We start from the raw sequence: 115,343 nt of genomic DNA on the forward strand, positions 1-115,343 counted from the left end.
TTGGTAGTTTTCTTCATTTTCCGCAGGCTGTCATGTTCGCCGTCTATTGTATCGCCATCATCGGTCTTGCAAGTTATATGGGAAGAGCGACAGAGAGTCTTGCCATTATAGCGGGACCAAGAATTGGTGGGTTATTAAACGCTACTTTTGGAAATGCAGTGGAATTAATCATTTCATTTTTTGCATTAAAACAAGGACTCACCGCCATTGTCCTTGCTTCACTCACTGGCTCAGTGATCGGCAATTTACTGCTCGTGGCTGGATTGTCTTTTTTCGTTGGCGGATTGAAATTTAAACGACAAGAGTTCAATGTCCACGATGCAAGGCATAACTCTGGGCTGCTTATGTTTGCGATTATTGTGGCATTTGTCATTCCAGAAGTCTTTTCCATAGGGATGGCAGAAGATCGTCAATTTGTTTTAAGTATCGGCATTAGCATCGTGATGATTTTGCTTTATGTCGCAGCACTCTATTTCAAACTGGTCAGCCACAGAGGTGTTTATGTTGCCAAGCAGGAAATTACGGAAGGAGAAGCAGCGACGGAAGAAGAAACACCAGAATGGTCTGGGAAGTTTGCCACGGCGATTTTACTCCTTGCGACAATTGCTGTGGCGTATATTTCAGAGCGGCTCGTCCATACATTTGACACAGTCGGAGAACAGTTTGGCTGGAGTGAACTGTTTATCGGGGTCATCATTGTTGCGATTGTCGGTAATGCAGCAGAACACGCATCTGCTGTCATTATGGCGTATAAAAACAAAATGGATGTCGCGGTCGAAATTGCTTTCGGTTCTACGCTTCAAGTCGCCATGATGGTCGCACCGATCCTTGTGATCAGCTCTCTGTTTTTTGAAAAGCAAATGCCACTGATCTTCTCATTACCAGAACTCATTGCCATGGCATCCTCTGTTTTACTAACCGTGATCCTTTCAAATGATGGGGATACGAACTGGTTTGAAGGTGCTACATTGCTCGCTGCCTATTTCATTATGGCGATTGGATTTTTCCTTTTATAATCTTTTGTGGATAAGGGACGTCTTTCGGGAAAATACTATGGAAAAATGAATGAGAAAGAGTGATGATATGAAAAAGATGCCCCGCATCATGTTTGTTGTTCTCTTATCCTTAAGTTTCCTATACAGTTTTCCAGCCGAGGCAGCAAAGCCGTTTAAGGTGCCATCGTCTGTCGCCAGTATCTCAAAGGAAAATACGTATCCAAATGCGTCACAAGATCAACCGCTGCTACAGCCGAGCGAGCTGACGGCCGAATTATTTAAAACAACAAGTGTACCAATTGAAAATACACATTTAATTAAAATGCTGAATGAATCCAGTATATCAGGTACACCGCTAGCAGTTGGCTACAGGGCAACGATTTTTCTTGGAAGATGGGCACTCAGCTATGATTCAAACGAAACCGTCGCCAATTGGGAATACAAAAAAGTGAACACGAATCACATTGATAATAGAGGCGGAAACAAAACAGCCATCGGCAAATATGTGCAAAAGCAACAAGTAAAAGTAAGTGGAGGGCTCACAGCAAAAGTACCAAACCCAGAAGATGTGAAAACATTGATGATGCAAAAAGCCATCCAAAAAACAAAACTTCCGCTCGCCTTCGACACAGTGATTGGTGCAGGAACAAAGCGAGATCAGTCCTACCACGTATCTCCGAAAAAAGCAGCATCCCTGCATGCATACGCTCCAGCCATTAACGAAAAAGGAAAGGTTACTTACGGAGAAGTGTATCTTGTGCTCAAGGGAAATAAACGCAAACTTGTCGTAAAAAATGTGACCTCACAAGGAATCGGCGCTTGGATTCCTGTTCAGGATCACCTGACGTTTGGGTTTCAAGGGATGAATTAAAAACAGTCATCTCCTCTTACCAAGGGGAGATGACTGTTTTTTGATTAAGATGTCCTATCTTTTTTCTTTTTCATTTCATGAATGTAAAAATCAAAGGCGTTATATAAAAACCATACAAAGAAAAGAAAGAGAAAGACTTTAGTGAATATCGTCAAATTGTTGAAAATTAAGCATAGGCCAATAAAAGGGAGGATCATAAAGCCATAATACGAAAACCACCATGTTTTAAAAATGAAACTCAGCTCCTTGGTTATTTGTGGAAACGACTCTTTCTTCATATTACATGGTCTTGAGTAGAACGTAAACCTTACCTAGACAATAAAAAAGCCAACGCGGAAGTTGAATGAATCCAACAACTACGATGGCTTAGCTGATTATTCTCCTAAATCCACATTATGATAAACTTGCTGCACGTCTTCAAGCTCTTCTAATACATCGATTAGTTTCTCGAATTGTGCTTTCGATTCATCATCTAATGTCACTTCGTTTTGAGGCAGCATTGTGATTTCAGCGACAGTAAATTCTTCTACGCCTGCCTGTTTGAACGCTTCTTGAACTTGATGGAATTGATCTGGTTCAGCGTAGACGATCACCGTATCATCTTCTTCCATAATGTCACGTACATCAATGTCTGCTTCCATTAAAAGTTCAAGCGTTTCTTCTTCACTTTTCCCCTCGACACCGATCACCGCTGTTTGGTCAAACATGTAAGCAACAGATCCACTGACGCCCATATTTCCGCCGTTTTTCCCAAATGCTGCACGAACATCAGACGCTGTGCGGTTGACGTTATTGGTCAGGGCATCAACGATCACCATAGATCCGTTTGGACCAAATCCTTCGTAACGCAGCTCATCGAAGTTCTCTTCTGCACCGCCTTTTGCTTTTTCAATCGCACGGTCCACAATGTGTTTTGGGACACTATATGTTTTTGCACGTTCTAGGACAAAGCGAAGTGCTTGGTTTGATTCTGGATTTGGCTCACCTTGCTTGGCAGCCACATAGATTTCACGCCCGAATTTTGCGTAAATACGACTTGTATTGGCATCCTTTGATGCTTTCTTTTCTTTAATGTTGTTCCATTTACGACCCATCTTATTCACTCTCTTTCAATTAGTAAATACACAGTATGAGGGTCCCCATGCTGCATGAAATCAATCTGCTTTCTATTATACATGAATCAGTCAAGAGGATAGAAGTAAGACGGCTGAAAAGAAAAGAATTCCTTAGCTGATATGTCCAAGTTGTTCAAGCGTCTTATTTTTCTCATGCGGTCTAGTCAGCTCATCACACCGAATGATTCTACCATCTAATAAAGTAAATAACGCCATCACATCTATTAGACCATGGTCTCCTGTGGACAGCTCAACATGTACAGTGTAACGAAAACACCCTTGCTGAGTCTCTTCATCAAACAACATATCATGAAAGGCGGGGATGTCGAGCTGTTTGGTCATGACTTTTAATGTGGAGAGATGCTTTTTAAATTCATCAAGGGAAGAGACCTTTCCATCAGTGACTTGCTGATAATCTGAAGAAAAATAAGTCTCCACCTTTTCTATATCTAATTGGATTAACACCTCTTGATACATTTGCTTAATAAAAAAAATCGCTTCAGTTTTTCTCAATGTAAACATCCTTTCTTTTAGTTAACCGGTGAACTATATAATATTATAATTAACTGGTTAACTAAAAACAATCAAAAAAATAACCTCATCACAAATGAGGTTATTTTGTAGGCTGTGGATAGACGAGATCCTCAAGCAATTTCACATCATGCTGATGAAGTTGTGTGATCATTTCTTTTCGCACAGCGAGGGCGGCTTCAAAGTATTTTTCATCCTCGACCATTCCTTTTACGGTGATCTCAATCCCGCGATTCAATTTATTGAGCCCCATAATGCCATGAACCTGAAAAGGTTCAATGGCGTTTTGGAATTCATCTTTTTTCAGTAAATCATGATGCATTTGATTTAAGTGATCACATGCTGTTTCTAGCGCCTTGAAAGCAATGTCAGGATTTTGGTTTGCGCTGATCAAGACTGACTCTGTGATACGCATGTAGTGCATATTGTAGTTTTGGATTTGACGAATGTCTCCGTTTGAAATGGTTAACAGCTTGCCGCTCCATTCTCTAATTTGCAGAGACCGGAGACCAATTTCTTCAATGGTTCCGTTAAAAAGATTATTGACCGTCACATAGTCACCTTTATGAATTTGCCTTTCATAAATGAGGAAGATGCCAGCTAAAATATCACGAATCAAGGTCTGAGCGCCAAAACCAATGACAATTCCAGCAACACCAGCCCCCGCAAGGATTTTCCCAAAGTCATGAAAAAATAGAGAAATCACATATAAGACAAAACATATGGAAGCTGTATACTTTGAAACCGATTTGACCAAGCTCTCAATCGTTTTTTTCTTTTTATCTTCAATGAATTCAGTTCGTTTAAAGAAAATCTGAAGCGCTTTGTTGATCATAAAGACGGCAAGCCAAAGAATGAGTCCAACAAGGAGAATTTCAATGTATTTGTTCTTGACCACTGTCAGAAATGTTTCGTCCATCTATCGGTTACCCCCTGGCTGTACGAGAAGTAAAATCAACATCTTGATAATAACTGTTTTTCACAAGAACATTTGGACCAAGGCATTGCACACTTGGGCAATGACAATTCAGTTCTTTTGCCAATTTTGTGTTCATCCAGCGTGTATAAGCTGATTGCAACGTATCGGTTTCAATATTTCCTAATGGCGGTGTATCGCCAAAGTCTGTCACAATAATATTCCCATCAAAAATATTCACATTCAACCGTGAACGGCCATCAGGGTCATTTCGTACTGTCACATTTTTCGCTTGACGCAATCGAGTCAAGAGGCGCTGGTCTTCTTCATCTGTGCTGCATGAATAAAATGGCAATGTGCCAAACAGCATCCATGTGTTCTCATCACGAACATCGAGCAACTGATGAATCGCATCCCGCATTTGTGGAAGCGACAATGATTCAAGGGCGCTCGCAAAATCACTTGGATACATCGGATGAACTTCGTGGCGCTGGCATTTCATCTCGTCCACGATTTGACGATGAATGTGTTCAATATAAGGAAGCGTACGCTTATTCAGCATCGTTTCAGCAGATACGGTTACACCCGCTTTCACAAGGGCCTGACTATTCTCAATCATGCGGTTAAACAATTTCTCACGCTGCTCAAAGGTTGGCTTTCGGTCCATCATTGCAAAACCAACCGTAGCAAACTCTTCGACCGTCCCCCAGTTATGTGAAATGTGTAGGACATCCAAGTATGGAATAATCTCTTCATATCGAGCCAAATCAAGTGTTAAATTCGAATTAATTTGGGTACGGACGCCGCGTTCATGGGCATACTTTAATAAAGGAACGACATATTCCCGTACAGATTTCAGAGACAGCATCGGCTCTCCGCCTGTGATGCTAAGGGAACGCAAGAGCGGTACTTCATCTAAACGGCGAAGCAGTAAATCGAGTGGCAGTGCATTCGGATCTTTTGGCTGCAAAGTATAGCCAACCGCACAGTGCTCACATCTCATGTTACACAACGTCGTTGTCGTCAATTCAATATTTGTCAGCTTCATTTCTCCGTAATCCTGCACATCGAGATAGGCTTCCCAAGGGTCGAATGCAGGTGTAATCGGACGAAGTGCTGTTTTTTGGTTCATGGTATCTATCTCCTTTTCATTCGGGCAAACATAGACCCGCCAACAGTTAATTTTAAGCCCCATCACCGTTATACGCAAGAGGGGACACAATTGATTTACAAAGGAAAAAAAGATAAGCTATAAACAAATGCTAAAGGGAGTGTATCTATGGGCAAGGCAGCAGACAGCAAAGAGCAGCAGGTTGATTATTTAAAGAACCGATTAGATATGTTTATGAATGTGATTGATTCATTAGATCCTGAATCCACAGACGTTGAGGATATAGACAGACTCATCCAGATGATTGACGACCTAGAAGCGAAATATGAACGATTTAAAACCGATTGGAAGGAAGAATAGCTCGCGCTGATGCGGGCTTTTTTCTTTAAATTGGCAGGTCAAAAAGTGTATGAGTACCCGGTATATTCTGCACAATAGAAGAAAAACCGGGAAGTGACTTAAATGAAAAAATGCATACTGATCTGTCTATGTGCGCTTTTTGTATCGATGCCTTTTTCAAACTTAGAAGCCGTGTCTAATCAGCCGATTCATTGGGGATTTGCTAAAAGCAAAGAGCACAAGCCAGCAGATGCCGGCAAGGAACTGAAGACACTCTTAAAGAAATATGATGCTTTCTATTTAGGAAATACGAAAAAGAAAGAGATTTATTTTACTTTCGACAATGGCTATGAAAATGGGTACACACCCAAAATCTTGGACGTGCTGAAAAAGCATCAAGTACCCGGCACCTTTTTTGTGACTGGGCACTTCGTAAAGGACCAGCCCAAGCTCGTCAAACGTATGGCAGAGGAAGGTCATATTATTGGCAACCATTCCTATCACCATCCAGATTTAACAACAAAGAGCACGAAAGAAATCAAAGAAGAGCTAGATCGTGTCAATGAAGCGGTATACAAAATCACAGGAAAACAAGATAACCTCTACCTTCGTCCACCGCGCGGGGTGTTCAGTGAAAGGGTACTAAAGGAAACGAAACAGCTTGGCTACCAAACCGTTTTCTGGTCAGTAGCGTTTGTAGATTGGCACATCCACCATCAAAAAGGAAAACAGTATGCGTACAATCAAATGATGAAACAGGCGCATCCGGGTGCCATTTACTTACTTCATACCGTCTCAAGGGACAATGCCGAGGCACTTGATGATGCCATCACTGCTTTAAAAAAACAAGGATATACCTTTAAAAGCTTAGACGATCTCATGCTTGAAAAAGTATGGCATCTCCCTTAGCTATAGAAAAAAGCTTGCAGACACTGCAAGCTTTTTGACTTATCCTTCTCTTATTTTACGCTGGAACAAAAGGGGACGATGACGAGTAAAGGAGTCAATCAAGCCCTCACCGAAAATCGTGATGCTTTGCTCCCAAGGATGTCCTAGTAAACCCCAGGTCATCTCTTTCGATAAAAAGAAATAGTAATCCCCATTTGGGAGCACAGGGACTCTCCATTCTCCAAATTCATCTTTTTCAAATGAGCCGTATGGTGTGATCCAATAGCATTCGTGCTGCCAATCAAGTACCAGCATATATTCGCCGGTTCCGGTGATATTCTCCTGAAAAGACAGCAGTGCCTTCTTTTCAAGGTCTTCATCCGCACTTAGGAGAGAAGGGTCCTCGAAATAAGCAGAGATATCATATGTGATGTAAGGAGATGGTGCTTGAAAACCGGGAAAGCGAGAGATGCTTGGGTTAAATTTAAACTCTTGATCAAATGTTTTCCATGCGTACTTTAGTTCTTTGTCTGTCAGTGGAATCCAGTTTTCCATAGTATCTCCCTTTCAAGCACTTCTCTCAAAAAACTATTTGAAAATCCTAAACCATCCTTTATGTTTAAACCACAAAAGCATCCCTGAGACAAGCAAACCCATGAAAATCAGTACGCCAAAATAGCCATATTTCCAGTGTAATTCAGGCATGTTATCAAAGTTCATCCCATACACCCCAACAATAAAGGTGAGTGGAATAAAAATCGTCGAGACAATGGTCAGTGTCATCATGATGGCATTCATTCGGTTGGAATTTAGTGTTTGATAGCTGTCTCGTAAATCGGCTGTCATATCACGGTTTGACTCAACGATCTCTGTTAGTTTCAATAGATGATCATAAATATCATTAAAATATGCTTGCCGGTTTGCATCGCTTTTCATCATATTCGTGTTCACAATTCGATATAAGAGGTCCCTCATCGGGATAATGGTTCTGCGCAGTTTGAGCAAATCGGATCGAATACCGAATACTTCGTTCATTAATGTACCATACGTTTTATGCCCTTCTTCATCCTCGATTTCATTGAGCCTGTCCTCAATTTGATAAATAATAGGAAAATAATCATCGACGAGCTGGTCGATCAGCATATAAGCCATATGCTCTGGACCGCTCTCTCTCGCTTTATCAGACCCTTTGAGCTTTCGAATGACTCGATCAATGTAGGGCGCTTCCTTCAAATGAAAAGTAACGATATAGTTTTCTCCAACAAACAGGTCGACTTCTTCAGATCGAAGTGTTTTTTGATTGAGGGCATGAAGGACGAAAAATAAATACCCTTCATAAAAATCAAGCTTCGGCCGCTGTAAATAATGGAAGCAATCTTCAATCGCAAGCGGATGGAACTGAAAAAATTCCTTTAACAGTGCTGCTTCCTTTTCCGTTGGCGCATAAAAATCTATCCAATACCAGGCGATATCGGGGCTTGAAAGCTGCTGCAATGTTGCATGTTCAATCAAGTCACCGTTTTTTGTCACTGCAAGTTTTTTCAGCATGTGCACCCCTCCAGACTTGCATTATATCATGAAGCAGCAGCGGTGAACTTATACGTTTTCACCATAAAAAAGCCGATCTCATCGCTGAGATCGGTCCAATGTGCGTGTATGATTGATGGATAAAGCGAGAATTAAGGACGGTGGAACGTAACGAATTTATTTTGACGGTCAAACCAGCCTCTAAATGCCCAGTTATCCCAGCCGCCATCGCCGTTGTTTTTAAATGTACCGCTCTCAAAAACCCAAATACCGTAAACAACATTACCAAGGTTAGCAGTAGCGAAAGTTTTCACACCATTAAAGCGGTCTTCATAGTTTTGGCTTAGGTTAAAGACCATGACGTTATATCTGCCGCCAGCAGCATAGAATGTGCTTTCCATTACACCTTTAACGAATCCAGAACGGTTGGCATTTGCATTTACTGCGTTAATGATTGCATTGGCAATTCCAAGGACATCGAAATTGACGTTAACATTAGGACTAGCTGTCGTTCCAGCTTTACCTTCAGCAGCTTTGTTTAACACAGTTTGCTGAATAGTTGTTGAAACTGGAGCAGTTTTTTGCTCAGCAGCGTCAGCGAATACTGGTAGTGTCGAAGAAACAGCAGTGGCAAGGGCAACAGAAAGAATTGTTTTTTTCATTGGTCGGATCTCCTTTGTTTTTAAATTTTGGGTCTTCTTTTAGTAAAACGTGAAACTAGGTGAAGCCGGTTATCAATGAGGTAAATATGTTCCTGCAAGATGAAACAAATGATTGCCTAATCCGCTAATTCCTTTGTTCACCTCCTTGATATGTCATAATTATACAAATATTTTTGAAATAGAAGATATCACCCATAGGTTCTATTTCTAATTTAAGGAAAATGATCCTAAAATGTTGAAGATTGCTGTCGAATTTTAGCTGAATTCGACTAAAAATTTTCATCTATCCAAAAGGAGAATGACCATAAATAAGGAAGATATAACTGATAAATTCTTGTACTCTTTATATTTAAAAGTATTCAATATAGAGAATCATTCATGCAAAGTGAAACAATCACATCTGCGTGTGTTGACAGAAAGGAAGAGGAAAAACATGTGGGAAAAACACCTATTGGTTGAACCACCCTATCACTTCGATCAAGTGCTGAGACGTTTATCGAGCGATCCATTAAAGGCGGTCGATCTGGATAAAAGAGAAATCAAAGTACCGATGAGGCTGAATCATAAACCGTACATTGCAGTCGTTCAAGCGACAGGAACAAAAGAAGCACCTTCGTTCCGGGTACAGGCTAACGGGCCGGAGGAAGCCATCCTTTCTGAGGTGAAGCGGATATTTGGCATGGAACATCAATTACATGCTGTGCATGACCATTTTGCTCAAACAAATCTTGCGCCCATTTTTGACCGTCATATCGGAACGCCGCTTATGCTGGATTTCCATCTATATCATTGCTTGATGAAATGCATCATTCATCAGCAGCTCAATCTTGCATTTGCTTATGAGCTGACGAAACGGTTTGTTCATACGTATGGTGAGCAAATCGACGGCGTCTGGTTTGACCCTTTACCGAAAACCATTGCATCACTTGAAACCGACGATTTGAGAAAACTGCAATTCAGTCAGCGAAAAGCGGAATATGTGATTGATGTCTCAAAGCGAATAGTGAGCGGCTCTCTGGATTTAGAGGAATTACACGACTTAACGGATATTGAAATTGAAGAACGTCTGCTTCCGATTAGAGGGATTGGACCTTGGACGGTTCAAAATGTCCTCATGAATGGACTAGGAAGACCAAATCTCTTTCCAATGGCAGATATCGGGATTCAAAATGCGATCAAACGTCACTTTGACCTGCCAGAAAAGCCAACAAAAGAAGAGATGGCAGTTTTAAGCAAGGAGTGGGCACCTTATTTAAGCTACGCCTCCCTTTATTTATGGAGAAGTATAGAGACAGATAAATAATTGAAAGGCATTTTCTCTCTTCGTCCAAGTCGTGATATACTATTCAGATGGAATAAAATGAGGACAACCGATAAAGGTTTAAATAGAACGGAGAGAATAAACGTGAAAGAAAAACAGCAAGGAGCCCTTCTGCAAAAGGGGCAGCAGTTCCCGCTTACCATTAAACGCCTTGGCATTAATGGGGAAGGGGTCGGTTATTTTAAAAAGCAAGTGGTCTTTGTCCCAGGTGCACTTCCAGGTGAGGAAGTAGTAGTTGAAGCAACGAATGTTCAAGCGAAATATGCAGAAGGTACGGTGAGGAAAGTTCGCAAGCGCTCAGAACATCGAGTGAAACCGCCGTGCTCAGTATACGAAGAGTGCGGAGGCTGTCAGCTTCAGCATTTGGCATACGAGCAGCAATTAAAGGAAAAACGCGATATTGTCATTCAATCAATGGAGCGTCATACAAAGCTGTCGGTTGAAAAGATCGATATTAGACCAACAATCGGTATGGAAGATCCATGGCACTACCGGAATAAAAGTCAGTTCCAAGTCGGAAGATCACATAGCGGCGACATCATCGCAGGGCTTTATGGGCTGAATTCTCATAAACTTGTTCCGATCAAGGAATGTATCGTCCAGCATCCGAAAACGAACAAAACAACAGGCGTCGTCCGCAAAATTTTAGAGAAATTCGGCGTATCTGTCTACAACGAGCGGACAAGAAAAGGCGACGTGCGCTCGATTGTTGTGCGTGTCGGCTTTGAAACAGGTGAAGTACAAGTCGTCCTTGTCACATCAAAGCCTGAGTTTCCAAAGAAAAAAGAAATCGCCGAAGCCATTCAAAAACGTCTGCCAGAAGTGACGTCTATTATGCACAATATCAATGGCGAAAAAACGTCAGTCATCTTTGGGCATAAAACATCGCTCCTAGCTGGCAACATGGTCATCCAAGAATTTTTAGGAGACGTCTCATTTGAATTGAGTGCACGGGCTTTCTTCCAATTGAATCCGAAGCAGACATTAAAGCTTTACGACGAAGCGAAAAAAGCGGCCAAACTGACTGGCAAAGAAAAGGTAGTCGATGCGTATTGCGGTGTTGGAACCATTGGAATGTGGCTCTCAGATGGAGCAAAAGAAGTAAGAGGTATGGATGTCATCAAAGAATCAATTGATGACGCGAAGAAAAATGCCAAAAAACACGGCATGAAAAACGCAACTTATGTGACAGGCACAGCTGAACACTGGCTGCCAAAATGGGTCAAAGAAGGCTTCCGTCCTGACGTTATCGTCGTCGACCCGCCAAGAACAGGCTGCGAACGCACTTTCCTAGACACCGTCAAACAAGTCAAACCAAAACGCTTTGTCTACGTCTCTTGCAACCCATCTACACTAGCAAAAGACCTCGAATACATGTCAAAAGACTACAAGATCGAATACATGCAACCAGTGGATATGTTTCCGCATACGGCGCATGTGGAGTGTGTGGTGTCTTTAGTCCTTAAATAATAGTGGGCAAAGAACCGCAAAAGGCCATTATGATCATTTAACCTTCTAATATGATGTAATCACCAAATTTTTTTCTGTTAAGTGAGCTTAAATATCATCAGTCATGTTTTATCAATGGAAGTTTTATATGAATATATGCATGGTCTTATCGCAGATGGTATCTATGGTCCAAAACCAAAGAAAAAAGCGCAGCTCGAAGCCTTCTTGAAGTAAACAAATAGTCCCCTTGAATTTTCGAGGGGACGTTTTTGTTTATTCGATGATTTATTCTCTTTTTAATACTCGCATACTTTATTTTCGCACTCAGGTTTTTCTTTAGCATCTACAGTGAAAGATATGACTTCGTCATTGCCTTTATCATAGATTCCCCATATTTCTTTTTTCTTATTTTCATTGAGATAACCATTAATTTCAATACCGCCCATTGGGTTTATCTCATAATCATCAGTATAATCAATTCGTTTAATATCATTATAGTTTGTTTTAATAAAGTCAGTCATTCTTTTCTTAGCCAAGGAATACAATTCTTCTTTTTTAGCTTCTTGGGCAGCTGTTTTTTTGTCGTGTTGTTCCTTCATAAATATCCCTCCAAGTGATATAATAACCAAAGTCATAAGGATAATTATGTATTTTTTCATAAAACCATCCTTTCTATCTTAGATTTTACATGAGAGAAGGGGCATTGTACATGAATACAAAGACGGACATACCTAATTTAACAGATAAAGATTATTTTTCTCTGAGCCAAAATACATATAGTGAAAAGAAAATGAGAAAAGCCTATGAGAATAAGACACCACTTGTAAATGATTCAAAAAAAGCTTTTTACGTAGATAAAATCAAAAAAGACCCAGACACAGGGCTAGATGTTTACGTATTTGTCCAAGCCAAGAAAAAAGAAGGTAAATGGGTTAAACCAAAAGAGCCTGAGAATGTTGTCGTAGGTTTTCAAGGAACGAATCAAGAACAAATCAAAGCTGACGTGATAAGTGCAGATGGCGGCAACGTGGTAATGGGTCAAGACCCGAAAAAGAAAGTCAAATACATCATGAAAAAAGAGGCACCTGAAAACTCTAAAGCGATTACCAAGTATAACGGTAGTATGGAACAAGCCATGTTGTTGAAAAGTGGAGAATACAAAATTGTCACTAAGACATCTCAATTTGATCAAGGTGATAAGCTCGTCGCCAATGAAGTGAAAAAGTATGCTGGCACTAATACAGTGATTTCAACAACGGGACACTCACTTGGAGGGGCAGATGCGGAATACGCTGGTGTAAACAATCATGTTTACAGTGTAGCCTTTAACAACCCTTCCATTGTTAAGCTGCATGATGAAGAAACACAGAAGAAAATCAGAAACGGCGAATTTGATTTGTATCATAAAGCCATCATTAATCCCGATGATATGGTGGGGGCAGGTTGGTTGTTGGAATATGACAGGCACAACGGAACGACAATTTATACGAAAGATCCTAGTCAATCACGAAGAGAGCGTATAGATCGGTTTGTGTCTCCGCTTGGTGTTCCTGGGGTTTTAGGGAATTTGATTACTTCCTTCTATGGCCAAGCATTCGCAAAAGATCCGGATACTCATAGTTTAAATGAGTCGAACTTTACATTTGATAAGAATGGTCATATCAAAAGTGTGGATGGAAGCGAAGGTGTTTATAACCGGAATATCGAATCGTTCTCATCTTATTCAGGTATGAATGGACAAACCATCAAAGTGGATGCTAAATATGCAAAAGAATTAGCTCATCGATTACAGGCAGCTATCGAAGACTTAAAAACAAAAAAACAAGCAATTGAACAATTCCCTCATGATCACAGCAAAATGGTGTATGACGTGAAATCTATTTGCGGAAAAAGGTTAGGAGAATTCAAGGATTTAGATCCAAGTGACGTTGAAAAAGCTATATTGTTTCACGCCCCTTTTGTGAAAGATGGAGCAGCATTTTATGACTCAGAAGAACAGTATCAAACTGAGGCTTCTCTACATTATTTGATTAGAGATTTAGAGGATATTAGTGAGTTTATTGTGAAAATGGCGGAGGATTTAAAAGATAAGGATAATGAATTAGCAAGATGGTTACGGTTGTAAGGGGGATTTCAATTGCCATATGGAGTTAATATGGATGCAGATGAGTTTTACAGACGATTACAACAGAATGAGGAATTAAAAAAAATTGTAGGTTCAAGTTTAAAAACGCATTGTCAGCATCTAAAAGAGGACACAAAACATGCGTCAGACTTTTCTTCAGCACAACAGGTTGTAGCTGAAGTGTATGTTGCTTTACTCTCTTCATTTGAAGGAAAAGCTAAGGATGCATTGGTACAAAGACTCAATGAAAATGCGAAGATGCTGACAAATGCAACAGAGAACAGAAGTGCCTTTCTAAGAAGTATAAAGACAAAATAGTGAACATAACCTCTTCGCAACGATGTGACAGAGGTGTTTTTATATTTGAGAATCGTCTTATAAATTCCTTGACGCTTTATTCACAGCTGGTATCAGCTTATTATTTAATATGACACATAAACATTGACAAGCAAGATGATTAATACCGTGTATGTGAAGACAGTTGTATCGATGGTACGAGTGTAAAAAGTGAAATGAATAAAAATGGTTCGTGACTTGAATACTGGTTTCTAGTTTGTACGATGATCACGGACTTTTTTATTAACTTATTCATAGAGATCGATCAAAGAATTTTTAATTCATGAAAAGGTGGAGGATGAGGTTGAGTCAATTTGAGATTTTAACAAACTATATCCCTATGCTTCAAGGCGATGATATTGGTGAATGGGTCATAGATCAAGAAAATGACGGAACAGCGGAACACCCGATTCAGATACCCTATGTGAATTATTCCGAAACGGTCCGTCGTTTTATCGAGGATGTCTATACATTTGCAGAACAGCATCAAGAACTGGAGATTACCCGCTATAGAGAGATCCTCAAAGAAAATGGAATTGAATGGGGAATGAACGACATGGAGGATGTGGACGCTTCCAATTTAAATTCGCAGTGTGTACTGGCTCTCATCATGGGGGTTCTGAGAGCTGAACGATTTTGCGAGGGTGTTATACTCGATTTCTTTAAAAACGGAGCTATTGTCAAGTGGCTTGAAAGATTGGAACGTTTGGAGTAAGAGAGACTAGATTTCGGGGTGATCAATTGAAAAACAAAACAGATGTATCCCACATGTTTCCTCCTATGAAAATAGAAGAAATTGATCATATTTTATTATATGATCTTGATGCAATAAAAATGGAAAAAGAAGATGAACGTATAAAATTCATTTTACAAGATCCCTATTGTCCTGATAAACATCATATTCACAGTGTGTATGTCATCTATAAAAGGTCTATACTCAATTTACTTGAAGGTAGGATTCGTTCTATTCATAGTCATGAATTCATGACTGCTAAGAAAAAGGATCGAACAATTTCTATAGAAGATATAGAATATGTATTAGAGATCGCTACAGTTGTGGTTCTTGCAAGTGAAAATAATGGAATATTGACGAATTATTTTTATAGTGGAGTCGGACAAAGGTTAGATTGTATTTTTCATCTATGCTTAGGCTATTCAACAGATTTACAAAAGAAAGAGCATAAAGTAAGTTTGCAACGATTTATGGATGATATAAAGATTGTTGAAGCGATGGGATTGTTAGCAAAAATAGTAGGATAATGAGCAAAACCTAGATTTTAGAGAAATCTAGGTTTTTTCGTCTTTTGAAAAATTTAATCAACTTCATTTTGACCTTCCCCTTAACTGAAAGGTTTATACTGTGATCAGATCAACAAATCGGAGGAGATGCAGGATGTTTAAGATCGGCGATTTTTCTATGTTAAGTAAAGTGCCTGTCAAAACCTTAAGGTATTACGACCAAATTGATTTATTAAAGCCTCAGCAGATTGATCAAGATTCGGGATACCGTTATTACTCAGCTGAACAGCTGCTTGAGGTCAATCGAATTTTTCTCTATAAGGAATTAGGCTTTACGTTAAAGCAAATGGGGCAGCTACTTCGTGAAGATATTTCTGTCGAGCAGATTCAGGGCATGTTTCTCTTGAAAGAGAGTGAGATTCAGCAATTGATCGAAAAAGAACAACAGAAATTAGCCCGTATTAAGGAGCGGATGCACCTCATCAAACGAGAGGGGTGTGTTGAAAAAGAACAGGAGGTCATCATCAAATCTGTTGAAAGCAAACGCATCATGTCTTTTCAATCCAACGGAACTGTTGAAGAAATCCCTTCATTCTTTCAAATGTTTCATCATTTATTACATAAACATCAACAAGAATCGATCTCGGGACCACAAGTAGTGCTATGGAGAGAATCACTGGATAAAGAAAGTGAGTTTGAATTTGAGGTGGGGTATTCCGTCAAATCGTTAAGGTGCTCTCTTCCTCAGGGAATGACAATTCGCACGTTACCTGCAGAAGACACCATGGCAACACTCTTATTTCATTCCCATTCTCCATCCGCACAAACTGCTTGTGTTGATCTGGCGACATGGATCGAACATAACGGATACCGCGTGAAAGATGATCAGCCGGGCCGAGAAATCTATTACCCATTGTCAGAAAATGAAGAAGGCAGACTCATTGAAATTCAAATTCCTATTAAAAATGAAATCAAATCGTAAACATGGCCCAAAGGAGAAACGTCACGATGCAAAATAAAACCGTTGTCTATTTACTTGCTTTAGCAGCTTTTTTAATCGGAACGATCGAATACATCATTACTGGCATTATTCAAATGGTCGCATATGATTTACATATCACAACGTCTACAGCTGGCTTATTGGTCACATCTTTAGCACTTTCGGCCGCAATCGGTGCACCGATTGTCATCGCACTAACCATCAATATGGACCGCAGAAAAATATTAACATGGACGCTGATCATTTTTATTTTAAGTAACTTCATCACAAGTATCAGTCATTCGTTTGAAATGGTCATGATCACAAGAGTTTTACAAGGAATCAGTGGGGGAACGGCGATTGTAGTGGCGATGGCGGTTGCAACTCGTCTTGTAGAACGGGAAAAAAGAGGAACAGCGATTGGCATCATTTTAATGGGATTAAGCAGCTCCTTGGTTTTAGGCGTTCCAATCGGGACATTTCTAAGCAGTATGATCGGATGGAAAGCATTATTCGCAGCCATTGGAGTGATCACGCTTATTCCGCTGATTGTGGTGTATAGGCGGATCCCTTCTATGAAAGAACAAGAACCGGTGACGCTTCGTATGCAATTATCGATTTTAAAAGACAAGCGTATATTACTTGCAGTGGCAGTGACGCTATTTTATGTAGGTGGATATTCCACGTTATTTACCTATTTAACGCCCTTCCTGCAAGCATCAGCCAACCTTAGCATTACAGAAATCAGTGGCATTTTGTTACTAGCGGGAATATGCAGCTTTTTAGGATCAAGCCTTGGAGGGATGGCAGCAGATAAAAAAGGACCCATCTTCACGATTTTTTCTGGCATCATCTTGCAAATCATGATGCTCATGCTACTAGCATTTGTCACAGGGAATCTCGTGGTCATGGTGGCTGTTATCATGATATGGATGATCGCTACATGGAGTACATCACCAGCTCAGCAGCTATATCTTGTAACCCTTGTTCCAAAATCTCCTGATATTGCATTAAGTGTCAATACATCATTTATTCAATTCGGATTTGCTTTAGGATCGGGGTTAGGGGGGATTGTGTTGAGCAGGACATCTATATTGCACCTGAGCTGGATCAGTGCTGGAACGGTTCTTCTCGCTTTACTCATGACCATCTTGATGGTGGCGTTTGACAGAATCTCTCAGCAGAAGAGTTTGAAGGTGATCGAGCAAGGAAGGTAACTTAAATTCAATTTTGTATGGAAGGGACTACTTATTTTGGGTAGTTCCTTTTTGGTTTGAAGAATGCACCAGTAAAGTGGTTTATTTGATACAATAGGGGGCAATATCCAAAAATTGAAGGCATTCATATATTTCTTTTAAAAACGATGAATATCAAACAAAAGCACCACTAGACGAGGAGAGAAAATAAATGCAAATCAGCGAAGAGATCATCAATCGAAAAGGTGCTCGAAAGGGGACTGATATCCCTCATGACGTCTTGTTCCTTTTGAATCAAGGAAAAATAGAGAGTGTGAATTTAACTGAATGGCTGGCTGTCAATCATCTGACGTTATTACATCATGTTTTGCCATCCGTTGGTTTAGACCATCATTTAGACGATGTATCATCTGATGTCACTCAACAAAAGGCTGAGTCTGGAATGAAAGCAATTCGTCTCATCGGTCAATTGTTAGATGAAGTGTTACAGAAAGAGAATGGGGAAAAACAAACGGAAGTGCTACAGGCGTTTACTCACCATGTATCTGATAGCGTCCGCTGTTGGGCTGCTTATATGAACAAACACCGTTTATCAACTTTGGAAGAGAAATTGGCGTACATTCAACCATTTGCAGCTGATCCTCATTTTGGAGTTCGAGAAATTGCGTGGATGTCAGTGAGAGAAAGCCTAACGGATCAGCTCGATCAAAGTATAGAACATTTAACAGAATGGGCTAAAAGTAAAGATGAAAATATTCGCCGATTCTCAGTAGAAGCTATTCGCCCAAGAGGTGTTTGGACAAAGCATATTGAGTCATTAAAACAAGAGCCAATGAGGGCACAGCCTATTCTAGACTTGCTCAAATCTGATCCATCAACATATGTTCAAGATTCTGTAGGAAACTGGCTCAATGACGCTAGTAAAACACAACCAAATTGGGTCATAAACCTGTGTGAACAGTGGTTAAAAGATTCTGATACAAAAGCAACCAGCAGAATTGTCAAGAAAGCCAAAAGAACGATTGTGAAGGGGAATTTGTGAAGAAGTACATAAACTGAATTTCCCTTTTTGGAGGGTATTTCTATCAATAGATCATTAGAAGGAAAGTCTCAAAGTTACTCAGTAAACTGACTGCCCCATTTCGTGGGGTTCTTCATTTTTTATAAAAAATCTAGTCTCCTCAATTCTGCATTCTTTATATAGATCTTATCCTCTCATCGTCGTACTTTTGAATGAAATTGACTCAATAGAATTGACGTAAGAATCATGAATAGGCGAAGATGATATAAAATGTAAGATAAAGGGAGATGAATAATGATACATATCGTATTTGGGGCAGCAACTGCTGGTAGTTTAAAGCAAGCATTACGTGAAATGAAGCAAAAACCAGTGGAAGACATCATCACCTTTGATGATATCTACTCCATTGGCCCACTTACACACTTACATGAACGTCAAGGACAAGAGACTCGTATGGAGTGGCTTCGACATGTCATGTCCAATGAGTTTGGTAGATTTGATGATATGGTAATCGATCAGCAAAAAATGATTCAACAAGTGAAGGATGTAAAAGATGGCTCACATATGATGATATGGATAGGCAACAATGCACACGAACAAATAGGTCTACGATTTGCCATCTATTTATTAAAAGGAAAAAACGTGGACGTCTCTGTCATTAATACAGCGATTGCATATGATCACCATTTTAATACAAAGACAATTCGCATGGACCTTCGACATACTGGGGAAATCCCATCTGAAAAATTTAAAATCATTTATGAAAGTAAAAATCACTTTCACACCATTTCCAAGGAAGAAAGAGAACGATTACAAGAAGAGTGGCTTCACATTGCCGAAACAGATCATACACTTAGGATATGGCGAAATGAACAAACGCTCAACGTATCAGAAGATGAATTTGATGCTTATTTAGTAAAAATGGCTAAGCGGCTTCATCCGTCCGAGCCAGAAGAGGAATACATCGTAACTCCACGCTTAATTGGAGAAGTCCTTGGTCATTTAGAACAATATATCGGAGATGATTTTATTGAGTATCGGCTAAAGAAGCTGATTGATCAAGGTGTTTTTGCTATGAAAGGAAAACGAACGTCCATGCGTTATTACTCGATAAAACTGACAACATTTGGTCAGGACTTCAAAAAATGGGTATGCTGTCGTGATTTTGAGCACCAACCTTATGTGAAAATTGAAGGAACCTATGGTGGCGAACCTTTTCAATGCGGACATTGTCAATGTCATTTAGAAAGAGATGATGTACCTATAAGCGATGTACTATTCTCTAAAATATGGAATTGGGCCATACAGTATGGTTGTTGGTTTGATGAAGAAACAGATGACTTGCTGCCAGAAGGGGTAGAAATGGAAAAGAAGTTTAATCAAGCAGGGGAGTGTATAACGGAAGAAGTAAAGAATGCGTTATCTCCTAAGTATCAAGTCGAATATAGCCCCAGTGAAATGACAAGACATTTCATTTAAAGAATAAAATTCAATAGCACTGTACAAAATAAATCTTTACATCATTCCCCATCATCATGTAATATATGGAGAAATCAAAAGCGAAGAAAAGGACATGAGCAGCTTTTATCGGTTCACAGAGAGGGAAGTCACGGTGAAATCTTCCTAACGCAGAAAAGTTGTCTTACCACCTTTGAGCTGTATTGGTGAAATTACAGTATCCAATACCGTCTACGCCACGTTACGGCACCAGAGCCATAAAGCGAATACGCATTATGGGAATTTGGGTGGAACCACGGATTACACATTCGTCCCTTTATGAGGGATGGGTGTGTTTTTTTGTTTACTTTTATAGCATGATTGCTTTGAAAAGGACATGAGCAGCTTTAATCGGTTCACAGAGAGGGAAGTCACGGTGAAATCTTCCTAACGCAGAAAAGCTATCTTACCACCTTTGAGCTGTATTGGGGAACATTGCAGTATCCAATACCGTCTACGCCACGTTACGGCGCCAGAGCCATAAAGCGAATACGCGTTATGGGAATTTGGGTGGAACCACGGATTACACATTCGTCCCTCTATGAGGGATGGGTGTGTTTTTTTATTTCAAAAAAGAGAAAGGTGTGTCAGTGATGAGAGAAAAAATGGTAAAAATTCAATTTCCAGATGGAAAGATCAAGGAGTTCTCCGCAGGTACGACAGTCGCAGAGGTTGCCTCCCATATTAGCCCAAGTTTAAGAAAAAAAGCAGTAGCGGGAAAGATCAATGATCAGACAGTGGACTTAAGTTATCCGTTAAACAACGATGCGGGGGTTTCGATTCTAACACTTGATTCAAAAGAAGGGCTGGAAGTGTTACGACATACAGCTGCACATGTATTAGCCCAAGCTGTGAAAAGGTTATATGACAATGTGACACTGGGAATCGGACCTGTCATTGAGAATGGATTTTACTATGATATGAAGCTGAATCAAACGTTAAGCGTAGAGGATTTGGCAATGATTGAAAAAGAGATGAAAAACATCATAAACGAGAATCACCTTATTCAAAGAATGGAGGTCTCTTACAAAGAAGCTGAAGTGATGTTTGCACATGATCCATATAAACTGGATATTTTAAAAAGTCTCCCTCGACAAGAAGCCATCACGATTTATCAGCAAGGAGAATTTATAGATTTGTGCCGTGGACCTCATTTGCCTTCTACAGGGTATTTAAAGGCATTTAAACTAACGCGTGTGGCAGGGGCATATTGGCGGGGAGATAGCAATCAGGATGTCTTGCAGCGAGTGTATGGTGTAGCATTTCAGCATCCAAATCATCTAGCTGATTATCTTCATTTCATGGAAGAAGCAAATAAACGTGATCACCGGAAATTAGGGAAACAGTTATCCCTCTTTATGTTTTCAGAAGAAGCGCCAGGCATGCCTTTTTATTTACCAAAAGGTCAGATTGTCAGAAATGAATTAATGGCCTTTTCTAGAGAAGTGAGAGGTCAAGCGCAATATGAAGAAGTAAGTACTCCATTTATGATGAACCAAGAACTTTGGGAAAAGTCAGGGCACTGGAATCATTATCATGAAAATATGTATTTCTCAGAAGTAGACAATACAAGTTTTGCTTTAAAACCGATGAACTGTCCAGGGCATATGCTCATGTTCAAAAATAACTTATATTCCTATAGAGACCTTCCAATTAGAATGTCTGAATTTGGTCAGGTGCATCGTCATGAATTTAGCGGAGCATTAAATGGATTGTTCAGGGTCAGAACATTTTGCCAAGATGATGCCCATATTTTTTTAAGAGAAGATCAAATCGAAGCTGAAATCAAACGGATTTTTCAATTAGTTGATCATGTGTATCGGACATTTGGTTTTGAATATTCAGTCGAGCTATCCACTCGTCCAGAAAAAGCATTAGGGGATGACGCTATTTGGGATATATCCGAAAAAGCGCTAAAAAATGTGCTTGATCAGTTAAAGATTGACTACTACTTAAATGAAGGAGATGGGGCATTTTATGGTCCGAAGATCGACTTTCATATTCAAGATGCACTAAAGCGGAGCCACCAGTGCGCCACAATTCAGCTGGATTTTCAAATGCCAGAGAAATTTGATTTAACATATATCAACGAGAAAAATGAAAAGGTGCGGCCAGTTGTCATTCATAGTGCTATTTTTGGTTCACTTGACCGGTTCCTTGGTATTCTCATTGAACATTTTGCCGGCGTCTTCCCGTTATGGCTCGCACCAATCCAAGTACAAATCATACCTGTCTCAAGCGTTCACCTTGATTACTGCATAGAGGTGCAGCAGCAATTAAGAAATATCGGAATTAGAGTCACAATCGATGAACGGGATGAAAAACTCGGCTATAAAATGAGAGAAGCACAAATGCAAAAAATTCCTTATATCGCTGTCATTGGAGATACAGAAATGCAAGAAAAAACACTGAACATCAGACAACATGGAGAAAAAATGTCAAAGCTGCTGTCTATTGATGACTTTAAACACCTGGCAGCCCAGCAAATAAAAGACAGAACAGCTCAAATATGATGTGCTGATTTCATGAAGAAGGATAAGACGTTCATTGAATGGTGGGCGTCTTTTCATTTGTGAAAAAGCCGAATTGACAATTGAAAAGGAAAATATTGAAACATTTTTTCGTTAAAATCGTAATAAGGATAGAGCGTTTATCAGAAAAATTTGAAACGAGGAGGAGTTTATCACATGGAACAAGCTGCACTAAAAAAGATGAGGACAAAACAAATCGCTATCTCTAATTTATTTGTCGGACTTATGATCATCATTTTTTTTATGTTGATTCAAATTGTTAAAATCAAACTGACACATTTCCTTTTTTGTTTAGGAATTCTAATGCTTATTCAAGGCATTTTAGGCTTTATTAGGAAAGGAACAACAAAGTCTTTCATACCTATTTTAGAGCAGGTAGCTATTTATGAAAAAGAGAAATTAGGGAAAGAGTGGGAAAAGGAAAAACGGTTAGATCATGTGTGGAAAATCATATTGAGTGTCATTATGTTTATTCAATCATTCACTTTACAAAATGTGGATAATGCATTCAGTGACGTCGATCCTGCATTGATCATTTTCTTGTTTTTGATGGTTCTAGCCATTTTAAATATAAGCATGCTTTTTCGTTTTAGAAAAATTGACCGATCGACTGTAGGTGAATTAACAGGCTACACAAAAGAGTCAAATATAATGGCAATCGCTTTAGGATTTTTTATGGCAATCATCATCTTCATCTTTATCGTTATTTTTGTTCTTCCATAAAACATCATCATTTTGAGGTGAATTCATTGAATGCAAACATTCAACAACTAATCGATCAGACAAAAGTGACATTTGGCTTAGATCTTTACTATCTAAAAAGACACAGTTTTCATCGCTACGTCAATATGTTCAATGAAACGGTGTATACATTGAATATGGAATGGTTTCCCTCTCATGAAACGGAACCCGAGGACGATGATCTAAACCCAGACGGCACAGCTGTCATTGAAGTGAACTTGAATACAGGACAGACCGAGTCGGTTATTTTTGTTATGGACAAAACCTATGCGCAGCATGGTGTCACGTTTAAGAGACCTTATCCAGCTCATGTCATTCAATGGATCGAACAAGAAACAGGATTGATCTATGGAGAGCATTTTCATATGCATCAGAAGGAGAAAGGGGAACTTTCTTTCGAAGAAGCAATAGATGGTGTGAAAGTAGCACCTTCAGGCAGAATCGAAGTGAAATGGAATGAACATGGACAGCTCATGTACTTTACACACCACGGTCCATTTTTAGCCAAAACATTACTGAAAGATGAGAAATATGTGCTTTCCCTTGATCAGGTGAAGAACTTAGCCAAGCAGCAAGTACAGATGTTTCAATGGCCTTCCTTCGAGCACAATCAAATCCGTTCTATTTATGCTCTAGAAGAAATCTATGTGAAGAACGATGGAACAGAAACTCTTCCGTTTGAGGTTGGGCGTGAAGAAACGCATTGTATACACATGAATGAAGTCATTGAGTGGAATGAACCGATAAACAATGCCTTTGAAAAAAAGGAAATGGACATTCATGAGAACATTTCAGCTGAACAAGCTTTCTCATTGGAACCGTCACCAGATTCCTTCCCGATATCAAAAGAAGACCAGGATGAGTGTATCAAAGCGGTTCGAACCTTTTTGGCGCAAAAATATTCAAACGATACAGGGAAGTGGGTTCTAAAAACACTCCAACGTGATCATGGATACATCCATGCGATATTAAAAACGAATGAGCAAGAAGGCAGTGGATTTATGGATAAAATCAAGGTCTTCATTGATGCCAACACTTTTGAAGCCATTCATTACATAGATAAAAAAGAGATGTTTCAAGTATGTGGGATACTCAATCCATCTCAAACAGCTAGTGAAATCACCATAACTCAGAAACAAGCCTTTGAAACATTGAGAGAACGCCTCGAACTTACACCCATCTATGTCTATGACGATGTGCAAAAACAATATGTTTTATGCGGCAAGCTCGATTGTCATGATGGCGTTGATGCAGTGAGCGGCGAAGTGTTCTCTTTGACAGACTTTTCATAACTTCCAAAAGAACAGTCAGTGCTGTTCTTTTTTTGTCCCATCTCCCTCTTTTTTGCAGAAAAATGGAATTTTGTAGCAGGAAGTTGTCGTTTCATCACGAAAGAAAACAGGTAAGAATATGATCATAGGTCCATTGTTTGAATTCGTGGTGGAGTCAATGAGATGACATAGGAAACGTTATACATATTGAACATTCGTGACAGTACAGTTGATCTACAGTTCATGTCTAAAAAGTGAGTGATCATGTCTCAAGCCGTATGCGAAAATACGTGTACCGAGATCATATGATGAGTTGGTTCCGTTTGTTTTTAGGTGAGTTTGAAGCCAAGTTAGAAGAAAGTGAGGATATCTACCTTGAGTACATTGGAAGTGTTTCGTCAGTTTTTGGTTGACCATTATCCTGCGTTACAAGATGAGCTTTGGCTGAAAGATGTTGATACCCTTCGAATCTCTCCTATTCTTCATCCTTTTCTGAAAAGCAAGCTGCCAGATGGGATTGAAAAATTCACTTGTGTCCTATTCACGCAGCAAACAGATCAAACCACTGCCCCGCTCAAAGTATACCTTCTATTAGATGAATATGGGCAATCGCTTTACGCCATTGATTTGATGAATGAACAAATCGTGCTTCATTAATACAGAACCAAAAAGCTGCTTGAGCATGTCTCAGCAGCTTTTTTTTATGATGAACATTAGTTTGTCATATCAACCAATCTGCGGTGCAAGTTGTCCAATTCTTTTTTTGTTGGAAAAGAGCTGATCAGCAGCGTGGATCGCCCGAACTGAAGAGGAAGCTCAGTATCGGTCACAATCATATCAATCCCAAGTTGATCCATCGTGACATCATTTAACGTATTTTCTGGACTTGTGAAAATGTGAATGAGAGGAGGCACACTTAATTTAATTAAATCAGCAATAAACAAACTATGATAATAACCTAATGTTGAAGTAACAAAAATGTTCAGCGCGTTTCTCCGTTCCATCTCCAAATGAACAAGTCCTCTCCATGAAGATGTAATCATACGAATCAATTCCCGTTCATTTTTCACAAAAGAAGCGAGGATATCGTCTGTTTTTAACTCTTGGATGATATGACTAATCCTCGAATAGAAGTAAGGAAACTGTTTTTTCACCTCTGATAAATAGCTCGATTTCTTTTTGAAAAGGAATCCATCTCTCACGGTAATTTCATTGGAATACACATAATATTGGAGAAGAACGAGTGTCATCACCTTACGATTCGCTATTTCTTGATGAAAAATCGACTCCAACTGGGTGATAAATGAATGAATGGCATCATAGAGGCGTGGTGTATGTGACTGAAAGAACGTCAATTTTTCTTCGACAGTTTCAATTGATTTAAAGTGCCCAATAGCTGGTTCGATCAATAGCAAAAAGACAAATTCATGATGATCCAGCGTCACATCAAATACGTCTTTGGTCATTCGACAGATGTGCTCTTCCCATCTTTTGATTTGATCATAGATCCCTTTAGCTGTAGAGGTTTGTTTTTCTTCAGTCATTGAGTATGTATATTTACGGCTGATTGTAAAACCTTTTCGCATTCGGTGAATGGAAACGCCGAACCACAGGCAGTATTTATCTATCGCGACATCTGGTACATTGACTTCGAGCACCTGAAATAGTTCTTGTAATAAATTCACTGCGTCTTGTTTTTGAATATCATCAAATGGCCAAAGGCGGCTTCCATACACTTCAAATAAAAATTCAACAAAGAATTGACGAATCTCCTTCTCATTTCCATGAAACTGCATACTATCTGGGCGTAACTCGATGTCATAGGATGTAAGGATCGAGTTGATTTTATGAATTGTGTTATACAATGTGGATCTACTGATATTAAGCGTTTCCATCCATTCATAGAAAGATCTGTTTTCTTCAAAAAAAATGCCGTCAATCAATCGAATTTCAATCGTATCCTTTAGAATTTCTTTGATATAGTAATCCACTCGTATCGTCTGCGTATTACAAATGGATATGCCTTGTCTTGGCTTTATGTGGATTAACGCTTCTCCATTCTCTGTTTGGAACGATTTCATTTGTTCTAAATCGCTTTGAATGGCTCGAACAGAACCGATATGTTCATTCGATATCTCTTGAAGGCTCCACCACTTATTTTTGGATACAAGCAATTTTAAAATGTTTATCCATCTCTTTGATTTATTATCAATGAGCTCCATCAAACAACTAGCTCCTTCCTTTGGCTTGCCTCTATATATTATGAAGTTCAGATGAAGAACATTTGAGCTCAAAATAGGCATGAAATGATTGTAATGTTTTGCCTAAATCGTTTTGTCTTCACTTTTGATGATAAAAGAGAAAAAAATTAGACGAAAACAAATGTTATTCACTGATTCTCCATATATTTCTTTTAAAAGGTGATAAGTGTGCCATGAATCCTATAAAAATGGATCATTTTGTTTATTTTTTTGCTGCTCAAACGGTAAATGTAAGAATAAAAAGCATCGGCTTTTTGATTACCATATGGAAGGGAGTAGAAGGAATGCGATCTATATGATGCTGAACTATCTCACCATACATACCATATGAGTCATGCTTGTTTTATATGAACGTTCTATATGTGAATACATGCTTATATATGCATGTACTAATCGTTTGTTGTTCATTCCAGTATAAATAGAAAAATTCACATTTATTCTTTTCATGTTCCCTCTCACTATTCCCCATTGCTATAGACCCCTATCCAGCTACTATATCTACTACTCATGATGACCTTTCAAACTCATGATTGATCAACTCATTTTATTCATAGGGTCTTAAGGTGCAATTTTTAGAAAAATTTGATCAGAAGCGGAGTGATTGATCAGACAGTATACAAATGCTTTTTTAATCGTTGTTGAAAAATAATTGTAGAAAAGGGTGGATGTATTGAAAAGAATATTGTCGCTGGCACTGATGACCGTGTTAGTCATACAGTCTAGTATATTAGGAATCTTGCCTTTAGCAGGGGCACAAGCTAAAGACATTCAAGAGAATATTTATGGAAATATTGAGTTTGCTGATAGCGAAGGCAACAAGTTATCAAACATAGAAGATCAGCAAGTAAGAAAGGCCATTGTGCATTGGTCTATCAAAGGAATTGATCTCAAAAAGCAATATCCGTATATTCTCTCTCTTCCTTCAGTCATTCAGGTAGAGAAGGAGCAGAAAGAACGAATTACTGTCAATGACATACCTGTTGGTGAGTATACCGTTTCGAAACAAAATGAAGTGACGGTCACATTCAATGAGGATATTGAGCTTGATCCGAATTTAGAAGGATCTATAGATATTGACGTCACCAGTATAGCTGAGAAAAAAGAGAAAACAAAGCAAAACGAGCGTGAAGAAAATCTTTTAAAAGATGATTCAACCTCATCGGAGAAAGACAAAGCTGCTAACAATCAAGAAGCAGCGCAAACGACACAAAACGATGAAGATGAGTTACTAAAAAACAAAGTGAATGTCTCTAAACGTGTAGGACTGCAAAGTGTGTCGAAACAAATGACAATCCAAGAAAATCTTCTCACTGATGCGCAATTGATATTTGAAGATCAAGAAGGAAATTCAGTAGAAAGGCCTGATATCAACTCACTGATTTCCATTAACTATAAGTGGGCCATCCCAAATGGTCATAACTATAATGGCGGGGATGAATTCCATTTCAAGGTTCCAGAGGAATTAGTGATTTACGAAAAAATCGATCGTCTCGAGATGAAATTTAATCAATCGATCATTGGTTATTTTTCTGTAGATGAAAGCGGAAATGCCTCCATCGAGTTCACAGATTTTATTAAACAATATTCAAATATCCAAGGAACACTTCAAGTATGGACACAATTAGATAAAAAAACAGTGATCACTGAAGAAAAAGAAGTGGTGATTACCCCGATTGAAGGCAAAGATACGATATCGATTCCGATTCAATACATTCCAAATGGTCCGAATGTCTCTAAAAAGGGAGAACCCAATCGATCTTACAATGCTGAAACCATTCAATGGACAGTCGATTTTAATATGGACTTAGATGATGTGAAACAAGCGAAACTGTTAGATCCGATTCAAGAAGGTCAAGCGTTAAAAAAAGATTCAATCAAGCTTTATCGTGTAGATACAAAGCTAAATGGTGAAACATCGCTTGGACAGCTGCTTGACGAAAACCACTACACCATCGGCCAAACAGCAGATGGTCAAGATTTCACGATCGAATTTAAAGATGACGTGCATCTCGCTTACCGTTTAATGTATGAAACGGACATTACGAATCAAGATCAGTCTGCGTTTCGTAATAAAGCGTCCCTTGTCTCTGCTGATAAAGAGATTAGTTCAGCAGAAGGAACAGTGAATGTGACAAGAGGCAGTCCTTTAAATAAAAAAGCCGCCCACTACGATCCAGTCACTCAAACGATTACTTGGGAAATTCGGTATAACTATAACGAAAAAAAGTTGGCTCAAAAGGATGCTTTAATAGAAGACTTCTTTAACGGTACACAGGCGCTAATATCTGATTCAATTCAAGTCAAAGAAGTCACAATTGATGAGAATGGCAAAGAATCAGGAACAAAAGCGTTTGAAGATTATGTGGTTCAACCTCAAAAAAAGGATGAACAAAACGGGTTTACCTTGCAATTCAATCAAGATATCCAATCGGCTTACCTGATCACATATCAAACAAAAGCAACCGAGCGAATTTTCGAAGCTGAAGACATTATCAATACTGTAACAGCTGGCAAAGAGAGCGAACAAGGGAAGCAAAGAATTGATCAGCAAATCCTAACGAAAGACCACGGAACACCGAATTACAAGAACAAGACCATTCCATGGCGTATCATCTTCAACAAAGATCAACAAACCATGAACAACGTAATATTAAAAGATACGTTTACCAACGAAGGATTGACGCTGCAAAAAGATAGTTTAAAAGTGACGACAGGTAATACAGTGCTTGAAGAAGGCACAGATTATCAAATCGTTGAACATGCAAATGGATTTGATATTCAATTTATGAAAGAAATCAAGACAGAACATACCATCACATATACAACGTCTTTTGATTATGAAAAAAGAGCAGATAAAGATCAAAAGAACTTGCGTAACCATGTAAAACTTGAATGGGTAAATGAAGATGGCAAGGATTTGACGAAGGAAAACCAATCTGTCTTTACGCCTGACACATACACGCAGTCCAATGGGTTCAAGAATGGAACATATGATGCAAAGAAAAAAGAGATCACATGGAATATCGGTGTGAACTATAATTTGAAGCATCTAGAAGAGGCGAAAATCGAGGATTTCATTCAAGGAAATCAGCGTTTGCTTAAAGATTCAATTATCGTCTACTCGCTTGATTTACAAGGCGGGGAAAATGGTGCGGAAGAAAAAGAAGTATTAGCGAAAGAACATTATGACATCAAATTCCTTGAAAATGAAAAGGGAGAATCAGGCTTCGAAGTCATTTTCAAACATGCCATTGATTCCCCATACAAAATCACGTATCAAACAAGTGTTGAAGGAATGGATTTAGTACAGAAAACCTACGAAAATAAAGCGACCCTTTATGATGGGAAGACGAAAGAATCAGACGTGAATGCTGTGGTGTCCATTCCAAATGGAGGGAAATACACGAGCAAGTCAGGAAATCAACAAGGGAAAGTCATTGATTGGAAACTGAATATCAACTTTGGTCAATCAACAGTCCAAGATGCGACGATTATAGACCATCCGAGCAGTAATCAAGCCATAATAGAAAACTCATTTCATCTGTATTCGACAACAATAGATGAAAAAGGGCAAGTGACTAAAAAGGATGAGCTTGAAAAAGGGAAGGATTATGAACTAGACCTTGAATTCGATCCAGATTCTTTTCAAATCAAATTTAAAGAAGAAATCACGAGACCCTATATTTTAGAATACCAATCTCTCATTTTAGATAAGGTGGGAAGTACACTTCAAAACGAAGTAACGTTTAGAGGTGAAAATGTAAAAGAAATCAAAAAGGAATCCGAAGCCTCAATTGTGGTCAAACGTACCGCTGGCATGGGAGATGGCACAGGAGCGATTGGCGCTTTAACAATTAAAAAGGTAGATGCGAGTGGTGGAAAAGCGCTAAAAGGAGCAACCTTTTCTCTGACAGATGCTGCGAGCGGTATCGTCATTGGAACAAAGACAACAGATGAAGAAGGAGCTCTTCGATTTGATCGTCTTCTGTATGGTGACTATATCGTGACAGAAGAGAAAGCACCTGATGGTTATTTGAAAACGAAGGAACCGATCAATGTCACGATTGATCAGCCTTACGAATCAGGAGATCAAACGAAAATAGGAAACAGCATGACGGTGCAAAACCAAGAAATCCGCCAGCATGTGAAGCTCACGAAAAAAGACAAAGAAACGGGTGCGGCATTAGAAAATGCAGAATTTGAACTGAAAAATGAATCTGGAGATACCGTCCAAACCCATTTGAAAACGGATGAAAAAGGAGAAATCCTATTCAAACATCTTGAGCCAGGTTCCTATTATTTTGTTGAAACAAACGCACCGAAAGGCTATCAATTAAATCAGCAAAAATGGCCGTTCACCATTAAAGAAAATCAAACAGAAACAACGGTTGTCACCGCAGTAAATGACATCATCAAAGGCTCTGCAGAATTGAGCAAAATAGGTGAAGGCGGAGAGAGACTAGAAGGTGCACAGTTCAAGCTCTTAGATCAAGATGGGCATGAGCTAAATGGTGCGCTTGTCACAGGAAAAGATGGCAAGATCACGATCAATGAACTAAGACCGGGTTCGTATCAGCTCATCGAAACAAACGCACCAGACGGTTATGTATTAGATGAAACACCCATCACATTTGAAGTACCACTCGATCCAAAAGAACCAGTCATCATTTCACAAAAGAACCTCTATGAAACAAGTGCATTAGAAGTGATGAAAGAAGGGGAAGATGGCAAGAAGCTTCAAGGTGTTCGATTTGAAGTCTTGAATCAAAATGACAAAGTCGTGCGTAAAGATTTGACAACAGATGAAGATGGAAAGCTGTTGGTCGATCACCTCAAACCGGGCAAATATCAGCTTGTAGAGACAGAGAGTATTGATGGTTATCAAAAGAAAAATAAACCTGTTCCTTTTACCATCGAAGTAGCACAAAAAACACCGACAGAGATCAAAGTGATCAATGATCTCAAAACTGGAGCTGTCCAGCTCACGAAGCTCGGTGAAAAGAATGATGTGCTTGAAGGAGCAGAATTCAAGCTAGTAGATGCAAATGGAAAAGAGATAAAAACAGGTCTTGTCACAGATGAGAACGGGGAAATCATCGTCAACGATCTGAAACCTGGAACCTATCAGTTTGTTGAAACGAAGGCGCCATTCGGTCATGAGCTTGACGAAACACCTGTCACTTTTGCTATGCCATTTAACCCTGAGAAGCTGGTCAGTGTGACAAAAGAAAATAGCCGCACAACTGGCGGAGTGCTGTTACACAAAAAAGGTGAAGATGGGAAATCATTAGAAGGGGTTGTCTTTGATCTATCTGATGCCAAAGGAAAGATTGTGGCAGGAGGAGAAGGAATTACAACCAATCAGGATGGAAAGATTACCTTCACAGGTTTAAAACCTGGAACCTATCAATTTGTTGAAAGAAAGAGTCTTGAAGGCTATGAATTGAGTGCGAAACCACTTGTCTTTGAAGTTGAAGTAGGTCAAAAAGAATTGATTCAAGTGGAGGCGATCAATCAGCTCAAGAAAGGTTCTGTAGAACTCACAAAAATAGGGGAAGAAAAAGAAAGATTGAAAGGCGCAGAATTTACACTTTTCAATGACAATGGTAAAGAATTGCTGTCAGGTTTGACAACCAACGAAAAAGGCATCATCACTGTCAACGATTTGAAACCAGGTGCTTACCAATTGGTTGAAACGAAGGCTCCTTTTGGACATCAACTTGATGCAGAACCAGTAGACTTTCAGATTGATTTCAACCCAAATCAACTGGTGAAAGTGACAAAAGAAAATATTCGCACGACAAGTGCTGTGAAGCTTCAGAAAAAAGGGGAGGATGGTCAGTTGCTCGCTGGGGTGACCTTCGATCTGATGGATGAGCATGATCAGCGTATTCAGAAAGACTTAAAGACAGACAAAAACGGTCAACTGACAGTCGATCAACTGAAGCCAGGAACCTATCGATTTGTCGAAACAGCAAGCATTGCCGGCTATGAATTGGATCAGACACCTGTCTCATTTACGATTCGTTTAGGTCAAGACAAACCAGCAAAAGTAGAAATGATCAACAAACTGACGCCGGGAGCAGTGGAACTGACCAAAGTGGATGCTGAAGGACACACGCTGGAAAACGCAGAGTTTGCTCTTCAGAGTAAAGACGGGAAAACGTTGAAGAAATCACTTGTAACGGATCAAAAAGGAAAGCTTCACATCAACGAACTAAAACCGGGAGAATATCAATTCGTTGAAACGAAAGCGCCTCACGGCTATGAATTAGATGATCAGCCGATCCGGTTTACGATTGAGAAAAATCAGCAGAAGCCTCTTCAAGTAACAGCGAAGAATCACTTGATTTTAGGAAGTCTGCGTATCATAAAGGTAGACCAGCAGACTGATAGAACCTTAAAAGGTGCAGCCTTCGACATTCGTACAAAAGCCGGGAAAATCATCAAATCTGTGACAACAGGAAAAGACGGAGAAGCCATTGTCAAAGGGCTTAAACCTGGTGAATATACACTCACAGAGACGAAAGCTCCAAATGGTTATGTAGCGTTAAAGAAACCACTCGCTTTTACAATTCAAATGGGCGAAGTGGAGATCAAGACATTGATTGTAAAAAATGCTCCAATGAAGAATGAAGAGGACCACACGAATCCTCCAGCCTCAGATCAAGGGGATCAACATCCACCTCATGGCTCAAACTCAAACGGGGAGCTGCCAAAGACTGGGGAAGAATGGCTTCGTTATTTGATGTATGCAGGGATTTTACTAGTAGTGTCTGGAACTGTTCTTCTTGTTGTCAGAAGAAGAACCATTCAGTAAAAGGAAGGAACGAGTGTATTGATGAAAAAAAGAACCTTATTAGGCAGCTTTTTGGTGGTCGCGGGACTAATGCTAATCTCCGTTCCTTTTCTATATGAGTGGCGAACTTCTCAGGAGACAGCAGCCATGGAACAGGCATTGAAAATGATTGAAGAAAATGACAGTGATGCCCTTTCTTCTATTCCACATTTAACTGTGTCAGAAGAAGACCTGCGAGATACGATGGAGCTTGAGATCCCGTCAATTGATTTAAACGAAAAAGTGCTTCCTGTTACATCAAAAGAAAATTTAGGTATTGCACTGACTCAAATTAAATCTCATCAAATGCCAGGTGAAGGAAATTTCACGATTGCAGGCCATAGAGGGTATAGAGGCGATCGGCTTTTCCGGCAGCTTCCAGAGGTACCTAAAGGAGCAAAAGCCGTCTTACGTCATCAAGCTGAAACATACGAATATAAAATTGTCAGCTCTGCTACGATAGAACCGACGGATGTAGATGTATTAAAGGATCGCGGGATAAAAGAACTGACATTGATCACTTGTACACTTGATGGCCAGAAACGCTTTGTCTTAAAAGGAATACGAATCAATGCTTCAAAGGATAAGCAACCGTCGGATGTATAACACCAACATAATAGATGATGGGTTCGATGGAAAAGCAGCGTTCACGACCGACATGTTACACCAACTGTTATCAGAGCATTATCCCACTTTAAAAAACGAATGTTGGGATGTGGATATAGATACAATTCGGACTTCGCCTATTCTTCATCCTTTATTAAGAAGAAAGCTTCCGATAGGTATTGAAAAATTCACATGTGTTTTGTTCACGCAGCAGACAGGGTCCTTTGGAGAGCCTTTGATTGTGTACTTTTTATTGGATGAAAAAGGCGAATCGATTTACGCAATGGATCTCTTGCTTGAGCAGCATGATCCACATTAAACGAGAAATAAAAAAGGAAGGGCTTTGATTAACGGGTTCGGTTTTAAGGTGGGAAAATTGTATTAGTCATATAATGAGGACTCTAATTCGTATATGAATTGGAGTTCTTTTATTTGTTTATATGAAAGAGTACGAGCTATCGTCAAGACCTGTGCAGAATATATGGAGTATAGTGAAAGCGAAGTCGTTGATATGTTGTTGCTCCATATTTTAGATGAAAAAGATTTTATAAAATGGATTGAAAACAGACGTAATCATCGGCGGATTGTGGTTAAACGGACCAAAGAAGACCATCTCGATTTTATCCCTTTCCCTGTTTCTTCGGAAAAACTCTGATAAAATTCATTTAGATATCCATCATTAGTAGGTGTGGAGGTAAAAGAATGTTAAAAGAAGACCCTGAATATATTTTTCGTCATGATGCACGACCAGAAGCTGTTCATGATTTAGCCGACGTAGATGAAAATTCCACAGAGTTGTTAATCACAGGAAAAACAAAAAATATTGAAAGGTTGAACTCTTTTTCTAACCTGACGAAATTGTGGATTTACAAAGTGGGCCAAAAGGAATTCAATACGATCTTGAGCTTAGTTAACCCTAAAATGCTCTATATGCGTGAACTGAGAGTAGAAGATTTATCAATCATCAGTTCTCTTCAAGATGTTGAGGTATTGGCAGTTGAATGGAATACAAAGGCACAAAGTTTATGGGATTTATCAAAAAATACTTTTTTGAAATCTTTATCCATAACAGATTTTTCAAAGTTGAATGACATAGCTCCTTTGCAAAAAAACACTGGTTTAGAATGGTTGCAATTGTCAGGTGGGATTTGGAATTCATTAAACTTAAATACTCTACAACCTTTAAGATACCTCAAGAATTTAAAATATCTGTGCTTATCAAATATAAAAGTGAAGGACGAGTCTTTAGAGCCAATATCGGCATTAGAGGGACTCAAGGAACTTGACATTTCAAACCAATTCCCGACAGAAGAATATGCTAGATTATCCGTAACCCTTCCAAATACGAAGTGTGATCGTTTTGCACCATACATCTTTTTATCAAGTCCTATTGTAGATAAAGATGTGATGGTGATTGGAAAGCGGAAACCGAAATTAAATTCAAAAGTCGATGTGAAAAAGTTACAAAAATACGAAGAACAATTTAAAGCGTACCAAGAAAAGTATATAAATTAACTTAAAAAGCAATGGAATAGATTTTCCATTGCTTTTTCTATTACGCAAACAACTTCAGCCCAACGACGCCAATCACAATCAGCAGCAAGCTGAGGATACGAATCATGTTTTTCGGTTCTTTAAATAGAATCATATTAAACAAGACAGAGCCCGCTGTTCCAAGTCCAATCCAGACCGTATAGGCAACGGAGACTTGAACGGAAGAGAACGAGGCGTACAAAAACAAAAAGGATAAGGCAAATCCGCCGACAAATAACATGCCTGTCGTGATTTGCTTTTTCTTACTGAACATATTGAGGCCAATGGTTCCGCCAATTTCGCAGGCAGAGGCCAACAGTACAAAAAACCAGCCCATTTATACCGCTTCTCCTTTCTGCTCATGTGCATCTCCATCAGACACCTTCAGTCCAATAATTCCGAGAATTAAAATGCCCATAAATAAGAGCTTTTCTAATGAAAACGAACCGCCGAACAGCGCATAATCCATTAAAGACGTACCAATCGTTCCAACTCCGGCAAACACGGCGTACACGGTCCCTGTCGGCAGCTTCTCGCAAGCTTTCATTAAAAAATAAAAATCAACCGGGATCAGGCAGATAATGATCGCCCACTCCCACACAGCATCTGCTTTATTTAAACCAAACACCCAAAGTAATTCAAATAAACATGTGAGTGCGACATACATCCAGCTTTTTTTCATCGTATTTCCTCCTAAACCTTAAAACTGACGATTCGTCATTTTGAAGCCAAAAAAGAGCGTACAGCAAGTGCTGTACTAAGTTAAGGTGTCTCTATGCCGAGTGCGTAAAGAAGGAATTGCTTGACCTCTCGTTTTTGAATCAGAACCTCTTCTGTATCTGTTTCTGTAAATAAGTACATTTGCTCAGCTGATGATTCAAGTAAACCGATAATGAATTTCGCAGCATATTGACAGTTCAAGTTCGCACGTACTCTTTTGTCCTGTTTTGCCTTTTCTAAAAAAGAAGCGACCCATTTGTAAATCGGTTCATAAATATCTTCCCATTCCTTTAAATGCTCGGTGGCGGCTAAGCCTGAGTAGGTCAGGGCAAGGACATCACGGTATTGCCTTGTGAAAGAGAAAATAAACTCAACTAGCGCATCTGCTTGATCAAGTACATCCGCATGCTGAGTGAGTTCCTTTTCAATGGCAGGGACCATCTGTGCGATCAGATGTTCAGCGATGGCAGGCATGACAGACAGCTTTGAAGGAAAATATAAATAAAAAGTCCCTTGCGCAACACCTGCTGTTTTCACAATATCCGATATGGTCGTCTTTTCAATTCCCTTTTCTTTAAAGGCATCAATCGCAGCAAGCATAATTTTTTCTCGTTTTGACACAGGATCACCGACCTTAAAATGACTGAATGTCAGTCAGTATACCGAGAAAATGACGATTTGTCAATATCGCATGGATTGTGAGAATAAGTGATGAATAGATACAGGAAAGCTTGAATAACCTGTAATATGGTCAAGCATGACGTGAGAAAGGGGCAGCTATTTGTATGACATCCAGTGCTATGTTTTCAATGGCTTATTTCCTTCTGCTCGTCCCGTTCTATCTATATATGAGATATAGACTGGCAAAAAAGCAGCAACGTTTTATCTATTTACGAACAGAAATGGTCCTTGCTTTTTTATTTGTATATACGAATGTTCTCTTTTATTTAACGGTCTTTCCGAATCGCTTTTCGGCACCAAAAGATCAAGTGAGCGTCAATCTGATTCCCTTCCACTCCATTCAACAAAACCTACACGCCTTTCAGCATGGCTATCCAAACCTTGTCTTGTTAAATTTGGCAGGGAACATTCTCTTATTTGTGCCGCTTGGTTTTTTTCTATATCAAGCCTTTCGGACATGTCGCTTTCAAAAGGCGGTGCTGGCTGGGTTGATCTTGTCAGCGATCATCGAAATCCTTCAATGGATATTCTCACAATCTGGTATGATTACAAGAAGCAGTGATATAGATGATATGATCTTAAATACACTTGGAACGGCACTAGGCTGTATCGTCTATGTAACGTACCGGCGAAGAAAGGAGAATAAGAGATGAAGCGAATATGTATCATCCCGTGCGGCGCCAAGAAAATATGGGACGTGAATTCAGAGGCAGGAAGCCAGCCAGCGGGTCTCGTCTACTTGAGTCCGCTGCATCAGCGAACAAAAATCTATGCTCAAACATTCTTTTCAGACTGGATGATTTTATCCGCAAAGCACGGATTCCTAAAGGCGGGGGACATGATTCATGAAAATTATGATGTGGCATTTGGCAAACCGCATAAAGAACAGGTGACACGAGAAGAACTGAGTCATCAATTTGATGAAAAAAATCTCGCCGCATATGATGAGTTAGTCATACTAGGCGGAAAGAAATATCGGAAAGTGATCGATCCTTTATTACAGCCTCACCAAAAGGCGAATTATCCGCTCGCTCCCTATCAAGGCATTGGCTATATGCTTCAGGCATTAAAGAGAGCGACTGAGACAAAAATAGAACTTCCGCCGCATATTTCATACACTCATATCTCCTCGTAAGCAGGGTTTTCAGCACAAAAAAGAGAATCATTGAATAAGCGATGTGAATGGTTTCATATCTTTTCAGTAGCCACTAGCGTCTGCATCGCTCTTGAAGAGGTGGCTCAATGAAAAAGGAGGCGTATGAACATGACAACCATCTATTTAGCTGGTGATTCAACCGTTTCATCTTACCCAGATCGTCCTGTTCAAGGAGGGTGGGGAGAGTTTTTACACCGTTATACAGCGCATGATGTCAAAGTCGAGAATCGGGCGATCGGTGGAAGAAGTTCAAAGACATTCATTGAAGAAGGACGCCTTGATCAGATATTGTCCGTCATTCAGCCGGGAGACTGGCTTTTCACACAAATGGGACACAATGATGCTTCCAAGGAGAAGCCAGAGCGTCATACAGAGCCTTTTACAACGTATAAAAGTTACTTGTCACAATATATTCATGGAGCAAGGGCAAAAGGGGCAACACCGCTTTTGTTAACCCCTGTCGGACGTTTTCATGAGAAAGACGGAGAATATATCAACGATTTTCCTGATTACTGTGCCGCGATGAAAGAACTAGCCGATGAAGAAGAAGTTCTTCTCGTTGATTTAAATACAGTTAGTCTCCAGTTTTATCAAATTTCCGGCATAGAGAAAACGACGTCTTTCTTCATGCTGTCGACAGGCATTGAGGATCGCACACATTTTACGAAAGAAGGGGCAGATGTGATTGCAAGGCTTGTCTCTCTTGAACTAAAGGACCTCGGTTTAACAATTGTGTAACGAAGACAAAGGGCTAAAATGAACTTTATTTTAGCCCTTTGTCTTCGTTTCAGCGTGATAGAAAACCTTTGCAGTCTAGGAAGGACGAGTACTGGCGCGGAGCGAATTTGTCATTCGTGAGCACCGGCACGCAGGACTGACAAAGAATGCGAGGGTTTGTCTACACGCTGACAGGACGAGTAAATGCTCGTCCTGTTCTTTTTTTATAGAAAGCTATTGATTACCTTCGCTACAGTAGACTACAATAGATACATATGATAATGAGAATCAATATCAACGATAAATAGATCATTCAATGAAAAACTGGAGGGACTCAAATGACAGAACAACTTGAATTGTTTGACGTCACCATTATTGGTGGCGGTCCAGCAGGAATGTACACCGCCTTTTATAGTGGGATGCGGGATTTAAAGACGAAGGTACTGGAGTATAACGAAAGTCTTGGCGGAAAAATCCTTCTATATCCTGAAAAAGTCATTTGGGATGTGGGCGGTTTGCCGCCAACAAGAGGTGAACAGCTGATTCAGCAGCTAGAAACACAGGCGAAAACATTTGAACCAGAGATTGCGTTGAATCAAAAAATCACGCAATTCGAGCGGGATGAGAATGGTCATATCCTGCTGACGGCTGAAAATGGCGATCGTCATTTGACAAAGACCCTCATCTTAGCGATGGGTCACGGAATTCCAGTTCAGCGAAAACTTGAAATCGAGCATGCAGACCGTTATGAGGTAACAAACCTTTATTACACCGTGCAGGAGCTAAAGACGTTTGCAGGAAAGCGGGTAGTCATCTCTGGAGGCGGAGATTCAGCTGTTGATTGGGCAAATGCCCTCGTTCCAATTGCTGAAAGTGTGACCGTTGTGCATCGTCGTGATATGTTTGGCGGACATGAAAAAAACGTCGCCAACATGAAAGCATCCAGTGCTCGCATTCTCACACCGCATGAACTCACAGAGCTTCATGGTCAAGGTGACAAAATTGAAGCCGTCACCATTCAGCACTTAGAAACAGGCGACATCGAACGAATCGAAACCGATGCTGTCATCGTCAACCATGGCATGAAAGGTGATTTAAGCGTTCTATCAGAATGGGGACTCAAGCAAGGTGAGTGGGGACTCATCGAGGTCAATGAAAAGATGGAAACCAATTTACCTGGCGTCTATGCAGTTGGCGACTTATGCACACATAAAAGTAAAGTGCGTTTAATTGCCGGTACGTTTGTTGATGGAGTCAATGCACTCAATAGCGCAAAGCTATACATCGAACCAGAAGCAGAAAAAGTAGCGTACGTGTCTTCACATAATGAACGCTTTAAAGAGAAAAACAAAGAATTACAAACGGCTGGAGCGCGATAATCACCATTCAGTCAGACATTGAAGTGCTAAAATGGTTTATTTTAGCACTTTTTTATATGGAAGGAGAAAGAGAAAATGACCGCCTATACTCATACAATTCTTCGCATGAAAGAAAGCAGTAAACGATCTCTTTCTGTGAAACAAACGGACTCATGGCAAACATCTTCACTGATGTTCTTGACTACGGACGGTGCGGTGAGACTTGACATGGAAGGAATTCGATATGAGCTAAATGCCAAAGACAGTGTGTTGATCCGCTCAGGAATAGATGTCATGGTTGAATCTTTATCCAGCGAGCAAGTAGTGATCTATACGGTCACATTTGACCAATTCACTCTGGCACATGATGCACAAAATGAATTGGTCTATAAGGTGAATCATGATCATCTCCCTGATAACGGGGAAGTGGTGAAAGGCTCTGCCGTCCTTTTTTCTTACATCAAACAAATACAGACGAGCCAAATCATACAAGAACAGGCGAAATGGCTGGAAGAAATCATGTTCATTTTCCGCAAACAATCCAAGCCATACAACGAAAAAGTGCATTATTCGATTAACATGATCTTGCAGTATATGGCTGAGCATTATGATCAAAAACTAACAAGAAAAGACTTAGCTCATAAGATGGGGTTTCATGAGAGTTACTTTTCTACCTTTTTCAAACAAAGTATGGGAATGAGTGTGACAGAATACATTGCACAAATTCGAATAGACGAAGCCAAAAAACGTCTTTTACAAACAGACGATCAAATTCAAATCATAGCACGGCAAGTCGGGTATGCAGACAGTTTATATTTCAGCAGGAAGTTCCGTCAAAAAACAGGAAGAACGCCCAGTCAGTTTCGAATGAACCGAAGACCAGAACGGATTGCTGCTTTTCAATTTGTCGGGTCATTGGTTGCAATAGGCATTGAGCCTGTTTGTATTGACGAAGAAACCGATCTCCATTCAGATATACTCAAAGAACATCTTGCTAGTTCGCTCGTCATAAATGAACATACGCCTGATGACGTCTTTAAATCACTTCAATTAGATGTCATCATCGTCCCTAACTATTATTATTCAAAACCTGCATTGATCAAGCGATTGGAGCAAATCGCACCTGTTCTTGTTCTACCATACGCCGGTCATCATGCTGTACAAGATGTACTGTCTATAGGACGCCTTTTAGGAAGAGAAAATGAGGCAAACGATTGGGTGAAACGATTTGAACAGCTTAGTCAACAGGCAAGAAACACCCTGTCTTCCTTTAGAGAAAAAGGCGAGACCGTTGCGATCTATGAAATGAGAGGACATGACAAAGTGTATATGTGGTCCTATGAGGCAAGAGGGGCCTTCTATCTTTACGAAACGCTTGGCTTAAAACCTCCAAAAGCCATTTTAGAAGAAGTTCTTCTTCCTAATCAACATACAGTCATTCCTTTAGAGAGACTTGGAGAATACGAGGCGGATCATATGTTTTTTATTGTCTCTGACCAATATGGGTGGTATAAGCAAATGGACAAGCGAATGGAAGAAAGTGATGTTCTTCGTCAATTATCGGCTGTGAAAAATGGTACCTTTTATCCAGTAAAACTGGAGGAGTTTCGATTTGATGAAGGAGAGCGTGCACTTCTTTTGATGGACCGGTTTGTCTCTCAATTGACACAGCCAGCCTATCCAACAATTGTCCATATGTAAGTTGCGAGAATCCTCCATAGACCACGACAGATGAGGTTGATAGAATACATGAGACTAGTAATTGATAACTATTCTCATTTGTAGTGGCGAAAATGAAGGAGGAATATGGAGATGAAAAAGACGTATTGGATATGTGCTGTCATTCTTCTAATGATATTGACGGCTTGTGGCAATAAAGAACAAGCCAAAACAGCAGAATCAAAGCAAGAAACGAAAACGGTTGAAACAGTGAAAGGAAAGATAGAGATTCCAGCTGAACCTAAACGAATTCTTGTAGATGGATATTTAGGGAGTGTGATTGCACTTGACGTTCAGCCTGTTGGATCGACCACGCAGGATTTAAAGAACGTACACTTGAAAGACAAGATAAAAGGAATAGAGGACATCAGTGACGAGCGTTCAGCTGAAAAAGCACTTAGCTTAAAGCCTGATCTGATTATCACAGCAGTACAGGATGAAAAAGTCTATGATGTGTACAAAAAAATAGCCCCTACCATCGTGTATCCTTACGGCTCTTTCAAAGATGCGCATGAAGAATTGACGACACTGGCAAAAGTTTTAAATAAAGAAGAGGAAGGAAAAGCATTCCTCACCGCCTTCGATCAACGAATCGAGGCTGCTAGAAAAAAAGTGAAGTCTGCTTTAAAAGAGAATGAAACGGTCTCGATCATGGGCGCTTTTAAAAATGATGTCTATGTATATGGTAACGGAATTTACCGAGGCGGGCAGGCATTATATCAGCAATTACAGGTAAACCCGCCAAAACAGGTCAGAGATACGATTTTAAAAAGTAAGACAGGGTATGAAGTCATTTCTTATGAAACCCTTCCTGAATATGCAGGAGATTACATTTTCATTGATGAAAGCAACGGCGGAACATTTGATAAAAACAATTCTATTTGGAAGAGTCTAGAATCTGTCAAAAAAGAGCAGACCTATCAAATGGATACAGAGTTCTTCTGGCCTTACGATCCGATTGCAGTAGCAAATCAGGCGGAAGAGTTTGCTGACATATTGACAGAAATGTCTGATCGGTAGGAGGTCTGTCAATTGTTAAAGCGTTTCTTCTCATACTACAAACCATATATGGGGCTGTTTATATTAGATTTTTCCTGTGCAGTACTGGCAGCCTTACTCGAATTATCCTTTCCCCTTGCCATCAGTAAAGTGATGGACGATTTACTGCCAAATGGTGATTGGAATGCCATTTGGTTTTGGGGCATTCTGCTCCTCGTTTTATACGTGATCAGTTCTACGATGCATTATGTCGTCACCTATTTTGGGCACAAATTAGGCATTAATATAGAAACGGATATGAGGAATCAGCTATTTTCTCATGTACAAAGAATGTCCTTTCGCTTCTTTGACAAAAAGAAAACGGGAAAACTCGTGTCCCGTATGACAAATGATTTAATGGATATTGGAGAAATCGCGCATCATGGCCCGGAGGATTTATTTATCGCTATCATGACACTCACGGGTGCCTTTGGCTTGATGCTGTCGATTAATTGGCAGCTGGCAGTTCTCACATTTATTGTCGTTCCATTCTTGATCGGATTATCCGTCTACTTTACGAAAAAAATGTCTGCTGCTTTTGATAAAATGTTCTCGAGTATTGGTCAATTCCATTCACGTGTGGAAAACAATATTAGTGGCATACGTGTTGTGAAAGCATTCGGAAATGAATCACATGAAATGGACCGATTTATTGAACATAACGAGCAATTTAGAAAGACAAAGCTAACCACATATCAAATGATGGCTGTGCATACCGCTGTTAGTCATTTTCTTATTAAGAGTGTGACAGTGTTTGGCCTTGTATGCGGCGCATGGTTTGTGCTGCAAAAAAATATGACGTATGGGGAATTTGTGTCATTTGTGCTATTAACAGGCATCTTCTTAGGACCCATTCAACAAATCAATGCAGTCATTGAAATGTATCCAAAAGGTGCAGCGGGCTTTAAACGATTTGCATCACTCATCGATCAATCACCTGATGAAAAGGATGCGGATGATGCCATTGAAGTTGATCAGTTAAATGGGGATATCGTTTTTGAGCATGTGTCTTTTCAATATGAATCAGACAAACCGGTTCTTCATGACATCAATCTTGAGGTGAAACAAGGAGAGACCATTGCGGTCGTAGGTCCCTCTGGTGCTGGGAAATCGACGCTTTGCAGTTTGCTGCCACGCTTTTACGAATGGCAGGAGGGTACCATTACAATTGATGGCATAGAGACAAGAAAGATGACACTGCCTTCGCTGCGTAGACAAATTGGTGTCGTCCAGCAAGATATTTATTTATTCCATGGGACCATCCGAGAAAACATTTTATACGGAAAACTCGATGCATCTGATGAAGAAGTGTGGCAGGCAGTGGAGAAAGCCCAACTGAAGGATCTGGTAAATAGCTTGCCAAATGGGCTTGATACGATCATCGGTGAACGCGGAATGATGTTATCTGGCGGACAAAAACAGCGTATCTCCATTGCACGTATTTTCCTTAAAAATCCGCCAATTTTTATTTTAGATGAAGCCACATCTTCTCTGGATACGGAGACAGAATCCTTTATTCAGGGCTCACTTGAAGAACTATCTGAAGGACGAACCACGTTTATTATTGCGCATCGCCTAGCGACCATCCAGCATGCTGACCGGATTGTGGTTTTAACAAAAGAGGGTATCAAGGAGCAAGGCAGGCATGAAGACCTGCTGGAAATGGACGGGATGTACCGGCGTTTGTATGAAACACAGTTTAGAATGTAAAAGAGGAAAAGCCGGCATATTGCCGGCTCAGCGTGTAGACAAACCCTCGCATTCGGTGTCAGTCCTGCGCTTCGGTGCTCACGAATGTCAACTTCGCTCCGCGCCGATGCTCGTCCTTCCTAGGGCTGCAAAGGTTTTCTATCACGCTGAAAAGAAGACAAAGGGCTAAAATCAAGTTCATTTTAGCCCTTTGTCAACAATCTGAAGCCGGCATATTGCCGGCTTTTTAGCGTGTGATCATCATCCGACCATTAACTGCGGGGGGCAAATAACATCACACTGACACCAGCTAAACAGATCAAAGCACCCATCCAGTCGTACATATCAGGGGTTTTGCGATCGACCCACCAGCCCCAAAACACAGCGAGAACGACAAAAACACCGCCATAGGCCGCATAAACCCGCCCAAAGGTCGGGAACTGCTGGAATGTAGGGATGACGCCGTAAGCGACCAAGATGAGGCTACCTGCGATTCCGTAGCTGACGGGTTTTGCTTCACGCAGCCACAGCCAGACGAGATAACCGCCGCCTATTTCAGCCAGACCAGCTAATAAAAAAAGAACAATCGTTACAATCATTTTCGGACACTCCAGTTCTCCTATTTCGTTCTATTATGACATGATGAAAGGATGCGTTCTACCTGATGTAAATTGAGAGACTAATGAGAGTTTGCTAAAATCAACTGAACAGTGAATGAAACACATGCATTCTTGACTTTCCTTGAGGTGGGTGATCCAAATGGTCAATCCATCCGTTTAGTAAGTACATTCTCATGAGGAACACATTTCCTTTTTCAGCGCTCTTTTTTTCTCCTTGAAAAAAGAGTAAAGTACAAAGGAGGCTTATCTCAGCAATTTGAGTGATGAGCCATACGTGAAGATTTCATGATGAATGCATAATGCTCTTTCTCATGAAAAAGGAAGGAGATGACCATGGACACACTGAAGGATTTTGAGCTGTATCATAAGATCAAACATGATCGACACAAGCCCTCGCTTGAAATATTGTATGATCGCTATGAACGTGTGTTATATTCGTTTATTTATAAAATGACTGGAAACCGTGAGCTGGCGGAGGAAGTGCTTCAAGAAGTCTTTATCAAGCTCTGGCGCGGCATAGGAGAATACAATACAGATAAAGGGAAATTTTCCTCATGGTTATTTATGATGTCACGAAACACGGCAATCGATCTATTAAGGAAACACCGAAATGAAACAGCTCTTGAAGATGAGCATATTGAATACTTGGCAGATCATCAAGAAGATGTGTCAAAAGAAGTAGAATGGAACGAAGAAAAACAAATCATACGTGAAGCAGTATCAACATTGTCGAAAGAACAGCAAACCATCATCGAAGATGTTTATTTTAAAGGAATGACACAAAAGAGCATTGCGGAAAAACTAGGCATCCCTATTGGAACGGTGAAGGGAAGAGTTCGATTGTCATTGAAGCATTTACGAACGAAACTGTCTCGCGGAGGAAAGGAGGAAGAGGCATGACTCAGTGTAAACATCAAGTCATTGATTACTTTAACGGGCATTTACAAGGAGAAGAAAAGACGCAGTTTGAAGAACACATCAAACATTGCTCGGATTGCAAAGAAGAGCTTGAAGAACTGACATCGCTCATGTCTGATATTCCGTTTCTAGCAGAGGACGAAACGCCTCCGGCAGGGATGAAAGACCGCATTTTATCAAGAGTATTTGAAGAAGAGATACGAGAGACAACAATCGCTGCAACATCGAACCCGCCTCAAGATCTCAAAATAGTGCGTGATGCAAATGAGATGAAACCGCCAATGAAGAAGAAAAATCAATGGCTTTTGCCTCTCGTTGCCGCACTACTTCTCATTTCTGCAGCTGGGAACGTGTATTTCTTAACAAATGGAACAGATCAAGCAGAACAACCTGTCAAAGTTGTTGCGACAAAATCACTGGCATCTGCCGAATCGGCAAAAACAACGGGTGCTTTTTCAGTGATTGAGCATCACGGCAAAAAAGAGCTTGTCGTGAGTGCCGACGGATTAAAAGGCCAGCTTGATTCATCAGCTGTTTATCAAGTATGGCTCATTAAAGGAGATCAGCCCGTTCCGGCAGGTGCCTTTAAAACAGATAGCAAAGGAGAGGGCACCGTCACCTATGCGTTATCTGAAAAAGAAGCAAACGAATCATGGGATACGGTGGCTGTCACCCTTGAACCAAAAAAGGATAACAAGCTTCCGCAAGGCCCTGTCGTACTGAGTGCTGCATTTTAAGCTTGATTCATGAAGGATGCCTTTTTAAGGGCATCCTTTTTTGATAGGCAGAAGGAACCTTATGACAAATGAGACGTACTACATATAGAGGTGAGGCACATGCAGCGATACATAGAAAAACAACTATTTCTCTTATCAGCTAGACACGCATTTACCGCATTTTATTTTTTGGTGATCCCATTCATTATAAAAGACCTTTTTGAATCAACTCCTTTATTGATGGTCATGATCTCTCTTTTTATCATTCATCATCTAGTGACAAGTATGGTATGGTTTTATAAATCAAGAAACATTCGAAAGCGTCAATCAGGTGACCTAACCAAACGGGGACATCTCGTTATCCTGATCATGCAGAGGCTCGAACAGCTCATGATGCTCGGTTTTGTGATGTTATTGATCAGTGGATCGATGCAGGGAGACATTGTGACGCTATTATTCACAATTTTTCTGTTCATCGTCGTTTTCTTTCAGCACATTCAGTTTTATTATGTTCAGTACTTCTTTAAATCGAGCGGCTGGTTCACCTATGTCCTCTCTTTACAAAAGGCTCGACCTTCTTACATCGTGAGGGAACGAAGGGCTTTGAAGAACTCCTAAATGTGCAATCGCTTGCTGACTGATCCATCAGCATCAGAAATGTATGATAAAATGTGGAAAAGAAGCATGGAGAAAGGGAGTGCGAGCGAGTGAAAGCAGTTGGACTATTTGAGTATTTGCCAATTGAGCATGAACAAAGCTTGATCGATCAGGAGGTGGCAAAGCCCAAAGCAGCTGGCAGGGATATTTTGGTGAAAGTAGAGGCTGTGTCGGTGAATCCAGTGGATACAAAGGTGAGGTCACCGAAGAATCAGAAAGAAGAAGAACTGAAAATTCTTGGCTACGATGCAAGCGGTACGGTGGTGGAAGTGGGCGAAGCGTGTACGTTGTTTCAGCCGGGTGACCACGTCTATTACGCAGGAGATATCACGCGACAAGGCTCAAATAGTGAATACCAGCTTGTGGATGAGAGAATTGTGGCGAAAAAGCCTGCAAATCTCTCTTTTGCCGAAGCAGCTGCCATGCCTCTTACAACAATTACGGCATATGAAGCGCTATTCGACCGAATGCATATGAAGCGGAATGCAGAAGGCTCGACCTTGCTGATCATCGGTGGAGCAGGCGGAGTGGGCTCTATCGCCATTCAACTCGCCAAATTAGCGAAAGCGACTGTGATCGCCACTGCTTCAAGACCTGAAACAAATGAATGGTGTCTCTCATTAGGGGCTGATCATATCATTGACCATCACGAGCCGCTCTTAGCGCAGCTTCAGGAAAAAGGGATTGGCGAAGTGGATTACATTTTATGCTTAAATGATACAGATGGCCATTTCAAAGGGATGGCAGAAGCGATTAAACCTCAAGGGACGATCTGTACCATTGTTGAAAATCAGCAGCATTTAGACATTCAATTACTCAAAAATAAAAGTGCTGCATTTGTATGGGAATTCATGTTCACACGGCCGATGTACAAAACATCGGATATGATGAAGCAGCACGAGCTTTTAAAAGAAGCGAGTACATTATTTGAAGAGAAGAAGTTAAAACATACATTAACAAAGGTGCTTAGCCCCATCAATGCCGCCAATTTGAAGCAGGCACATCAAACACTTGAGCAAGGGAAGATGATAGGTAAATTTGTTCTAGAAGGATTTTAAGGAGGGGCAGTAGATGACATCATTACAATATCCGATTGGCTTATATGAACCGGTGGACCAACAAACGAAAAAGCAGCTGGAGGCATGGATTGATGAGCTGGCACTCATTCCTCAAAAGTATAAAGAGGCAGTTGTCCCATTGACAAATGATCAGCTGGATACCCCATATCGGCCAGGAGGATGGACCGTTCGTCAGCTCATTCACCATGTAGCGGACAGCCATCTGAACGCCTACTTGCGATTTAAACTTGCGCTGACAGAAGAAACACCGCACATACGTCCATATGATCAGGAGGCATTTGCTTCACTTCCTGACAGTAAGGCGTCTATCAGCCTATCGCTGCCATTAATCAGCAGTCTACATCGCCGATGGGTCACATTACTTCGCGAGATGACAGAGGAAGATTTCAACGCTGCATATTACCATCCAGCCGATCAACAAACGGTGTCCTTGTATGATGCAACAGGAATGTACGTCTGGCATTCACAGCATCATCTTGCCCATATCACGGAATTAATCAAAAGAAATCAGTGGAAGTAAAGGAGTCAACACATGTCTAGTAGAAGAATTGTCGGCGCTATGTTTATCTGCATGGCGGCATTGTTTTATATAGCAAAATTCGTTTTGTTTGAGATTCGTTATGGTGGAAATGTAAGCACAGTAAGAACGATCGAGGAACTGGAAGATATACTCCCAGGCGGTACGTGGATCAGCATCATTTTTCTCATTATCGGTTTAGGTTATCTCCTGTGGGATGATCGGGAAGTCATTCGTCAATATCTTTTCACCCCAGATAAACAAGGAAAAGAAGAATTAAAAAAGACGGACCTCAAGTGACCGTCTTTTTTCCTTTTTTAGCCACGTTCAGGACGAAGTGCTTTTTCTAAAATGGCTAGACCTTCATTGACTTTTTCTTTTTCTTCGTCATTGAGCCGTTGCAGGGAATTTTTAATTTTTTCATGCCCTTTTTGATAAATACTTCTGAAAATATTTTTCGCTTCCTCTGTCAATTCTACGACAATGATTCGACGATCACGCTCAGAATGCTTTCGTTCCACAAAGTTCGATTGTTCTAACCGATCAAGCAGCCCTGTCATATTGGACAAAGAAGCCCCCATTTTTTCAGCAATTTCGGACACTTTAAGAGAGCCATGGTTATTGAGCAGCATGAGCACTTTCATTTGAGGCATACTCATATCAAGCTTCATCCATTCAGAAACATCTCCAAGTCCTGCAGCAGTGAGCACTTTCATATACAGCACCCATGTCTTTTTTTCCTCAGGAGATAGGATTTCCTCTTTTAGTACGGTGGTGTCATGAATATTATATTCCACGCTTGTTCACTTCCTTTAAGCGGCTCTTTTCTTTATATTACTGATTTTTACTTCTAATTGAAAGTATCATGAAGCTTTTGAATGTTAAACTGCATGAATTAAGTGGTATTTGTTGTATAATAATGGTCAGTTGAAATTAATGAAGCAACTTAGAAAGTTGGGAAAAACATGTGGAACAAAAAAACGGGTATGACGATCTTAAAAATGCTCTTTCCGATCGTGATCATCCTTGTCTTAATTTTTGTCGCCAAGCAGGAGCTGAGCGGCCTTTCCATTAAAAAGACGTTTTATATTATTGACAGCTTGAATCGAATGGACTTGTTTATTCTTGTCTTTCTTGGACTTGTCGCTGTTTTATCCATGTCCTTATATGATTTTATTTTAAGAAAAAGCCTTGATATGCCCATCAGCGGCTGGAAAACGATCCGAATTTCTTGGATCGCCAACTCCTTTAACAGTGTACTTGGATTCGGTGGTTTATCAGGAGCAGGGCTTAGAACGCTTCTATACAAGGAATACATAACCGATACGAAAAAACTGCTGAAAGGCATTGCCCTTTTAACATCCTCCGTTCTGCTAGGCTTATCTATTTTCAGTGATTTGATTTTAGTTAGGGTCTTGCCAGTTGAAAGTATTATTAGTCAGGAGCCGTGGTTATGGGCATTTGTCATTATTTTTGCTTGTATTGTGCCCATTTACATCATCATGGCGTCCATTCGAAAAAGCTCGATTGAGAGCGGTGAAAACGGACTGAAGCACCCGATCTATGCTTATATTGGTGCATCGTTTTTAGAGTGGCTGGCAGCTGGTCTTGTCATGTACATGGCTGTTGTCTCTATGGGGATGAACGTTGATGTTCGTATTGTATTAGGCGTCTTTGCGATTGCGTCAATCGGCGGTTTAATCAGTATGGTTCCGGGCGGATTTGGTTCGTTTGATCTGATCTTTTTACTCAGTATGCAATACATAGGGTTTGATAAAGAGATGGTGCTGACAGCCCTTGTATTGTACCGCTTCGTTTACTCCATTTTCCCGTTTATTCTTGGACTCTGTCTAGCGGCATACGATTTAACTGGAACAACACTCAGGCGTCTTGAAGGCAATCCGAGAATGGCGCCTGCTATTGAAACAACGAACGTCTTAATTGTTTTGCACCGAGCGCTACTCATCCGTTTATTGTACGGATCTTTGTCCATTTTAACGTTTGGAAGCGGTTTGCTCATTATGGCTTCCGTTGTGCTTCCTGTTGATCGTTTAGGTGTGATCACAACCATTCCACGCTTTTTGTTATCAGGATTTAATGGTCTTTCTTTAATGTTCGGGATCATTTTAATGATTTTGTCCATTGAAGTGTATAAAAGAACAAAACGGTCTTATCTATTGACAATGATTGCCCTAGCAGGCGGCTTTGTGTTTACTTTACTAAAAGGGTTTAACTTGAGTTTGATCTTTATATTGCCGGTCATCATGGTGGTATTTTTCTCGCTTCGAAATCAATTTGTGAAGCAGCAGGCGCCTTATTCTTTGAATCAGTTTGTGGCGGCCGCCGCCGGATATTTACTCGTGTTGTTTAACTATAATGTCATTGGGAACTTCATTTGGATGAAAATTGGTCATTTCCTAAGCAAGGACTATTTGGTTCATAATGAACGGCATATCACGATGACCAGTATGATTGCTTTAATTGGCGTCCCTCTTTTCTTTTTCATTAGCAAATTGATTTTTAATAAAAAAGCAGTTCCAATCGGCGAAGAAGCAGATGAAGAAAAATTAAAAACTTTTCTCGAAGAAAAGGGAGGAAATGCTCTGAGTCATCTAGGTTTTTTGGGAGACAAAAAACTGTTTTTCTCAAGTGATGGAGAGGCGATGCTTCAGTTTGGCCGGATTGGCCGTTGCGTAATTGTGCTTGGAGATCCTTCTGGTCGTAAAGCCTCTTATCCGCTTGTACTGGAAGAATTTTTGGAGCAGACAGAAAAAGCAGGCTATCGTGTCGCTTTTTATCAAGTAGAACGTGAAGGAATGGCGCTTTATCATGACCTAGGTTTTCACTTCTTTAAGCTTGGGGAAGAAGCCATGGTCGATTTAGAAACGTTCTCTTTGTCAGGAAAGAAAAAATCAAACTTACGGGCTGTCGCAAATAAATTTGAAAGAGAAGGCTATACGTTTGAAATGCTGGAGCCGCCCTTTTCAGAGGAATTGATTTCAACCTTAAAACAAATCTCTGACAGCTGGCTGGGCAAGAAAAAAGAAAAAGGATTTTCATTAGGCTATTTCCATGAAGACTACCTTCAAAAAGCACCGATTGCGATTTTAAAGGATGAACAAGGGCAGATCATATCTTTTGTGTCCTTAATGCCGATGTACCAAAAAGGAGAGATATCCATCGACCTCATGCGTCATATGCATGATGCACCGAATGGGATGATGGATGCACTCTTTATCCACCTTTTTCAATGGGCGAAAGAAAAAGGCTACACATCCTTTAACATGGGAATGGCGCCATTATCGAATGTAGGCACGTTCCACCAGTCCTTTCTGACAGAACGTTTGGCGAGTGTCATCTTCAATAACGTCAGATATATGTATAGTTTCAGCGGCTTACGGTCGTTTAAACAGAAATATAAACCAGAATGGCGCGGAAAATATTTAGCGTATAAAAAGAATACATCACTGCCTGTCACAATGGTGCTCGTCACTAAGCTGATAGGAATGGACCCAAATCGAAAACGGCGTCCATAAGTCCAACGAACCTTTACCTTTCACTAGGTGAAGGTTTTTTTAGACAAAAGAATAGCAAAAGTGGTAAAGTTGAAGGGTAAGGGGGATGTTCACATGACACTAAATGAATGGTTTACAAAGGGATTAGCTGAACGTACATATGTACACAACATGGAGAAAAACCGTGAAAACTTACTCACGGTGTACAACCAGTACGCAATTCATCAAAAGGAAAAAGAGCTGCTTCAAAAACTTCAAAAGAAAAAGCTCAGAGCGCTTGTGATCACGGCAGATTGGTGCGGCGATGCGATGGTTAATGTACCTATTTTCATGCGTATTGCAAATGAAGCACTGATTGATGCGCGCTATTTCATTCGGGACGAGCACCTAGACCTGATGGATCAGTATTTAACGAACGGGACCGCAAGATCGATTCCGATTATCGTCATCATTGATCAGGACGGGAAAGAAGTGGGGAAATGGGGACCTCGCTCAGCAGAAGCTCAGCGCTTTGTCGACGAGAAAAAGCCGGATAAAGATGCACCCGATTTTGAGGAAGCATTTAAAGTGTTTGCGAAAGAAGCCGCACATCACTATACGACAGATCGTTACTTATGGAAAGATATTGAGAAAGAAATAGTAGAAGTTTTGGCAAAAATATAAACCAAAAGACTACTTCGCCGCAATGGGAAGTAGTCTTTTTTTATCTTGTTTTTGCGTTTCACCTACAAAACACCGCATAAAGATGTAGAAAAACCGCAGAATTCTATCAAATACCGCAGAAAACCGCAAAGCATCACGATTTTCCCAACCACTTTTAGTTGAAAAACCTCATATATGCCATGAAATCAGCTATTTTGCCCTTATCTAAAGGCTCATATAACGCACGTCGGATGGCTTTTTCCCAATACAAGAGGCCCAGCAACTATAGTAATCTAGTTGTAATCTCCTTTGAACGAACTAAAAAAAATAAATGAAGGAAAAGGGCTGGCGATCAATTTATGAAAAAAATCATCTATCTCGATCAAGAAAAAAAGAAGCTCGCTGAATCAAAGAAAAGAGAACAGCGTTCCATCAAATCACTCAGACTGCTTGTGTTTTATGACGGACAAAGTCCTTCATGTGCAAAAGCGATTGACCTGTTGAAATCACTCGATTGGAAAAACCGAATTCACTTTGAATCATTTAGACACTCACAGCTGCTGAGACTGAATAAAATTAGTGAAGAGAAGGCAGAGAAACGAATCGTGTCTATTTCCTTAGCGAAAAATCAAAAAAACTCAGGGATTTATACGTGGCTGAGAATGGCTTGTCACATCCCTGCATTATGGGGAACGGTCCCATTCATTGTACTCAGCATTTGGCTTGGCTTTGGGCAGCATGCTTACGATTATTTTGCGAGAAAACGGTACATTCATTCTGTCGAACAAGTCACCCGTCCCGATACAGATCAACAAAAGACCATCTAATCATAGAAAAAGCATGACCTTCGATCGGCAGAAGGTCATGCTTTTTTGTAATATGGGATAAATGATGCTAAGTGATCAAGCAGCTTCGTTGTGTAAGACATATATGCACGCTTATCAAGCTCAGAAGCCGCATAGGAAAGCAAGGTTCTAAGAGCAAACAAGTACTCATTGTGGAGCTGATTGTGTTCAAAGTAAGGAATCGCTGCTTCTACTAAATAAGTTTTCAAATCATGAGGATTCTCTTCAATCATCAATTTATAGATTTTAATCATATATAAACAGTTTGGTTGAATACGAGGCTGTTTGAGCAGCTCGTGTATGTATGGAAGCGCCTTTTTGCGATCATATTCCGCATACAATGTTGCGATTTCATAAAGCGTTTCACAGTAACGATCTTCTATCTGTTCTTGATTAAAATAATTGAGTGAATCTAGTAAATAAGGCACAGCGGATGAGAAATCTCCTTGGCGTTTTAAGAGAACCCCGTAATAAAAATAAGCTGTCATCTTAATATAAGCATCAGGGTGAAGCGACGTGTGTAAAATCACTTCTTTTAAATATCTTTTAGCTGTTTGAAAGGCCTTTAATTCCAGTGAGATGACCCCATGAATGAGTGTACAATGGATGACCCGCTTGAAATTATTTTTTTGTCTATACAAATCCATTGCTTGATGTGTGGCCTCAAGCGCATCACCGAGATGCCCCATGGCTCCAAGTGCTTTTGCATAGTGATAATACAGGTCGCTCTGTTCAACAGAAGCGTAAGAAAAGCAGCTTTCAAGTCTTTTCAATCCTTCTTCGAGCTGACCGATTTTAATCTGATGGATGCCATCTAGATATTCAAACGTTTCTTTTTCTGTGTCAATAAAGGTTTTTTCAAACTTCTTAAGCACGCGGTGCGTTTTTAAGGCAAGCTGCTGTTTTTCTGTTAATAAATAAAATTGAAATAAGGACAAATGATACTGAATCCCTAAATCTAGCGAAAAGAACTGTTCCTCGTGATGAATGATCATTTCTGCATTTTGCTCTGCTTGATCGAGCGCATAGAAATACATGTTCATTTGAAACTCATCGAGCAATGACAGCAGGTGACGCGCCTTTTGCGACAGCGTTTCTTGACTAATTCCAAGCCGTTCAAGCAAAAGATTGATCGTATCTTGATTGGCCTCTTTTGAGCCATTTTCAATTTTACTTAAATGAGAGACAGAACAAATTCCTTCTGCCAACTCCGATTGGGTCATATTTTGTTTATAACGATAGAGTTTGATGATTTGCCCAATATTGATTTTCATTCCATCCAGAAGCCTCCCTTCCAATCATGGGTTGAAAGCTTTTTGAAAAAATAGCCGCACGAGACAAAGTGGAAATACCTGAAATCATTTCATCATCTTGGCTTTTTTCTCAAAATTTGTTTAAAACGTAATATGATTGTAACATTACTTGAAAAAGTCAAACAACTTTTTAGCAGAGAGGTGAGGTCCTATTTGCAAACAACACATGTTCATGTTTATAATGTGAATGAGAATCAATTTCAATTAAGGTTGATTGAAAGGATGACATATATGCCAGAAACAAAACAACAAACAGAAGCGTTAACAGTTCGAGACGCTGTCAGATATAGACGATCGATTCGAAAATTCAAAGAAACGCCGGTGAGCATTGAACAGCTTCAGCCATTATTAGAGGACGCAGTCTATGCACCCAATCATAAAATCACGGAACCTTGGCGTTTTTTATATGCAGTGACGGATGAAGCAAAAGAGGTATTTGTTGATCGGTTTATTGCTTTCTTTAAACGCAACAATCCAAACGCAAAAGAAGAAAAGATCAAACAGTACAGAGATTATTTTTCTAAAGTACCAGCACTTTTACTTGTTGTTCTAAAAGAAGACGAAAATCCAGTTGTGAGAAATGATGATTTTGCCGCTGTGAGTGCGCTCATTCAAAACTTCCAGCTGCTAGCTTGGGATCAAGGAATCGGTATGGTATGGAAGAGCGGCCGTATTTTATACGATAAAGGGTTTCAACAGGATATGGGATTAAAGGAAAACGAACGCTTTGCCGCGATTCTTCACATCGGTTATCCAGAAGAGGTGCCTGAGGAAAAGTCACGTCAGAAGGCATCAAGCCTGCTAACTGAAATCAAATAAAAACAGACCTTGTGATAAGGTCTGTTTTTTTTACTTATTGTTTTTTGGCACGCTGATCGGCTGCTTTCATACGTGCCATCGCTTTTACGTCATTCGGATCTGCAAGTTCTTTGGAAAATTCAACATATTCGCCATCCGTCTCTTGTGCCGCAAGCTGGTGGTTGGATTTTTTGTGTTGGTCTTTTTTCAAAGCTTTTCCCTCCTTTACAAGATCACTTTAGTTATGTGCTTGTAAAAGAGGAATATCCGTTTTATTTGTTTCTTTTTTCTGCTGCTCTTTCCGCTTTTTTGAATTCCTGCTGATACAGAACTTCCTGGGTTTTCTTCAGTTTTGAAGTCGGCTGGTGTTCTTTTTTCTTCATCAAAATCGCCCCCTCATCTCATTTTTAATAGGATGGGTGTTTTTGACAAAATTTATTCCTCTGAATGCAAAATCGCTTCTTTTAGCTCAGGGTGTAAAAATTCATAAGAAGACAGCAGTGCCTTTTTCGGCAGAGCACGTTGGCCTTCTAGAACAAGCAATGACATGTCGCCAAGTGCGGTTTTGATAACAAAGGACGGCACCTTCAGCCAGTGAGGGCGATGAAGGACAGATGCAATGGTTTGCCCCAGCTGCTTCATTTGAACAGGATTTGGAGACGTGACATTGAGTGGACCTGATATGTGATCATGTAGAATGGCATACGCAATGAGATGTGCTACATCCTCCACATGAACCCAAGATACCCATTGCGAGCCAGAGCCGATCGTTCCACCGGCAAACAGCTTGTATGGCAAGGTCATAAGAGGAAGTGTGCCTTTTTCTCCTAATACCACCCCAAAGCGTGTATAAACCGTGCGAATACCAAGCGCCTCAATTTTTTGCCCTTCAGCTTCCCAAAGCTTTGACGTATGACTTAAAAAGTCTGTATCGGCTGGTGGGGCCTCCTCCGTAAAATCCTCTGTCTTGGAAGTGCCATAGATACCGACAGCACTTGCTTGAATGAGCACAGATGGTTTCGATTCCTGCGCTTCTATGATGCGTCTTACTTCTTGCGTTGATTGAAGACGACTGGAGAGAATGCCTTTTTTTGCTTTGTCCGTCCAGCGTGTGAAAATGGATTTTCCAGCAAGGTTAATCCATACATCAATCGCAGGCAATTCATGTTCAGGCTTAGCACCTTCTGTCAGCCACTGCACATAGTGTAAATGATTTTGTTCGGATTCCTTTGGATTTCTTGTTAAAATATATAGATGATGTCCTTCAGCTGCGAGCACCTTTGTGACATGTTGGCCGATAAACCCGGTTCCTCCGGTAATGGCGATATTCAATTGACATCTTCTCCTCTCATATACATACCTATATCTTTCACGATTTTGAATCAGAAGAAACATCCTGACTGTTTGAAAAAAGGAGTGATCACAGGATGCCCTATATTACGAAAATCTCTGCTCAGAAAAACAATACAGAACGCGTGAACATCTTTCTTGATGAAAAGTACGCTTTTAGCGTTGATCTAGATGTGCTCGTCCAGCATGATTTGAAAAAGGGAAAAGAGCTGGACGAAGCCGATATCATAGAGATTCAATTCGGTGATGCAGTAAAAAAAGGATTTCAGCAGGCCGTCGATTATTTATCGTATCGGATGAGATCAGTGAAAGAAGTCACCGATTATTTGACGAAAAAAGACATACCAGCACCTGCTATTAGTGAAATTATACACAAATTAAAACATTATAAGTATGTAAATGATCTTGAATTTGCAGAAGCATATGTAAGCACCCACCGAAAAACGAATAGCAAAGGCCCGTCAGTGCTAAAAAAAGAATTAAAGCTGAAAGGCATAGACGATGACACCATCGAACAAGCACTATCGCAATATCCGAATGATTTGCAGCTAGAGGAAGCAGTGAAACAAGTGCTGAAGCTGGTTAAGAAAGAGAAAAACCGGTCCGCAAAAGAAATTGAACAGCGTATCAAATTGCAGCTTCAGCGAAAAGGATTTTCATTTGATATCATTGATAAAGCCCTTCAAGAAGCCTATGATGGACAAGAAGAGGAAAAGGAAGAAGAAGCCCTTCACTATATGCTTGAGAAGGCAAAACGCAAGGTAGGATATGACGGATCATTTGAGAAAAAAATGAAAGTGAAGCAATTCCTTTACCGAAAAGGCTTTGATCTTGATACAATTGATCACGTTTTAGACAAAGGGGAATGACAGATGGAAAAACGCTATAGTGAAATGACAGAATACGAATTAAAGCAGGAGATTGCCGCTCTTTCTGAAAAAGCAAGAAAGGCTGAGCAGCTAGGCATTGTGAATGAATATGCCGTGTTGGAGCGGAAAATTGACATGGCGAAAGCCTATTTATTAGATCCAGCTACTATTCAGACCAAAACGACTTATCACATCAAAGATACAGACGAGCAGTTTTATGTGGAGTATTTAAATGGGGTTTTTGCTTGGGGCTACAGAGTATCAGCGCCAAATAAAGAAGACGCCCTGCCGATTTCAATGCTTACGCAAAAGGACTGATCAATAGCCATTTGCTGAGGTAAGAAGAAAAAGGACTGATCCCTAGAGATCAGTCCTTTTCTTTACTTCGAACGTTGTTTACGGACGTTGTTCTGAAGTACGATGTCGTGCTGCGTTTGCTGCGTTTCTCCGTTGACCTGAGAGGCAGAATGTTTAGCATTCGCCCATGGTTGAGGGTAAGCGGTTGTTCTTAATTGAACAAAGTCTTCCATATACGATTTCCCATTTGAACTCATATCTCAAGCACTCCCTTTGGAAAAATTAGCGTTTCCCTGATGCCCTCATACGTTCCTGTGGACGTGTATTCGTCTCACCGTTCGGCCTTTTAGATGCATAAGCATCTGTGGCCCCTGGTTCGCCTTCAAACTTGTGATTCACTTGATTTGGAAAGCCCTTTGCTTTATTACGCATACTGATTCCCTCCAAACAATACAAATCATTTGCGTCTTTTGAAGACGTAAGGGTAGTATATGAAAAAAGAGATTTTTTTAAAAAGGCACTTTCTGCTAGATGAAGGAGGAACCAGTATGGAACAATATTTTGAGCGATTAACCGAACAACTAATGGAAAAAAACAATATGCTCACATATGAAGAAGCACGTACATGGGTAGAGCTCCTTTGGAGTGATTTTGAAACAACTTATGCAAAGGCTGGCCGCAAATATAAAGGACAGGAAACGACTGAACGGATTGTCCAAGAATGGATCGAAAGCTATGGTGCTCAGCTGCATTTATTTCAAAATAAACAATCGAAGGCAAATGAGCATTTGCAACAAAACAACAAAGGGCTACTGCATTAAAAGGGTTGCCCTTTTCACTTCTACTCATCTTTTTCAATAAACAGGAAAATATATAAATAACTAAACAATTTTATGAAACAATACCCAGTCTGTGATCAAAATTACAGGCTTTTTACAATGGATAAACTTAAAATTACATTAAATTCATGTTGGTGAAAATCACTGGAAATAAAACTCTGATATAATGTAACGATTAAGGATACATGAAATTTATGGATAATAAAAAAGGGTTTCGTTTTCTGACAAAAAAGGAATAATGAACATAACAGACTATGTGAAAAAAGTGAAGAGAAGGTGCGATATGGAACGGGAACTGCTCTCTGTTATAATTCCTTCTTACAATGAAGGTGAAAACATCAGACGAATCTTTGAGGCACTCGAGGAAGAGTTTCGCGATTTTCATTATGACTTTGAAATCATCTTTGTGAATGATGGAAGCAAAGACAATACGCTTCAATACATGAGAGAGCTCTCTCACAAAAGTGCAAAAGTCAAATACATTTCCTTTTCTCGTAACTTTGGGAAAGAAGCTGCAATTTTAGCAGGTCTTGAGCATGCAAAAGGGGAAGCTGCGATCATTATGGACGCCGACTTACAGCACCCAACGTATTTGATTCAGGATTTTGTTAGAGGCTACGAAGAAGGTTATCATCAAGTCATTGCCAAACGAAACCGTAAAGGGGACAGCAAGCTTCGTTCTTACCTATCATCGATGTATTATAAAGTGATGAACAAGGTGGTCGAAGTGGACTTGCGTGATGGTGTAGGAGATTTCCGCTTAATTTCCCGTCAAGCGATCGACGCATTGCTTCAGCTGAAAGAGGGAAATCGTTTTTCAAAAGGCCTTTTTTGCTGGATTGGCTTTGAAGAAAAGGTCATCTATTATGAAAATGTGGAAAGACAGCATGGTGATACAAAATGGTCACTGAAGAAATTATTTAACTATGGCATAGATGGCGTTATTTCTTTTAACAACCGCCCGCTGCGTATTTGTTTTTATACGGGTATTTTGATCTTATTTCTCTCTTTGATTTACATCGTGGCGACCTTTATTCAAATCGTCAGAACGGGCATCATGGTACCGGGTTATTTCACTTTAATCTCAGCTGTGCTTTTCCTCGGTGGTGTCCAGCTCTTGAGTCTAGGCGTGATCGGAGAATACATTGGCCGGATTTACTATGAAACGAAAAAGAGGCCGCATTACTTAATTCAAGAATCAAATGTCATGGAACAAGAGACAAGCTCAAAAGAACAAGACCGAGTGTTAACGCAGTTATTTAAATAACGTGGAGTCAAATAACCGGCAAGCACGAAACGCTTGCTGGGTTGTTTTGTTTCAATGAACAGTGGATCTTTTGTAGAAAGGGTTTAGATGATGAAACGTAAATGGATACTCATTGGAATGTGCCTCATTCTCGCTTTATTAGGACACTCCTTTTTCTTATATGAATATACGCAAGGCCGATATATGACGGGAGATGGGGATGGCATTTCGCAAATGCTCCCGTTTAAAAAGCTGCTGTATGATGAATACGTCAAAGGAAACTTCTTTTATTCCTATCAATTTGGTCTAGGCGGCGGTACATATACGCAATTAGGTTATTATTTTACAACATCGACTGTTTTTATGGTCACAGTTGCTGTCGTCTGGCTGTTGAATGCGCTTCACCTTATACAGTCAACAGATATTCACTTTTGGGCAAATGCTGTTATTTGGCTTAGTGTGATCAAGCTGACGGTCATTCTGTTCATCGCATATCGTGTGCTTCTTTCGATTGTGCAACATAGGCTGGGGGCGCTGACAGGTGCCGGTATTTACGGACTGTCTATTGTGTACTTTCGGCATCAAACGTTTTGGGAGTTTTTCACCGACAGCATGATGTGGCTTCCGCTGCTTGTGCTCGGGGTTGAACGGATTTTTAAAACAGGCAAGCCGGCTTGGTTTATTGCGGCTTGCAGTCTCATGCTGATCAATAATTTTTACTTTGCTTACATTCACTTTATCTTTTTAGCCATTTATCTCGTCTTCAGATATATGATCAAGCTTCAAAGCGAGGAGCGAGGCTGGAAGGTGTTCTGGACCCTTGCGATCTCTACGTTGTTATCGTTTGGGATCAGTGCTGCCTTTTTTATTCCGTCTGTTTACGGCTTTCTCAATAATGTAAGACCGCCGTATGAACAGGCGATTCCTTGGTTCGAGCTGCATGATCATCTGCTGTTTACAAGCAGGGTGTATTTATTGCCGGTCATCTTTCTGATTTGTCTGTTTCTCGTTCCGCTTTACCGGAACAGATGGTTTTTCATGTTCACATCGATCAGTGTTCTGCTGATCATTTTTCACTACAGTCCAAAGATGGCGAGCGTGTTTAATGGTTTTTCTGCACCGCAGTACAGATTTGAATACATTCTTGCTTTTACAGTTGGAGCAGTCGTAGCCATCACCATCAAGCATTTCTCGCAAATTGAGTGGAAGTGGAAAAAACGTGCGGTGTTAGGCGCTTGGATCGTGTTCCTTCTCGCAGTCGCCCTTTCAGAACGAGCAAAGGGAAATATGGATGTTGTTGTGTTTACCGGAATAGGAATGCTTGTGATCAGCTTGTTCTTCCTCTCGATACATGCGGGGAAACGTCTGCACCTTCGTCTCTTTTCAGCTGTGCTCATCGTTGTGAGCTTACTGACAGCAGGCGTGTATCAGCAGGGCTACTTATTTGAAAGAAGCAATATTAAGAGCGTATCAGATACGTATCTGAGTAGTGAGGCGTATGCTGGACATGAGCAAATGAAGCTCATTCAGCAGATTCAAAGCCGCTCTTCAAAAGATCCGCTTGCCCGGATTGATTGGATGAATGGTGTGCGCAACAATACCCCGTTATTTGAAGGTTTTCAAGGCATGAGTGCGTATTCAAGTATATTGAATCAGCATCTGCTCCATTTCTACTGGAATGACCTGCAAATTGATATGGGGCGGGAAAGTGTCAGCCGGTATGCATCAATGGGAGACAGGGCGAATTTATACAGCCTGACCTACGGGAAGTATTATATGAGAGACAAATCGATGTCTTTCTCACCGCCGGTTTATTTCAAGCCAATATTGGAAAGCGAACATTATGAAGTGTATGAAAATACACGTCCGCTCCCATTTGCAAGAACAACGAGTACCGTCTATTCAGAAAAGTCACTAGAGCATGCGTCAGCACTTGATAAAGAACATGCGATGTTGCAAGGTGTGATCTTAAACAAAAAAGGAAATGCTGAAATCGACCAATCGCCTGATCGAATAAAGGATACAAACATTCATACTGAACAAGCGGTATACGAAAATGGCGTGCTTGATGTATACGGGGAAACGGGCGGGCTGAATATCACCCTTCCAGATGATATCGCTCGCGTGGGGGATGTGTATGTGAGCTTTTATGTGAAGCGGACCGACCGTAACGAAGGGTTTCAGTTATCTGTGGATGACTACGTCACATCACGCAAAAGCAATACGTCTATCTACAAAACAGGCGTTAATGACGTGACGATTCGAATCCCAGCTGAAAAAATCCTTTCCATTCGAGTGCCAAAAGGGACGTATGAGCTGAGTCAATTAAAGCTGTATCATGAGCCATACCGCATCCTTGAGCGAGCATATGAAAAAGAAAAACAGGATGACGGTAGCCAGCAAGTAAAGCTTAAAAATAACCGCTTTACGATCTCTTATGATAACAAGCGTGGCGATGATTATATGATTCTGCCTGTTCCATATGAAAAAGGCTGGGAGCTCACGGTGAACGGCCAGCAAACCGATATTGAACAAGCCAATTATGCGTTTATCGGTTTTCCAATAGAAAAAGGAAAAAACGAGATCGTGCTAACCTACTATCCGCCTTATATCAGAATTCTCGCATTGATTTCACTCGTCAGTTTGATTGGTGCGATCCTTTATGCACGGAGACAACACAAGAAACACCACTTTTTAGCATAAGTGGTGTTTTTTATCTTTCATCTCATACGTAAGTTTTTTCATCCCATTCAATCGTGTATTCGTTCATTTTTTTATCAATATTGTTTTGAATACTCATGTGCTGAAATAGCGCATTCAATTCTTCTGTCCTCTTTCTTCGATCCTTTTCATAATAATAGAACGCATCTCGATAATCATGATCCCTTAGCATCTTTGCTATGAGCATGGCATCTTCTAGACTATACGATGCCCCTTGACCAACAAAAGGGTTCGCCGTATGTACCGCATCACCTACAAGAACAACACGTCCTTTTGACCACACAGGAAAATCCTTTATTTCATAGATACTTCTTGGAAAGAACATGTTAGTATGATCGATGATGTCAGAAAGGTGTTTAGGAATGTTCCAATGTTCCATTTGTTTATATAATAACTGTCGGATGGTTTCTTGATTGGCTTTCTCAAAATGTTTTGTAGGTAACTTCTCAGGACACTGAGAGAAAGCTTGCCATAAAATATTCATTTTATTTGTTGGATGCGCTTTCCCAAAAATGAATTGAAAGTTTCCGTCATTGTAAAAATAACTTGTTGCCTCATCCAATACAAAATCATTCACAAACGATACTCCTTGTAGTCCCCAAAAACCGCTATAGTCTAATTTAGCATTAAACGCAATAGCCTCTCTTGTTTTAGAAAAAGTTCCATCTGCTCCTATTACAATATCACCTGTTATCTCAGTTTCATCTTCAAAAAGAACCTGAACGGTATGAGGCTGCTGTTTGATTGAGATTAACTTTTTGTTGTATTTCACTTCTATTCCTTGACGGTGAACTTCTTTTAAAAGTGATTTGATGATTTGGTCTCTCATGACGTTCAGTAAAGGAGCATCATAATATTTTTCACTATAATTGTGAAAGATCGCTTCTACTTCATTTTCACTGTTTATTTGCTGGATCTTCTTTATCACTGTTGCATTTGCTATCACTTCATTTTTACACCCGATTCCATCCAAAATCTTTACCCCATTCGGAGACAGTAAAAAACCTGCTCCTGTTTCTAATTCTTCATCTGACCTGCTTTCATAAATCGTACTTTCCATTCCAGCCTTTTTTAAGAATAAAGAAGTAGCCAATCCTGCTACACCACTGCCGATAATGATCACATTTTGAGATTTCATTATTTCCCCTCCTATTTTATAAACAGACCGGTCGGTTTATTTTAGTGCAAAAAAATAAGCTTTTTCATATAGGACAGCGTATCACAATTCCCCCTCTTCATTTGGTAATTAAAGTATATGATAATATGTTATAAATGATTTCGCAAGAATGAAACTAACCAATTTCTGATCAACTTCTTTTAAAAACATGAAGGGGATAACAAAACATGAACAAAGACACCGTGATAAAACACTATGAACACACCCTTGAATGGGTACAGTCACTAACGAAAGTAACAGAAGAAGAATGGCGTAGCGCCATCGCTGAGGGAAAATGGAGTATTGCTGAGATCATCGCTCATTTCGTTCCGTTGGATGAATTTATTTTACACGACCGTCTAAAGGAATTTTGGAACGAGCAAGCGTTACCGCAGGCACCTGATGCGCATGAAATGAATCAGCAGTCAGCCGAAAGAGCAAGAAAGGAAGAGAGAAGCGAGACGATCGGGCGATTTATTGCTGTTAGAACAAAATTGCTTCAAGAAATGAAGAAAATCGAAGCATCTCGCTGGAATACATCCTTTTTGATCGGTCAAACCGAGCTGACGTTATCAAGTTATTTTCAAAGTTTGATTAAACATGATCTCCATCATATGGAGCAGATTAAAAAAGTACTGTCTACAGAAAGACGATAGAGCGTCACGAAGCTTCTTTCTCAAATGGAAACGTCGCATAATCAAACAAAAAATGAAATAACCAAAGACTTAGCGCAAAGAGAATTTCTTCAGAAGTAGTCAGCAAAATGCCGTCAACCAATTCATCTGATAAGTAGACAGCACCCCAAATAAACAAAAGGTGAAATAAAACGGTATAGAAAACGATGGATCGTTTTTTGGACCGACACTTATGAACAAACCGCATGAGCACGTGTTCCAGATGTTCAAAAGAGATCCCGAGTACAACATAGATGCCCATAAACAGAATCAACGATAAAATCGATTGATAAAAAGCACCGGTCAAATAAAAGAACAGCACACAAAACAACAAAAATATGTAACAGACAGCCGACGCCGCCATGAGCCATTTTAGCCCTTGCCATAAAGCGTGAACAGATTGTTGCATGGGTAAACAACACTCCTTTACATGAAGATACCTGCAAAAAGGACAGCCTTTTTGCAGGAAGGTTGGAATTAATCCTCTTTTTTAGGTGCAGCGATGACAGGGTGTTTTTCAGTATCAAGCAATTTCAAGAATTCTTCGCCTTGATCTAAATGATCCAAAACAAGCTGTTTCGGTGTGACCGCAAGCCACTGATTGAGCGAGATATCTGCATAATGATCGCTCTTGAAGATTTCTAAGAAATAAAGCGGTTCGTCGCCTGTATTTTCTACATAATGCCCCATCGCAAATGGCACATAGCCAACATCTCCCGCCTGATAGTTGAAGGTTCTCGCATGTCCATCAGAAGCAAACACCGTCATTCGAGCTTTTCCAGAAATAAAATATTGCCATTCATCCGTATTTGGATGCCAGTGCAGCTCACGGATGGCACCTGGATCAACTTTCACAAGAGCGGATGCAATCGTTTTAGACGCTTTAAAATTGGTAGAGTCCGCAATCCACACTTGTCCACCGCTTGACGTAATCGGCTCTTGTTTTAACAGCTCATATTTAAAGGAATTCGGAACTTCTCCTTGCTCTGTTTGCACCTTGTCACATTCAAGGGAACCAGGAATTCCTTTTTGGAAAATATACTTCTCTTTCTCTGGCAGCTTCTTAAATTGCTCCTTTGTCATTCCAAAGTTTTGGAGAACGACTTCCTCTGGGGTATGGGCAAGCCAATCAGTCACTTGGAACGTACTATTTTCAGAGAAGGAACCATCATCAAACACAAGTAAGAATTCAGCTCCCGGTTCAAGTGCTTGGATAGAGTGCGGCAAGCCAGAAGGGAAGTACCACAAATCACCCTCTGTCACATCCTCTGTAAAATTGCGCCCCTCTGCATCAACCGATGTAATTCGTGCTTCCCCATAAATCATGTACGCCCACTCCGCTTCCTTATGCCAGTGCAGCTCGCGAATCGCACCAGGCTTTAGCCGCATGTTCACAGAGGCAAGACTTTTAGAGATTGGCAGTTCACGTACCGTTACCTCGCGGGCATAGCCGCCTTTTTCTAAACGGTTGTGCGTATCAGAAAAAGAATATTTCATGTTGGGAACCGTTCCATGATCGGTTTCTGGTGGCGTGAGCATATCTGGGTTTTGTCTGTCTCGCTCGAGATTACGTGGAATTTTGACCGTTGCTCCTTTTTCTCCTCGAATCGGTTGCGGTACACCATTTTGCTTTTCACTCATGATAAAATCCCCTTTCAACATCGTATTGTGTGAGGTGACAAAAGGCCTTTCATTTCGCCCTCGTTTTCATAAGGTGAAACGAATCAAGAAGATGTCAATCTGATTCATCATTTTTTTGAACAGCGACCAATCGTTGGATGAGCTTGCTTAATTCATCAAACTTTCGTTCAAAACGTGTCAGCAAATAAACCGTTAAAATGGCAGGGAAACCAGCCTGACCAAGCTGCTTCAGCCATTCCTCCGAAAAAAAGGTCTCCATTTGTCTCACCTCCCAGCGAATGCTCGTCTTCTCTATAAGTGGTATGAAAGAAGAAATAGGAAATCAAAGGGGGAGAAAATGAACCATTAGACCCGTTTCAAAAAGTTTACTTTTTTTAACTTTTGTCCACTTAATGCAAGTAGAGAGAACAAAGGGGAGGATGCACATGGATTATCGGCTGTTATTGAAAGCAAAATGGAAGGAAATCGTTGACCACCCGCTCATTCAGCAATTTTTAAGCAATCCTAAAAACCAGCAGCTGCTCCGGCAAGTCATGGAAGAGCCAAACGAAGAAAATGCGAAAAAACTAGATTCCGAGTTCAAACAGTTTTATCAAAAAATCCGCATCATCAAGTATATTTCCACAATGATCCGCATCTTTTCAGTCGACTTTGATAAACGAGTGAAAAAAAAGCAGCAACGTTTTCCACTCATACTCGATCATCCCGATACACAAGAAGTGAAAGATCCTGTTCAAACAGATACGTATGAAGCCGTGCTCTTCAACCAGCAAGACTTAGGGGAGCACCTGCAAGACCCAAGATTGTACAAGGCCTACCAGCAGCTCACAGACAAACAAAAAATGGTCTTAACCCATATTTATGTTGAAGGTCAAACAATGAAAGAAATAGCCGACCGGCTAGGCGAAACGAGACAAAACATCTCAAACATCCACAAAAAAGCACTCAACAAACTAAAAGAAGAAACAGGGGGAGATGTCCGTGAACGAAGAAAAAATGACCAATGGAGAAATGGAAGAACTCATTGAAACCTTCACACCCATGATCAAAAAGAAACTACAAAACACGGCATATCAAGAAAGAGAAGACCTCGAACAAGAACTCTACATCAAACTCATCGAAAAAGTAGACTGGCTGATTTACCAAGAAGGACCTGGCTTTTGGGAGTTTATTGTGGAATATATGACGAAGTTGTAAGAGTTGTAAGCACAAAAAAAGACTCGCTCACACAGAGCCGAGTCTTAATTTTTTTTGCAGTTTTTCTTCACTGAAAATCCAGCCGGTATAGGAATTTTTGATTTGGTGGTCCATGTCGATATGGCAGATCGCGACAAAAGGATAGTGACCTTTGCTGCGGTAGCGCAAATCAATGAACCGTACCTCATAATGATCCTTGTATTTATCCACTTCCCACCGGTAGACAGGGGAGAAGGAGAGAAAGGCTGAAATGTTTTCGTCTTGTTTGGCAATTTTCATAATCTCTGTATCAGGGACCGGCACACGGTTAAAGGTGTCTAAAATGATGATCTCACCGTTCATACTGCGTCCAACATGGAAAGAGGATTTACATTTCACGGCAATACGCCATTGTCTGAACTTCATTGTAGGCGAAATAATAATGTCTTCAATCTCATCAAATCGTGCACGCAGCTGGCGTTTAATCTGAAGCTGCATGATGACCCTGACGATATAATAACAAAAAATAACGGCATACAGCGTAATGAACGTATAGCCAGGATGCCCGCCAATCGCCCAAACGACAATGGCGACAAGATGTGTAAAAAAGATAAACGGATCAAACGTGTTAATGATCCCAAGCGCTACCCACTTCTTTGAAAATGGACGAATGGCCTGCGTGCCGTAAGCATTGAAAATATCGACAAACACATGAAGCACGACGGCTAATAGTGTCCATAACCAAAGGTGAAGTAAATTTGCCCCCGGCACAAATGGGAAAATCACAGCCGGAATTAGCAATGACCAAAACAGTACAGCCGGAATGGAATGAGTAAATCCTCGGTGATTTCTTATATAAACTGCATTATTTTTTAGTTTTAGCACAGTATCAATGTCTGGTGCTTGGGAGCCGGCGATGGTCGCGATCATCACGGCGTGTGCCATGTGTGGATCTGCGCTGACGGCTGGATCTAAAAGCGCAAGTCCCCCAAGAGAAATGCCCATTACTACATGAGTACCAGTGTCCAATTGATTACCTCCTAGTTGTCATGCTTAGGAACAATCATACAAAGTATACGTTTCTCATCAAGACTATGTGCAAAATCACTTTTGCTTTATCCCGATTTAATGTAACATGTTAACGTATCTACAAACAGTATACAACAAATAAGGTTCTTTTCAGAACGTTAGCTCTCGGTTCGATAAGAAGGAGTATAGAGATGAAAGACATTCAAGAAAAGCTGGACCGCAAAGATATTGCGGGTTTTCAGCATGATTTAATCGATTGGTATGAAAAAGAACAACGAAGACTTCCATGGCGTGAAAATCAAGATCCATACCGCGTCTGGGTATCAGAAGTGATGCTCCAGCAAACGAGAGTCGATACGGTCATTCCGTACTTCAATCGGTTTATGGAGCAATTCCCGACGGTGAAAGATCTTGCTTTAGCTGATGAAGAAAAGGTCATGAAAGCATGGGAAGGTCTTGGCTACTACTCAAGAGTGCGTAATTTACAGGCTGCTGTGAAAGAAGTATATGAATCCTACGAGGGCGTTGTCCCTGATACGAAAGAGCAATTTTCAAAGCTGAAAGGTGTAGGTCCGTATACGAGCGGCGCAGTGCTGAGTATCGCCTATAACAAGCCATACCCTGCGGTAGACGGCAACGTGATGAGGGTCATTTCCCGTATCTTGTCCATATGGGATGATATTGCAAAACCAAAAACGAGAAACATTTTCGAATTTGCGGTCGATCAACTCATTTCCCGGGAAAAGCCGTCAGAATTCAATCAAGGGCTAATGGAGCTAGGTGCGCTTATTTGCACCCCAACCTCTCCTGCATGCCTCATGTGTCCTGTAAACATGCATTGCTCGGCACTTGAGGAAGGCGTTCAGCATGAGCTGCCGGTGAAAAGTAAAAAGAAAAAGCCGACTGCGAAATCAATGGCAGCGGTGGTGTTATTTGATGATCAAGGCCACCTCTATATTCATAAGCGTCCAAGTACAGGTCTGCTTGCGAATTTATGGGAGTTCCCAAACATGGAAACAATGAAGGGAAGAAAAACGGAAAAAGAGCAGCTGATTGATTTCTTAAAAGAGGAAGCGGGTGTACAAGCAGAACTTGGTGATTTAGAAGGCACCATTCAACATGTATTTACCCACCTCATCTGGAATATTTCTGTTTTCTTTGGACGTGTGACCTCTGTATCTGATGACACGATGCTGAAAAAAGTCACAACAGAAGAATTTGAGGCATATGCTTTGCCAGTCTCACATCAAAAAATATGGAAGATGGCACTTGAACAGCCTAGTCATATTTAACCGTTGTACCATGGGTATAATCGGCTTCATTTCGGTGCAGACCCCCGCGGTTTTCAATTTCAGAAATGATTTCTCGATACTTAGATTGCCCTTCTTCGTTTAAATAAGGTAAAATTTGTTGGAAAGCATGATGAAAAAAAGCAAGCTCAGTATCTTTCCATTGATCCTTTGACATCATGCCAAGCTGGCTTAAATCGCGTCCGACATACATGAATGTAACCTCCTAATAGGAACTTTCCTATTAGTGTGAAGCGAATGGACGAAAACTATTCAAATCAGGAGATGAACCATAATGAACAAGCGTAAATGTGCACTAATTACAGGCAGCAGTAGAGGTGTTGGGAAAGAAGTAGCCCTTCGCCTGGCTGAAAAAGGATATGACATTGTCATTAACTATGCAAGAAGCAAAAAAGCAGCACTTGAAACAGCTGAAGAAATTGAAGCGATGGGTGTTAAAACATTAGTTGTCAAAGCCAACGTTGGTCAGCCAGAGAAAATCAAAGACATGTTCCAGCAAATTGATGAAACGTTTGGCCGTTTAGACGTATTTGTGAACAATGCGGCATCTGGCGTTCAGCGTCCAATCATGGATCTTGAAGAGAATCATTGGGACTGGACCATGAATATCAATGCGAAGGCCTTGTTATTCTGCGGACAAGAAGCAGCCAAATTAATGGAGAAAAACGGCGGCGGACATATCGTCAGCATTAGCTCACTAGGCTCCATCCGCTACCTTGAAAACTACACGGTGGTCGGTGTATCTAAAGCAGCACTAGAAGCTTTGACACGCTACCTATCCGTTGAGCTGTCACAAAAAAATATCGTCGTAAATGCCGTATCAGGCGGCGCCATTGATACAGATGCACTCAAGCACTTCCCGAATCGTGAAGAGCTATTAGAAGACGCTAAGAAAAATACACCAGCAGGCCGCATGGTGGAAATTAAAGACATGGTCGACAGTGTAGAATTCCTTGTATCAGGCAAAGCAGATATGATTAGAGGACAGACGATTATCGTCGATGGCGGACGTTCTTTGCTTGTTTAAAAAAATCATGAATAAGATGTACACCTTCTGCACAAATTAATGTGCGTGGAGGTGATAATGATGGATAAACAACAAAACAAAACAAACGCACAACAAGTGAAAAAACAAAACCAAGCTGCTGCACAAGGTGGTCAATATGGCACTGAATTTGCTAGCGAGACTGACGCACAGCACGTAAAAAAATACAACCAAAAAGCTGAGCAAAACAAACAACAAAACAGCTAATCACTGAAACAAAGGGAAGCACTTCATCTACGAATGAAGTGCTTTTCTTTTTGTCTCTCCCCATCATCCGACAAAACCTGTAAAACCTCTACATAAACAGTCAAAGGACTTCTTCCTTCTTTCAAGAAATGGTATAGATACAAAAAGTGGAATCGAAGGAAAGGGAGGAGTTAGATGTCTGATTTCGATCAGCTTGTCAGAGAACAAATGCAGCTTATGGATCAGCTGCTCGATGTACAAGGAGAACTTGATCTGTACTTAGAGACAGAAAAACAATTGCTGCAAGGTGAAAAAAAGGAAGAGCGGCATAAGCTTCATGATCAAATCAAACAGAAACGAGAGGAACTGCAAAAAGTCCAAACACTATTTACAAAACAGACTGAACAAGTCATCAATTCGTATAAACAAATGGAGAAGAGCTCAACCGTCATGTAAAAGAGTGTGCCGTTCAATTGGGTTGAATGGCTTTTTCATTTCATTTTTTAATGATGTAACGGTATAATATAATAGAGACATGTTTAGTTGGGAAATTAGGTCTTTGGACTGTTAGGTTTGTTTGTTATAGAAAGTAGGGGAGAAAATATGGGCTATCCCAAGGAAGGAGAAACCATCCAAATTCAAAGCTATAAACATAATGGCTTGATCCACAGGATTTGGAATGAAACCACCATTCTGAAAGCAACGGAATTGTGTATCATTGGTGCAAACGATCGAACAATGGTGACTGAATCCGATGGCCGAACATGGATGACAAGAGAACCGGCTATTTGCTATTTTCATGCAAAACAATGGTTTAATGTCATTGGGATGCTTCGAGATGATGGGGTGTATTATTACTGCAACATCAGCTCTCCTTTTGCGACAGATGAAGAGGCGATTAAGTATATTGATTACGACTTAGATGTCAAAGTCTTTCCGGACATGACGTATAATATTTTGGATGAGGATGAATATGCAGATCATAAGAGGCAGATGAATTATCCAAAAGAAATCGATAGTATCTTACGAGAGCATCTAAATACATTACTGCATTGGATTCACCAGCGGAAGGGACCGTTTGCTCCAGAATTTGTGGATATGTGGTATGAACGTTTTTTGCGTTATACAAAATAAGTAACAGCAGCTAAAACCTGTTTGGCTTTTCAAAGCCAACAGGTTTTTGATTGCGTACGGATAAGAGGCACTGATAGATTGGGAAGGAGATTTACATGGGGGTCATAAAACGTTACATGGCTTTTGTAACACCGTATAAAAAACAGATTGCATTGACAATGGTGATCGGAATGATTAAGTTCTCGATCCCCTTAACATTGCCTCTGCTTTTAAAGTATGTCATTGATGATGTGATTCAAGGCTCTGGATCGGCTGAAGAAAAAACATCCACTCTCTTTATTATTATGGGAATCATGCTTGTATTATTTTTAGTGATGAGACCGCCTGTTGAGTACTACAGACAATACTATGCGCAGTGGACAGGCAGTAAAGTATTATTTGATATTCGGGAAAAACTGTTCTCGCACATTCAAAAGTTGAGCCTTCGTTATTACGCCAACACGAGAACAGGGGAAATTATTTCAAGGGTCATCAACGATGTGGAGCAAACAAAGGAATTTGTCATCACAGGGCTTATGAACATTTGGCTTGATTTGATGACCGTCCTGATTGTGATAGCCATTATGTGTACACTGGATCTTAAACTCACCATTGTGTCTGTCATTATTTTTCCGCTGTATGCGTTAGCAGTGAAGTATTTTTACGGACGGCTTCGCAAGCTGACAAAAGAGCGGTCGCAGGCACTGGCTGAGGTACAAGGGCACCTGCATGAGCGAGTACAAGGAATGCCTGTCATTCGCAGCTTTGCGATTGAAGAATACGAACAAGAGAATTTTCACGATGAAAATAAAAATTTCTTAAACAAAGCGATCAATCATACGAATTGGAATGCCAAAACTTTCGCCGTCGTCAATACGATCACAGACATTGCGCCGCTGCTCATCATTGCTTTTGCTGGCTATACCGTCATTAACGGGTCGCTTTCAATTGGGACAATGATTGCCTTTGTCGGCTACATTGACCGGATGTACAACCCGATTCGTCGTCTCATTAACTCATCGACGACTTTAACTCAGTCAGTAGCATCAATGGATCGTATTTTTGAGTTTATTGATGAACCGTATGAAGTAACAGATAAGCCGAATGCAAAAGAAGCCAATCACTTAAAAGGTGAGGTAGAATTTAAAGATGTGTCGTTCCGTTACGAACATACACAGGAAGAGATTTTACACAATATCTCCTTGAAAGTAGAAAAAGGCCAAACCGTTGCGCTTGTAGGAATGAGCGGCGGAGGGAAGTCGACACTCGTCAGCTTAATTCCAAGATTTTATGATGTCACAAGCGGATCACTCGAAATTGACGGCATTGATATTAAAGAGTACAAGGCAAGAAGCCTGCGTAATCAAGTCGGAATGGTGCTCCAAGATACATTCTTATTCAGTGACACCATTAAAGAAAATATCGCTGTGGGAGACCCGGAAGCATCTTTTGAGAAAATTGTGTCGGCTGCAAAAGCGGCAAATGCGCATGATTTTATCATGTCTCTTCCTGAAGGATATGACACGAAAGTAGGAGAACGTGGCGTAAAGCTATCGGGCGGTCAAAAACAACGAATTTCAATTGCGAGGGTATTTCTTAAAAATCCACCGCTGCTTATTTTAGACGAAGCGACGTCTGCACTTGATTTAGAAAGTGAACATTACATTCAAGAAGCGATGCAAAAGCTGGCAAAAGATCGCACAACTTTTATAGTTGCGCACCGTTTATCAACGATTACACATGCGGACCTCATTGTGGTCATGGAACAAGGCGAGATTGTGGAAAAAGGAACACATGAAGAATTAATGAACCGAGACAGCCACTATCGCCATCTATTTACCATTCAAACATTAAATTAGTAGAAGCCTATCCGATTCTAGCGGATAGGCTTTTTTATGCTTGTCAAAAACATGACATATTTCCCAGCTTGTCTCAATACAATTTTAAAAAGTATGACGGGGTGGTGAAGATGTGAAAGAACAAGAAGTATTGCTAGATGTCAAACAGCTGTCCATTGCCTTTCAGCAAAAAAAACAGAGAGTGCCGATCGTCCATGACATCTCATTCTCTATTCAAAAAGGAGAAACCTTAGGTATTGTGGGCGAATCTGGCTGCGGGAAAAGCATCACATCGATGTCTTTAATGGGGCTGAATCATCAAACAGAAACAACAGGTCACATACAATTTGAAGGTCAAAACCTGCTGTCACTTTCGGAGAAACAATGGCGAGAGGTCAGAGGGAATGACATCTCAATGATTTTCCAGGAACCCATGACTTCTCTCAATCCACTCATGACCATCGGCAAGCAAATGACAGAAGCCCTTTTTACACATCAGGCCATCAGCCAAAAAGAAGCAAAAGTGAAGGCAGTAGATTTGCTTCAAACGGTAGGCCTGAAACAAGCAGCGTCATTACTCAAAAAATATCCACATGAACTATCGGGTGGCATGCGTCAACGTGTGATGATTGCGATGGCGATGCTGTGTCACCCAAAGCTCATGATTGCAGATGAACCAACGACTGCACTTGATGTCACCATCCAAGCACAAATTCTTCGTTTGCTCAAAAAGTTAAATGAAGAGATGGACACCGCTATTTTATTTATTACTCATGATTTAGGCATCGTGCGGCAAATATGCCAGCGTGTCATGATTATGTATGCCGGTCGAATCGTAGAAGAAGGAACCGTTGACCGTATTTTTCAAAAACCTCTGCATCCCTACACGAAAGGTCTTTTCGCCTCTGTTCCATCATTTAAAGAGAAAAAAGAAAAACTCATGTCTATTGCGGGTCATGTACCTAAGCCAGGAGCTATTCGGTCCGGCTGTCAATTTGCACCACGCTGTCCATATCAAATGACGCAATGTCTTGAAAAAGACCCATCTTTACAACCCATTTCACACAATCACCGCGTCGCATGTTTTCTAATGGAAGGAGGAGAAGACACTGAATCACCCACTGTTGCAAGTGAATCAACTGACGAAGCGTTATGACACATCGGCATTTTTTTCTAAACACAAACAGACGACTTTGGCTTTAAATCAAGTGTCCTTTCACGTGAAAGAAGGAGAGACGCTCGGCATTGTGGGCGAATCTGGCTGCGGGAAATCAACCCTTGGCAAAAGCTTAATGAGATTAATCGAACCGACTTCTGGCTCAATCCAAATGAAAGGAAAAGAAGTGACACTTCTGAAAGAACGAGACATGCGTTCCTTCAGAAAAGACATTCAAATGATTTTCCAAGATCCATACGCTTCCTTAAATCCACGAATGAAAATCAAAGACATTTTAGAAGAACCGCTCATTATTCATAAACATGGAACAAAAGCAGAAAGACAAAAGCGGGTAAAAGAGATGCTGCACATTGTTGGGTTTGACCCATCTTATGGAGACCGTTATGCGCACCAATTCAGCGGCGGTCAGAGGCAGCGTATTGGAATTGCTAGGGCGCTAATTACTCATCCAAGTCTTGTGATTGCCGATGAGCCAGTTTCCGCTTTAGATGTATCGGTTCAAGCGCAAATTTTGAATTTAATGCTCGAATTGCAAAAGACGCTTTCTCTAACGTACTTGTTTATTTCTCACGATCTAGGCGTTGTCAAGTATATGAGCGACCGAATTGCAGTGATGTACGCTGGCCGTATTGTAGAAATGGGTCCTGCGGAGGCCGTATTTCACAAGCCGCTTCATCCTTATACATCGCTTCTTCTGACATCCATTCCACATATGGATCACGTGCTGGAAACGCAAGATGTGTCAGCGGAAGAATCCACTCTGGTGTCAGAAGATGGCTGTCCTTTCTATAAAAGATGTCCAAAGAGGTGGGCGCAATGCTTGCAAGCTGTTCCGCCTTTGTATGAGGAGGAAACAGGCCATGCAGCTGCGTGCTATTTATATCAAAAGGAGGAACACAATGAAGAAGACATGGTTATTCAGTAGTTTCATTTTTGTGCTGGCACTTGCGTTATTTTTAGGGGGCTGTTCATCTTCATCAACATCAGAAGAAAAAGCCACAAAAGACACTCTCGTATTCGGTAGAGGAGGAGACTCTACGTCACTTGATCCGATTACAACAACAGAAGGCGAAACCTTCAAGGTCACAGAGAATATGTTTGAAAAGCTTTTGAATTACGGTGAAAAAGACACGACCATCCATCCGGGCCTAGCAACAGAATGGGATGTTGCAAAGGACGGAAAATCGTACACGTTCTACTTAAGAGAAGGTGTGAAATTTCACGATGGCACAGATTTTAATGCAGAAGCAGTGAAATTCAACTTTGACCGATGGATGAATGGAGATGCCGAAAAATTTCCTTACTACGGCATGTTTGGCGGCTATAAAAAAGATAAAGGGCATGTCATTAAAGACATCATCGTCAAAGGAGAGCATGAAATTGAATTTCAACTCAAACGCCCGCAAGCAACATTTCTGAAAAACATCGCCATGTCACCATTTGGTATCGCTAGTCCTGCAGCAGTTGAAAAAAGCGGTGATTCATTTAGAGAAAACCCAGTTGGCACAGGACCATTTAAGTTTAAAGAATGGAAGCAAAACGACCGTATTGTCTTAGAAAAGAACGAAAATTACTGGCAAAAAGATAAACCAAAACTGAAACAAATCATCTTCCGCTCTATTCCTGAAAACTCTGCTCGTTTAAATGCGCTTAAAACAGGCGAAATCGACTTAATGGATGGCGTCAATCCGTCCGATTTAGATGGCATTAAAACAGACAAAGCGCTCCAGCTGATTGAAAGACCATCCATGAACGTAGGTTATATCGGGCTGACAGTGACTAGAAAGCCGCTTGATAACAAGTTGGTTCGTCAGGCACTCAATTATGCAGTTGATAAAGAATCAATCATCGAGTCGTTTTATGGAGGGCTTGCTGAACCAGCAAAAAATCCACTTCCTCCGTCATTAGAAGGCTACAATGACGAGATTGAGCCATATCCATATGATCCGGAAAAAGCAAAAGAACTATTGAAAGAGGCAGGCTTCCCTGACGGTTTTCGCATCAAGCTTTGGGCAATGCCTGTGCCGCGTCCATATATGCCAGACGGGATGAAGGTAGCTGAAGTCATTCAGTCAAACTTTGAAAAAGTTGGTGTCAAAGCCGAAATCGTCACATATGATTGGGCGACTTATTTAGATAAAGCAAGTAAAGGCGAAGCAGATGTGTTCTTATTAGGATGGACAGGGGACAATGGCGATCCTGATAATTTCATCTACACATTATTAGATAAAGACAGTATTGGCGGTAACAACTATACATTCTTCCAAAACGATAAAATGCATGACATCCTCATTGAAGCGCAGACCAATACGGATCAAAAGAAGCGAAATGAATTATATCAAGAAGCTCAAGAAATCATTCATGATGAAGCGCCTTGGATCCCATTAGTCCATTCAATTCCAATGCTCGCCGCATCTAAAGATTTAAAAGGCTACCAGCCGCATCCGACTGGTTCCGAAGCATTGACTGACGTATATTTCGAATAAGCAAATAAGGGAGATCGTTCGATCTCCCTTATCCAAACAATGAAAAGGCGGTGAAAGCTGTTTGTTTGCTTATTGTATGAAGCGAGCAGGAATGCTCATTCCAGTACTGATCGGAATGACCTTAGTTGTATTTTCTATTATTCGGTTTATCCCTGGAAATCCGGCGCAGGTCATCTTAGGACAGCGGGCAACGAAAGAAGCAGTAGAGCAATTGACGATTCAGCTTGGTTTAGATCAGCCGTGGTACGTACAATATGGTCACTACATGCTGGGGCTTTTAAAAGGTGATCTAGGGACTTCCATACGAACAGGAGCGGCTATTGCCCAGGAAATGAAGCCTTACTTATTCGCTACATTAGAATTGACTTTCTTCGCTATGTTGCTGGCGATTATTGTCGGTGTGAATGCCGGAATCATTAGTGCGTGGTTTAAACATTCTTTCTTTGATTATGTGGCCATGTTTATTGCGCTCATTGGGGTGTCCATGCCGATTTTCTGGTTAGGCTTAATGGGACAGTGGCTATTCTCGATTGAATTAGGTATTTTGCCGACTACAGGACGAGAAAACGTCAGAAATCCGGTAGAGTCGATCACCTATATTCATACGCTGGACACGCTTTTGCAAGGACGATTTGATCAATTCTTTGACAGCATCAAGCATTTAATCTTACCAAGTACCGCTCTCGCAACGATTCCTGCTGCGATTATTGCAAGGATTACGAGGGCAAGTATGCTGGAAGTTCTTCATTCAGATTTTATACGAACAGCAAAAGCAAAAGGGGTACGTTCATTTTTCATCATTTACCAGCATGGGCTGAAAAATGCGCTCATTCCGATTTTAACGATTATTGGTCTTCAAACAGGTCTCTTGCTAGGCGGAGCCATTTTAACAGAAACGATCTTTGCTTGGCCGGGAATTGGGCGGTATATTTACGATGCCATTAGCTATCGTGATTATCCTGTCATTCAAACTGGCATTCTTGTTGTTGCGCTCATATTTGTGCTGATCAATTTCATTGTGGATATCTTGTATGCAGTCATTGATCCGAGGATTAAATACTAGAGAAGGGAGAGTGACGACATGGAAGCGCAAAAAGAGCTTCAAGCACCTGAACAAAAGGAAGAACGCTCTCAATCACTGATTCTTGAATCGATGAAACTGTTCTTTCAGCACAAGCTGGCGGTCATTGGCACTGTGATTGTCTTTTTATTTCTGATCCTAGCAATCTTTGCACCGCTCATTGCTCCTTATGGAATCAACGAGCAGTCACTAGGCGAACGATTTAGTGCCCCTTCGGCTGCACATTGGTTTGGTACGGATGATTTCGGGAGAGACATATTTTCTAGAGTCGTGCATGGAGCTCGGATTTCATTATGGGTGGGTTTCTTCTCCGTTCTCGGGTCGGTTATTTTAGGGACATTGCTTGGATTGATGGCAGGTTACGGCGGCAGATTGCTGGATGCTGTCATCTCAAGACTATTTGATATTTTACTCGCTTTTCCTAGCATTCTATTAGCGATTGCGATCGTTTCCATCTTAGGCCCTTCCTTACAAAATGCCCTTATTGCCATAGCGATTATTAACGTCCCGACTTTTGGGCGGCTGGTTCGTTCAAAGGTGCTGAGCATTAAGCAAGAAGAATATGTTTTAGCAGCAAAGGCAGTCGGGATGTCACACCGCCGCATCGTTCTTCGTCACATTCTGCCAAATAGTATGGTGCCGGTGATCGTTCAGGCGACGCTTGCGATTGGTACAGCCATTATCGAAGCGGCGGCTTTAGGATTTTTAGGATTAGGTGCACAAGCGCCAAGTCCAGAGTGGGGGAAAATGCTTGCCGATGCGAGACCTTATCTCGTACAAGCGCCGTGGACTTTATTTTTCCCGGGGATTGCGATCATGCTGACGGTTCTTGGTTTTAACTTGATGGGAGATGGATTAAGGGACACCCTTGATCCTAAAATGAAGAAAATAAAATAAGACCGATTCTAAGAATCGGTCTTTTCTATTTAAGCTTCTTTTTCTTCTGTCTCAATCTCACTATCTTTTGGGTGATACGTTTGGAAGCTTGTAATCAAAGTATCTAGATGCTCCAATTCATCACGGTATTCAATAATGCTCGACATCACATTCAGCATATTGTAATCCAGCAAGTCGTTTTCTTGATTTTGCTGGTGCTGAATAAATGATTTCGTTAATGCTTCAAGACGAAGAGAGCATTCATTCTGAAAATCATCGTCCTGCGGTTTCATTTTTCCAACAAACTTCATCAAGGTACGTTCATGCCAGTACAGTAAATAATCAATCTCATCTGTTAAGCTCTCTCTGAAATGCTCTGGCATCAAATGAATTTCATTTTCTAACTTATGAAGCTTTTTCAGCAAGTACAGCGCTCGATTAGACGTCATGATTGCCTGTCTGAATAAAACAAGCTTTCTAGATTTGACATAAGTTGTTTTCTTTAAATAGCTTCGTTCTTCTTTGTATAACAAGTAAATGTGATCTAATTTGATCATGCGTTCTTTTATTTGATCGATGTCATCCTTTAAAGTGGAATGATCAGTAGACTGTCTGGAGCTCAGACGGATCCATTTTAAAATCTCCTCCGTATTTTCCATAATGTGATGAACAAGCTTTGTTTCATACTTTGGCGGCAGGAAAATCAAATTCACTAAAAATGAAGAAAGTACGCCTAACACCACAGTTGCTGTTCGAATTAAGGCAAAGGAAAGGAAATGATCCCCTGCACTTTCTAAAATCGCGATGACGGTTACGAGTGCAATCGGAATCGTGTGTTCAATCTTCAGCTTTAAATTAATCGCAATGACCATGACGGCAGTTAAGCCGATGATGACTGGTCCTGTGCCAAAAAGCAGACCGAACGTAATGGCAAGTGCTGCTCCAATAATATTGGCTTGCACTTGATCAACAATCGTTAAAAATGATCGATAAATAGATGGCTGGATAGCAAATACAGCTGCAATTCCCGCGAAGACGGGTGTCGGCAATCCAAGCCATGTTGCCAGGTAAAGCGCGAGTACAATGGCAATACCAGTTTTTAAAATACGGGCTCCAAGTTTCATTGGTTTTGTCCCTGCATTCCTTTCTTTTCGATAATAGATGACCACTTGTCATATATCATAAATATTTTGATGAAACAACTAAGTAATATACAGCGGTCTTCCGAAATATTCAAGTGATTTTTGAAAGTTCATGAAAACATCAAAAGAAGGTATTGAGAAAAAATGTAACAGATTCACTCGCTTTTGACAATCAAGAGCTGGTAAATAAAAAAACAGACGCATGAATTTACGTCTGTTTTTCTCTTCATTATGATTGTTTCAGTTGTTCAAACGCATGATCTACTGCTTTGAGCGTTTCGGAAATATCATTTTCAGTATGCGCAATGGTTAAGAACCAAGCTTCATATTTAGAAGGAGCGAGGTTAATACCTTGTGCGAGCATGAATTTAAAGAAACGGGCGAACATTTCACCATCCGTATTTTCAGCCTGCTCGTAGTTCACAATCGTTTCTTTTGTAAAATAAATGGTGAGAGCACCTTTTAAGCGATTCACTGTAATATCTACTTGATGTTTTTTTGCGTGGGCTAAAATTCCCTCTTCTAACATGGCCCCGAGTTGATCAAGACGTTCGTACACCCCGTCTTGTTTTAACACTTCCAAGCATGCAATACCAGAAAGGATGGAGGCGGGATTACCTGCCATCGTACCAGCTTGGTAGGCTGGTCCAAGCGGGGCGACTTGCTCCATAATTTCTTTTTTGCCGCCGTAAGCGCCGATTGGAAGACCGCCGCCGATAATTTTACCTAATGCAGTGAGGTCAGGTTTTACTTGAAGCAAGTCCTGTGCACCACCATACATAAAGCGGAAAGCTGTAATGACTTCATCATAGATGACTAGAGCCCCTTTTTCATGAGTCAGGTCATTCACCTGCTGCAGGAAACCGTCTTTAGGCTCTACGATGCCAAAGTTCCCGACAATTGGCTCGACAAGAACAGCTGCTACTTCATCACCCCAGCGGTCTAATGCTTCTTTGTAGCTGTCTATATCGTTGAATGGAACGGTAATGACTTCATTGGCAATACTTTTAGGCACGCCCGCTGAATCTGGTGTTCCTAAAGTGGAAGGTCCAGAGCCGGCCGCAACTAGCACAAGATCAGAATGACCGTGGTAACATCCGGCAAACTTAATGATCTTTGTTCTACCTGTATAAGCGCGAGCGACACGGATTGTCGTCATCACAGCTTCTGTACCTGAATTGACAAAACGAACTTTATCCAAAGCAGGCATCGCTTCCTTCAGCATCTTAGCAAAAGTGACTTCATGCTTCGTTGGTGTTCCGTAAAGGACACCCGTCTCGGCTGCTTTCGTGATGGCTTTTGTAATATGAGGATGAGCATGTCCCGTAATAATTGGACCGTATGCTGCCAAATAGTCGATATAACGGTTTCCGTCAACATCCCAAAAATAAGCGCCTTCGCCTTTTTCCATTGCAACAGGTGACCCGCCGCCCACTGCTTTATATGAACGAGATGGGCTGTTAACCCCTCCAACAATATGCTCCAGCGCCTCTTGATGTAATTTTTCTGATTCGGTGAATTTCATAAATAGCCTCCTATCTCAACGTATCACGTCGTCTATCATTATTTTAACATGCCGATGCAAGCGTCCTTAGTTGAATATCTTCTCGAAATTGGATAGGCTAATGAAAAAATAGGTTGGAGGGATTGTATCATGACAATCGAAGTGGGGCAGCAAGTACCTGATATTGAATTACTCGGTGATAATGGAGAGAAAGTAAAGCTCTCTGATTTTAAAGGGAAACACATTGTCCTTTATTTTTATCCAAAAGATATGACGCCGGGGTGTACAACGGAAGCTTGTGATTTCCGTGACCGCCATCAAAGCTTTGCGGAATTAGATGCTGTGATTATCGGCGTAAGCCCAGACGGTCAAGACAAGCACCAAAAGTTTAAAGAAAAACATGACTTACCTTTCCTGCTTCTTGTAGATGACGAACAAAAATTGTCTGAAGCTTTCGGTGTATGGAAGCTGAAAAAGAACTTTGGTAAGGAATACATGGGAATTGAACGCTCAACGTTTCTTATTAATAAAGAAGGAAAGCTTGTGAAAGAGTGGCGTAAAGTAAAGGTGAAAGATCATGTGGAAGAAGCGCTTGAGGAACTGAAAGCTCACGCTTAATATGTTGATGAGATGAGATCGGCAGTCGTGCCGGTCTTTTTTGTATTGAAGAATAGGTAAAAAAGAGGATTGTAATTGACAAAGTTTCGGCTCTGGGGGTACACTATTTATAAAGATTATAATATAAGAATATTTTTGAAAAGAGAGGTGCATGATGAAATGGCTGCTCACGAACTAAAAGACGCTTTAGATGCTCTAAAAGAAACCGGTGTTCGAATTACTCCGCAGCGCCATGCCATCTTGGAGTTTCTCGTAAATTCTATGACACACCCAACCGCGGACGATATATATAAGGCACTTGAAGGGAAATTTCCTAATATGAGTGTAGCAACGGTTTACAACAATTTACGAGTCTTCCGGGAATCTGGATTAGTAAAAGAATTAACGTATGGGGATTCCTCAAGCCGATTTGACTTTGCGACATCTGACCATTACCATGCGATTTGTGAAAATTGCGGAAAGATCGTTGACTTTCACTATCCTGGCCTTGATGAAGTAGAACAGCTTGCATCCCATGTGACAGGCTTTACAGTAAGTCATCATCGCTTGGAGATCTATGGCACTTGTCAAGAATGTGCAAAAAAAGAAAATCATTAATGAAAAAGCTGACCAGTTGAATGGTCAGCTTATTTTTATGACTTTTTTCGATTGTAGGATTCATCAAACTCTTTGCCTTCTAATGCTGGATCGAGTGTAAGTGGCTCTCTGCAATGCATGCACATGTCCACCCGCCCAAGCACTTTTGTTTCCTTCTCACAGCCTGGACATACGACCCGGACTGCCTTCGTAGAAAGCATACCGATCCAAAAGTAAACGGCTGTACTCAATCCAATCGATAACACGCCGAGTAGCATAAAGAAGGTCGACAGCCAGACCGATTCCTTGAAGAACACACCGATATACATGATCAAAAAACCAACAAAAACCAAACTAAGTGCAAATGTTCTGATTTTATTAATCTTACTGGAGTATTTCGCCATCCCTAGTCCCCCTTATCTCCAATATAGCACATTTTACCTTTCTGTTTGAATTAGTTATAGAGTTTTGTGAATAAATTGCTTATAATGATTCAACGATCTTTTTTCATGTATTGAAGGAATTTTGATTCTATGAGGAGAAATACATAGCATTAGAGAAGAACCTTACACCCGAGTATTGGAGGAATCACTATGGAAAATCTTCTCCGTCCTATTTATCAAGAGAGAGCAAGTCATCCAGATACATTAGCTGTGATTATAGTAGAAAGAAGACATAAAGTATCTTCTGAGACGGATAACTTTGATGCAGCGCTTCTAGTCATCGTAAAGGATGCGGAAGAACCGTTATTTATTAAGCACTATGAATCCGGTCACCAAACAGCTTCTTTAAATGTTGTCACAGATGATCAGTTGAAGGAATGGATTACCTTAGGTACCAACAGACGGATTATTGATTGGATTTTAAACGGAAAAGTCCTGTTTGATCGAAATGAATATATTTTCAACTTGATTGATGAACTGAGTACATTCCCGTTTTCTAACCGCAAGCTCAAAATTGGTTTAGAATATGGCAAGCTCATTCGAAGATATATAGAAGGAAAAGCATTTTTTGAATCAAATCAATTCCTCGATGCATATAATTCCATTGTGCATGCCCTGCATCATCTGGCGCGTATTGAAGTGATTGATAAAGGCTTCCACCCAGAAGTGACCGTTTGGAACCAAGTACGTCATATGGAGCCGGAAGTATATAAACTTTATTCAGAGCTGATTGAAAGCCACGAAAGTCTTCATAAACGGTTAGAACTTTTATTCCTAGCGAATGATTTCTTGATTCATTCAAAAGCAGAAATTGGTGCGGCTCATTTGCGTCATGTCATGGAACAGCAGGAAATTTGGCTGTTTGGCGAGCTTCTTGCACATCCTGATCTAAAGCATTTTACACCTGATCTTAGTGTGATGATTGATTTCTTTGTGGAAAAAGGAATTGTGCTAGTAGAGCCAATTGAGACGAAGGGACAAAAAATCTATCATCGAGGATATTTTGTTAAAAAAGATATTGACGCATGAATATTATGATGGTATATTATTAAACGTCGCTAATGAGTAACCGAGTTGCTTTGAAAGAAAAGCGGACAAAAAGAAATTCAAAAAAACACTTGACGCAAACGGTGCTCAAATGTTATATTGAGAAAGTCGCTTCTGAGCGATAACGAAGATGATCTTTGAAAACTAAACAAGACAAAACGTACCTGTTAATTCGAGTTTTTATAAAAAAATCCTATGATACATCATAGGTAGTCAGTCAAACGCTGACGAAAAACAAAACTTCGGTTTTGTACTTTTTCGGAGAGTTTGATCCTGGCTCAGGGCAGGAAATGATCACATGCTAAGTTCGCTACATCGTGTAGCAACGCATGTGTGATATGCATCCTGCATACCTCGGAGAGTTTGATCCTGGCTCAGGACGAACGCTGGCGGCGTGCCTAATACATGCAAGTCGAGCGGACAGAAGGGAGCTTGCTCCCGGATGTTAGCGGCGGACGGGTGAGTAACACGTGGGTAACCTGCCTGTAAGACTGGGATAACTCCGGGAAACCGGAGCTAATACCGGATAGTTCCTTGAACCGCATGGTTCAAGGATGAAAGACGGTTTCGGCTGTCACTTACAGATGGACCCGCGGCGCATTAGCTAGTTGGTGAGGTAACGGCTCACCAAGGCGACGATGCGTAGCCGACCTGAGAGGGTGATCGGCCACACTGGGACTGAGACACGGCCCAGACTCCTACGGGAGGCAGCAGTAGGGAATCTTCCGCAATGGACGAAAGTCTGACGGAGCAACGCCGCGTGAGTGATGAAGGTTTTCGGATCGTAAAGCTCTGTTGTTAGGGAAGAACAAGTGCAAGAGTAACTGCTTGCACCTTGACGGTACCTAACCAGAAAGCCACGGCTAACTACGTGCCAGCAGCCGCGGTAATACGTAGGTGGCAAGCGTTGTCCGGAATTATTGGGCGTAAAGGGCTCGCAGGCGGTTTCTTAAGTCTGATGTGAAAGCCCCCGGCTCAACCGGGGAGGGTCATTGGAAACTGGGAAACTTGAGTGCAGAAGAGGAGAGTGGAATTCCACGTGTAGCGGTGAAATGCGTAGAGATGTGGAGGAACACCAGTGGCGAAGGCGACTCTCTGGTCTGTAACTGACGCTGAGGAGCGAAAGCGTGGGGAGCGAACAGGATTAGATACCCTGGTAGTCCACGCCGTAAACGATGAGTGCTAAGTGTTAGGGGGTTTCCGCCCCTTAGTGCTGCAGCTAACGCATTAAGCACTCCGCCTGGGGAGTACGGTCGCAAGACTGAAACTCAAAGGAATTGACGGGGGCCCGCACAAGCGGTGGAGCATGTGGTTTAATTCGAAGCAACGCGAAGAACCTTACCAGGTCTTGACATCCTCTGACAACCCTAGAGATAGGGCTTTCCCTTCGGGGACAGAGTGACAGGTGGTGCATGGTTGTCGTCAGCTCGTGTCGTGAGATGTTGGGTTAAGTCCCGCAACGAGCGCAACCCTTGATCTTAGTTGCCAGCATTTAGTTGGGCACTCTAAGGTGACTGCCGGTGACAAACCGGAGGAAGGTGGGGATGACGTCAAATCATCATGCCCCTTATGACCTGGGCTACACACGTGCTACAATGGACAGAACAAAGGGCTGCGAGACCGCAAGGTTTAGCCAATCCCACAAATCTGTTCTCAGTTCGGATCGCAGTCTGCAACTCGACTGCGTGAAGCTGGAATCGCTAGTAATCGCGGATCAGCATGCCGCGGTGAATACGTTCCCGGGCCTTGTACACACCGCCCGTCACACCACGAGAGTTTGCAACACCCGAAGTCGGTGAGGTAACCTTTATGGAGCCAGCCGCCGAAGGTGGGGCAGATGATTGGGGTGAAGTCGTAACAAGGTAGCCGTATCGGAAGGTGCGGCTGGATCACCTCCTTTCTAAGGATATATGGAGCAGCGTACGTTTTTCGTCTTGTTTAGTTTTGAAGGATCATTCCTTCAAACATGTCTCTAGCGAGACAGGATTGTTCTTTGAAAACTAGATAACAATAAGTAATACATTCACATTGAATGCAATGCAAAGTTCATCACACATAGTGATTCTTTCTAAAGTAAGAAATGGTTAAGTTAGAAAGGGCGCACGGTGGATGCCTTGGCACTAGGAGCCGATGAAGGACGGGACGAACACCGATATGCTTCGGGGAGCTGTAAGCAAGCTTTGATCCGGAGATTTCCGAATGGGGAAACCCACTGCTCGTAATGGAGTAGTATCCATACTTGAATACATAGAGTATGAGAAGGCATACCCGGGGAACTGAAACATCTAAGTACCCGGAGGAAGAGAAAGCAAATGCGATTCCCTGAGTAGCGGCGAGCGAAACGGGAACAGCCCAAACCAAGAGGCTTGCCTCTTGGGGTTGTAGGACACTCTATACGGAGTTACAAAGGAACGATATAAGCGAAGAGGTCTGGAAAGGCCCGCCAAAGAAGGTAACAGCCCTGTAACTGAAATGTTGTTCTCTCCAGAGTGGATCCTGAGTACGGCGGAACACGTGAAATTCCGTCGGAATCCGGGAGGACCATCTCCCAAGGCTAAATACTCCCTAGTGACCGATAGTGAACCAGTACCGTGAGGGAAAGGTGAAAAGCACCCCGGAAGGGGAGTGAAATAGATCCTGAAACCGTGTGCCTACAAGTAGTCAGAGCCCGTTAACGGGTGATGGCGTGCCTTTTGTAGAATGAACCGGCGAGTTACGATCCCGTGCAAGGTTAAGCAGAAGATGCGGAGCCGCAGCGAAAGCGAGTCTGAATAGGGCGCATGAGTACGTGGTCGTAGACCCGAAACCAGGTGATCTACCCATGTCCAGGGTGAAGTTCAGGTAACACTGAATGGAGGCCCGAACCCACGCACGTTGAAAAGTGCGGGGATGAGGTGTGGGTAGGGGTGAAATGCCAATCGAACCTGGAGATAGCTGGTTCTCTCCGAAATAGCTTTAGGGCTAGCCTCAAGGTAAGAGTCTCGGAGGTAGAGCACTGATTGGACTAGGGGCCCCTACCGGGTTACCGAATTCAGTCAAACTCCGAATGCCGATGACTTATCCTTGGGAGTCAGACTGCGAGTGATAAGATCCGTAGTCGAAAGGGAAACAGCCCAGACCGCCAGCTAAGGTCCCAAAGTATACGTTAAGTGGAAAAGGATGTGGAGTTGCTTAGACAACCAGGATGTTGGCTTAGAAGCAGCCACCATTTAAAGAGTGCGTAATAGCTCACTGGTCGAGTGACTCTGCGCCGAAAATGTACCGGGGCTAAACGTATCACCGAAGCTGCGGACTGTTCTTACGAACAGTGGTAGGAGAGCGTTCTAAGTGCAGTGAAGTCAGACCGGAAGGACTGGTGGAGCGCTTAGAAGTGAGAATGCCGGTATGAGTAGCGAAAGACGGGTGAGAATCCCGTCCACCGAATGCCTAAGGTTTCCTGAGGAAGGCTCGTCCGCTCAGGGTTAGTCGGGACCTAAGCCGAGGCCGAAAGGCGTAGGCGATGGACAACAGGTTGATATTCCTGTACCACCTCCTCACCATTTGAGCAATGGGGGACGCAGGAGGATAGGGTAAGCGCGGTATTGGATATCCGCGTCCAAGCAGTTAGGCTGGGAAATAGGCAAATCCGTTTCCCGTGAAGGCTGAGCTGTGATGGCGAGCGAAATTTAGTAGCGAAGTTCCTGATTCCACACTGCCAAGAAAAGCCTCTAGCGAGGTGAGAGGTGCCCGTACCGCAAACCGACACAGGTAGGCGAGGAGAGAATCCTAAGGTGATCGAGAGAACTCTCGTTAAGGAACTCGGCAAAATGACCCCGTAACTTCGGGAGAAGGGGTGCTTCTTAGGGTGTTAAAGCCCCGAGAAGCCGCAGTGAATAGGCCCAGGCGACTGTTTAGCAAAAACACAGGTCTCTGCGAAGCCGTAAGGCGAAGTATAGGGGCTGACGCCTGCCCGGTGCTGGAAGGTTAAGAGGAGCGCTTAGCGTAAGCGAAGGTGCGAATTGAAGCCCCAGTAAACGGCGGCCGTAACTATAACGGTCCTAAGGTAGCGAAATTCCTTGTCGGGTAAGTTCCGACCCGCACGAAAGGCGCAACGATCTGGGCACTGTCTCAACGAGAGACTCGGTGAAATTATAGTACCTGTGAAGATGCAGGTTACCCGCGACAGGACGGAAAGACCCCGTGGAGCTTTACTGCAGCCTGATATTGAATGTTGGTACAGCTTGTACAGGATAGGTAGGAGCCTTGGAAACCGGAGCGCTAGCTTCGGTGGAGGCATCGGTGGGATACTACCCTGGCTGTATTGACCTTCTAACCCGCTGCCCTTATCGGGCAGGGAGACAGTGTCAGGTGGGCAGTTTGACTGGGGCGGTCGCCTCCTAAAATGTAACGGAGGCGCCCAAAGGTTCCCTCAGAATGGTTGGAAATCATTCGCAGAGTGTAAAGGCACAAGGGAGCTTGACTGCGAGACCTACAAGTCGAGCAGGGACGAAAGTCGGGCTTAGTGATCCGGTGGTTCCGCATGGAAGGGCCATCGCTCAACGGATAAAAGCTACCCCGGGGATAACAGGCTTATCTCCCCCAAGAGTCCACATCGACGGGGAGGTTTGGCACCTCGATGTCGGCTCATCGCATCCTGGGGCTGTAGTCGGTCCCAAGGGTTGGGCTGTTCGCCCATTAAAGCGGTACGCGAGCTGGGTTCAGAACGTCGTGAGACAGTTCGGTCCCTATCCGTCGCGGGCGCAGGAAATTTGAGAGGAGCTGTCCTTAGTACGAGAGGACCGGGATGGACGCACCGCTGGTGTACCAGTTGTTCTGCCAAGGGCATCGCTGGGTAGCTATGTGCGGACGGGATAAGTGCTGAAAGCATCTAAGCATGAAGCCCCCCTCAAGATGAGATTTCCCATTCCGCAAGGAAGTAAGATCCCTGAAAGATGATCAGGTTGATAGGTCTGAGGTGGAAGCGTGGTGACACGTGGAGCTGACAGATACTAATAGATCGAGGACTTAACCTATATTCTAATGTGAAGCATGAACATTGTTATCTAGTTTTGAGAGAACATTTTTTGAAATATCTCTTGATTTATTTGTAATACATAGTATAATATCTTTTGTCACTAAATTGTCTGGTGATGATGGCGAAGAGGTCACACCCGTTCCCATACCGAACACGGAAGTTAAGCTCTTCAGCGCCGATGGTAGTTGGGGGTTTCCCCCTGTGAGAGTAGGACATCGCCAGGCTTTCTTCATTCCGCAGTAGCTCAGTGGTAGAGCTATCGGCTGTTAACCGATCGGTCGTAGGTTCGAATCCTACCTGCGGAGCCAATTTGGAGAGCTGTCCGAGTGGCCGAAGGAGCACGATTGGAAATCGTGTAGGCGGTAACCCCGTCTCAAGGGTTCGAATCCCTTGCTCTCCGCCACAATTTACATAATAAAGGGCCCGTTGGTCAAGCGGTTAAGACACCGCCCTTTCACGGCGGTAACACGGGTTCGAATCCCGTACGGGTCACCATTTTTATAGAAATACATGCCAGCATTTTATTCGGAGGATTAGCTCAGCTGGGAGAGCATCTGCCTTACAAGCAGAGGGTCGGCGGTTCGAGCCCGTCATCCTCCACCATATCTTTTATATCGTCGCGGGGTGGAGCAGTTCGGTAGCTCGTCGGGCTCATAACCCGAAGGTCGCAGGTTCAAATCCTGCCCCCGCAACCAAATTTCTCTTTATTGGTCCGGTAGTTCAGTTGGTTAGAATGCCTGCCTGTCACGCAGGAGGTCGCGGGTTCGAGTCCCGTCCGGACCGCCATTTTTTAAAAAGAATACTTGGCTCGGTAGCTCAGTTGGTAGAGCAACGGACTGAAAATCCGTGTGTCGGCGGTTCGATTCCGTCCCGAGCCACCACTATTTGCCGGTGTAGCTCAATTGGTAGAGCAACTGACTTGTAATCAGTAGGTTGGGGGTTCAAGTCCTCTTGCCGGCACTGTTTTTCAAATGTGGAGGGGTAGCGAAGTGGCTAAACGCGGCGGACTGTAAATCCGCTCCCTCCGGGTTCGGCGGTTCGAATCCGCCCCCCTCCACCATTTTTATTTTCATAGGGGCATAGTTTAACGGTAGAACAGAGGTCTCCAAAACCTCCGGTGTGGGTTCGATTCCTACTGCCCCTGCCAATTATATGATTCATAACATTTATGGCGGTTGTGGCGAAGTGGTTAACGCACCAGATTGTGGCTCTGGCACTCGTGGGTTCGATTCCCATCAATCGCCCCATTTTATTATTGGGCTATAGCCAAGCGGTAAGGCAACGGACTTTGACTCCGTCATGCGTTGGTTCGAATCCAGCTAGCCCAGTTGATATGCGGAAGTAGTTCAGTGGTAGAACACCACCTTGCCAAGGTGGGGGTCGCGGGTTCGAATCCCGTCTTCCGCTCCAATTATGGCGGCATAGCCAAGTGGTAAGGCAGAGGTCTGCAAAACCTTTATCCCCGGTTCAAATCCGGGTGTCGCCTTTTTTGAAAAGACTGCCGGGGTGGTGGAATTGGCAGACACACAGGACTTAAAATCCTGCGGTAGGTGACTACCGTGCCGGTTCAAGTCCGGCCCTCGGCACCATTTTTTATTTATTATAAGTTGCGCTCTTTAATGATCATGCCGGTGTGGCGGAATTGGCAGACGCGCACGACTCAAAATCGTGTTCCTCACGGAGTGCCGGTTCGACCCCGGCCACCGGTATCTAGTTTTAGATATTCTTTATTATCATCAATTACAGAAGAATTAAAGAATATTAACGTTTAAAACGTCTTTCTACAAATTGTAGGAGGGCTTTTTTTATTTGTTGTTTACCTGATTTTTCACACGAAAAAATTACTTCAAATTGTGTTCAAAGGAGATTAACTTTTACTTTATTGATGGTTACCTTATGATTAAACTAAAGGGGCAGGACAATTGAAGATGGATTGGATCAATTGTACATAGGAGGTGTTGTAATGATTACGGTTAAAAATGCTGAAAGTTATCTTAAAGATAGCATCGGTGAAGATACCGATGAGATAAATAAGGTTTGGGAAACATTTAAGGCTTTTTCAAAGGAGACCGTTGAGGGCGAAGAAGATAAAGAAATTTTATTTCAGTGTGGTGTCTATGATTTTACAGGAGAGGAACTATTTCATCTTGATTTTGTACGTCAGTTTACAATTTATGAAGAAGATGATTATTCTCACATGGAACAACTGCACTGTGAATTTTTATTTAAACCAACAAGCGAGTTAAAAAAGTTAAAGGTAGTAGAAGAATGGTCAATGGATTATGACGATATAGATCATTTTTTTCATCATATTGAAAGTATTCATGAGTTTAAAATTCCTTTGACTTTAAAGCCGATAAAATTAGCAATATATCAAGAAGAACTTTAATTCTTATTTCATTAACAGGTGCTTTACTTTAAGAGGGTATACCTTGCCTTTTTGGAATCATTTATCACGGAGTGTCGGTTCGACTCCGGCCACCGGTATCTATTAAAAGTTTGGTTTTTACCGTGAACCCAACGTTTCACCCTCGTGGTGAAACGTTATTTTGTGGTTTAAATGAGTTATTTAGATGAAAATAGAATCCTATTAGAACAGAATGAGCATGTACTACTTTTAACAGAATAAACTTTAGATGATTTGCAACATTTGGTACGATACATTTAACCATATAAGGAAACAGAATGGATTGGCACATTCACATAAAACAGTGAATTACCTTTGTGTAACTAAATGAATATTTGTGGGTACATACACATCTTTAGCTTGCATCATCATTGTGACCCAGTTTGGGGGAGAATTTATGAAAAAACAAAATGATCATGAAGAGTTATTGACAGGTGGAAATGTCTCCAACGTATATCGTTCAGGAGATACGGTTCGCAGAGAGGTAAAGTCAGACAATATGAATATACAAAAGCTGCTAAAGCATTTAGAAAAAAAGAATTTCTCCTATGCTCCAACGTTTTTGGGGGTTGATGAAAAAGGTAGAGAGATCTTGTCCTTCATTGAAGGTGAGGCCGGTCATGATCCCTTAAAAGAATACATGTACTCTCACAATGCTTTAAAAGAAATAGCGAAAATGCTTAGACTGTACCATGATGCTGTTTGTGATTTTCCCATTTCAGACGATTGGGAACGAATGGACAATACGCCTAACAACATAGAGGTTGTGTGCCATAATGATTTTGCGATGTACAATATTATTTTCAAAAATAAAAAGCCAGTGGGAATCATTGATTTTGATGTAGCTGCCCCTGGTCCAAGGCTTTGGGATATTGCATATACTCTCTATACATGTGTCCCTCTCAGTAGGTTTTTTCGTACTGAAACAGGGGAGGTCGTAAATTATCATACATCAGAGCATGCAGCCCATATAAAGTATAGAGTCAAACTGTTTTTTGAAGCTTATGGTGAGGAAATACCAGAAGATTATGTGGACATGGTGTTGCTGCGTTTAGAAGGTTTATGTCAATACATGAAGCGAAAAGCGAGTGAAGGGGATAGAGCCTTTCAAAAAATGATTCATGACGGGCACCTTGAACATTATCAAAAAGACATACAATTCATTCATGAACACAGAAAAGAATGGATTTGAGGATGCCAAGGGTTTTATAAAAGAAAAAGGACAACTCATCTTTTTACTAGTTTCATGTGGATGTTACAATTGGTTATAATAGTTCAATAAAATGAATGTAAAGAGGCGGAGTTGTTATCTTGCAAATGAAGACGATATTACAGACTATTATTGAAGATGAGCGATCACATGATTATCCGCTTTTTAGACAGTACTGTGTAAGGAAAGAACAGGGTCTGCGTAAAGATGCGTTAAAGGTTCTTCAGTCTTTTGTTAAAGAGATGAATAAGAACGAATTTACAGCACGGCGTTCATTTGTTGTTTGGCTGTTTGATTACATTGAACGTTTTGAGGATGGTCATCATTTGCTTGTGTATCCATTGGTACATGGGGTGATCCACCCTGTTCTTCGAGAGTGGGAAAATATTGATCCAATGGATGTGAGACCGTATCGCTGGCAAGGCTTGTTTGTGCATCAGGGGGAAGGTCTGCCCTATTTATTGAAGGCATTAGAGATGGGAGGCAGCAAAGAGCAGCGAGTGATTGTTCAAATTTGCGAAACCTATTTCTCGGCTTTGTGGTATTCGTTTCATCATATACATGAAGAACTTTATTTAAGCACCTATGAGAAAGATCATGAGCGAATTCAAGGGATTCAAGATGTCATGAAACTGATCGAAGATAAAAATGTTCAAAGCAATGTTGAAAAACTAGCAGTCTACTATAACCAGCTTTTATCGGACTGGAAGGAATTTCAGCAGACGGAGACAAGAGGCTTTGTGAAATGGTGTGCGGATCGTAAGAAGCCCTATGAGTGGGTACAGACATTTTACTATAATCAATAGTTGTTTTTCATAAGAAAAAGGCTGGGGTCAACCCTGCCTTTTTTATTTATGCCATATTCTTTCTATTTCTACATGGTCTGCTTTAAAATATTTCAGGATGTAGACATCTGGATTGCTTAGTTGTTCCCACTCCTTGAATCCAATTGCGGGATCGGCGTGTTTTAGAAGCAGGCTCATAATATTGCCATGAGTGGCGAATAAAGTATGATCTCTTCCTAATTTTATTTGTTCATAGAGTGCCTCTACAATACGATTCATCGCTTCTTGGCTCGACTCTCCGCCTTCACAGGTCATATGCAAGTCCGAAAAACTGAGCTTTAGTTTTTCATACCAATCCTTCATTGGTTGACTGCTTAACCTACGTTCAGAGAGCCGTTTGTCAATTTGTACCTTTATTTGTTTGGCATAAGCAAGGGGCTCAGCGGTTTGAATCGCTCGTTTATAAGGACTTGAGATGATCTGGTTGAGCTGAATGCCGGAAAAAAACTGTGCGAGTTCATGCGATTGTGTGATGCCTTGAGGCGTTAAAGACGCATCCTCGGATTGTCCATCTGCTTGACAGTGTCTGACGAAATAATATGTCTTCATAGGGGGTACACCTTCCTCTAAGTATAAAAAAATCATCCAATATTGGATGAGGGTTCACGAAAGTTGAGGTTCTATTTGTTCGTGTCTGCTTCTTTGTATGGATCTATCAGTTTTGAGGTTAGGTCTAAGTTGAACAAAAAATCATCTATGGTGTCTGTGCCAAAGGGAAGGGTGGAAAAGTTAATTGGGATGCTGTCTTCTTGCGTTTCTGAAGTAATCGGCTGTTTGTGCTGCTTTTTTCTCCAGTTCTTAAACAAGCGCATGTGAGGCCCCCTTTTCTAAAAAAAGATGGATTTATACATAATATACGGGGAGAGTTGTCCGAGCGTCAATTGTTTTCTTCAAAAGGATTTATTACATTTGTACGGAAAGAGCCACAGCTAAGTGCGGATCTTTCCGTGTTTTGACATGGCACGGTGTATGGCTTGTTGTACCTTTCGTTTGCATCTGATGTTGTATGGCTTCTTATGGAGTTTACTCGTCTTAAATTGACCAATTACACGGCGGACTCCTTGATTATAAATGATCAGCTCTCTGCTCGTTTGTTCACTTAATAACGCTTGAAACCAGCTGTATTTTTTTAGCTGTGCTGCATTCCGTGATATATCATCTTCATCTACCTGTAAAAAAGGGATATACAGAGCAAGATTGAAGATGTCTAAAATGAATCCCATACCTCTGGCCCCCTTCATATCGTTTATTACGGTTAGAAAGGGGAAAGGTTCCATTCAATCAGTTTAAAAACAATCCCAGTGCATGAACCATTCTTTATTGTCTTTGTCGTAATAGAAATACATCGTGCCGTTATCACCAATCATGAACCGAGGTTTTTCTTCAGAGGCGATTTGCAGCATGAATTCTCCTGACATCTGGTGGGGAGGAGATTGGATGTAAGCTCCGTATCCACCGATTTTTGTGAATGAGTAGTTTGAGTAATGCTCGAAGAAATAATCTGACGCTTCTTGACTTTCATTAACCTCTGATAAGTCAACGTATGACCAAGCTTCCTCCCAGCATGGATAATCCGGTTGTTCCCCTTCGAGCCACTCTATCTGGAAAGGTTTCATTCCTTTCACGTCTTCAGGGGTCTCAGCGATTTCTAATCCTTCCATTGATGAATATTCAATGAGTTTCCAGCCATCACCGTTTTTGGCGATATCGATCGGAAGGGTTTTCTTGTTGATGAAAATTTGAATCATCTTACATTCATCAAAGCCATTCATTCCCCCTGGTACTTCGGGTAAATACATTTGTAAAATGGGAATCATAGCTCCATCTTGATCTGCCGGCCACCCTTTATTACGTTGGATGAAAAAATGACCAGCAAACCAACTGTACTTAGATGGATCAGGGCGAAACCCGCCTATTTTGGCTACAATAGGTGTTTTTCCTAGTTGATTTAATTCGTCAAAAGCTTTGATCTTCATTTATCCATCCCCCATTCTTTAGCCAGCAATGTGTGCATCTTGAAACGTTCCATTCATATTGCCAGAGACAATGATGACATGTCCCCAAAATAAATCTCCGTCATGATAGTAGGCTTCGAATTCTCCATTTGGATAAGCATGGAGGCTTTCAAGAGAGATGCGGCTGATAAATTGATCCGGTGTGATCTCTTCTGAATTTTCAGCGGAGACGTCTTGTTCCTGCCAATCTTTTGCTAGTTCAATCAGCTGATTCGCTGCATATGACTTCATGGAGGCATCCCATGTTGTCTGCTCTTCTACGAGTTGTCTAGCCGTTTTCAGAGAGTCATTCATTTCTTCCTCTTCTTCAAGGTTGAAGTAAAGTAGGCACTCCTCATTGCCCCACTGGATGGTTGTTTCAAATAAGTCTAGTCCTTTCACTAATTCAAAGGTACCCAGCTTGTCATCGTGGTAAAAGATAGGTTGTTGAGCTTCTTCTAATATTTCTTGAAGTTCCTTATCTTCAGCATCTGTATCAACAAGTGAAACGAGCATAAATTCACCTTCACCTTTACGTACTTGAAGTGTGACGATAGATTCTTTATGTAATTGCGCTTGTTTTTCTCGTAATCCCTTGTCATCTGTTAACCAGCACAGTCTCACTTTTTCGGTTATGATGCGGTCTTTTTCCTTCCATGCAATGAGCGGGATTGAAGCAGTCCAAAAAGTTTCTTTTCCAGCTTTTCCTGCGCCGACTCCAGAAGGTCCTGTAACAGCCATGATGTCTATCACTTCTTCTGAGAATCTTTGTTCAAATATGTTGATTTGTTTGTTTGATTTCATAGGATGTCCCCCAGCTTGATTTATTTGATGGAGCTATATCTTTATCACACCGTACATTGGCAGGGGAAATCAAGCTTTTTTTGCTTAAAACTGTTTTTTAGGTTTGTGGCAACAGAGAGGATACATGGATTGCTGGAGGTTGAGTCACAATAAAAAAGCAAATCGGTTCGGATTTTGTATAAATTTGGCTAAGTGAGTCGAAAAGCCTAGGTGATTCTTCCTTTTCTTTATAATTACTTTGACACGATTAGATGAAAAAAGTAAAGTAGTACTGAGTGATTTACAAAACCTTCATCATTCTCTGAAACATGAAGCGGCAGTAAATTTAATGTAAATGGATATTTTTCCTTTTATTTACTCGTATTTTTTTTGAAACTTATGATGCTTCTTATTCGTTATATTAAAGGAGCACATGTAACCTGCGGATAAAAGAGCATCGGAATGCTTGGTGCAGAAGATTTACATTTGCAAAATCAATGTAAATTTTTTATGATTTCATTTATATCAGATCGAAAATAAGAAAGAAGAGGTTTTATGAAAAAAATATTTGCGAACAAATATAGCTTTTTTGTTTTGGCTGTCCTTTTATTTTGGGCAAAATCGTACACAGCCTACAAAATGGACTTTAATTTAGGAGTGAAGGGATCTTTTCAAGAGGGTCTTCTCTTATTAAATCCATTCAGTTCAGCCATCGTGTTTTTAGGACTTGCTCTCTTTTTGAAGGGGCGTAAATCGGCCATTGCTTTAATTGTCATTGATTTTATTATGACCGCACTTTTATATGCGAATGTAGCGTACTATCGTTTCTTTGATGATTTTTTAACATTCCCGACAATGAAACAAGCCGGTAATCTTGGGGGAGGTATGACTGGCGGTGTATTAGCAAGTATTAAGCCGCATGACCTTTTGTACTTCTTAGATATCATCATTTTAATTGCCATTGTCATTTGGAGACCAGAAGTGAAGAAGTTCCAAATGAAAAAAACTTTCGCACTGCTGATTGTGGCTGCAGGTGTTGGACTGTTCTTCGTTAACCTACACTTAGCTGAAAAAGATCGTCCAGAATTATTGACGAGAACATTTGATCATAAGTACATTGTGAAATATTTAGGTGTTTATAACTATGCGATTTATGACGGCGTGCAAACCGCACAAAATGCAACGCAGGTAGCAAATGCGAGTAGTGATGATTTAACGGATGTCGTGAACTATACGACTTCTCACTATGCGAAACCAAATGCAGAATACTTTGGTCAAGCTAAAGGGAAAAACATCATCAAAATCCATTTAGAAAGCTTCCAGTCATTTTTAATTGACTACAAGTTAAATGGAGAAGAAGTGACGCCGTTTTTAAACAAACTAGCTCATGGAAAAGAAGATTTTACGTATTTTGATAACTTCTTCCACCAGACTGGTCAAGGGAAGACTTCTGATGCTGAGCTGATGATGGATAATAGTATGTTTGGCTTACCAGAGGGTGCAGCGTTTGTGACAAAAGGTGAAAATACCTTCCAATCACTTCCTGCCATCTTAGATCAAAAAGCAGGCTATACGAGTGCAGTGCTTCACGGGGATTATAAATCTTTCTGGAACCGTGACACGATTTATAAACATATGGGAATTGATCAATTCTTCGATGCATCTTATTACAACATGGATGAAGAAAACCTTGTAAACATGGGTCTGAAGGATAAACCATTCTTTAAAGAATCAATCCCAATGTTAGAATCAATGAAAAAGCCATTTTATGCACACTTAATGACATTGACCAACCATTATCCATTTAATTTAGATGAGAAAGATGCGACAATCGCTAAGGCAACAACTGGCGATAAAACAGTGGATAATTATTTCCAAACAGCGAGATACTTGGATGAGTCATTAGAACAATTCTTTAAGGACTTGAAAAAATCGGGTCTGTATAAAGACTCAGTGATTCTATTATATGGTGATCATAACGGTATTTCTGAGAACCATAACCGTGCAATGAGTGAGATTCAAGGGAAAGAAATTACGCCATATCAAAATGCTCAAAATCAGCGTGTACCGCTCATGATTCGGATCCCTGGGAAACAAGGCGGCGTGAATCATACGTATGGCGGTGAAGTAGACGTGATGCCAACGCTTCTTCACTTACAAGGTATTGATTCAAATGAGTACGTGAATTTTGGAACAGATTTATTCTCTAAGAAGCATGATCAAACTGTTGCATTCCGTAACGGAAACTATGTGACACCAAAATATACCCTTGTAGATAATACGGTCTACGATACAAAAACGGGTAAAGTGGTGAAACAAAACAAAAAGACAGAAACGATTAAAGCCCGTGTTGATAATCAGTTAAGCCTGTCAGATAAAGTACTGTACAGGGATCTTCTTCGATTCCATAAGCTATCTGATTTTAAACCAGTGAATCCATCTGATTATTTCTATGGTAAAACAAACAAAGAGACAGAAGCGGATTCTTCTGCTAACTAACTGAGTTTTGGGCAAGCACAGAAAGGTGCTTGCCTTTTTCTCTCTTACAGCTTGATTTGTTGGCAAAATATGTTTATATTTAGGGAGAAACAAGCGTGGCGCTAGCGGTCAGCTGGCGATAACTCATTTTGTCCTAGGGGATTTCAGGAGGAGCTTATGACAACAAATACAAAAACACAAAAAAAGAAATCAGAATTATGGGGCTGGATCAAAGCCATCTTAATCGCATTTATTGCTGTTTTTATCATTCGTAACTTTTTATTCGCACCGTATATTGTGAAGGGGACTTCTATGGAACCGACACTGCATAATACAGAGCGGGTGTTTGTGAATAAAACAGTCGATTACTTTGGCGATTATAAACGCGGACAAATCATTGTTCTTGATGGGGAAGAGCGTAGTACTCACTATGTGAAACGATTGATTGGTTTACCTGGTGATAAAATCGAAATGAAAAATGACCAGCTATATGTGAACGGTCAAAAAGTGGCGGAGCCTTATTTAGCATCAAACAAAAAGAAAGCTGCCGCAGATGGCACCTTGCTGACACCTGATTTTGGCCCTCTTACAGTCCCTAAAGGAAAGTACTTTGTCATGGGTGACAATCGCCAAAACTCTATGGACAGCCGCAACGGTTTAGGTCTTTTTACAAAGAGTGACATTCAAGGGACAACATCATTCGTGTTTTATCCCTTCCAAGATATTCGATTAATCAATCACTAACCAATAAGAAAAAGCACACAGGTGTGTGCTTTTTTTGTTTGGTTAAGACTGGCTTTTTGAAATCGCCTGTTCTAGATCTGCCAGAATATCTTCAATCGCTTCTGTTCCAACAGATAAACGAATAAGTTCTGGTGTCACCCCTGTGGCTTTTTGCTCTGCTTCACTTAATTGCTGATGCGTTGTGCTGGCAGGGTGGATGATGAGTGACTTAGAGTCGCCTACGTTTGCAAGATGTGAGAAAAGCTGAACCGAATCAATGAGTTTTTTTCCTGCGTCTTTACCACCTTTAATGCCGAATGTAAGGATGGCGCCTTGCCCTTTTGGTAAATAAGTTTGAGCCAGCTCAAAGGATTCATGGCCTTCAAGACCTGGATAGCTGACCCATTCTACAAGAGGATGATCTTGTAAAAATTGTGCTGTCTTCAATGCATTTTCACTGTGGCGTTCAAGGCGAAGATGCAATGTTTCTAAGCCTTGCAAGAGTAAAAATGAGTTGAATGGTGATAAAGCCGCCCCTAGATCACGTAAGAGCTGTACACGTGCTTTTGTGATATAAGCTGCTTCGCCAATCGCTTCTGTATACGTCAGACCATGATAGCTAGGGTCTGGTTCCGTCAGGCCTTTGAACTTATCACTATCACTCCAAGGAAACTTGCCGCTGTCGACGATGACTCCGCCAATGGATGTGCCATGGCCGCCGATGAATTTCGTCGCTGAATGGACAACAATGTCTGCACCAAATTCAATCGGTCTTAACAAATAAGGGCTGGCAAGTGTGTTATCCACAATTAGAGGGATATGGTGCTTGTGTGCAATGGCTGATACGGCTTCAATATGTAAAATGTCGCCTTTTGGATTTCCGATGCTCTCTGCATACACTGCTTTTGTTTTATCTGTAATGGCTGCTTCAAGTTCTTCAAGGTTTGAGGAATCCACAAACTTTACTGTTATTCCAAGCTTTTTCAAGGTATGAGCAAATAAATTATATGTGCCGCCATACAGACTGCTGGAGGATACGATTTCGTCACCAGCTCCTGCAATGTTTAAAATGGAGTAAGTGGTCGCTGCTTGTCCTGAGGAGACAGCAAGTGCACCAATTCCACCTTCAAGCTCAGCGATCCGTTTTTCAAACACATCATTTGTCGGGTTCATAATACGTGAATAAATATTACCGGGTTCCTGAAGTCCGAATAAATTCGCCGCATGCTCACTATCTCTAAAACCGAAAGAGCTTGTTTGGTAAATAGGTACAGCTCTTGAATAGGTGGCTGAATCCAGTTCTTGACCTGCGTGTATTGCTTTTGTTTCTAAACGAAATTGAAGTTCTTCTGACATGTGTGTATCCTCCTTTTGTTAGATAAAACCAACTACTTTAATAAGAAATATTTAATAAGACTATAAATCTTGTTTACTGCCCGGTCAATCATTTTTTAGATAAATCTGAAAAAACAATAAATATAGTTGACATGTCGGAATAGTATGTATTAACATAAGCATACTGAAAATACCAACAAGAATCGCTGATCGGTCAACCGAAGGCTCGTTCACTCAAGCATGAGTGAAGGGCCTTTTTTTATTTTAATCAGGAGGGAAGTTGAAGATGGAGAAAAAGAAAAAACGAAAAAAATACAGAAAACATTTGGATATCACATTAGACATTTTGATTGAGCGAAACAAATATGAGATTTACAGCAATCAAGAACGAATAGAAGCCATTTACGATCGTATTGATGAAAAGCATACAAGGTCGAAATAACTATTTTATAAAATACAGTTGATTTATAGGAATAATATGATTTAGGATGGTGCTAACAACTCAATATGAATAGCTGATCGGACAACACGAAGGCTCTTATCTCTATTTTTGGGATAAGGGCCTTTCTGTGTATCTATCTGATGACAAGAGGAGTGAACTTGCATTGACTATTTCCGTTGATATTGTGGATAAGTCTTTTTGGAAAGACAAACAAACCATTCAAGTGCTTGAAAACGTAAGGTTCACCATCGTTCCTGGTGAATTCGTGACGGTGATTGGTCCGAGCGGTTGCGGGAAAAGTACATTGATGAAGATGATTGGAGGGCTTGATACAGATTATGATGGGCAGATCGTGATAGGAGAAAGGCGTGTGGTAGAACCAGGAATGAAACAGGGCTTTATCTTTCAAGAGCATCGCTTGTTTCCATGGCTGACGGTCGAAGAAAATATCGCTGCCAATTTCAATTTAAAACAGGTGGCTGTTCGCCGCAAAGTGGATGAATTAATTGAAATTGTTCGGTTAAAAGGTTTTGAACACGCCTATCCACATGAGCTTTCAGGCGGGATGTCACAACGTGTTGCTATTGCAAGAGCACTCCTGCGTGATCCGGAGATTTTATTGCTTGATGAACCTTTTGGTGCGCTAGATGCATTTACACGGAAACACTTACAGGATGTGCTGCTGGATATTTGGCAGGAGAAAAGAACAACGATGGTGCTTGTCACTCATGATATTGACGAATCCATTTATTTAGCCAATGAAATTGTGCTGTTACAAGCAAGACCCGGCCGAATTCATAAAATCCTTCCCGTGAACTTACCATTCCCGAGGAATAGAACGTCAACAGCTTTTCAGAGCTTAAGACAAAAGGTGCTTTCAGAATTTGAGAAAACAGATGAGCTGTTACTGACGAATGGCTCAGGAATTTAAGGAGGTCAAATCGAATGAAAAGGCAAAAAAGGATCGTTCTCTTTCTGGGTATCCTCCTTGTATTAGCTGGGTGTGGTCAAGCAGCGAATGGATCAGAAGACAAGCCGAAAGAGGTTCGGATTGGGATTCAGCAAAGTCTAAGCCCACTTCTTTTAGCAAAGGAAAAAGGGTGGTTTGAGCAATCATTTGAAAAAGAAGGTATGAAAGTCAAGTGGGTGGAGTTCCAAAGTGGTCCTCCCCAATTCGAAGGGCTCGCCGCCAATCAATTAGATTTTTCACAGGTTGGTAATTCACCTGTTATAGCTGGTCAGGCAGCAGGTATTGATTTTAAGGAAATTGGTTTATCTCAGGATGGGTTAAAGGCGAATGGGATTTTAGTGAATAAGAACAGTGAGATTCAAAAAGTAGAAGATTTAAAAGGGAAAAAAATCGCCGTTGCCAAAGGAAGCAGTGGTTTTGACTTTTTATACAAAGTATTAGATCAGGCTGGTTTATCTGCAAAGGATGTTCAGATCATTCAGCTTCAGCCGGATGAGGCAATATCTGCGTTTGAAAATGGATCAGTTGATGCTTGGTCGATCTGGGAGCCGTTCTTATCACTTGAAACGATAGAAAAGGGAGCAAAGCTACTGGTTAATGGAGAAGCGACCGATTTATATTCACCTGGATTCACACTTGTCAGAACCAAGTTTGCCGATGAGTACCCTGAACTAGTGGTGCAATTTTTAAAAGTATATGACAAAGCGGTGAAATGGCAGAAAGACCATCAACAGGAAGCCATTACACTTTATGCTCGTTTGAAACAATTAGATCAGAAGGTGGTGACACAAGTATTAAACAATACAGAGCCGCTCAATGAGCCCATTTCTAAGAAGATCATAAACGCCCAGCAGCATACAGCTGATTTTCAATATCAAACAAAGGCGATTCAGCGGAAGATTGATGTCAATCAGGTGGTAGATAATTCGTTTATTGAAAAAATGCTGAAAGAGGAGAAGAGTTGATGAAAGCTGCATCTAACCCAGCCCTTGTGACTAAAACTGAGCGAATGAAGAAAAAAAGGAGAAAAGCTTCATCCTTCATCATGTTAAAAGGACTTGTATTACCTGCTTTACTCATTGCGATTTGGCAGGGAGCTGCTGCTTCCCAAATCGTTTCTTCTACTGTACTACCTGCACCCACTGTCATTGCGGAATCTTTTCGTGAGTTGATTCGTTCCGGTGAGCTGTTTGGCCATCTTTACATCAGTCTCTACAGAGCAATATGCGGGTTTTTACTTGGGGGAGGTTTAGGACTTGCGATGGGTCTGTGTGTCGGTTTTTCTAGGAAAACCGAGCAGTATGTAGATCCGACCTTGCAAATGCTGAGAACAGTTCCTCATTTAGCGGTGACTCCTTTATTTATTCTTTGGTTTGGTTTTGATGAATCAGCGAAAATTTTATTGATTGCACTTGGGGCTTTTTTTCCGATCTATATCAATACTTTTCTAGGAATTCGCAGTGTAGATAACAAGCTGTTCGATGTGGCTCGCGCTTTAGAGTTTAATCTGTATCAAAATATCACAAAGCTCATTTTACCTGCTGCCCTTCCTCATATTCTTCTGGGCGTGAGGCTTTCATTAGGCATTGCCTGGCTTGGTTTAGTGGTGGCTGAATTGATGGGGTCGAGTAGTGGAGTTGGCTACATGATTATGGATGCAAGACAATTCTCGCAAACGGATAAAGTGTTTGTAGGGATTATCATCTTTGCGGTAGTTGGTAAGATGACTGATTCATTTGTACGGCTGTTAGAAAAGCGACTGCTCAAATGGCGCACAAGTTATCAAGGTGAAAAATAACAGGAGGCGATATGATGAATATTCTATGGTTTATTCCAACGCATGGGGATGGGCGTTATTTAGGATCATCGAAAGGGGCAAGACAGGCAGACTATCCGTATTTTAAACAAATTGCTCAAGCTGCCGATCAGCTTGGGTACACAGGGGTCTTGCTGCCTACTGGTAGATCTTGTGAAGATCCATGGCTGACAGCGACCGCTTTAGCTGCAGAAACAACTCATTTAAAGTTTCTTGTGGCTCTTCGGCCAGGGTTGATGCAGCCGTCTGTTGCTGCTAGAATGACCTCCACATTTGATCGGCTTTCAGGCGGGAGACTGCTGATCAATGTTGTAGCGGGAGGAAGTAAAGAAGAACTTGAAGGAGACGGGCTATTCATTTCTCATGATGAACGCTATGAGGCAACAGAAGAATTTTTGACCATCTGGAAGCGGTTATTGAAAGGAGAGAATGTTCAGTTTCAAGGGAAGCATCTGCAAGCACAAAATGGACGTCTGCTATTTCCACCAGCTCAAACACCACATCCACCCGTTTTTTTTGGAGGATCATCAGAAGCAGGCATTCAAGCCGCTGCAAAACATACAGATGTTTATTTAACTTGGGGCGAGCCGCCTGCACAAGTAAAAGAGAAAATCGCACAAGTGAAAAAGCAGGCTGAAAAGGAAGGAAGAACGGTGAGGTTTGGTATTCGACTTCATGTGATCGTGAGAGAAACGGAAGATGAAGCTTGGCAGGCAGCGGAACATCTGATTCGTCATTTAGATCAAGAGACTATTGATGAGGCGCAAAAGACTTTACAAGGGATGGACTCAGTAGGGCAAAAACGAATGGTTGAATTACATCAAGGGAATAAAGAGAAGCTTGAAATTAGCCCTAATCTTTGGGCAGGCATTGGCTTAGTTAGAGGCGGGGCAGGAACAGCGCTCGTCGGGGACCCGCATACAGTAGCAGAACGTATAATAGAATATCAGTCTCTAGGTATTGATACATTTATCTTTTCTGGTTATCCGCACTTAGAAGAATCTTATTATTTAGCAGAACTTGTTTTCCCGCTTCTCCCATTTAAAAGAAATGGTGATGCAGGACCACACGTTCCTGCTGGTGAAATTATTGGGAACAATTACTTTCCTGATACAGCCTCTGCTGCAAGTTCCTCATAAATGAAAGCAAAGCAGTCATACTTGTGTCGGGCTGCTTTGCTTTTTTTATAGAAAGAGATGCAAGTAAAATGATATGTGCTGTGGAAGAAGGCAAGGGCTTTTTTCCCAACAGAATTTCTTGTATATACATATTTTAAGAGACAAGAGAAGAAGGAAAATATGCTCACTCTTTTGTCGGAATTATCAGTTAATATGTCGTATTTGATGTGTTAACGACATATAATTAGGACTTTTATATCTGATATATCGGGGGAATTCTTTCTATCTCAAAAAAATGAAAGATTAAATAGAAGAGATGATGAAAATGAACTATTTGAAAAAAGGCAGAAAAAAGATGGATTTATTGACAATATTTGGGTTTTGTGGTTCTTATGTTGTGGTGAAAAATAGTAAAAAAGGGAGAATTTATACAGTTGAACATGAACAATTGAATAAAAAGTCACATTTTACACGAAAATATGTTCGGTCAAAAATGGGATCTTCTGTTGATGTTTGGAGTGTGACGCCTATGATACGATCATCATAAGCTGGGAGGTGAAAAGTATGACTTATGCAGCGCCGCAAGTTGACTATTCCACTATGGAACCTGCTATTATGGACCAAGCTTGGTTCTTAGTATTTGTTGCTGTCCTTCTTGGATTGGGAGCAACAGTTGTTCTAGGAGCAGCAGTTTGGTGTTTAGCAAACGGCAAGGGTAGCTTTACAGGAGCCGTTCAGTGGGAAAGTGGCTTAAAAGTCCAAATTGAATGTAAGTAGCTATACTTAGGATTCATCTTTTTACTTCTTAGATAAGACACCAGGGCTAAACCGTCTGTGGCGGGCGGTTTAGCCTGATCTGTTTTTAAAGAATATGCAGACACTTGGAGGTTATATGTTTACGATCGAGAATTTAACCAAGACGTATAAAAATAACGTGACTGCTGTCAATGATTTTCATTTGAAAATTGCCCCTCATCAAATCGTTGCTGTGGCTGGACCAAATGGATCCGGTAAAACAACGATGATTAACTGTGTACTCGGCATCATTAAGCATACAGAAGGAACCATTCATATCAAGGATGTCACAAATGATGATCCATCCTTTAAAAAACAAGTCGCCTATGTTCCAGATGATCTGCTGCTCCCTGAAGCATTGACTGGTGCTGAATATTTAGATTTTGTTTCTTCTATGTATGAATGTAAAACAATTCAAAGAAGAAATCAACTAATTGAATTGTTTGATATGGAATCAGCTTTATCAAGACCGATTGAAACCTATTCCCATGGAATGAAAAAAAAGACACAGCTGATTGCTGCCTTTATGCTTGAGAGTCAATTAGTGATCATGGATGAGCCCTTTAGAGGACTTGATATTGAAGCGGTTATAAACACAAAGAAACTAATGAAACGTTATGCCGAGCACCATGGTGCAATCTTGCTTTCAACGCATGATATGCTTTCAGCGGAAGAGCTGTGCCACAAGATCGCCATTATTTCTAAAGGAAATAAAATGGATGAAGGGACGGTTTCGGCCTTAAAAGAAAAGTATCAATCAAGCACATTGGAACAGGTGTTTCTGAAAGCTTCAATGTTAAGTGATAGGGGTGCACATTTTGATGAAATCATTAATCATTTCTAAAATGATGCTTAAAATGTGGCAGCAGGAGATGTATAAGCTCTTTGATACTCAAACGAAGCGAATCATTGTGGTCTTATTCTTTTTGTTTGCAGTCACAATGGGAGCCATCATCGGATACAGTTTTACGGGTGTCTTTATGAAGGCTTTCTTAAATGGAGATGACCGTTCACTTGGGTTGTTGGTTGTGTCGATGGCAATCAATGCATCCATTTTTACAAGCTTGTTATTTGTGCTGATCAAAGTCAGAACACCTGAACAAGATCGTTTTTCTATGCAGCTCAGCTGGTTTCCGCTGTCTACCTTTCAAAAAAGTCTTGGTTACTTCATTCCGATGGTGACAGTCGTGACAGGGCTTGTTTTATTTTTCATCGGGATCTTGCTTTTACCTAATTTTATTGCACAAGGGATCGGTATTTTCTTTATTCTTACGTTCTTTTTGATGGTGCTGTTGCAATCGCTCTTTGTCTTAACACTGCTTCAGCTCATTTACAACGTGACTTATTTACTCGTACTAAAATTAAAATTACCGTTGCAAAAATTTGCAGCGATATTTGTTTTATTAGCGCTAGTTGTAGCGTATGGAATGACACATTTCGACATCAATCAAATACAGCAATCATATGTACAGTTTGATTATCATTTGATGTATTTTACAGCGCCGTTTTTCTTAGCGGCACAAGGGATGTCTCCTGACGGGGTGAATTATGCGATTTTGATCCTCTTCATCTTATTATCTGCGGGAGGCGCATTTATTTCTCTTGCTTTAATGCCAATTATGGCTGAGAAAAAAGCGTTAACCTTTCTGCACAAGCTGCCATTTTCATCTTCGAAAAAGTGGTCACTCATTGTAAAGGAAATAAAGTCACAAGTGAGAAATGAAGAAAATATTTTAAACTTTCTCATCCTCCTTATTGTCATTTTATTTGTCCGTTATCAGTTTGCCTTCCGCTTTGAAGGAGAAGCTTTTTTTGTCTTATGTGCGCTAGCTGGGTTAACAGCTTTTAATTCATTTGGCAATGACAAACGTATGCTTGGGATGTATAAAACGTTTGGTCTAAGGCCGTGGGAAGTGGCTCTTTATAAGTTCCTCGGGCTTTTGCTCGTTGGTGTGATCCAAATTGTTTTATTTATGATCACAACACTGACGCTCCCGGATCAGATATGGATCGTGTTGATTGGCGCTGCTGTCTTGTGTAATGCAACGGCTCTCTTTTATGTGGTAGGTATTTTATTGCCCCTTGATCGAAATAATCCATACACAGGTATTTTCTCGTTTGGAGCGCTTATTTTAATCATGATTCCGATTGTATTTATTGGAAACTATGTGATAGGGGAATCGAGTCAAATGCTTCAGTGGCTGCTTGTGGCAGGATTTGAATGTCTGCTCATCTTTGCCATATATAAAGGTTTTTCATGGAGGTATTCACATGATTCAACTTCTTAACAATAAGCTAAAGATTGAGCGGGTGCCGGCACTTGCGCCATATGTGACTTTACAAAAAAGGCATTTGACTGATACGCAGTACGGAAGCTCACTTCCAATTAACGAAAGTGCATATCATATGTTAACGAAAGTGGATGGTCAAAGGACAGAGGCGAGTATTACGGCAGAACTCGCCGATTTGTTTCAGGTCGATGAGTCTGTGATTGCCCGCGATTTTTATCAATTGATGATGGGGCTGAATCAGCATCACTTGCTGTCGATTCATTATCAATCGCCATATCGGACTGTCACAGCCTTCTGTCAATTTTTTAAGCAGTATCAAGTAAAGATGAAAGAGCGGTTTGACTGCACGGGTCATTCATTTCTTCACATATTGGGTACGGCTCTGCTGATGGTGACGCGCAAAATCATCTTTTTCTGGGTGCTCTTTATGATCATGGCGGGAATCGCCTTTTTATTTATTCCTGATTCATCGATTGCGGCCATTGCGATTTATTTTACGATTATTTATTTCGGATTAATTACTGGAACTGCCTTGCATGAGGCGGCACATGGGTATGCACATCGGAAGTTCGCCGGCCGGGATGGTCCTCAAGGCTTTTTTGCGAGCGATATGATGTCTGTGAAATTTGTGAGGCCTGTTTTAGACCCGTTTCAGAAAAAACAGGTGTGGATTACACTGCTTGGTCCGCTTTTGCCGGGGCTCATTGGCGCAGTCGGAATCATTGTGACTGTTTTATTTCTAAAAGAAAATCCAATTTCGACAGGGTTTTTCATTTTTTCAATCACGTATTTTATTCAATTGCTCTACCTTCTTCCGTTTATGGGGGATGGTAAGTCTATTATGAAGCAGTTATTGCTTGGTGGAATGGGAGGACAACGATCATGAACGTTCAGGCAATGAAACAAGGTGCAATTGTTGGTAGTTTCCTAGGTTTCTTAGGTTTTCCGATGCTGACCATTGGTGTTCTGTTCTATCACTTATTTCAATCAAAAACAAATAATGAATTATTATTTAACAGTCTTGCTTTTGAGATGGAAGGTTCGTCTGCATTTACGTTCCAAATCAAACCAAACTTTTTTATTTATATGGTTGTCATTTTTGCTGTCAGTTTTTTCATTGTGGCATTCCTATCAGCCATGAAACAGAAAAAAGCGAAAGATTAGGAGAATTCTCCTAATCTTTTTTTGTATATTAAACCAAATTTTAGTATAATAAAAAATAAATGTATAAAAGGGGATATCAATGATTAAGAAATGGAGCATTCTTTTATTGACTGTTTTTCTATTAGCAGGATGCGGCGAGAAGGCTGCAGAAACAACAACGACAGAGAAAACGGTCTCAGAAAAACCTGCAACAGAGAAAAATAAGGAAACAGCAACTCACGATGAAGTAACTGTCGAACCTATGAAACTAACAAAAAATGAAAAAAGTCTTTTGGAAGCATTATCAGATAAGCCGTTTGAAGCGATGACAGTGAAAGGACTAAAAGGCAGTAATAAAAGTGTATCCTTGATCGGTATGCATTACAAAGATGGACAATTATTAAAAGAAGATACAAAAAAAATCACCATTGACCTTCATCAAAATGGCGTCGATAACAGTGTGAATTTTATCTATCAGCTAGAAGATGAAAAAGATGATCTGTTAAAAGTAACGTATAGCTTATGGAAAGATAAAGAGCAAAGCGAACTAACGAAACTCTCGACTAGCATGGATTTCAAACAGGACGTGGGAGGAAACACAACGATATCAGCTTCAGATCTTTTTCACATGTCTCCTGGAGAGAAAAAATTAATTTCTACTACCATCACAACTGGAATGAACCATGAGTTTTCTGGTTTAACAGGTTCTGAAAAGAATCTGAAAGAGGAATTAAAAGATGTAAAGCAGGCTTATTTGGTGTATTTGCAGCTAGACAAATAACTATCGTAATATATATGGAGAATATGAAATTTTTTGACGAAAAATCTTCATATTCTCTTGACGAATTGTTAAGAAAGTTGTAACATAATAAAAGTCAACGCAATGACGTTGTCTTTAAAAGATTGATGCGGGTGTAGTTTAGTGGTAAAACCTCAGCCTTCCAAGCTGATGTCGTGAGTTCGATTCTCATCACCCGCTCCAATACATAATTTTGTTTATAACGCAGTATTTCGTTTCATAGATAAACGAAGTGTTGCGTTTTTTATTATGTCAGTATAATGTGAAAAGCACTGTGACCTACAGTGCTTTTTCAATGAGTTCATATTTGCTTTCTCCACCATGTATTTGTATAAACATCTTCGTCAAGGATTGTATAAGCGCTTCACTCTTTTCCCGGGAAATAGATGGTGGGAAGAGAATGATTTGAAGAATGCTTTTTGTGTCTTGAGAAATTTGAGCTTTACTTGCTTGAGAAAATAACCCTTTAAGCTCTGCGCCATCCTGCCATTCAATATGACCAGTTTCATTTTTGGATAATGAAAGAGGCCCTTTCAATTGATCGGCATCTAATGTAAGGATAGGCAAGAAATATTTTAATGAAAAAAATATCGACAAATCCTGTACGGAATTGGTCGAGTCAATAAATTGTTCTTTTTGAATATCAGCAAGTAGCGGAAGAAAGGGGATATCTTCTAGAAGATTCGTCCATTCTTTGATCGCTGGTACTTCTTCCAAAGTTTGATCTTCATATTCAAAAAACAAAGATTCTTGAAACAGACGCAGTCGGCCTTTTAACATTTGAGGGGATTTTCCTATCTCAATATGTGAATATTCAATCTGTCCAACATGGATAGACGGGCTTTGAGGTTGGGAGATTTCCATTTGTATCTTCACAGTGACTCACTCCAATCGGTCATGATACACTCGTATTATACTGAAAACAACTGAAGAAACAAAGAAAGGAGGTTTGCAAGGTGATTCATGTTGGACAATTAAAAGAAGAGTTAATTCAATATGCGAACGAAATTGGTGTCGATAAAATTCGATTTGCAAGTGCTGATACATTTGATTCATTAAAGGACCGCCTCATCTTACATGAATCGTTAGGGTATTTGTCCGGTTTTGAAGAACCTGATATCGAAAAACGAACAAATCCTGCTTTGCTGCTTCCAAAAGCAAAATCAATTGTCGCCATTGCGCTCGCATACCCTTCCAAAATGAAAGATGCTCCCCGAAGTACAAAGGATGCAAGAAGAGGGATTTTTTGCAGGGCTTCATGGGGAACTGATTATCATGTTGTGCTGAAAAAAAAGCTCGACATGCTTGAAGAATTTTTGCGCAGTAAACACGAAGATATACGGACAAAATCAATGGTGGACACAGGTGAATTGTCTGACCGTGCTGTAGCCGAACGTGCCGGCATTGGCTTTAGTGCAAAGAACTGTATGATTATCACACCAGAGTTCGGATCTTATGTCTATTTGGCTGAGATGATTACAAATGTTCCATTTGAACCGGATGAGAAAATAGAAGACCAGTGCGGAACTTGTAATAAATGTGTGGATTCATGCCCAACGGGTGCTCTTGTGAATCCAGGCCAGCTCAATTCTCAAAGGTGTATTTCGTTTTTAACACAGACAAAAGGGTTTTTACCTGACGAATTTCGCTCGAAAATAGGAAATCGGTTGTATGGATGTGATACGTGCCAAACGGTCTGCCCAATTAATAAAGGGAAAGACTTTCATCTACATCCTGAAATGGAGCCGGACCCTGAAATTGCAAAGCCGCTCTTAAAGCCACTGCTGACAATCAGCAATCGTGAATTTAAAGAGAAGTATGGTCATGTTTCTGGATCATGGCGAGGGAAAAAGCCTATTCAGCGGAATGCCATTTTGGCACTTGCTCACTTTAAAGATACATCTGCTTTGCCAGATTTGGTTGACCTGATGCATAAAGATCCAAGACCAGTCATTCGAGGCACGGCTGCTTGGGCAATCGGTAAAATTGGCGATGGTCAGCAGCTTTCAGAACTGGAAAAAGCCCTTGAGCGGGAAAGTGATGAAGAAGCAAAACAAGAGATCATCAAAGGGATTGAATTGTTACAAACACCTTTAAATACTAAATAACCTCCCATTGAACATAGAATGAACCAAACAGAGATGTTAAAAAAAGTTTGGTGGTGTCTGTGTGAAACAATTATTAGAACAAACGTTAGAAGACAGACTGGCATATTTATTAAATGGCAGTACGATCAAACAGCCGCAGCTGATGTCTGATGTGGACGCTGTGGAGCGAAAGAAAGAGCTGTTTGCAAGAAGACAAGTTGAGATTGTCAAGGCGAAAGCAAAAGCAAAACTTCTCGATTCAGCTATTCAAGATGATGGAGCTCAGCAAATACAATATCTCGCTCACCTCACTTATGTCTGTAAGGATATAGACGATTCTTTTTATTTAGAGGAACAGGTTGAGAAAAGAGAAGCGTTTCTTTATAACGACATGCTTGTGAAAGATCGGATGATGTTAGAAGAACGACAAAAGGAAGATCAGGTGGATGAGCGCTTCCAAAACGAAGACCAATTTGGAAGAGCTTTTCACTATGACCGGCGTGCAGCTGTTCAATATGCTGAGACGTATTGGAATAAACGAAATCCAGCCTATAAAAATTTCGAAGATAACTGTACGAATTTTATTTCACAATGTCTAAAAGCAGGGAATGCGCCAACGAGAGGATATCCGAACCGTGGATCTGGCTGGTGGGTTCGTCCACATACATGGAGCTACAGCTGGACGGTGGCCCATTCGATGAAAAATTATTTAGCGAATTCCAAAGCGGGGTTGAGAGCGAAGAAGCTCAAGGAGCCGCAGGAGCTTCAAATAGGTGATGTTATTTGCTACGATTTTGAAGGTGACGGTAGGTATAATCATACAACCATTGTCGTTGATCATGATAAAGGCGGAATGCCTCTTGTGAATGCACAAACGTATGACAGCCGTATGCGTTACTGGTCGTATGAAGATTCAACGGCTTATACACCAAGTATTCGTTATACGTTTTTTCACATTTTGGACGATGCTCCGAAGGATAGTTAATGGTATAATGTTGAGCGGAAAAGAAAATTAGAGGTGAACTTTTTTGGGACTTCATGTCGTTTTATATCAAC

Annotated in this window: 115 protein-coding genes, 17 tRNA genes, 3 rRNA genes, 1 pseudogene and 2 other annotated features (2 of these 138 cut by a window edge); of the genes and pseudogenes, 100 read left to right on the forward strand and 36 right to left on the reverse strand. The window is 40.9% G+C overall.

Going from position 1 to position 115,343, the window contains the following annotated elements; genetic code table 11:
• Positions 1-1,016, forward strand: partial view of a calcium/proton exchanger gene (gene cax, locus ID12_RS08630; RefSeq protein WP_046527359.1) — the 3' portion only. The gene continues 52 nt to the left of window position 1, outside the view; only the last 1,016 of its 1,068 coding nucleotides appear in the window; its start codon lies beyond the left edge, outside the window; it ends in the stop codon at positions 1,014-1,016.
• Positions 1,017-1,083: 67 nt separating this feature from the next.
• Positions 1,084-1,866, forward strand: coding sequence for a YfkD famly protein (locus ID12_RS08635; protein ID WP_017358796.1), 783 nt, complete (start codon positions 1,084-1,086; stop codon positions 1,864-1,866).
• Positions 1,867-2,240: 374 nt separating this feature from the next.
• Here ID12_RS08635 and ID12_RS08640 read toward each other — a convergent pair whose 3' ends face one another.
• From ID12_RS08640 to yfkAB, 4 genes are all read right to left on the reverse strand, one after another.
• Entirely contained in the window at positions 2,241-2,960 is a 720-nt protein-coding gene (locus ID12_RS08640; RefSeq protein WP_007496614.1) for a YebC/PmpR family DNA-binding transcriptional regulator, read from the reverse strand.
• A gap of 132 nt (positions 2,961-3,092) precedes the next feature.
• The gene (locus tag ID12_RS08645) at positions 3,093-3,494 is read right to left on the reverse strand and encodes a nuclear transport factor 2 family protein (protein ID WP_017358797.1); all 402 of its coding nucleotides are present in this window, start codon (positions 3,492-3,494) and stop codon (positions 3,093-3,095) included.
• Between the two features lie 100 nt (positions 3,495-3,594).
• Entirely contained in the window at positions 3,595-4,431 is an 837-nt protein-coding gene (locus ID12_RS08650) for a mechanosensitive ion channel family protein (protein ID WP_046527360.1), read from the reverse strand.
• A gap of 7 nt (positions 4,432-4,438) precedes the next feature.
• On the reverse strand, positions 4,439-5,560 hold the full coding sequence (gene yfkAB, locus ID12_RS08655) for a radical SAM/CxCxxxxC motif protein YfkAB (RefSeq protein WP_017358799.1): 1,122 nt from the start codon (positions 5,558-5,560) through the stop codon (positions 4,439-4,441).
• A 147-nt stretch (positions 5,561-5,707) separates the two neighbouring features.
• On the opposite strand from yfkAB, the gene ID12_RS08660 reads away from it, so the two are divergent.
• Together ID12_RS08660 and pdaA are read left to right on the forward strand one after the other, a co-directional pair.
• Complete coding sequence (locus tag ID12_RS08660; protein WP_003218031.1) at positions 5,708-5,899, forward strand: SE1561 family protein; 192 nt, start codon at positions 5,708-5,710, stop codon at positions 5,897-5,899.
• Positions 5,900-6,001: 102 nt separating this feature from the next.
• Positions 6,002-6,787 (forward strand): delta-lactam-biosynthetic de-N-acetylase, encoded by a 786-nt coding sequence (gene pdaA, locus ID12_RS08665; RefSeq protein WP_035391337.1) that lies wholly within the window; start codon positions 6,002-6,004, stop codon positions 6,785-6,787.
• A gap of 39 nt (positions 6,788-6,826) precedes the next feature.
• Here the strand turns inward: pdaA and ID12_RS08670 are convergent, their stop codons facing one another.
• From ID12_RS08670 to ID12_RS08680, 3 genes are all read right to left on the reverse strand, one after another.
• A complete protein-coding gene (locus ID12_RS08670) occupies positions 6,827-7,321 on the reverse strand; it encodes a DUF2716 domain-containing protein (RefSeq protein ID WP_035391335.1) in 495 nt (164 codons plus the stop codon).
• A gap of 33 nt (positions 7,322-7,354) precedes the next feature.
• The gene (corA, locus tag ID12_RS08675; RefSeq protein WP_007496624.1) at positions 7,355-8,314 is read right to left on the reverse strand and encodes a magnesium/cobalt transporter CorA; all 960 of its coding nucleotides are present in this window, start codon (positions 8,312-8,314) and stop codon (positions 7,355-7,357) included.
• A gap of 131 nt (positions 8,315-8,445) precedes the next feature.
• Positions 8,446-8,955: a hypothetical protein gene (locus tag ID12_RS08680; RefSeq protein WP_050827060.1), complete on the reverse strand. Its 510-nt coding sequence runs from the start codon at positions 8,953-8,955 to the stop codon at positions 8,446-8,448.
• Between the two features lie 433 nt (positions 8,956-9,388).
• On the opposite strand from ID12_RS08680, the gene ID12_RS08685 reads away from it, so the two are divergent.
• Both ID12_RS08685 and rlmD read left to right on the forward strand, forming a co-directional pair.
• Positions 9,389-10,258, forward strand: a complete 870-nt coding sequence (locus tag ID12_RS08685) for a DNA-3-methyladenine glycosylase family protein (protein WP_035391333.1) — start codon at positions 9,389-9,391, stop codon at positions 10,256-10,258.
• A gap of 102 nt (positions 10,259-10,360) precedes the next feature.
• Complete coding sequence (gene rlmD / locus ID12_RS08690) at positions 10,361-11,746, forward strand: 23S rRNA (uracil(1939)-C(5))-methyltransferase RlmD (protein ID WP_419761245.1); 1,386 nt, start codon at positions 10,361-10,363, stop codon at positions 11,744-11,746.
• 275 nt (positions 11,747-12,021) lie between these two features.
• Here rlmD and ID12_RS08695 read toward each other — a convergent pair whose 3' ends face one another.
• Positions 12,022-12,384 carry a DUF1433 domain-containing protein gene (locus ID12_RS08695; protein WP_035391331.1) on the reverse strand — a complete coding sequence of 121 codons (363 nt, stop codon included), beginning with the start codon at positions 12,382-12,384 and terminating at the stop codon, positions 12,022-12,024.
• 50 nt (positions 12,385-12,434) lie between these two features.
• Between ID12_RS08695 and ID12_RS08700 the strand changes: the two genes are divergently transcribed.
• From ID12_RS08700 to ID12_RS08755, 12 genes are all read left to right on the forward strand, one after another.
• Positions 12,435-13,850, forward strand: coding sequence for a hypothetical protein (locus tag ID12_RS08700; RefSeq protein ID WP_035391329.1), 1,416 nt, complete (start codon positions 12,435-12,437; stop codon positions 13,848-13,850).
• Between the two features lie 12 nt (positions 13,851-13,862).
• The gene (locus ID12_RS08705) at positions 13,863-14,168 is read left to right on the forward strand and encodes a hypothetical protein (RefSeq protein WP_007496635.1); all 306 of its coding nucleotides are present in this window, start codon (positions 13,863-13,865) and stop codon (positions 14,166-14,168) included.
• A 322-nt stretch (positions 14,169-14,490) separates the two neighbouring features.
• Complete coding sequence (locus ID12_RS08710; RefSeq protein WP_079919183.1) at positions 14,491-14,901, forward strand: DUF6508 domain-containing protein; 411 nt, start codon at positions 14,491-14,493, stop codon at positions 14,899-14,901.
• A 26-nt stretch (positions 14,902-14,927) separates the two neighbouring features.
• Positions 14,928-15,446 (forward strand): hypothetical protein, encoded by a 519-nt coding sequence (locus ID12_RS08715; protein ID WP_035391324.1) that lies wholly within the window; start codon positions 14,928-14,930, stop codon positions 15,444-15,446.
• Positions 15,447-15,579: 133 nt separating this feature from the next.
• Positions 15,580-16,407, forward strand: coding sequence for a MerR family transcriptional regulator (locus ID12_RS08720; RefSeq protein WP_035391322.1), 828 nt, complete (start codon positions 15,580-15,582; stop codon positions 16,405-16,407).
• A 26-nt stretch (positions 16,408-16,433) separates the two neighbouring features.
• The gene (locus ID12_RS08725) at positions 16,434-17,621 is read left to right on the forward strand and encodes an MFS transporter (RefSeq protein ID WP_035391321.1); all 1,188 of its coding nucleotides are present in this window, start codon (positions 16,434-16,436) and stop codon (positions 17,619-17,621) included.
• Between the two features lie 190 nt (positions 17,622-17,811).
• Complete coding sequence (locus ID12_RS08730; RefSeq protein ID WP_048002718.1) at positions 17,812-18,642, forward strand: DNA alkylation repair protein; 831 nt, start codon at positions 17,812-17,814, stop codon at positions 18,640-18,642.
• A 273-nt stretch (positions 18,643-18,915) separates the two neighbouring features.
• Entirely contained in the window at positions 18,916-20,100 is a 1,185-nt protein-coding gene (locus ID12_RS08735) for a DUF1835 domain-containing protein (RefSeq protein WP_046342963.1), read from the forward strand.
• 74 nt (positions 20,101-20,174) lie between these two features.
• Positions 20,175-20,398, forward strand: a binding site (T-box leader).
• Positions 20,399-20,435: 37 nt separating this feature from the next.
• Positions 20,436-20,660, forward strand: a binding site (T-box leader).
• Between the two features lie 51 nt (positions 20,661-20,711).
• Positions 20,712-22,631, forward strand: coding sequence for a threonine--tRNA ligase (gene thrS, locus ID12_RS08740; RefSeq protein ID WP_046344943.1), 1,920 nt, complete (start codon positions 20,712-20,714; stop codon positions 22,629-22,631).
• Between the two features lie 174 nt (positions 22,632-22,805).
• Positions 22,806-23,372: a hypothetical protein gene (locus ID12_RS08745; protein WP_046342964.1), complete on the forward strand. Its 567-nt coding sequence runs from the start codon at positions 22,806-22,808 to the stop codon at positions 23,370-23,372.
• 17 nt (positions 23,373-23,389) lie between these two features.
• Positions 23,390-24,682, forward strand: coding sequence for a hypothetical protein (locus ID12_RS08750; protein ID WP_234717172.1), 1,293 nt, complete (start codon positions 23,390-23,392; stop codon positions 24,680-24,682).
• Positions 24,683-25,036: 354 nt separating this feature from the next.
• Positions 25,037-25,318 (forward strand): hypothetical protein, encoded by a 282-nt coding sequence (locus ID12_RS08755; RefSeq protein ID WP_017366847.1) that lies wholly within the window; start codon positions 25,037-25,039, stop codon positions 25,316-25,318.
• Between the two features lie 56 nt (positions 25,319-25,374).
• Here ID12_RS08755 and ID12_RS08760 read toward each other — a convergent pair whose 3' ends face one another.
• Positions 25,375-26,883 carry an AcpB/EbpR/MafR family transcriptional regulator gene (locus tag ID12_RS08760; RefSeq protein ID WP_050827061.1) on the reverse strand — a complete coding sequence of 503 codons (1,509 nt, stop codon included), beginning with the start codon at positions 26,881-26,883 and terminating at the stop codon, positions 25,375-25,377.
• A gap of 700 nt (positions 26,884-27,583) precedes the next feature.
• On the opposite strand from ID12_RS08760, the gene ID12_RS08765 reads away from it, so the two are divergent.
• The 4 genes from ID12_RS08765 to ID12_RS08785 all read left to right on the forward strand — a co-directional run bounded on the left by ID12_RS08765 (position 27,584) and on the right by ID12_RS08785 (position 35,881).
• Entirely contained in the window at positions 27,584-33,742 is a 6,159-nt protein-coding gene (locus tag ID12_RS08765) for a SpaA isopeptide-forming pilin-related protein (protein WP_234717173.1), read from the forward strand.
• 126 nt (positions 33,743-33,868) lie between these two features.
• Entirely contained in the window at positions 33,869-34,366 is a 498-nt protein-coding gene (locus tag ID12_RS08770) for a class D sortase (RefSeq protein WP_234717174.1), read from the forward strand.
• Positions 34,359-34,685, forward strand: coding sequence for a hypothetical protein (locus ID12_RS08775; protein ID WP_050827063.1), 327 nt, complete (start codon positions 34,359-34,361; stop codon positions 34,683-34,685). The genes ID12_RS08770 and ID12_RS08775 overlap by 8 nt, the downstream gene beginning before the upstream one ends.
• A 383-nt stretch (positions 34,686-35,068) precedes the next feature.
• Positions 35,069-35,881 carry a leucine-rich repeat domain-containing protein gene (locus ID12_RS08785; protein WP_050827064.1) on the forward strand — a complete coding sequence of 271 codons (813 nt, stop codon included), beginning with the start codon at positions 35,069-35,071 and terminating at the stop codon, positions 35,879-35,881.
• A 40-nt stretch (positions 35,882-35,921) separates the two neighbouring features.
• Here ID12_RS08785 and ID12_RS08790 read toward each other — a convergent pair whose 3' ends face one another.
• From ID12_RS08790 to ID12_RS08800, 3 genes are all read right to left on the reverse strand, one after another.
• Positions 35,922-36,236 carry a DMT family transporter gene (locus ID12_RS08790; RefSeq protein WP_050827065.1) on the reverse strand — a complete coding sequence of 105 codons (315 nt, stop codon included), beginning with the start codon at positions 36,234-36,236 and terminating at the stop codon, positions 35,922-35,924.
• Positions 36,237-36,581 carry a DMT family transporter gene (locus ID12_RS08795; protein ID WP_017358819.1) on the reverse strand — a complete coding sequence of 115 codons (345 nt, stop codon included), beginning with the start codon at positions 36,579-36,581 and terminating at the stop codon, positions 36,237-36,239.
• Between the two features lie 80 nt (positions 36,582-36,661).
• Complete coding sequence (locus tag ID12_RS08800; RefSeq protein WP_008341700.1) at positions 36,662-37,240, reverse strand: TetR/AcrR family transcriptional regulator; 579 nt, start codon at positions 37,238-37,240, stop codon at positions 36,662-36,664.
• Positions 37,241-37,404: 164 nt separating this feature from the next.
• Here ID12_RS08800 and ID12_RS08805 point away from each other — a divergent pair, with 164 nt between their 5' ends.
• The 7 genes from ID12_RS08805 (at position 37,405) to ID12_RS08835 (ending at position 44,998) form a co-directional block, all read left to right on the forward strand.
• The gene (locus ID12_RS08805) at positions 37,405-37,953 is read left to right on the forward strand and encodes a VanZ family protein (RefSeq protein ID WP_050827066.1); all 549 of its coding nucleotides are present in this window, start codon (positions 37,405-37,407) and stop codon (positions 37,951-37,953) included.
• The gene (locus ID12_RS08810) at positions 37,950-38,435 is read left to right on the forward strand and encodes a DUF6884 domain-containing protein (protein WP_008341697.1); all 486 of its coding nucleotides are present in this window, start codon (positions 37,950-37,952) and stop codon (positions 38,433-38,435) included. Before ID12_RS08805 ends, ID12_RS08810 begins: the two co-directional genes overlap by 4 nt.
• Positions 38,436-38,564: 129 nt before the next feature.
• Complete coding sequence (locus ID12_RS08815; protein ID WP_050827067.1) at positions 38,565-39,194, forward strand: rhamnogalacturonan acetylesterase; 630 nt, start codon at positions 38,565-38,567, stop codon at positions 39,192-39,194.
• A gap of 317 nt (positions 39,195-39,511) precedes the next feature.
• Entirely contained in the window at positions 39,512-40,552 is a 1,041-nt protein-coding gene (locus ID12_RS08820) for an NAD(P)/FAD-dependent oxidoreductase (protein ID WP_007496663.1), read from the forward strand.
• A 75-nt stretch (positions 40,553-40,627) separates the two neighbouring features.
• Positions 40,628-42,232 carry a helix-turn-helix domain-containing protein gene (locus tag ID12_RS08825; protein WP_050827068.1) on the forward strand — a complete coding sequence of 535 codons (1,605 nt, stop codon included), beginning with the start codon at positions 40,628-40,630 and terminating at the stop codon, positions 42,230-42,232.
• Positions 42,233-42,343: 111 nt separating this feature from the next.
• Positions 42,344-43,270, forward strand: a complete 927-nt coding sequence (locus ID12_RS08830) for an ABC transporter substrate-binding protein (RefSeq protein WP_017366861.1) — start codon at positions 42,344-42,346, stop codon at positions 43,268-43,270.
• Between the two features lie 12 nt (positions 43,271-43,282).
• A complete protein-coding gene (locus tag ID12_RS08835) occupies positions 43,283-44,998 on the forward strand; it encodes an ABC transporter ATP-binding protein (protein WP_050827069.1) in 1,716 nt (571 codons plus the stop codon).
• Between the two features lie 251 nt (positions 44,999-45,249).
• On the opposite strand, the gene ID12_RS08840 is transcribed toward ID12_RS08835, so the two are convergent.
• Positions 45,250-45,576: a YnfA family protein gene (locus ID12_RS08840; RefSeq protein ID WP_007496671.1), complete on the reverse strand. Its 327-nt coding sequence runs from the start codon at positions 45,574-45,576 to the stop codon at positions 45,250-45,252.
• Positions 45,577-45,930: 354 nt separating this feature from the next.
• Between ID12_RS08840 and ID12_RS08845 the strand changes: the two genes are divergently transcribed.
• From ID12_RS08845 to ID12_RS08870, 6 genes are all read left to right on the forward strand, one after another.
• On the forward strand, positions 45,931-46,497 hold the full coding sequence (locus ID12_RS08845) for an RNA polymerase sigma factor (protein ID WP_008341682.1): 567 nt from the start codon (positions 45,931-45,933) through the stop codon (positions 46,495-46,497).
• The gene (locus ID12_RS08850) at positions 46,494-47,252 is read left to right on the forward strand and encodes an anti-sigma factor (protein WP_050827070.1); all 759 of its coding nucleotides are present in this window, start codon (positions 46,494-46,496) and stop codon (positions 47,250-47,252) included. The genes ID12_RS08845 and ID12_RS08850 overlap by 4 nt, the downstream gene beginning before the upstream one ends.
• Before the next feature lie 99 nt (positions 47,253-47,351).
• Entirely contained in the window at positions 47,352-47,849 is a 498-nt protein-coding gene (locus tag ID12_RS08855; protein ID WP_050827071.1) for a hypothetical protein, read from the forward strand.
• A gap of 89 nt (positions 47,850-47,938) precedes the next feature.
• Entirely contained in the window at positions 47,939-48,946 is a 1,008-nt protein-coding gene (locus tag ID12_RS08860) for a zinc-binding alcohol dehydrogenase family protein (RefSeq protein WP_035703737.1), read from the forward strand.
• 13 nt (positions 48,947-48,959) lie between these two features.
• Positions 48,960-49,487: a YfiT family bacillithiol transferase gene (locus ID12_RS08865; protein WP_050827072.1), complete on the forward strand. Its 528-nt coding sequence runs from the start codon at positions 48,960-48,962 to the stop codon at positions 49,485-49,487.
• Positions 49,488-49,499: 12 nt separating this feature from the next.
• Positions 49,500-49,784 (forward strand): hypothetical protein, encoded by a 285-nt coding sequence (locus tag ID12_RS08870; RefSeq protein WP_046527466.1) that lies wholly within the window; start codon positions 49,500-49,502, stop codon positions 49,782-49,784.
• Between the two features lie 17 nt (positions 49,785-49,801).
• On the opposite strand, the gene ID12_RS08875 is transcribed toward ID12_RS08870, so the two are convergent.
• A complete protein-coding gene (locus ID12_RS08875; RefSeq protein WP_008341672.1) occupies positions 49,802-50,281 on the reverse strand; it encodes a MarR family transcriptional regulator in 480 nt (159 codons plus the stop codon).
• Between the two features lie 168 nt (positions 50,282-50,449).
• Between ID12_RS08875 and mprF the strand changes: the two genes are divergently transcribed.
• The 3 genes from mprF to ID12_RS08890 all read left to right on the forward strand — a co-directional run bounded on the left by mprF (position 50,450) and on the right by ID12_RS08890 (position 54,468).
• On the forward strand, positions 50,450-53,020 hold the full coding sequence (gene mprF, locus ID12_RS08880) for a bifunctional lysylphosphatidylglycerol flippase/synthetase MprF (RefSeq protein ID WP_041090743.1): 2,571 nt from the start codon (positions 50,450-50,452) through the stop codon (positions 53,018-53,020).
• Between the two features lie 93 nt (positions 53,021-53,113).
• On the forward strand, positions 53,114-53,662 hold the full coding sequence (locus ID12_RS08885) for a thioredoxin family protein (RefSeq protein ID WP_008341670.1): 549 nt from the start codon (positions 53,114-53,116) through the stop codon (positions 53,660-53,662).
• A gap of 338 nt (positions 53,663-54,000) precedes the next feature.
• Complete coding sequence (locus ID12_RS08890) at positions 54,001-54,468, forward strand: thiol-disulfide oxidoreductase DCC family protein (RefSeq protein WP_007496690.1); 468 nt, start codon at positions 54,001-54,003, stop codon at positions 54,466-54,468.
• Positions 54,469-54,503: 35 nt separating this feature from the next.
• Here ID12_RS08890 and ID12_RS08895 read toward each other — a convergent pair whose 3' ends face one another.
• Positions 54,504-55,760, reverse strand: coding sequence for a transcriptional regulator (locus ID12_RS08895; RefSeq protein ID WP_035391280.1), 1,257 nt, complete (start codon positions 55,758-55,760; stop codon positions 54,504-54,506).
• Positions 55,761-56,030: 270 nt separating this feature from the next.
• On the opposite strand from ID12_RS08895, the gene ID12_RS08900 reads away from it, so the two are divergent.
• On the forward strand, positions 56,031-56,618 hold the full coding sequence (locus tag ID12_RS08900) for a nitroreductase family protein (protein ID WP_050827681.1): 588 nt from the start codon (positions 56,031-56,033) through the stop codon (positions 56,616-56,618).
• Between the two features lie 34 nt (positions 56,619-56,652).
• Here the strand turns inward: ID12_RS08900 and ID12_RS08905 are convergent, their stop codons facing one another.
• From ID12_RS08905 to ID12_RS08910, 3 genes are all read right to left on the reverse strand, one after another.
• Positions 56,653-56,808: a YfhD family protein gene (locus ID12_RS08905; RefSeq protein WP_008341997.1), complete on the reverse strand. Its 156-nt coding sequence runs from the start codon at positions 56,806-56,808 to the stop codon at positions 56,653-56,655.
• A gap of 61 nt (positions 56,809-56,869) precedes the next feature.
• Entirely contained in the window at positions 56,870-56,980 is a 111-nt protein-coding gene (locus tag ID12_RS18875; protein WP_017358836.1) for a YfhE family protein, read from the reverse strand.
• A gap of 52 nt (positions 56,981-57,032) precedes the next feature.
• Positions 57,033-57,929, reverse strand: a complete 897-nt coding sequence (locus tag ID12_RS08910) for a TIGR01777 family oxidoreductase (RefSeq protein WP_048002110.1) — start codon at positions 57,927-57,929, stop codon at positions 57,033-57,035.
• Positions 57,930-58,024: 95 nt separating this feature from the next.
• Here ID12_RS08910 and recX point away from each other — a divergent pair, with 95 nt between their 5' ends.
• Both recX and ID12_RS08920 read left to right on the forward strand, forming a co-directional pair.
• Positions 58,025-58,816 carry a recombination regulator RecX gene (gene recX, locus ID12_RS08915; protein ID WP_017358838.1) on the forward strand — a complete coding sequence of 264 codons (792 nt, stop codon included), beginning with the start codon at positions 58,025-58,027 and terminating at the stop codon, positions 58,814-58,816.
• A gap of 3 nt (positions 58,817-58,819) precedes the next feature.
• Positions 58,820-59,134: a YfhH family protein gene (locus tag ID12_RS08920; RefSeq protein ID WP_007496702.1), complete on the forward strand. Its 315-nt coding sequence runs from the start codon at positions 58,820-58,822 to the stop codon at positions 59,132-59,134.
• Positions 59,135-59,196: 62 nt separating this feature from the next.
• Here ID12_RS08920 and ID12_RS18880 read toward each other — a convergent pair whose 3' ends face one another.
• Entirely contained in the window at positions 59,197-59,370 is a 174-nt protein-coding gene (locus ID12_RS18880) for a YpzG family protein (RefSeq protein ID WP_003217811.1), read from the reverse strand.
• A 25-nt stretch (positions 59,371-59,395) separates the two neighbouring features.
• The gene (locus tag ID12_RS08925; RefSeq protein WP_003217849.1) at positions 59,396-59,545 is read right to left on the reverse strand and encodes a small, acid-soluble spore protein K; all 150 of its coding nucleotides are present in this window, start codon (positions 59,543-59,545) and stop codon (positions 59,396-59,398) included.
• 116 nt (positions 59,546-59,661) lie between these two features.
• Between ID12_RS08925 and ID12_RS08930 the strand changes: the two genes are divergently transcribed.
• The 3 genes from ID12_RS08930 to ID12_RS08940 all read left to right on the forward strand — a co-directional run bounded on the left by ID12_RS08930 (position 59,662) and on the right by ID12_RS08940 (position 63,901).
• Entirely contained in the window at positions 59,662-59,934 is a 273-nt protein-coding gene (locus ID12_RS08930) for a YfhJ family protein (RefSeq protein ID WP_017358840.1), read from the forward strand.
• Positions 59,935-60,235: 301 nt separating this feature from the next.
• Positions 60,236-61,219 carry a glycosyltransferase family 2 protein gene (locus ID12_RS08935; protein ID WP_008341983.1) on the forward strand — a complete coding sequence of 328 codons (984 nt, stop codon included), beginning with the start codon at positions 60,236-60,238 and terminating at the stop codon, positions 61,217-61,219.
• Positions 61,220-61,306: 87 nt separating this feature from the next.
• A complete protein-coding gene (locus ID12_RS08940; RefSeq protein ID WP_050827073.1) occupies positions 61,307-63,901 on the forward strand; it encodes a YfhO family protein in 2,595 nt (864 codons plus the stop codon).
• 22 nt (positions 63,902-63,923) lie between these two features.
• Here ID12_RS08940 and ID12_RS08945 read toward each other — a convergent pair whose 3' ends face one another.
• Complete coding sequence (locus ID12_RS08945) at positions 63,924-65,057, reverse strand: FAD-dependent oxidoreductase (RefSeq protein ID WP_050827074.1); 1,134 nt, start codon at positions 65,055-65,057, stop codon at positions 63,924-63,926.
• Positions 65,058-65,263: 206 nt separating this feature from the next.
• Here ID12_RS08945 and ID12_RS08950 point away from each other — a divergent pair, with 206 nt between their 5' ends.
• Positions 65,264-65,731: a DinB family protein gene (locus tag ID12_RS08950; RefSeq protein WP_050827075.1), complete on the forward strand. Its 468-nt coding sequence runs from the start codon at positions 65,264-65,266 to the stop codon at positions 65,729-65,731.
• A gap of 4 nt (positions 65,732-65,735) precedes the next feature.
• On the opposite strand, the gene ID12_RS08955 is transcribed toward ID12_RS08950, so the two are convergent.
• From ID12_RS08955 to ID12_RS18885, 3 genes are all read right to left on the reverse strand, one after another.
• Positions 65,736-66,158: a regulatory YrvL family protein gene (locus tag ID12_RS08955; protein ID WP_050827076.1), complete on the reverse strand. Its 423-nt coding sequence runs from the start codon at positions 66,156-66,158 to the stop codon at positions 65,736-65,738.
• A gap of 68 nt (positions 66,159-66,226) precedes the next feature.
• A complete protein-coding gene (locus ID12_RS08960) occupies positions 66,227-67,390 on the reverse strand; it encodes an oxalate decarboxylase family bicupin (protein WP_017358845.1) in 1,164 nt (387 codons plus the stop codon).
• A gap of 94 nt (positions 67,391-67,484) precedes the next feature.
• Positions 67,485-67,649, reverse strand: a complete 165-nt coding sequence (locus ID12_RS18885; RefSeq protein ID WP_003217819.1) for a YvrJ family protein — start codon at positions 67,647-67,649, stop codon at positions 67,485-67,487.
• A 166-nt stretch (positions 67,650-67,815) separates the two neighbouring features.
• Between ID12_RS18885 and ID12_RS08965 the strand changes: the two genes are divergently transcribed.
• A complete protein-coding gene (locus ID12_RS08965; RefSeq protein WP_050827077.1) occupies positions 67,816-68,418 on the forward strand; it encodes a sigma-70 family RNA polymerase sigma factor in 603 nt (200 codons plus the stop codon).
• Positions 68,366-68,587: a sigma-O factor regulator RsoA gene (gene rsoA, locus ID12_RS08970; protein ID WP_034620885.1), complete on the forward strand. Its 222-nt coding sequence runs from the start codon at positions 68,366-68,368 to the stop codon at positions 68,585-68,587. Before ID12_RS08965 ends, rsoA begins: the two co-directional genes overlap by 53 nt.
• A 27-nt stretch (positions 68,588-68,614) precedes the next feature.
• Here rsoA and ID12_RS08975 read toward each other — a convergent pair whose 3' ends face one another.
• Positions 68,615-69,595, reverse strand: a complete 981-nt coding sequence (locus ID12_RS08975; RefSeq protein ID WP_008341965.1) for a metal-dependent hydrolase — start codon at positions 69,593-69,595, stop codon at positions 68,615-68,617.
• A 191-nt stretch (positions 69,596-69,786) separates the two neighbouring features.
• On the opposite strand from ID12_RS08975, the gene mutY reads away from it, so the two are divergent.
• Positions 69,787-70,887, forward strand: a complete 1,101-nt coding sequence (mutY, locus tag ID12_RS08980) for an A/G-specific adenine glycosylase (RefSeq protein WP_050827078.1) — start codon at positions 69,787-69,789, stop codon at positions 70,885-70,887.
• On the opposite strand, the gene ID12_RS08985 is transcribed toward mutY, so the two are convergent.
• The gene (locus ID12_RS08985) at positions 70,874-71,098 is read right to left on the reverse strand and encodes a hypothetical protein (protein WP_008341962.1); all 225 of its coding nucleotides are present in this window, start codon (positions 71,096-71,098) and stop codon (positions 70,874-70,876) included. The two genes, mutY and ID12_RS08985, sit on opposite strands and share 14 nt — an antisense overlap.
• An 81-nt stretch (positions 71,099-71,179) precedes the next feature.
• Here ID12_RS08985 and fabL point away from each other — a divergent pair, with 81 nt between their 5' ends.
• The 10 genes and pseudogenes from fabL (at position 71,180) to ID12_RS09035 (ending at position 80,728) form a co-directional block, all read left to right on the forward strand.
• Entirely contained in the window at positions 71,180-71,932 is a 753-nt protein-coding gene (fabL, locus tag ID12_RS08990) for an enoyl-[acyl-carrier-protein] reductase FabL (protein ID WP_007496726.1), read from the forward strand.
• Between the two features lie 75 nt (positions 71,933-72,007).
• A pseudogene (locus tag ID12_RS08995) lies at positions 72,008-72,157 on the forward strand (gamma-type small acid-soluble spore protein); the annotation flags it as partial.
• A 174-nt stretch (positions 72,158-72,331) separates the two neighbouring features.
• Positions 72,332-72,592, forward strand: a complete 261-nt coding sequence (locus tag ID12_RS09000) for a YgaB family protein (RefSeq protein WP_025206975.1) — start codon at positions 72,332-72,334, stop codon at positions 72,590-72,592.
• 147 nt (positions 72,593-72,739) lie between these two features.
• Positions 72,740-73,270 carry a nucleoside tri-diphosphate phosphatase gene (gene ntdP, locus ID12_RS09005; protein ID WP_008341956.1) on the forward strand — a complete coding sequence of 177 codons (531 nt, stop codon included), beginning with the start codon at positions 72,740-72,742 and terminating at the stop codon, positions 73,268-73,270.
• Between the two features lie 95 nt (positions 73,271-73,365).
• On the forward strand, positions 73,366-75,108 hold the full coding sequence (locus ID12_RS09010) for an ABC transporter ATP-binding protein (RefSeq protein WP_007496730.1): 1,743 nt from the start codon (positions 73,366-73,368) through the stop codon (positions 75,106-75,108).
• Between the two features lie 112 nt (positions 75,109-75,220).
• Positions 75,221-76,243: an ABC transporter ATP-binding protein gene (locus ID12_RS09015; RefSeq protein ID WP_050827079.1), complete on the forward strand. Its 1,023-nt coding sequence runs from the start codon at positions 75,221-75,223 to the stop codon at positions 76,241-76,243.
• Positions 76,212-77,189, forward strand: a complete 978-nt coding sequence (locus tag ID12_RS09020; RefSeq protein ID WP_080987784.1) for an ABC transporter ATP-binding protein — start codon at positions 76,212-76,214, stop codon at positions 77,187-77,189. The genes ID12_RS09015 and ID12_RS09020 overlap by 32 nt, the downstream gene beginning before the upstream one ends.
• Positions 77,164-78,750 carry an ABC transporter substrate-binding protein gene (locus ID12_RS09025; RefSeq protein ID WP_050827081.1) on the forward strand — a complete coding sequence of 529 codons (1,587 nt, stop codon included), beginning with the start codon at positions 77,164-77,166 and terminating at the stop codon, positions 78,748-78,750. Before ID12_RS09020 ends, ID12_RS09025 begins: the two co-directional genes overlap by 26 nt.
• Before the next feature lie 61 nt (positions 78,751-78,811).
• Complete coding sequence (locus tag ID12_RS09030) at positions 78,812-79,813, forward strand: ABC transporter permease (protein ID WP_007496737.1); 1,002 nt, start codon at positions 78,812-78,814, stop codon at positions 79,811-79,813.
• A gap of 18 nt (positions 79,814-79,831) precedes the next feature.
• A complete protein-coding gene (locus ID12_RS09035) occupies positions 79,832-80,728 on the forward strand; it encodes an ABC transporter permease (protein WP_008341942.1) in 897 nt (298 codons plus the stop codon).
• Between the two features lie 29 nt (positions 80,729-80,757).
• On the opposite strand, the gene ID12_RS09040 is transcribed toward ID12_RS09035, so the two are convergent.
• Together ID12_RS09040 and ID12_RS09045 are read right to left on the reverse strand one after the other, a co-directional pair.
• Positions 80,758-81,831, reverse strand: a complete 1,074-nt coding sequence (locus tag ID12_RS09040) for an FUSC family protein (RefSeq protein ID WP_025206980.1) — start codon at positions 81,829-81,831, stop codon at positions 80,758-80,760.
• 247 nt (positions 81,832-82,078) lie between these two features.
• Positions 82,079-83,374 carry a glutamate-1-semialdehyde 2,1-aminomutase gene (locus ID12_RS09045; protein ID WP_007496744.1) on the reverse strand — a complete coding sequence of 432 codons (1,296 nt, stop codon included), beginning with the start codon at positions 83,372-83,374 and terminating at the stop codon, positions 82,079-82,081.
• Between the two features lie 129 nt (positions 83,375-83,503).
• Between ID12_RS09045 and bcp the strand changes: the two genes are divergently transcribed.
• The gene (gene bcp / locus ID12_RS09050; RefSeq protein ID WP_007496746.1) at positions 83,504-83,971 is read left to right on the forward strand and encodes a thioredoxin-dependent thiol peroxidase; all 468 of its coding nucleotides are present in this window, start codon (positions 83,504-83,506) and stop codon (positions 83,969-83,971) included.
• A gap of 159 nt (positions 83,972-84,130) precedes the next feature.
• Positions 84,131-84,568 (forward strand): peroxide-responsive transcriptional repressor PerR, encoded by a 438-nt coding sequence (gene perR, locus ID12_RS09055; protein WP_003217782.1) that lies wholly within the window; start codon positions 84,131-84,133, stop codon positions 84,566-84,568.
• A gap of 35 nt (positions 84,569-84,603) precedes the next feature.
• Here the strand turns inward: perR and ID12_RS09060 are convergent, their stop codons facing one another.
• A complete protein-coding gene (locus ID12_RS09060) occupies positions 84,604-84,951 on the reverse strand; it encodes a YgzB family protein (RefSeq protein WP_007496750.1) in 348 nt (115 codons plus the stop codon).
• Between the two features lie 189 nt (positions 84,952-85,140).
• Here ID12_RS09060 and ID12_RS09065 point away from each other — a divergent pair, with 189 nt between their 5' ends.
• The 23 genes from ID12_RS09065 to ID12_RS09175 all read left to right on the forward strand — a co-directional run bounded on the left by ID12_RS09065 (position 85,141) and on the right by ID12_RS09175 (position 95,474).
• Entirely contained in the window at positions 85,141-86,019 is an 879-nt protein-coding gene (locus ID12_RS09065; protein WP_035703773.1) for a nucleotidyltransferase-like protein, read from the forward strand.
• Positions 86,020-86,388: 369 nt separating this feature from the next.
• Positions 86,389-87,937, forward strand: a 16S ribosomal RNA gene (locus ID12_RS09070).
• A gap of 182 nt (positions 87,938-88,119) precedes the next feature.
• Positions 88,120-91,049: ribosomal RNA gene (locus tag ID12_RS09075) — 23S ribosomal RNA — on the forward strand.
• Positions 91,050-91,159: 110 nt separating this feature from the next.
• A 5S ribosomal RNA gene (gene rrf / locus ID12_RS09080) occupies positions 91,160-91,275 on the forward strand.
• The 16S, 23S and 5S rRNA genes sit together here with 16 tRNA genes alongside, the layout of an rRNA operon.
• A 9-nt stretch (positions 91,276-91,284) precedes the next feature.
• A tRNA-Asn gene (locus ID12_RS09085) sits at positions 91,285-91,359 on the forward strand.
• Between the two features lie 4 nt (positions 91,360-91,363).
• Positions 91,364-91,454 (forward strand) — tRNA-Ser (locus ID12_RS09090).
• A gap of 17 nt (positions 91,455-91,471) precedes the next feature.
• Positions 91,472-91,546 (forward strand) — tRNA-Glu (locus ID12_RS09095).
• 32 nt (positions 91,547-91,578) lie between these two features.
• Positions 91,579-91,654 (forward strand) — tRNA-Val (locus ID12_RS09100).
• A 15-nt stretch (positions 91,655-91,669) separates the two neighbouring features.
• Positions 91,670-91,746 (forward strand) — tRNA-Met (locus tag ID12_RS09105).
• 14 nt (positions 91,747-91,760) lie between these two features.
• Positions 91,761-91,837 (forward strand) — tRNA-Asp (locus ID12_RS09110).
• A 19-nt stretch (positions 91,838-91,856) separates the two neighbouring features.
• Positions 91,857-91,932, forward strand: a tRNA-Phe gene (locus ID12_RS09115).
• A 6-nt stretch (positions 91,933-91,938) separates the two neighbouring features.
• Positions 91,939-92,011 (forward strand) — tRNA-Thr (locus ID12_RS09120).
• A gap of 15 nt (positions 92,012-92,026) precedes the next feature.
• Positions 92,027-92,111, forward strand: a tRNA-Tyr gene (locus ID12_RS09125).
• 13 nt (positions 92,112-92,124) lie between these two features.
• Positions 92,125-92,198, forward strand: a tRNA-Trp gene (locus ID12_RS09130).
• 24 nt (positions 92,199-92,222) lie between these two features.
• Positions 92,223-92,298 (forward strand) — tRNA-His (locus ID12_RS09135).
• A gap of 9 nt (positions 92,299-92,307) precedes the next feature.
• Positions 92,308-92,379 (forward strand) — tRNA-Gln (locus ID12_RS09140).
• Positions 92,380-92,386: 7 nt separating this feature from the next.
• Positions 92,387-92,461: transfer RNA gene (locus ID12_RS09145), tRNA-Gly, on the forward strand.
• Between the two features lie 5 nt (positions 92,462-92,466).
• Positions 92,467-92,537 (forward strand) — tRNA-Cys (locus ID12_RS09150).
• A 14-nt stretch (positions 92,538-92,551) separates the two neighbouring features.
• Positions 92,552-92,640 (forward strand) — tRNA-Leu (locus ID12_RS09155).
• A gap of 38 nt (positions 92,641-92,678) precedes the next feature.
• Positions 92,679-92,760, forward strand: a tRNA-Leu gene (locus ID12_RS09160).
• Positions 92,761-93,014: 254 nt separating this feature from the next.
• Positions 93,015-93,440 (forward strand): hypothetical protein, encoded by a 426-nt coding sequence (locus tag ID12_RS09165; protein ID WP_035392628.1) that lies wholly within the window; start codon positions 93,015-93,017, stop codon positions 93,438-93,440.
• Positions 93,441-93,855: 415 nt separating this feature from the next.
• Positions 93,856-94,650, forward strand: coding sequence for a phosphotransferase (locus ID12_RS09170; RefSeq protein WP_050827082.1), 795 nt, complete (start codon positions 93,856-93,858; stop codon positions 94,648-94,650).
• A 119-nt stretch (positions 94,651-94,769) separates the two neighbouring features.
• Complete coding sequence (locus ID12_RS09175; protein WP_035392623.1) at positions 94,770-95,474, forward strand: hypothetical protein; 705 nt, start codon at positions 94,770-94,772, stop codon at positions 95,472-95,474.
• Between the two features lie 42 nt (positions 95,475-95,516).
• Here ID12_RS09175 and ID12_RS09180 read toward each other — a convergent pair whose 3' ends face one another.
• From ID12_RS09180 to ID12_RS09200, 5 genes are all read right to left on the reverse strand, one after another.
• On the reverse strand, positions 95,517-96,062 hold the full coding sequence (locus ID12_RS09180) for a histidine phosphatase family protein (protein WP_035392621.1): 546 nt from the start codon (positions 96,060-96,062) through the stop codon (positions 95,517-95,519).
• A gap of 71 nt (positions 96,063-96,133) precedes the next feature.
• Complete coding sequence (locus ID12_RS09185) at positions 96,134-96,325, reverse strand: hypothetical protein (RefSeq protein ID WP_017360392.1); 192 nt, start codon at positions 96,323-96,325, stop codon at positions 96,134-96,136.
• A 117-nt stretch (positions 96,326-96,442) separates the two neighbouring features.
• Positions 96,443-96,736, reverse strand: coding sequence for a hypothetical protein (locus ID12_RS09190; protein WP_025206986.1), 294 nt, complete (start codon positions 96,734-96,736; stop codon positions 96,443-96,445).
• A gap of 63 nt (positions 96,737-96,799) precedes the next feature.
• Positions 96,800-97,489: a DUF1963 domain-containing protein gene (locus ID12_RS09195; RefSeq protein ID WP_035392619.1), complete on the reverse strand. Its 690-nt coding sequence runs from the start codon at positions 97,487-97,489 to the stop codon at positions 96,800-96,802.
• A gap of 18 nt (positions 97,490-97,507) precedes the next feature.
• The gene (locus ID12_RS09200) at positions 97,508-98,311 is read right to left on the reverse strand and encodes a DUF2262 domain-containing protein (RefSeq protein ID WP_050827083.1); all 804 of its coding nucleotides are present in this window, start codon (positions 98,309-98,311) and stop codon (positions 97,508-97,510) included.
• 534 nt (positions 98,312-98,845) lie between these two features.
• Here ID12_RS09200 and ltaS point away from each other — a divergent pair.
• Together ltaS and lepB are read left to right on the forward strand one after the other, a co-directional pair.
• A complete protein-coding gene (ltaS, locus tag ID12_RS09205; protein WP_050827084.1) occupies positions 98,846-100,789 on the forward strand; it encodes a lipoteichoic acid synthase in 1,944 nt (647 codons plus the stop codon).
• A 156-nt stretch (positions 100,790-100,945) separates the two neighbouring features.
• Positions 100,946-101,512, forward strand: coding sequence for a signal peptidase I (gene lepB, locus ID12_RS09210; RefSeq protein WP_035392614.1), 567 nt, complete (start codon positions 100,946-100,948; stop codon positions 101,510-101,512).
• Between the two features lie 42 nt (positions 101,513-101,554).
• Here lepB and ID12_RS09215 read toward each other — a convergent pair whose 3' ends face one another.
• Positions 101,555-102,847, reverse strand: a complete 1,293-nt coding sequence (locus tag ID12_RS09215) for a homocysteine synthase (protein WP_008349114.1) — start codon at positions 102,845-102,847, stop codon at positions 101,555-101,557.
• A 265-nt stretch (positions 102,848-103,112) separates the two neighbouring features.
• Between ID12_RS09215 and ID12_RS09220 the strand changes: the two genes are divergently transcribed.
• From ID12_RS09220 to ID12_RS09280, 12 genes are all read left to right on the forward strand, one after another.
• Positions 103,113-103,268 carry an FbpB family small basic protein gene (locus ID12_RS09220; RefSeq protein ID WP_019743964.1) on the forward strand — a complete coding sequence of 52 codons (156 nt, stop codon included), beginning with the start codon at positions 103,113-103,115 and terminating at the stop codon, positions 103,266-103,268.
• 163 nt (positions 103,269-103,431) lie between these two features.
• Positions 103,432-104,199: an ABC transporter ATP-binding protein gene (locus ID12_RS09225; protein WP_035392611.1), complete on the forward strand. Its 768-nt coding sequence runs from the start codon at positions 103,432-103,434 to the stop codon at positions 104,197-104,199.
• Between the two features lie 14 nt (positions 104,200-104,213).
• Positions 104,214-105,203: an aliphatic sulfonate ABC transporter substrate-binding protein gene (locus ID12_RS09230; RefSeq protein ID WP_035392610.1), complete on the forward strand. Its 990-nt coding sequence runs from the start codon at positions 104,214-104,216 to the stop codon at positions 105,201-105,203.
• Between the two features lie 44 nt (positions 105,204-105,247).
• The gene (locus ID12_RS09235) at positions 105,248-106,036 is read left to right on the forward strand and encodes an ABC transporter permease (protein WP_225310416.1); all 789 of its coding nucleotides are present in this window, start codon (positions 105,248-105,250) and stop codon (positions 106,034-106,036) included.
• A 14-nt stretch (positions 106,037-106,050) separates the two neighbouring features.
• Complete coding sequence (gene ssuD, locus ID12_RS09240; protein ID WP_035392606.1) at positions 106,051-107,193, forward strand: FMNH2-dependent alkanesulfonate monooxygenase; 1,143 nt, start codon at positions 106,051-106,053, stop codon at positions 107,191-107,193.
• A 543-nt stretch (positions 107,194-107,736) separates the two neighbouring features.
• A complete protein-coding gene (locus ID12_RS09250) occupies positions 107,737-107,949 on the forward strand; it encodes a hypothetical protein (RefSeq protein WP_003211695.1) in 213 nt (70 codons plus the stop codon).
• Between the two features lie 115 nt (positions 107,950-108,064).
• Positions 108,065-108,811: an ABC transporter ATP-binding protein gene (locus ID12_RS09255; protein WP_008349096.1), complete on the forward strand. Its 747-nt coding sequence runs from the start codon at positions 108,065-108,067 to the stop codon at positions 108,809-108,811.
• A complete protein-coding gene (locus ID12_RS09260) occupies positions 108,789-110,255 on the forward strand; it encodes a hypothetical protein (protein ID WP_050827085.1) in 1,467 nt (488 codons plus the stop codon). The genes ID12_RS09255 and ID12_RS09260 overlap by 23 nt, the downstream gene beginning before the upstream one ends.
• Positions 110,239-111,144: a PqqD family protein gene (locus ID12_RS09265; protein WP_035392602.1), complete on the forward strand. Its 906-nt coding sequence runs from the start codon at positions 110,239-110,241 to the stop codon at positions 111,142-111,144. Before ID12_RS09260 ends, ID12_RS09265 begins: the two co-directional genes overlap by 17 nt.
• Positions 111,141-111,422, forward strand: coding sequence for a hypothetical protein (locus ID12_RS09270; RefSeq protein ID WP_035392600.1), 282 nt, complete (start codon positions 111,141-111,143; stop codon positions 111,420-111,422). The genes ID12_RS09265 and ID12_RS09270 overlap by 4 nt, the downstream gene beginning before the upstream one ends.
• Positions 111,423-111,501: 79 nt before the next feature.
• Positions 111,502-112,182, forward strand: a complete 681-nt coding sequence (locus ID12_RS09275; protein WP_035392598.1) for a hypothetical protein — start codon at positions 111,502-111,504, stop codon at positions 112,180-112,182.
• A gap of 127 nt (positions 112,183-112,309) precedes the next feature.
• A tRNA-Gly gene (locus ID12_RS09280) sits at positions 112,310-112,383 on the forward strand.
• Positions 112,384-112,479: 96 nt separating this feature from the next.
• Here ID12_RS09280 and ID12_RS09285 read toward each other — a convergent pair.
• Entirely contained in the window at positions 112,480-113,076 is a 597-nt protein-coding gene (locus ID12_RS09285) for a hypothetical protein (RefSeq protein WP_080987785.1), read from the reverse strand.
• A gap of 83 nt (positions 113,077-113,159) precedes the next feature.
• On the opposite strand from ID12_RS09285, the gene queG reads away from it, so the two are divergent.
• From queG to trmL, 3 genes are all read left to right on the forward strand, one after another.
• Positions 113,160-114,308 carry a tRNA epoxyqueuosine(34) reductase QueG gene (queG, locus tag ID12_RS09290; protein ID WP_026050065.1) on the forward strand — a complete coding sequence of 383 codons (1,149 nt, stop codon included), beginning with the start codon at positions 113,160-113,162 and terminating at the stop codon, positions 114,306-114,308.
• A 61-nt stretch (positions 114,309-114,369) separates the two neighbouring features.
• Entirely contained in the window at positions 114,370-115,272 is a 903-nt protein-coding gene (locus tag ID12_RS09295) for an amidase domain-containing protein (protein ID WP_050827087.1), read from the forward strand.
• Positions 115,273-115,315: 43 nt separating this feature from the next.
• On the forward strand, positions 115,316-115,343 hold the 5' end (the start) of the coding sequence (gene trmL, locus ID12_RS09300; RefSeq protein WP_003211950.1) for a tRNA (uridine(34)/cytosine(34)/5-carboxymethylaminomethyluridine(34)-2'-O)-methyltransferase TrmL. It continues 446 nt past the right edge of the window; the window shows 28 of its 474 coding nt (coding positions 1-28); its start codon is at positions 115,316-115,318; its stop codon lies beyond the right edge, outside the window.

The organism is Bacillus altitudinis, assembly GCF_001191605.1.
GTDB lineage: Bacteria > Bacillota > Bacilli > Bacillales > Bacillaceae > Bacillus > Bacillus altitudinis.

Coding starts and splice junctions, on each gene's coding strand:
- ID12_RS09010 (WP_007496730.1), top strand. CDS start 73,366: ATGGGGGTCATAAAACGTTACATGGCTTTTGTAACACCGTATAAAAAA.
- ID12_RS08730 (WP_048002718.1), top strand. CDS start 17,812: ATGCAAATCAGCGAAGAGATCATCAATCGAAAAGGTGCTCGAAAGGGG.
- ID12_RS09270 (WP_035392600.1), top strand. CDS start 111,141: ATGAACGTTCAGGCAATGAAACAAGGTGCAATTGTTGGTAGTTTCCTA.
- ID12_RS08660 (WP_003218031.1), top strand. CDS start 5,708: ATGGGCAAGGCAGCAGACAGCAAAGAGCAGCAGGTTGATTATTTAAAG.
- ID12_RS08820 (WP_007496663.1), top strand. CDS start 39,512: ATGACAGAACAACTTGAATTGTTTGACGTCACCATTATTGGTGGCGGT.
- ID12_RS09260 (WP_050827085.1), top strand. CDS start 108,789: ATGAAATCATTAATCATTTCTAAAATGATGCTTAAAATGTGGCAGCAG.
- ID12_RS18885 (WP_003217819.1), bottom strand. CDS start 67,649: ATGGAGACCTTTTTTTCGGAGGAATGGCTGAAGCAGCTTGGTCAGGCT.
- ID12_RS18875 (WP_017358836.1), bottom strand. CDS start 56,980: ATGAAGAAAAAAGAACACCAGCCGACTTCAAAACTGAAGAAAACCCAG.
- bcp (WP_007496746.1), top strand. CDS start 83,504: ATGACAATCGAAGTGGGGCAGCAAGTACCTGATATTGAATTACTCGGT.
- ID12_RS09000 (WP_025206975.1), top strand. CDS start 72,332: ATGTCTGATTTCGATCAGCTTGTCAGAGAACAAATGCAGCTTATGGAT.
- ID12_RS09165 (WP_035392628.1), top strand. CDS start 93,015: ATGATTACGGTTAAAAATGCTGAAAGTTATCTTAAAGATAGCATCGGT.
- ID12_RS08935 (WP_008341983.1), top strand. CDS start 60,236: ATGGAACGGGAACTGCTCTCTGTTATAATTCCTTCTTACAATGAAGGT.
- ID12_RS08775 (WP_050827063.1), top strand. CDS start 34,359: ATGTATAACACCAACATAATAGATGATGGGTTCGATGGAAAAGCAGCG.
- ID12_RS09255 (WP_008349096.1), top strand. CDS start 108,065: ATGTTTACGATCGAGAATTTAACCAAGACGTATAAAAATAACGTGACT.
- ID12_RS09040 (WP_025206980.1), bottom strand. CDS start 81,831: ATGAAACTTGGAGCCCGTATTTTAAAAACTGGTATTGCCATTGTACTC.
- ID12_RS08700 (WP_035391329.1), top strand. CDS start 12,435: ATGAATACAAAGACGGACATACCTAATTTAACAGATAAAGATTATTTT.
- mutY (WP_050827078.1), top strand. CDS start 69,787: ATGAAAGACATTCAAGAAAAGCTGGACCGCAAAGATATTGCGGGTTTT.
- corA (WP_007496624.1), bottom strand. CDS start 8,314: ATGCTGAAAAAACTTGCAGTGACAAAAAACGGTGACTTGATTGAACAT.
- ID12_RS08725 (WP_035391321.1), top strand. CDS start 16,434: ATGCAAAATAAAACCGTTGTCTATTTACTTGCTTTAGCAGCTTTTTTA.
- ID12_RS08840 (WP_007496671.1), bottom strand. CDS start 45,576: ATGATTGTAACGATTGTTCTTTTTTTATTAGCTGGTCTGGCTGAAATA.
- ID12_RS08895 (WP_035391280.1), bottom strand. CDS start 55,760: ATGAAAATCAATATTGGGCAAATCATCAAACTCTATCGTTATAAACAA.
- ID12_RS09200 (WP_050827083.1), bottom strand. CDS start 98,311: ATGAAATCAAACAAACAAATCAACATATTTGAACAAAGATTCTCAGAA.
- ID12_RS08695 (WP_035391331.1), bottom strand. CDS start 12,384: ATGAAAAAATACATAATTATCCTTATGACTTTGGTTATTATATCACTT.
- ssuD (WP_035392606.1), top strand. CDS start 106,051: ATGAATATTCTATGGTTTATTCCAACGCATGGGGATGGGCGTTATTTA.
- ID12_RS08945 (WP_050827074.1), bottom strand. CDS start 65,057: ATGAAATCTCAAAATGTGATCATTATCGGCAGTGGTGTAGCAGGATTG.
- ID12_RS08920 (WP_007496702.1), top strand. CDS start 58,820: ATGGAAAAACGCTATAGTGAAATGACAGAATACGAATTAAAGCAGGAG.
- ID12_RS09215 (WP_008349114.1), bottom strand. CDS start 102,847: ATGTCAGAAGAACTTCAATTTCGTTTAGAAACAAAAGCAATACACGCA.
- ID12_RS09220 (WP_019743964.1), top strand. CDS start 103,113: ATGGAGAAAAAGAAAAAACGAAAAAAATACAGAAAACATTTGGATATC.
- ID12_RS08770 (WP_234717174.1), top strand. CDS start 33,869: ATGGAACAGGCATTGAAAATGATTGAAGAAAATGACAGTGATGCCCTT.
- ID12_RS08650 (WP_046527360.1), bottom strand. CDS start 4,431: ATGGACGAAACATTTCTGACAGTGGTCAAGAACAAATACATTGAAATT.
- ID12_RS09035 (WP_008341942.1), top strand. CDS start 79,832: ATGGAAGCGCAAAAAGAGCTTCAAGCACCTGAACAAAAGGAAGAACGC.
- thrS (WP_046344943.1), top strand. CDS start 20,712: ATGAGAGAAAAAATGGTAAAAATTCAATTTCCAGATGGAAAGATCAAG.
- ID12_RS08680 (WP_050827060.1), bottom strand. CDS start 8,955: ATGAAAAAAACAATTCTTTCTGTTGCCCTTGCCACTGCTGTTTCTTCG.
- ID12_RS08900 (WP_050827681.1), top strand. CDS start 56,031: ATGCCAGAAACAAAACAACAAACAGAAGCGTTAACAGTTCGAGACGCT.
- yfkAB (WP_017358799.1), bottom strand. CDS start 5,560: ATGAACCAAAAAACAGCACTTCGTCCGATTACACCTGCATTCGACCCT.
- ID12_RS08845 (WP_008341682.1), top strand. CDS start 45,931: ATGGACACACTGAAGGATTTTGAGCTGTATCATAAGATCAAACATGAT.
- ID12_RS08825 (WP_050827068.1), top strand. CDS start 40,628: ATGACCGCCTATACTCATACAATTCTTCGCATGAAAGAAAGCAGTAAA.
- ltaS (WP_050827084.1), top strand. CDS start 98,846: ATGAAAAAAATATTTGCGAACAAATATAGCTTTTTTGTTTTGGCTGTC.
- ID12_RS08830 (WP_017366861.1), top strand. CDS start 42,344: ATGAAAAAGACGTATTGGATATGTGCTGTCATTCTTCTAATGATATTG.
- ID12_RS08720 (WP_035391322.1), top strand. CDS start 15,580: ATGTTTAAGATCGGCGATTTTTCTATGTTAAGTAAAGTGCCTGTCAAA.
- ID12_RS08850 (WP_050827070.1), top strand. CDS start 46,494: ATGACTCAGTGTAAACATCAAGTCATTGATTACTTTAACGGGCATTTA.
- ID12_RS08955 (WP_050827076.1), bottom strand. CDS start 66,158: ATGCAACAATCTGTTCACGCTTTATGGCAAGGGCTAAAATGGCTCATG.
- ID12_RS08890 (WP_007496690.1), top strand. CDS start 54,001: ATGAAAAAAATCATCTATCTCGATCAAGAAAAAAAGAAGCTCGCTGAA.
- ID12_RS08790 (WP_050827065.1), bottom strand. CDS start 36,236: ATGGGCTGGTTTTTTGTACTGTTGGCCTCTGCCTGCGAAATTGGCGGA.
- ID12_RS08885 (WP_008341670.1), top strand. CDS start 53,114: ATGACACTAAATGAATGGTTTACAAAGGGATTAGCTGAACGTACATAT.
- ID12_RS08855 (WP_050827071.1), top strand. CDS start 47,352: ATGCAGCGATACATAGAAAAACAACTATTTCTCTTATCAGCTAGACAC.
- ID12_RS09180 (WP_035392621.1), bottom strand. CDS start 96,062: ATGAAGACATATTATTTCGTCAGACACTGTCAAGCAGATGGACAATCC.
- ID12_RS08795 (WP_017358819.1), bottom strand. CDS start 36,581: ATGAAAAAAAGCTGGATGTATGTCGCACTCACATGTTTATTTGAATTA.
- ID12_RS08960 (WP_017358845.1), bottom strand. CDS start 67,390: ATGAGTGAAAAGCAAAATGGTGTACCGCAACCGATTCGAGGAGAAAAA.
- ID12_RS08930 (WP_017358840.1), top strand. CDS start 59,662: ATGGAACAATATTTTGAGCGATTAACCGAACAACTAATGGAAAAAAAC.
- ID12_RS09060 (WP_007496750.1), bottom strand. CDS start 84,951: ATGGCGAAATACTCCAGTAAGATTAATAAAATCAGAACATTTGCACTT.
- ID12_RS08635 (WP_017358796.1), top strand. CDS start 1,084: ATGAAAAAGATGCCCCGCATCATGTTTGTTGTTCTCTTATCCTTAAGT.
- ID12_RS08745 (WP_046342964.1), top strand. CDS start 22,806: ATGGAACAAGCTGCACTAAAAAAGATGAGGACAAAACAAATCGCTATC.
- ID12_RS09235 (WP_225310416.1), top strand. CDS start 105,248: ATGAAGAAAAAAAGGAGAAAAGCTTCATCCTTCATCATGTTAAAAGGA.
- ID12_RS08640 (WP_007496614.1), bottom strand. CDS start 2,960: ATGGGTCGTAAATGGAACAACATTAAAGAAAAGAAAGCATCAAAGGAT.
- ID12_RS18880 (WP_003217811.1), bottom strand. CDS start 59,370: ATGAGTTCAAATGGGAAATCGTATATGGAAGACTTTGTTCAATTAAGA.
- ID12_RS08865 (WP_050827072.1), top strand. CDS start 48,960: ATGACATCATTACAATATCCGATTGGCTTATATGAACCGGTGGACCAA.
- ID12_RS08965 (WP_050827077.1), top strand. CDS start 67,816: ATGGATTATCGGCTGTTATTGAAAGCAAAATGGAAGGAAATCGTTGAC.
- fabL (WP_007496726.1), top strand. CDS start 71,180: ATGAACAAGCGTAAATGTGCACTAATTACAGGCAGCAGTAGAGGTGTT.
- ID12_RS08925 (WP_003217849.1), bottom strand. CDS start 59,545: ATGCGTAATAAAGCAAAGGGCTTTCCAAATCAAGTGAATCACAAGTTT.
- rsoA (WP_034620885.1), top strand. CDS start 68,366: ATGTCCGTGAACGAAGAAAAAATGACCAATGGAGAAATGGAAGAACTC.
- ID12_RS09230 (WP_035392610.1), top strand. CDS start 104,214: ATGAAAAGGCAAAAAAGGATCGTTCTCTTTCTGGGTATCCTCCTTGTA.
- ID12_RS09195 (WP_035392619.1), bottom strand. CDS start 97,489: ATGAAGATCAAAGCTTTTGACGAATTAAATCAACTAGGAAAAACACCT.
- ID12_RS08735 (WP_046342963.1), top strand. CDS start 18,916: ATGATACATATCGTATTTGGGGCAGCAACTGCTGGTAGTTTAAAGCAA.
- ID12_RS09275 (WP_035392598.1), top strand. CDS start 111,502: ATGATTAAGAAATGGAGCATTCTTTTATTGACTGTTTTTCTATTAGCA.
- ID12_RS09185 (WP_017360392.1), bottom strand. CDS start 96,325: ATGCGCTTGTTTAAGAACTGGAGAAAAAAGCAGCACAAACAGCCGATT.
- ID12_RS09025 (WP_050827081.1), top strand. CDS start 77,164: ATGAAGAAGACATGGTTATTCAGTAGTTTCATTTTTGTGCTGGCACTT.
- recX (WP_017358838.1), top strand. CDS start 58,025: ATGCCCTATATTACGAAAATCTCTGCTCAGAAAAACAATACAGAACGC.
- lepB (WP_035392614.1), top strand. CDS start 100,946: ATGACAACAAATACAAAAACACAAAAAAAGAAATCAGAATTATGGGGC.
- perR (WP_003217782.1), top strand. CDS start 84,131: ATGGCTGCTCACGAACTAAAAGACGCTTTAGATGCTCTAAAAGAAACC.
- ntdP (WP_008341956.1), top strand. CDS start 72,740: ATGGGCTATCCCAAGGAAGGAGAAACCATCCAAATTCAAAGCTATAAA.
- ID12_RS08940 (WP_050827073.1), top strand. CDS start 61,307: ATGATGAAACGTAAATGGATACTCATTGGAATGTGCCTCATTCTCGCT.
- ID12_RS08870 (WP_046527466.1), top strand. CDS start 49,500: ATGTCTAGTAGAAGAATTGTCGGCGCTATGTTTATCTGCATGGCGGCA.
- ID12_RS08805 (WP_050827066.1), top strand. CDS start 37,405: ATGACATCCAGTGCTATGTTTTCAATGGCTTATTTCCTTCTGCTCGTC.
- mprF (WP_041090743.1), top strand. CDS start 50,450: ATGTGGAACAAAAAAACGGGTATGACGATCTTAAAAATGCTCTTTCCG.
- pdaA (WP_035391337.1), top strand. CDS start 6,002: ATGAAAAAATGCATACTGATCTGTCTATGTGCGCTTTTTGTATCGATG.
- ID12_RS09045 (WP_007496744.1), bottom strand. CDS start 83,374: ATGAAATTCACCGAATCAGAAAAATTACATCAAGAGGCGCTGGAGCAT.
- ID12_RS08785 (WP_050827064.1), top strand. CDS start 35,069: ATGTTAAAAGAAGACCCTGAATATATTTTTCGTCATGATGCACGACCA.
- ID12_RS08670 (WP_035391335.1), bottom strand. CDS start 7,321: ATGGAAAACTGGATTCCACTGACAGACAAAGAACTAAAGTACGCATGG.
- ID12_RS08985 (WP_008341962.1), bottom strand. CDS start 71,098: ATGTATGTCGGACGCGATTTAAGCCAGCTTGGCATGATGTCAAAGGAT.
- ID12_RS08810 (WP_008341697.1), top strand. CDS start 37,950: ATGAAGCGAATATGTATCATCCCGTGCGGCGCCAAGAAAATATGGGAC.
- ID12_RS09265 (WP_035392602.1), top strand. CDS start 110,239: ATGATTCAACTTCTTAACAATAAGCTAAAGATTGAGCGGGTGCCGGCA.
- ID12_RS08950 (WP_050827075.1), top strand. CDS start 65,264: ATGAACAAAGACACCGTGATAAAACACTATGAACACACCCTTGAATGG.
- ID12_RS08815 (WP_050827067.1), top strand. CDS start 38,565: ATGACAACCATCTATTTAGCTGGTGATTCAACCGTTTCATCTTACCCA.
- ID12_RS09170 (WP_050827082.1), top strand. CDS start 93,856: ATGAAAAAACAAAATGATCATGAAGAGTTATTGACAGGTGGAAATGTC.
- ID12_RS08760 (WP_050827061.1), bottom strand. CDS start 26,883: ATGGAGCTCATTGATAATAAATCAAAGAGATGGATAAACATTTTAAAA.
- ID12_RS08685 (WP_035391333.1), top strand. CDS start 9,389: ATGTGGGAAAAACACCTATTGGTTGAACCACCCTATCACTTCGATCAA.
- ID12_RS09250 (WP_003211695.1), top strand. CDS start 107,737: ATGACTTATGCAGCGCCGCAAGTTGACTATTCCACTATGGAACCTGCT.
- ID12_RS09065 (WP_035703773.1), top strand. CDS start 85,141: ATGGAAAATCTTCTCCGTCCTATTTATCAAGAGAGAGCAAGTCATCCA.
- ID12_RS09190 (WP_025206986.1), bottom strand. CDS start 96,736: ATGGGATTCATTTTAGACATCTTCAATCTTGCTCTGTATATCCCTTTT.